The organism is Gammaproteobacteria bacterium (assembly GCA_016199745.1).
Taxonomy (GTDB): Bacteria; Pseudomonadota; Gammaproteobacteria; order Acidiferrobacterales; family Sulfurifustaceae; genus JACQFZ01.
In genome coordinates this window covers 1-115,343 of record JACQFZ010000050.1, presented here as the reverse complement: position 1 = coordinate 115,343, position 115,343 = coordinate 1, and the positions used below count along the sequence as shown (strand labels likewise).

At 58.3% G+C, this 115,343-nt stretch carries 95 protein-coding genes, 2 tRNA genes and 1 other RNA gene (1 of these 98 running past the window's edge); 70 read left to right on the top strand and 28 right to left on the bottom strand.

Features of this window, described 5'->3' with window-relative positions:
- The 6 genes from HY308_13650 to folC all read right to left on the bottom strand — a co-directional run.
- A protein-coding gene (locus HY308_13650) for a sarcosine oxidase subunit alpha family protein (GenBank protein ID MBI3899324.1) crosses the window boundary here: on the bottom strand, nt 1–421 show its beginning. Its footprint begins 2,588 nt before the window's first position; 421 of the gene's 3,009 nt are visible here — the first part of the coding sequence; the start codon lies at nt 419–421; its stop codon lies beyond the left edge, outside the window.
- A gap of 169 nt (nt 422–590) precedes the next feature.
- Nucleotides 591–872 (bottom strand): sarcosine oxidase subunit delta, encoded by a 282-nt coding sequence (locus tag HY308_13645; GenBank protein ID MBI3899323.1) that lies wholly within the window; start codon nt 870–872, stop codon nt 591–593.
- A gap of 14 nt (nt 873–886) precedes the next feature.
- Complete coding sequence (locus HY308_13640; protein MBI3899322.1) at nt 887–2,137, bottom strand: sarcosine oxidase subunit beta family protein; 1,251 nt, start codon at nt 2,135–2,137, stop codon at nt 887–889.
- Between the two features lie 75 nt (nt 2,138–2,212).
- Complete coding sequence (locus tag HY308_13635; GenBank protein ID MBI3899321.1) at nt 2,213–3,592, bottom strand: L-serine ammonia-lyase; 1,380 nt, start codon at nt 3,590–3,592, stop codon at nt 2,213–2,215.
- A gap of 55 nt (nt 3,593–3,647) precedes the next feature.
- Nucleotides 3,648–4,904 carry a serine hydroxymethyltransferase gene (locus tag HY308_13630; GenBank protein ID MBI3899320.1) on the bottom strand — a complete coding sequence of 419 codons (1,257 nt, stop codon included), beginning with the start codon at nt 4,902–4,904 and terminating at the stop codon, nt 3,648–3,650.
- 111 nt (nt 4,905–5,015) lie between these two features.
- Nucleotides 5,016–6,371, bottom strand: coding sequence for a bifunctional tetrahydrofolate synthase/dihydrofolate synthase (gene folC / locus HY308_13625; GenBank protein MBI3899319.1), 1,356 nt, complete (start codon nt 6,369–6,371; stop codon nt 5,016–5,018).
- Between the two features lie 458 nt (nt 6,372–6,829).
- Between folC and HY308_13620 the strand changes: the two genes are divergently transcribed.
- The 4 genes from HY308_13620 to HY308_13605 all read left to right on the top strand — a co-directional run bounded on the left by HY308_13620 (nt 6,830) and on the right by HY308_13605 (nt 12,608).
- Nucleotides 6,830–9,286, top strand: a complete 2,457-nt coding sequence (locus HY308_13620) for an FAD-dependent oxidoreductase (protein ID MBI3899318.1) — start codon at nt 6,830–6,832, stop codon at nt 9,284–9,286.
- A 153-nt stretch (nt 9,287–9,439) separates the two neighbouring features.
- A complete protein-coding gene (locus tag HY308_13615; protein MBI3899317.1) occupies nt 9,440–10,183 on the top strand; it encodes an electron transfer flavoprotein subunit beta/FixA family protein in 744 nt (247 codons plus the stop codon).
- A gap of 5 nt (nt 10,184–10,188) precedes the next feature.
- Nucleotides 10,189–11,130, top strand: coding sequence for an electron transfer flavoprotein subunit alpha/FixB family protein (locus HY308_13610; protein ID MBI3899316.1), 942 nt, complete (start codon nt 10,189–10,191; stop codon nt 11,128–11,130).
- Nucleotides 11,131–11,627: 497 nt separating this feature from the next.
- Nucleotides 11,628–12,608, top strand: a complete 981-nt coding sequence (locus tag HY308_13605; GenBank protein MBI3899315.1) for a GlxA family transcriptional regulator — start codon at nt 11,628–11,630, stop codon at nt 12,606–12,608.
- Nucleotides 12,609–12,631: 23 nt separating this feature from the next.
- On the opposite strand, the gene HY308_13600 is transcribed toward HY308_13605, so the two are convergent.
- Entirely contained in the window at nt 12,632–13,657 is a 1,026-nt protein-coding gene (locus HY308_13600; protein MBI3899314.1) for a GlxA family transcriptional regulator, read from the bottom strand.
- 684 nt (nt 13,658–14,341) lie between these two features.
- Here HY308_13600 and HY308_13595 point away from each other — a divergent pair.
- The 7 genes from HY308_13595 to HY308_13565 all read left to right on the top strand — a co-directional run bounded on the left by HY308_13595 (nt 14,342) and on the right by HY308_13565 (nt 23,290).
- A complete protein-coding gene (locus HY308_13595; GenBank protein MBI3899313.1) occupies nt 14,342–15,943 on the top strand; it encodes an ABC transporter substrate-binding protein in 1,602 nt (533 codons plus the stop codon).
- A 235-nt stretch (nt 15,944–16,178) separates the two neighbouring features.
- Entirely contained in the window at nt 16,179–17,153 is a 975-nt protein-coding gene (locus HY308_13590; GenBank protein MBI3899312.1) for a GlxA family transcriptional regulator, read from the top strand.
- 75 nt (nt 17,154–17,228) lie between these two features.
- Complete coding sequence (locus tag HY308_13585) at nt 17,229–18,194, top strand: alpha/beta hydrolase (GenBank protein ID MBI3899311.1); 966 nt, start codon at nt 17,229–17,231, stop codon at nt 18,192–18,194.
- Nucleotides 18,195–18,373: 179 nt separating this feature from the next.
- Nucleotides 18,374–19,267, top strand: coding sequence for a 3-keto-5-aminohexanoate cleavage protein (locus HY308_13580; protein MBI3899310.1), 894 nt, complete (start codon nt 18,374–18,376; stop codon nt 19,265–19,267).
- Between the two features lie 113 nt (nt 19,268–19,380).
- Nucleotides 19,381–20,346 carry an L-carnitine dehydrogenase gene (locus HY308_13575; protein ID MBI3899309.1) on the top strand — a complete coding sequence of 322 codons (966 nt, stop codon included), beginning with the start codon at nt 19,381–19,383 and terminating at the stop codon, nt 20,344–20,346.
- Between the two features lie 6 nt (nt 20,347–20,352).
- Entirely contained in the window at nt 20,353–22,443 is a 2,091-nt protein-coding gene (locus HY308_13570) for an acetate--CoA ligase family protein (GenBank protein ID MBI3899308.1), read from the top strand.
- Nucleotides 22,444–22,738: 295 nt separating this feature from the next.
- Nucleotides 22,739–23,290 carry a thioesterase family protein gene (locus HY308_13565; GenBank protein ID MBI3899307.1) on the top strand — a complete coding sequence of 184 codons (552 nt, stop codon included), beginning with the start codon at nt 22,739–22,741 and terminating at the stop codon, nt 23,288–23,290.
- A gap of 27 nt (nt 23,291–23,317) precedes the next feature.
- On the opposite strand, the gene HY308_13560 is transcribed toward HY308_13565, so the two are convergent.
- Nucleotides 23,318–24,301: a LysR family transcriptional regulator gene (locus HY308_13560; protein ID MBI3899306.1), complete on the bottom strand. Its 984-nt coding sequence runs from the start codon at nt 24,299–24,301 to the stop codon at nt 23,318–23,320.
- 151 nt (nt 24,302–24,452) lie between these two features.
- Between HY308_13560 and HY308_13555 the strand changes: the two genes are divergently transcribed.
- The 4 genes from HY308_13555 (at nt 24,453) to HY308_13540 (ending at nt 36,477) form a co-directional block, all read left to right on the top strand.
- Entirely contained in the window at nt 24,453–25,613 is a 1,161-nt protein-coding gene (locus tag HY308_13555; GenBank protein ID MBI3899305.1) for an acyl-CoA/acyl-ACP dehydrogenase, read from the top strand.
- A gap of 144 nt (nt 25,614–25,757) precedes the next feature.
- Complete coding sequence (locus tag HY308_13550) at nt 25,758–27,833, top strand: acetate--CoA ligase family protein (GenBank protein ID MBI3899304.1); 2,076 nt, start codon at nt 25,758–25,760, stop codon at nt 27,831–27,833.
- Nucleotides 27,834–27,868: 35 nt separating this feature from the next.
- The gene (gene caiD, locus HY308_13545) at nt 27,869–28,654 is read left to right on the top strand and encodes a crotonobetainyl-CoA hydratase (protein ID MBI3899303.1); all 786 of its coding nucleotides are present in this window, start codon (nt 27,869–27,871) and stop codon (nt 28,652–28,654) included.
- A 494-nt stretch (nt 28,655–29,148) separates the two neighbouring features.
- Nucleotides 29,149–36,477, top strand: coding sequence for an SDR family NAD(P)-dependent oxidoreductase (locus HY308_13540; GenBank protein MBI3899302.1), 7,329 nt, complete (start codon nt 29,149–29,151; stop codon nt 36,475–36,477).
- A 123-nt stretch (nt 36,478–36,600) separates the two neighbouring features.
- Here HY308_13540 and gcvA read toward each other — a convergent pair whose 3' ends face one another.
- Nucleotides 36,601–37,530 carry a transcriptional regulator GcvA gene (gene gcvA / locus HY308_13535; protein ID MBI3899301.1) on the bottom strand — a complete coding sequence of 310 codons (930 nt, stop codon included), beginning with the start codon at nt 37,528–37,530 and terminating at the stop codon, nt 36,601–36,603.
- Between the two features lie 101 nt (nt 37,531–37,631).
- On the opposite strand from gcvA, the gene HY308_13530 reads away from it, so the two are divergent.
- From HY308_13530 to HY308_13515, 4 genes are read left to right on the top strand one after another with little or no spacing between them, the layout of a single operon-like run.
- Nucleotides 37,632–38,201, top strand: coding sequence for an HD domain-containing protein (locus tag HY308_13530; protein MBI3899300.1), 570 nt, complete (start codon nt 37,632–37,634; stop codon nt 38,199–38,201).
- A gap of 3 nt (nt 38,202–38,204) precedes the next feature.
- Nucleotides 38,205–39,182 (top strand): MFS transporter, encoded by a 978-nt coding sequence (locus tag HY308_13525; protein MBI3899299.1) that lies wholly within the window; start codon nt 38,205–38,207, stop codon nt 39,180–39,182.
- A 19-nt stretch (nt 39,183–39,201) separates the two neighbouring features.
- A complete protein-coding gene (locus HY308_13520) occupies nt 39,202–39,381 on the top strand; it encodes a hypothetical protein (protein ID MBI3899298.1) in 180 nt (59 codons plus the stop codon).
- On the top strand, nt 39,378–40,208 hold the full coding sequence (locus HY308_13515) for an EamA family transporter (GenBank protein MBI3899297.1): 831 nt from the start codon (nt 39,378–39,380) through the stop codon (nt 40,206–40,208). Before HY308_13520 ends, HY308_13515 begins: the two co-directional genes overlap by 4 nt.
- 70 nt (nt 40,209–40,278) lie before the next feature.
- On the opposite strand, the gene HY308_13510 is transcribed toward HY308_13515, so the two are convergent.
- From HY308_13510 to HY308_13500, 3 genes are all read right to left on the bottom strand, one after another.
- Nucleotides 40,279–40,734, bottom strand: a complete 456-nt coding sequence (locus HY308_13510; protein ID MBI3899296.1) for a flavodoxin family protein — start codon at nt 40,732–40,734, stop codon at nt 40,279–40,281.
- A gap of 66 nt (nt 40,735–40,800) precedes the next feature.
- A complete protein-coding gene (locus tag HY308_13505; protein ID MBI3899295.1) occupies nt 40,801–41,313 on the bottom strand; it encodes an HPP family protein in 513 nt (170 codons plus the stop codon).
- 95 nt (nt 41,314–41,408) lie between these two features.
- Nucleotides 41,409–41,771: a YHS domain-containing protein gene (locus HY308_13500; protein ID MBI3899294.1), complete on the bottom strand. Its 363-nt coding sequence runs from the start codon at nt 41,769–41,771 to the stop codon at nt 41,409–41,411.
- Between the two features lie 239 nt (nt 41,772–42,010).
- Between HY308_13500 and HY308_13495 the strand changes: the two genes are divergently transcribed.
- On the top strand, nt 42,011–42,958 hold the full coding sequence (locus HY308_13495) for an AraC family transcriptional regulator (protein MBI3899293.1): 948 nt from the start codon (nt 42,011–42,013) through the stop codon (nt 42,956–42,958).
- 29 nt (nt 42,959–42,987) lie between these two features.
- On the opposite strand, the gene HY308_13490 is transcribed toward HY308_13495, so the two are convergent.
- From HY308_13490 to HY308_13480, 3 genes are all read right to left on the bottom strand, one after another.
- Nucleotides 42,988–43,389 carry a hypothetical protein gene (locus HY308_13490; protein MBI3899292.1) on the bottom strand — a complete coding sequence of 134 codons (402 nt, stop codon included), beginning with the start codon at nt 43,387–43,389 and terminating at the stop codon, nt 42,988–42,990.
- A gap of 135 nt (nt 43,390–43,524) precedes the next feature.
- Nucleotides 43,525–44,388: a phosphatase PAP2 family protein gene (locus HY308_13485; protein ID MBI3899291.1), complete on the bottom strand. Its 864-nt coding sequence runs from the start codon at nt 44,386–44,388 to the stop codon at nt 43,525–43,527.
- A 52-nt stretch (nt 44,389–44,440) separates the two neighbouring features.
- On the bottom strand, nt 44,441–45,340 hold the full coding sequence (locus HY308_13480; protein ID MBI3899290.1) for a LysR family transcriptional regulator: 900 nt from the start codon (nt 45,338–45,340) through the stop codon (nt 44,441–44,443).
- 148 nt (nt 45,341–45,488) lie between these two features.
- Between HY308_13480 and HY308_13475 the strand changes: the two genes are divergently transcribed.
- Genes HY308_13475 through HY308_13465 form a run of 3 tightly spaced genes read left to right on the top strand, consistent with a single transcriptional unit; the run spans nt 45,489 to nt 50,026 of the window.
- Nucleotides 45,489–46,706, top strand: a complete 1,218-nt coding sequence (locus HY308_13475; protein MBI3899289.1) for an MFS transporter — start codon at nt 45,489–45,491, stop codon at nt 46,704–46,706.
- Between the two features lie 10 nt (nt 46,707–46,716).
- Complete coding sequence (locus HY308_13470) at nt 46,717–47,982, top strand: trimethylamine methyltransferase family protein (protein MBI3899288.1); 1,266 nt, start codon at nt 46,717–46,719, stop codon at nt 47,980–47,982.
- Nucleotides 47,969–50,026: a hydantoinase/oxoprolinase family protein gene (locus tag HY308_13465; protein ID MBI3899287.1), complete on the top strand. Its 2,058-nt coding sequence runs from the start codon at nt 47,969–47,971 to the stop codon at nt 50,024–50,026. Before HY308_13470 ends, HY308_13465 begins: the two co-directional genes overlap by 14 nt.
- A 12-nt stretch (nt 50,027–50,038) precedes the next feature.
- On the opposite strand, the gene HY308_13460 is transcribed toward HY308_13465, so the two are convergent.
- From HY308_13460 to HY308_13445, 4 genes are read right to left on the bottom strand one after another with little or no spacing between them, the layout of a single operon-like run.
- Nucleotides 50,039–50,485: a GFA family protein gene (locus tag HY308_13460; GenBank protein ID MBI3899286.1), complete on the bottom strand. Its 447-nt coding sequence runs from the start codon at nt 50,483–50,485 to the stop codon at nt 50,039–50,041.
- Nucleotides 50,486–50,514: 29 nt separating this feature from the next.
- On the bottom strand, nt 50,515–51,411 hold the full coding sequence (locus HY308_13455; GenBank protein ID MBI3899285.1) for a carbon-nitrogen hydrolase family protein: 897 nt from the start codon (nt 51,409–51,411) through the stop codon (nt 50,515–50,517).
- Complete coding sequence (locus tag HY308_13450) at nt 51,408–52,010, bottom strand: GNAT family N-acetyltransferase (protein ID MBI3899284.1); 603 nt, start codon at nt 52,008–52,010, stop codon at nt 51,408–51,410. The genes HY308_13455 and HY308_13450 overlap by 4 nt, the downstream gene beginning before the upstream one ends.
- Nucleotides 52,010–52,417 (bottom strand): nuclear transport factor 2 family protein, encoded by a 408-nt coding sequence (locus HY308_13445; protein ID MBI3899283.1) that lies wholly within the window; start codon nt 52,415–52,417, stop codon nt 52,010–52,012. The genes HY308_13450 and HY308_13445 overlap by 1 nt, the downstream gene beginning before the upstream one ends.
- A gap of 232 nt (nt 52,418–52,649) precedes the next feature.
- Between HY308_13445 and HY308_13440 the strand changes: the two genes are divergently transcribed.
- From HY308_13440 to HY308_13370, 15 genes are all read left to right on the top strand, one after another.
- Entirely contained in the window at nt 52,650–53,084 is a 435-nt protein-coding gene (locus HY308_13440) for a universal stress protein (protein MBI3899282.1), read from the top strand.
- A 581-nt stretch (nt 53,085–53,665) separates the two neighbouring features.
- Nucleotides 53,666–55,219 carry an ABC transporter substrate-binding protein gene (locus tag HY308_13435; GenBank protein ID MBI3899281.1) on the top strand — a complete coding sequence of 518 codons (1,554 nt, stop codon included), beginning with the start codon at nt 53,666–53,668 and terminating at the stop codon, nt 55,217–55,219.
- Nucleotides 55,220–55,433: 214 nt separating this feature from the next.
- Complete coding sequence (locus tag HY308_13430) at nt 55,434–56,381, top strand: ABC transporter permease (GenBank protein MBI3899280.1); 948 nt, start codon at nt 55,434–55,436, stop codon at nt 56,379–56,381.
- Nucleotides 56,382–56,396: 15 nt separating this feature from the next.
- Nucleotides 56,397–57,224: an ABC transporter permease gene (locus tag HY308_13425; protein ID MBI3899279.1), complete on the top strand. Its 828-nt coding sequence runs from the start codon at nt 56,397–56,399 to the stop codon at nt 57,222–57,224.
- Nucleotides 57,221–58,849 (top strand): ABC transporter ATP-binding protein, encoded by a 1,629-nt coding sequence (locus HY308_13420; GenBank protein MBI3899278.1) that lies wholly within the window; start codon nt 57,221–57,223, stop codon nt 58,847–58,849. Before HY308_13425 ends, HY308_13420 begins: the two co-directional genes overlap by 4 nt.
- A gap of 185 nt (nt 58,850–59,034) precedes the next feature.
- Nucleotides 59,035–59,592: a hypothetical protein gene (locus tag HY308_13415; protein ID MBI3899277.1), complete on the top strand. Its 558-nt coding sequence runs from the start codon at nt 59,035–59,037 to the stop codon at nt 59,590–59,592.
- Nucleotides 59,593–59,964: 372 nt separating this feature from the next.
- Nucleotides 59,965–60,678: a cobalamin B12-binding domain-containing protein gene (locus tag HY308_13410; protein ID MBI3899276.1), complete on the top strand. Its 714-nt coding sequence runs from the start codon at nt 59,965–59,967 to the stop codon at nt 60,676–60,678.
- 13 nt (nt 60,679–60,691) lie between these two features.
- The gene (locus HY308_13405) at nt 60,692–61,309 is read left to right on the top strand and encodes a DUF1638 domain-containing protein (GenBank protein ID MBI3899275.1); all 618 of its coding nucleotides are present in this window, start codon (nt 60,692–60,694) and stop codon (nt 61,307–61,309) included.
- Nucleotides 61,297–61,632: a virulence factor gene (locus tag HY308_13400; protein MBI3899274.1), complete on the top strand. Its 336-nt coding sequence runs from the start codon at nt 61,297–61,299 to the stop codon at nt 61,630–61,632. Before HY308_13405 ends, HY308_13400 begins: the two co-directional genes overlap by 13 nt.
- Nucleotides 61,633–61,635: 3 nt before the next feature.
- On the top strand, nt 61,636–62,133 hold the full coding sequence (locus HY308_13395; GenBank protein ID MBI3899273.1) for a methylenetetrahydrofolate reductase C-terminal domain-containing protein: 498 nt from the start codon (nt 61,636–61,638) through the stop codon (nt 62,131–62,133).
- Nucleotides 62,130–63,149 (top strand): methylenetetrahydrofolate reductase, encoded by a 1,020-nt coding sequence (locus HY308_13390; GenBank protein MBI3899272.1) that lies wholly within the window; start codon nt 62,130–62,132, stop codon nt 63,147–63,149. The genes HY308_13395 and HY308_13390 overlap by 4 nt, the downstream gene beginning before the upstream one ends.
- Complete coding sequence (locus HY308_13385; protein ID MBI3899271.1) at nt 63,146–64,057, top strand: methyltetrahydrofolate cobalamin methyltransferase; 912 nt, start codon at nt 63,146–63,148, stop codon at nt 64,055–64,057. The genes HY308_13390 and HY308_13385 overlap by 4 nt, the downstream gene beginning before the upstream one ends.
- A gap of 166 nt (nt 64,058–64,223) precedes the next feature.
- Complete coding sequence (locus HY308_13380; GenBank protein ID MBI3899270.1) at nt 64,224–66,254, top strand: DUF4445 domain-containing protein; 2,031 nt, start codon at nt 64,224–64,226, stop codon at nt 66,252–66,254.
- A 155-nt stretch (nt 66,255–66,409) separates the two neighbouring features.
- On the top strand, nt 66,410–67,459 hold the full coding sequence (gene bmt / locus HY308_13375; protein MBI3899269.1) for a betaine--homocysteine S-methyltransferase: 1,050 nt from the start codon (nt 66,410–66,412) through the stop codon (nt 67,457–67,459).
- A gap of 485 nt (nt 67,460–67,944) precedes the next feature.
- Nucleotides 67,945–70,245 (top strand): ExeM/NucH family extracellular endonuclease, encoded by a 2,301-nt coding sequence (locus HY308_13370; protein MBI3899268.1) that lies wholly within the window; start codon nt 67,945–67,947, stop codon nt 70,243–70,245.
- A 107-nt stretch (nt 70,246–70,352) separates the two neighbouring features.
- On the opposite strand, the gene HY308_13365 is transcribed toward HY308_13370, so the two are convergent.
- Nucleotides 70,353–71,285 carry a LysR family transcriptional regulator gene (locus HY308_13365; GenBank protein MBI3899267.1) on the bottom strand — a complete coding sequence of 311 codons (933 nt, stop codon included), beginning with the start codon at nt 71,283–71,285 and terminating at the stop codon, nt 70,353–70,355.
- A 94-nt stretch (nt 71,286–71,379) separates the two neighbouring features.
- Between HY308_13365 and betC the strand changes: the two genes are divergently transcribed.
- Nucleotides 71,380–72,900, top strand: a complete 1,521-nt coding sequence (betC, locus tag HY308_13360) for a choline-sulfatase (protein ID MBI3899266.1) — start codon at nt 71,380–71,382, stop codon at nt 72,898–72,900.
- A gap of 17 nt (nt 72,901–72,917) precedes the next feature.
- Nucleotides 72,918–73,868, top strand: a complete 951-nt coding sequence (choX, locus tag HY308_13355; GenBank protein ID MBI3899265.1) for a choline ABC transporter substrate-binding protein — start codon at nt 72,918–72,920, stop codon at nt 73,866–73,868.
- Between the two features lie 175 nt (nt 73,869–74,043).
- On the opposite strand, the gene HY308_13350 is transcribed toward choX, so the two are convergent.
- The 3 genes from HY308_13350 to HY308_13340 form a co-directional block, all read right to left on the bottom strand.
- Nucleotides 74,044–74,493 (bottom strand): YaiI/YqxD family protein, encoded by a 450-nt coding sequence (locus tag HY308_13350; GenBank protein MBI3899264.1) that lies wholly within the window; start codon nt 74,491–74,493, stop codon nt 74,044–74,046.
- A gap of 14 nt (nt 74,494–74,507) precedes the next feature.
- Nucleotides 74,508–74,657, bottom strand: a complete 150-nt coding sequence (locus HY308_13345; GenBank protein MBI3899263.1) for a hypothetical protein — start codon at nt 74,655–74,657, stop codon at nt 74,508–74,510.
- An 82-nt stretch (nt 74,658–74,739) separates the two neighbouring features.
- Nucleotides 74,740–75,660, bottom strand: a complete 921-nt coding sequence (locus HY308_13340; GenBank protein MBI3899262.1) for a LysR family transcriptional regulator — start codon at nt 75,658–75,660, stop codon at nt 74,740–74,742.
- Nucleotides 75,661–75,811: 151 nt separating this feature from the next.
- On the opposite strand from HY308_13340, the gene gstA reads away from it, so the two are divergent.
- From gstA to HY308_13325, 3 genes are all read left to right on the top strand, one after another.
- A complete protein-coding gene (gene gstA, locus HY308_13335; protein ID MBI3899261.1) occupies nt 75,812–76,420 on the top strand; it encodes a glutathione transferase GstA in 609 nt (202 codons plus the stop codon).
- Nucleotides 76,421–76,716: 296 nt separating this feature from the next.
- Nucleotides 76,717–79,062 carry a CHASE2 domain-containing protein gene (locus tag HY308_13330; GenBank protein ID MBI3899260.1) on the top strand — a complete coding sequence of 782 codons (2,346 nt, stop codon included), beginning with the start codon at nt 76,717–76,719 and terminating at the stop codon, nt 79,060–79,062.
- Nucleotides 79,063–79,074: 12 nt separating this feature from the next.
- Nucleotides 79,075–79,824 carry a response regulator transcription factor gene (locus tag HY308_13325; protein MBI3899259.1) on the top strand — a complete coding sequence of 250 codons (750 nt, stop codon included), beginning with the start codon at nt 79,075–79,077 and terminating at the stop codon, nt 79,822–79,824.
- A gap of 39 nt (nt 79,825–79,863) precedes the next feature.
- Here HY308_13325 and HY308_13320 read toward each other — a convergent pair whose 3' ends face one another.
- On the bottom strand, nt 79,864–80,991 hold the full coding sequence (locus HY308_13320) for a beta-lactamase family protein (protein MBI3899258.1): 1,128 nt from the start codon (nt 80,989–80,991) through the stop codon (nt 79,864–79,866).
- 693 nt (nt 80,992–81,684) lie between these two features.
- On the opposite strand from HY308_13320, the gene HY308_13315 reads away from it, so the two are divergent.
- The 6 genes from HY308_13315 to HY308_13290 all read left to right on the top strand — a co-directional run bounded on the left by HY308_13315 (nt 81,685) and on the right by HY308_13290 (nt 85,725).
- Nucleotides 81,685–82,533 carry an isocitrate lyase/phosphoenolpyruvate mutase family protein gene (locus HY308_13315; protein MBI3899257.1) on the top strand — a complete coding sequence of 283 codons (849 nt, stop codon included), beginning with the start codon at nt 81,685–81,687 and terminating at the stop codon, nt 82,531–82,533.
- 275 nt (nt 82,534–82,808) lie between these two features.
- Entirely contained in the window at nt 82,809–83,255 is a 447-nt protein-coding gene (locus HY308_13310; GenBank protein ID MBI3899256.1) for an SRPBCC family protein, read from the top strand.
- A 285-nt stretch (nt 83,256–83,540) separates the two neighbouring features.
- Complete coding sequence (locus HY308_13305; GenBank protein ID MBI3899255.1) at nt 83,541–84,089, top strand: histidine phosphatase family protein; 549 nt, start codon at nt 83,541–83,543, stop codon at nt 84,087–84,089.
- A 79-nt stretch (nt 84,090–84,168) separates the two neighbouring features.
- Nucleotides 84,169–84,474, top strand: a complete 306-nt coding sequence (locus tag HY308_13300) for a hypothetical protein (protein ID MBI3899254.1) — start codon at nt 84,169–84,171, stop codon at nt 84,472–84,474.
- A gap of 282 nt (nt 84,475–84,756) precedes the next feature.
- Complete coding sequence (locus HY308_13295) at nt 84,757–85,164, top strand: HIT family protein (protein ID MBI3899253.1); 408 nt, start codon at nt 84,757–84,759, stop codon at nt 85,162–85,164.
- Between the two features lie 114 nt (nt 85,165–85,278).
- Complete coding sequence (locus tag HY308_13290; GenBank protein ID MBI3899252.1) at nt 85,279–85,725, top strand: GNAT family N-acetyltransferase; 447 nt, start codon at nt 85,279–85,281, stop codon at nt 85,723–85,725.
- Nucleotides 85,726–85,825: 100 nt separating this feature from the next.
- Here HY308_13290 and HY308_13285 read toward each other — a convergent pair whose 3' ends face one another.
- Nucleotides 85,826–86,410 carry an SIS domain-containing protein gene (locus HY308_13285; protein MBI3899251.1) on the bottom strand — a complete coding sequence of 195 codons (585 nt, stop codon included), beginning with the start codon at nt 86,408–86,410 and terminating at the stop codon, nt 85,826–85,828.
- Nucleotides 86,394–87,464 (bottom strand): oxidoreductase, encoded by a 1,071-nt coding sequence (locus tag HY308_13280; GenBank protein MBI3899250.1) that lies wholly within the window; start codon nt 87,462–87,464, stop codon nt 86,394–86,396. The genes HY308_13285 and HY308_13280 overlap by 17 nt, the downstream gene beginning before the upstream one ends.
- Nucleotides 87,465–87,647: 183 nt before the next feature.
- Here HY308_13280 and HY308_13275 point away from each other — a divergent pair, with 183 nt between their 5' ends.
- The 9 genes from HY308_13275 to eda all read left to right on the top strand — a co-directional run bounded on the left by HY308_13275 (nt 87,648) and on the right by eda (nt 99,835).
- Nucleotides 87,648–88,838, top strand: a complete 1,191-nt coding sequence (locus HY308_13275) for a porin (protein ID MBI3899249.1) — start codon at nt 87,648–87,650, stop codon at nt 88,836–88,838.
- Between the two features lie 285 nt (nt 88,839–89,123).
- Nucleotides 89,124–90,386 carry a phosphate/phosphite/phosphonate ABC transporter substrate-binding protein gene (gene phnD, locus HY308_13270; protein ID MBI3899248.1) on the top strand — a complete coding sequence of 421 codons (1,263 nt, stop codon included), beginning with the start codon at nt 89,124–89,126 and terminating at the stop codon, nt 90,384–90,386.
- A gap of 323 nt (nt 90,387–90,709) precedes the next feature.
- Nucleotides 90,710–91,762, top strand: a complete 1,053-nt coding sequence (locus HY308_13265) for an ABC transporter substrate-binding protein (GenBank protein MBI3899247.1) — start codon at nt 90,710–90,712, stop codon at nt 91,760–91,762.
- Between the two features lie 28 nt (nt 91,763–91,790).
- Nucleotides 91,791–94,007 (top strand): iron ABC transporter permease, encoded by a 2,217-nt coding sequence (locus tag HY308_13260; protein ID MBI3899246.1) that lies wholly within the window; start codon nt 91,791–91,793, stop codon nt 94,005–94,007.
- Between the two features lie 41 nt (nt 94,008–94,048).
- Complete coding sequence (locus tag HY308_13255; protein ID MBI3899245.1) at nt 94,049–95,113, top strand: ABC transporter ATP-binding protein; 1,065 nt, start codon at nt 94,049–94,051, stop codon at nt 95,111–95,113.
- Nucleotides 95,114–95,148: 35 nt separating this feature from the next.
- Nucleotides 95,149–95,823, top strand: coding sequence for an HAD family phosphatase (locus HY308_13250; GenBank protein ID MBI3899244.1), 675 nt, complete (start codon nt 95,149–95,151; stop codon nt 95,821–95,823).
- Nucleotides 95,824–95,852: 29 nt separating this feature from the next.
- Nucleotides 95,853–97,316 (top strand): glucose-6-phosphate dehydrogenase, encoded by a 1,464-nt coding sequence (gene zwf, locus HY308_13245; GenBank protein MBI3899243.1) that lies wholly within the window; start codon nt 95,853–95,855, stop codon nt 97,314–97,316.
- Nucleotides 97,317–97,364: 48 nt separating this feature from the next.
- Complete coding sequence (locus HY308_13240; GenBank protein MBI3899242.1) at nt 97,365–99,197, top strand: phosphogluconate dehydratase; 1,833 nt, start codon at nt 97,365–97,367, stop codon at nt 99,195–99,197.
- Nucleotides 99,197–99,835, top strand: a complete 639-nt coding sequence (gene eda, locus HY308_13235) for a bifunctional 4-hydroxy-2-oxoglutarate aldolase/2-dehydro-3-deoxy-phosphogluconate aldolase (protein ID MBI3899241.1) — start codon at nt 99,197–99,199, stop codon at nt 99,833–99,835. The genes HY308_13240 and eda overlap by 1 nt, the downstream gene beginning before the upstream one ends.
- Before the next feature lie 175 nt (nt 99,836–100,010).
- On the opposite strand, the gene HY308_13230 is transcribed toward eda, so the two are convergent.
- On the bottom strand, nt 100,011–100,373 hold the full coding sequence (locus tag HY308_13230) for a hypothetical protein (protein MBI3899240.1): 363 nt from the start codon (nt 100,371–100,373) through the stop codon (nt 100,011–100,013).
- 544 nt (nt 100,374–100,917) lie between these two features.
- Between HY308_13230 and HY308_13225 the strand changes: the two genes are divergently transcribed.
- From HY308_13225 to tadA, 3 genes are all read left to right on the top strand, one after another.
- A complete protein-coding gene (locus tag HY308_13225; protein ID MBI3899239.1) occupies nt 100,918–102,402 on the top strand; it encodes a glycosyltransferase in 1,485 nt (494 codons plus the stop codon).
- Nucleotides 102,403–102,697: 295 nt separating this feature from the next.
- Complete coding sequence (gene guaA, locus HY308_13220; GenBank protein MBI3899238.1) at nt 102,698–104,272, top strand: glutamine-hydrolyzing GMP synthase; 1,575 nt, start codon at nt 102,698–102,700, stop codon at nt 104,270–104,272.
- Entirely contained in the window at nt 104,269–104,730 is a 462-nt protein-coding gene (gene tadA / locus HY308_13215) for a tRNA adenosine(34) deaminase TadA (GenBank protein ID MBI3899237.1), read from the top strand. The genes guaA and tadA overlap by 4 nt, the downstream gene beginning before the upstream one ends.
- A 121-nt stretch (nt 104,731–104,851) precedes the next feature.
- On the opposite strand, the gene mltF is transcribed toward tadA, so the two are convergent.
- The gene (mltF, locus tag HY308_13210; protein ID MBI3899236.1) at nt 104,852–106,360 is read right to left on the bottom strand and encodes a membrane-bound lytic murein transglycosylase MltF; all 1,509 of its coding nucleotides are present in this window, start codon (nt 106,358–106,360) and stop codon (nt 104,852–104,854) included.
- Nucleotides 106,361–106,426: 66 nt separating this feature from the next.
- Here mltF and HY308_13205 point away from each other — a divergent pair.
- The 9 genes from HY308_13205 (at nt 106,427) to HY308_13165 (ending at nt 114,876) form a co-directional block, all read left to right on the top strand.
- Nucleotides 106,427–106,516, top strand: a tRNA-Ser gene (locus HY308_13205).
- A 32-nt stretch (nt 106,517–106,548) separates the two neighbouring features.
- Nucleotides 106,549–106,638: transfer RNA gene (locus HY308_13200), tRNA-Ser, on the top strand.
- Between the two features lie 209 nt (nt 106,639–106,847).
- Complete coding sequence (gene mutS / locus HY308_13195) at nt 106,848–109,511, top strand: DNA mismatch repair protein MutS (protein MBI3899235.1); 2,664 nt, start codon at nt 106,848–106,850, stop codon at nt 109,509–109,511.
- Nucleotides 109,508–111,127, top strand: coding sequence for a DNA mismatch repair endonuclease MutL (mutL, locus tag HY308_13190; protein ID MBI3899234.1), 1,620 nt, complete (start codon nt 109,508–109,510; stop codon nt 111,125–111,127). The genes mutS and mutL overlap by 4 nt, the downstream gene beginning before the upstream one ends.
- Before the next feature lie 116 nt (nt 111,128–111,243).
- Nucleotides 111,244–111,341: signal recognition particle sRNA small type (ffs, locus tag HY308_13185), an RNA gene on the top strand.
- A gap of 47 nt (nt 111,342–111,388) precedes the next feature.
- Nucleotides 111,389–113,113: a DNA polymerase III subunit gamma/tau gene (gene dnaX, locus HY308_13180; protein ID MBI3899233.1), complete on the top strand. Its 1,725-nt coding sequence runs from the start codon at nt 111,389–111,391 to the stop codon at nt 113,111–113,113.
- Nucleotides 113,114–113,200: 87 nt separating this feature from the next.
- The gene (locus HY308_13175) at nt 113,201–113,524 is read left to right on the top strand and encodes a YbaB/EbfC family nucleoid-associated protein (protein ID MBI3899232.1); all 324 of its coding nucleotides are present in this window, start codon (nt 113,201–113,203) and stop codon (nt 113,522–113,524) included.
- Between the two features lie 3 nt (nt 113,525–113,527).
- Nucleotides 113,528–114,127: a recombination protein RecR gene (gene recR, locus HY308_13170; protein MBI3899231.1), complete on the top strand. Its 600-nt coding sequence runs from the start codon at nt 113,528–113,530 to the stop codon at nt 114,125–114,127.
- Nucleotides 114,128–114,165: 38 nt separating this feature from the next.
- Entirely contained in the window at nt 114,166–114,876 is a 711-nt protein-coding gene (locus tag HY308_13165) for a class I SAM-dependent methyltransferase (protein MBI3899230.1), read from the top strand.
- Nucleotides 114,877–115,343 lie beyond the last annotated feature (467 nt).

Genomic DNA, 115,343 nt, shown 5'->3' with positions numbered 1-115,343 from the left:
GTTCGTACGTCATCCACAACGACTTCGGCCACATGAAGGTCTTGTAGTAGAAGCCGGCGGGCATGAAACGCGCGAACTTGCTGGTGATCGACATCAAGTCGAAGTCGACACTCGGCCAGCAGTTGACGCTACTCGCGCTCAGGCCTTCATACAACTCGATTTCGGTCGCGCGCGCGTTCGGTACGGTGTAAGCACCGGTTTCGAGCTGCACGATCGCGCTCGGTTCTTCGACACCGCTCGAGACGATGCCGCGCGGGCGATGGTATTTCCAGCTGCGCGCCACCAGTGACACGCCGTTGGCGAGCAGGGCAGAGGCGAGCGTGTCGCCAGCATGGCCTTGGTACTGCTTGCCGTTGAAGGTAAACGAAATCTTTTTGCTGCGGTCGATGCGACCGCCGTTATCTAAACGGTGCTGACTCACGCGCCACCTCTTAAACCGCAAAGCGAACCGACTTGCCCTGTCCCCTTGTGCTGCGCACGGATGCGCGAATGTCGCGGGCGCAGGAGCGACCGGGACAGGGGTAGAGGAGAGGGGATGTTGAACGAAGGCAACGCCGATTCACGGCCGCCGTTCGTAATCGAAGGTGCAATCATTCAGCCGCTCCCGGCGCTTTTTCGCCGACCTTGTAGACGGATTTGATTCGGTAAGTCACGGTATCGCGCTCGGCATTGAACCAGCGCCGGCAACCCATCGCGTGGTTCCATTGCTCGAGGTGACGACCTTTGGAATTTTTGCGCATGAATACGTAATCGCCCCACTCGGCGTCGTTCATCGCGTCGGTATCGAGCGGACGCACGATGTGCGCTTCGCCGCCGTAGGAGAATTCGGTTTGCGACCGTACACCGCACCAGGGACAGGTGATCAATAACATAGTGATGACTCCGGTTAGTGCGCTACTGCCGCCGCCCCATGCTCATCGATGAGGTGGCCGGTGGAGAATCGCTCGATAGAGAACGCTGAGTTGAGGTCGTGCGGGCGATCTTGCGCGACCGTGTGCGCAAACACCCAACCCGAACCCGGTGTGGCTTTGAAGCCGCCGGTGCCCCAACCGCAGTTGAAGTAGAGGCCTTTGATCGGCGTCGTGCTGATGATCGGGCACGCATCCGGGCAGACGTCGACGATGCCGCCCCATTGGCGGTTCATGCGCACGCGGCTGAACATCGGGAACAGCTCGCAGATTGCTGACAGTGTGCCTTCGATGATCGAGAAGCTGCCGCGTTGGCCGTAGCCGACGTAGGAATCGATACCGGCGCCGATGACGAGATCGCCCTTATCGGATTGGCTGATGTAACCGTGCACCGCGCCCGACATGACGACGGTGTGCAATACCGGCTTGATCGGTTCGGACACGAGCGCTTGCAACGGATGGCTTTCGACCGGCAAGCGAAGGTCGGCCATGTTGGCGATTACGCTCGAATTACCGGCAGCGACCACCGCGACTTTCTTCGCCTTGATGAAACCTTTGCTGGTCTCGACGCCGACGACCTTGCCGCCTTCGCGACGGATGCCGGTGACTTCGCATTGCTGAATGATGTCGACCCCACGCGCATCGGCACCGCGGGCAAAGCCCCAGGCGACTGCGTCGTGACGGGCGACGCCGGCGCGACGTTGCAACGAGGCGCCGAGGATCGGGTAACGCGCGTTCGGCGAGTCGTTGATGATCGGCACCATTTCTTTAACTTGGCGCGCGTTCAGTACTTCGCCGTCGACGCCGTTCAAGCGATTGGCGTTAACGCGGCGCTCGATGTCGCGCATGTCTTGCAGCGAGTGACCTAAGTTCAACACACCGCGTTGGCTGAACATGACGTTGTAGTTCAGGTCTTGCGACAACCCTTCCCACAGCTTCATGGATTTTTCGTAGAGGTGAGTCGCTTCGTCCCACAGATAATTGGAACGCACGATGGTCGTGTTACGACCGGTGTTGCCGCCGCCGATGTAGCCTTTCTCGATCACGGCGACGTTGGTGATGCCGTGCTCTTTGGCGAGGTAGTACGCGGTGGCAAGGCCGTGGCCGCCGCCGCCGACGATGATGACGTCGTACTCGCGCTTAGGCTCAGGGCTGCGCCAGGCGGTTTGCCAATTTTCGTGATAGGAGAGGGCGTTGCGAACTAGGCTGAATAGCGAGTATTTATTCATGCGTTAACCATGTTTGGCACGTCGTTGAAATTTGCGCGCCCCTCCCCCCTTGCGGGGGAGGGAGACCCTACGTTTTTAGCACTCGATTACGTTTACCGCGAGACCACCACGAGAAGTCTCTTTGTACTTCGTCTGCATATCGGCGCCGGTCTCGCGCATGGTCTTGATCACCTTGTCGAGCGAGACGAAGTGCTTGCCATCGCCGCGCAACGCCATGCGTGCTGCATTGATCGCCTTGATCGAGCCCATCGCGTTGCGCTCGATGCAGGGCACTTGTACCAGACCGCCGACCGGATCGCACGTGAGACCTAAGTTGTGCTCCATGCCGATTTCGGCAGCGTTCTCGACTTGTTCCGGCGTACCGCCCGTGACCTCGGCGATGGCACCGGCCGCCATAGAGCAGGCGACGCCGACCTCACCTTGGCAACCGACTTCGGCGCCGGAGATCGAGGCGTTTTCTTTATATAGGATACCGATGGCACCGGCGGTCAGCAGGAAGCGAACCACACCATCATCATTGGCACCGTGAATAAAACGATAGTAGTAGTGCAGTACTGCCGGGATGATTCCAGCCGCGCCATTGGTTGGCGCAGTTACGACACGACCGCCAGCGGCGTTTTCTTCGTTTACCGCAAGCGCATACAGGTTGACCCAATCCATCGCGGTCAGCGGGTCGCGCAGCGCCGCCTCGGGCGAGCCACTCAACTTGCGGTACATCTCGGCGGCGCGGCGTTTCACTTTCATGCCGCCCGGCAACACGCCTTCTTGCTGGTAACCGCGTTTGACGCAATCTTGCATCGCTTGCCATATCTTTAGCAGACCGGCCCGAGTCTCTGCTTCCGGCCGCCAGGCCTTCTCGTTTTCCAGCATGATCTGGCTGAAGGACAACTTGTGTTCTTGGCACAAGCGCAATAAGTCGGCACCCGACTTGAATGGATAGCGCAGTGGCGTCTCGTCTGGGACGATGCGATCGGCGCCGGCCGCGGCTTCGTCGACGACGAAGCCGCCACCGACGGAGTAATAAATCTTTTTATAGAGCTCGGTCCCGACGCCGTCAGACGCCGTAAAGCACATACCGTTCGGGTGAAACGGCAGCGTTTCCTTACGATGGAAGATGAGCTGTTTGGGCTCATCGAAATCGATGCGATGCGTGCCGAGCAGAGTCAGGGCCTTTTGCGAGCGGATCTGTTGCAGTCGATCGGCGATGAGTGCCGGGTCGATTTGATCCGGCGCTTCGCCTTCCAGTCCGAGCAAAACCGCTTTGTCGCTACCGTGACCCTTACCGGTAGCACCGAGCGAACCGTACAAATCGATTCGAACGGAACGAACCTTGTCCAGTAAATTTTGCTCTTGGAGGCCGCGGGCAAACGTCAGCGAGGCTTTCATGGGGCCCACCGTATGCGAGCTGGATGGGCCGATACCGATCTTGAACAAATCAAAAACGCTAATGGCCATTGGACTATCCGGTTAAACCCCCTCTCCCGGGCAGGAGAGGGGTTACATATCGAGGCTAGTCAGCGTAGACCGGAAACTTCGCACAGAGCGCCGATACTTGCTTGCGCACACGTTCGACGACAGCGTCATCCTTGGGGTTGTCGATCAGGTCGCAGATCCAGGTGGCGAGATCCTTCACTTCGGCGGTCTTGAAGCCGCGCGTAGTCGCCGCCGGGGTGCCGATGCGAATGCCGCTGGTAATGAACGGCGATTGCGGATCGTTCGGCACCGCGTTTTTATTGACGGTGATATGCGCTGCGCCGAGGCGCGCTTCGGTGTCTTTGCCGGTAACGCCTTTGTTCACCAAGTCTAGTAAGAATAGGTGATTGTCGGTGCCGCCGGAGACGATCTTGAAGCCGCGTGAGGTGAATACCTCGGCCATGGCTTTGGCGTTGTCGATGACCTGTTGCTGATACGCCTTGAATTCCGGCTGCAGCGCTTCGAGGAATGCCACGGCCTTGGCGGCGATGACGTGCATCAGCGGGCCGCCTTGAATGCCGGGGAATACGATCGAGTTCAGCTTCTTCTCGATCTCCGGATTGGCGCGGCACAGAATGACGCCGCCGCGCGGACCGCGTAGCGTCTTGTGCGTGGTGGTGGTGACGACGTCGGCGATCGGTAACGGATTCGGATACAGGCCCGCAGCGATCAAGCCGGCAACGTGCGCCATGTCGACGAACAGGTAAGCACCGACGCTGTCGGCGATCTTACGGAAGCGTGGGAAGTCGAGCTTGCGCGAGTACGCCGAGAAGCCGGCGATGATCATCTTCGGCTTGTGTTCGAGAGCGAGCTCGGCCATGCGATCGTAGTCGATCTCGCCGGTCTTCTCGTTCAAGCCGTACTGCACGGCGTTGTAGATCTTGCCGGAGAAGTTGACCTTGGCGCCGTGGGTCAAGTGACCGCCGTGGGCCAAGCTCATGCCGAGGACGGTATCGCCCGGGTTGACCAGCGCCATGTACACCGCGGCGTTGGCTTGCGAACCGGAGTGCGGCTGGACGTTGGCGTAATCGGCGCCGAACAGTTTTTTGACGCGATCAATCGCGAGTTGCTCGGCAATATCGACAAACTCGCAGCCGCCGTAATAACGTTTACCCGGATAACCTTCGGCGTACTTGTTCGTCAGCACCGAACCTTGGGCTTCCAGCACGCGCTGGCTCACGTAATTTTCCGACGCGATTAGCTCGACGTGGTCTTCTTGACGTTGTTGCTCCTTCGCAATGGCGGCGGACAGCTCATTATCGAAGCCCTGAATACGATCGCGCTTTGAAAACATCAATTCCCCCATAGATTTAACCCTGCCGCGTGATTGCGCACAGAGTCTATATCATGAGGCATTCTACGGAGGGGGGTAAGTGGGTTTGTTACTCAGGCGACATAACGTTGCTTAAATTCGACTGAGTGGTCGTGGTCGGTCTGAAGATGGCGCAACGGCTTCAGTGGCGGCGAGCGCGTTATCGCCGTTGGCGCCGGCACGCAAGCGCTCACCGTGATGCACCACTTCAGCAACGGTATGAAAGGAACCGAAAACGACCACGCGATCTTCGGTCGGGTCGGCGATCTTACAGGCGTGTATGTACGCCGCGGCAGGATTTTCAAACGTCAGGATTTCCCCGACGATACCCTCGCTTTCTAGAATTTGCTTGAGGTCTGCGGCGGTGCTGCCGCGCGGTTCGCGTAGATCGGCGACTAGCCATTGATCGATCGGTTGGCGCACGGCCCGCACGACCCCACGGATGTCCTTGTCGTTGAGAATCGCGAACACGGCGATGGTGTGATGCGACGTACCGAGGGTGGTGAGGTTCTCGGCGAGTGCCGCTGCCGCATGCGGATTGTGCGCGACATCGAGAATCAAGGTCGGATGCCGTTGCAGTACCTGAAAACGACCGATCAGACCGGCAGAGAGTAACCCGCGCTGAATCGCCTGATCGCTGACGGCTAGCCGGTCGCGGATTTGATCGAGCGCGGCGATGGCGGCGCTGGCATTCGACAGTTGATAGGGGCCGTACAACGTCGGTAATGGCAGCACGCGCGATATGCCACCGGTACCGTTATAGGTCCAGCGCAACTCGTTGGCGTTGTAAGAGAACTCCCAGCCGACCTGGATGAAATGGGTACCCAAGTCGCGTGCGTACTGAAAGAGCGAAATCGGTACCCGCGGCTCGGCACAGACCGCCGGCTTACCGGTACGAAATATGCCGGCTTTTTCCAGGCCGATGGCTTCGCGGGTGTCTCCCAGCGTTTCCACGTGGTCGATTTCAATGCTGGTAATGATGGCGCAATCGCTATCGAAAGCGTTCACGGCGTCAAGCCGGCCGCCTAGGCCTACTTCGAGGATGGCAATGTCGACTCCGACTTGTTCGAACAACACCATCGCCGCCAGAGTGCCGAATTCGAAGTAGCTAAGCGGCGTCTCGCCGCGGGCTTGTTCGACGGCGGCGAATGCTTGGCACAAGGCCTCGTCGCTGGCTTCGCGCCGATCAAACCGGACGCGTTCGTTATAGCGGAGTAGATGCGGCGAGGTGTAGCAGCCGACGTGGTGGCCGTCGCTCGTCAGCATCGCTTCGAGAAACGCGCAGGTCGAGCCTTTACCGTTGGTGCCGCCGACGACGATGATCGGGAACTGGGGTGCGAGGCCAAGCGCTTGCTTGACCGTATTGACCCGCTCCAAACTGCACGGGACCGGCTTCGGGAGAAGCTGATCGATGTAGACTAACCAATCGTCGAGCGTTTGAGGTTGCATCCGATGACTCGCCATCCGTTGAATCAGAAGCAGAAACGACACTGATGCTGTCGTCTGGCACGGGTCCAAAGCGAGCCGCCAACCCTGCGCCGCGACTCATGTCCTAGAACCAAGTGCCCTCTGGTCCCACTGCCTCACGCTACCTATACTTACGGACTCCAATTTATAAAGTTGTTTTGGGTGGCAGTTTTTCCAATTCGCCGCCCCATTGCTTGATTGCGTCAGCCCCACCGGAAATCTTCCCCTAAAGCGAGGTGGGTTTAGGGTGGGCAAAGCTAGCGGAAGGGCATGACGTATTTCCAACATCGATCGTCGCAATTGGAGCCGTCTACACTTTGGTGCTGGCTAAACTTAGCGCCATTCCATATGGTGCGCGGCGGCGAGGGAGTTTTTCGCCAAATCTGCGTGAGTCCTTGGCCCGAGATCGTGGCCAAATCAAACAGAGGTAAATCAAGACGATGAAGACCCAGGCCCGGGTAGTAGTGATCGGCGGCGGCGTTGTTGGCGTCAGCACGCTGTACCATTTAGCGAAGAAAGGTTGGTCGGACGTCGTGCTCGTCGAGCGCAGCGAATTGACCGCCGGCTCTACCTGGCATGCTGCCGGATTGTTGCCGTTGTTCAACATGAGCTACACCGTCGGCCAGCTGCACAAGTACTCGGTCGACCTCTATAAGAAGCTTCACGAAGAAACCGGTCAGGACGTCAGTTTCCACGTCACCGGCAACCTGCGCCTCGCGACCAACCGCGCCCGCATGGACGAATACCTCAAATATTGCGGCACCGCCAACACCATCGGCGTTCCCTTTGAAGTCATCACTCCCGAAGACGTAAAGAAACTCTGGCCGCTGGTGAACCTCGGCGACGGCAAAGACACGAAGAAGATCGTCGGCGCGCTGTATCACCCGGATGACGGCCACATTGCTCCGGTCGATCTCACCATGGCGCTGCGCAAAGGCGCGCGTAACCGTGGTGCCGAAATCTACGAGCACACCAAAGTTATCGGCGTCGAGAAGACGGCGTCGGGCGAGTGGAAGGTCAAGACCGACAAGGGCGACATCGTTTGCGAACACGTCGTCTGCGCGACCGGCAATTACGCGCGCGAAACCGGCCGCATGTTCGGCGTCAACGTGCCGGCGATTCCGGTCGAACACCAGTACATCGTTTATAACGAATCCGAAGAGCTGAAGAAGTATCGCCAAGCTGGCGGCCATGAGCTGGCCGTGCTGCGTGAGTCCGACGCTTCGTATTACCTGCGTGAAGAGCGCATGGGCTGGATCCTTGGACCTTACGAGAAGGGCGCACCGGCGCGGTTCGCCGATGGCGTGCCGGATTGGTTCGGCAAGACCCTGTTCGACGGCGACCTCGATCGTCTGTTGCCGCACGTCGAAGCGGCGATGAAGCGCGTGCCGTGTTTGGAACACACCGGCATCAAGACCATCGTCAACGGCCCGATTTCCTACACCCCGGACGGCAGCCCCTTGATCGGACCGGCGTGGGGCGTGCGTAATCTCTGGCTCAACGAAGGCCACAGCTTCGGCGTCACCGCCGCCGGCGGTTCTGGCTGGCAGCTCGCCGAGTGGATCACCGAAGGTGAGCCGGGCATCGACATGCTCGCCACCGACCCGCGTCGTTTCGGCGCGTACGCCAGCAAGAAGTACGTCGTTGCCAAGAACGAAGAGACCTACCGTGAAGTGTTCACGGTTCACTATCCGGACGAAGAACGTCACGACGGTCGTCCGAACAAGACCAGCCCGATCTATCCGAAGTTGAAGGCGATGGGTGCGGTGTTCGGTCAACGCTTCGGTTGGGAACGCGCCAACTGGTTCGCGCCGAAGGGCGTCGAGGCGAAGGACGTTTGGAGCTTCCGTCGCAGCAATTACTTCGAGCACGTCGGCAACGAATGCCGCACGGTGCGCGAGAAGGTCGGCCTGCTCGATCTGTCGGCGTTCACCAAGCACGAAGTGACCGGCCCGGGCGCTGAAGCCTGGCTCGACAAGCTCGTCGCCAACAAGGTGCCGGCCAAGATCGGTCGTATGGCGTTGTCGCATGCGTTGAACAAGCGCGGCGGCATCATCTCTGAGTTCACCATCACCAAGATGGCGGAGAATTATTTCTACGTCGTCAGCGCCGCTGCCGCCGATCGTCACGACAACGACTTCCTCGTGAAGAACTTGCCGAGCGACGGTTCGGTACAGGTGCGCAACATCACCATGAGCCGCGGCGCGTTCATTCTCGCCGGACCGAAGTCGCGCGAAGTGTTGGCGAAGCTCACCGACACCAAGCTCGACAACGACAGCTTCCCGTGGTTGACGGCGCAGAACATCGAAGTCGGTTACGCCGCCGACGTCTACGCGCTGCGCGTGAACTTCATCGGCGAGCTCGGCTGGGAATTGCACTTCCCGATCGAGTACGCCAACTCGTTGTTCGACCTGCTGGTCGATGCCGGTAAAGAATTCGGCATGTGCATGTTCGGTCTGCGGGCGATGGAATCGATGCGTCTCGAGAAGTCCTACCGCATGTGGGGCTCGGACATGACCCGCGACTACACCCCGTTCGAAACCGGTCTCGACCGTTTCGTGCGCATGAAGAAGCCGGAATTCGCCGGCAAGGCCGCGCTCGAGAAGCAATTGAAAGACGGTGTGCCGCACCGTTTCATCACGCTCGAAGTGCACGGTGTGAAAGATGCGGATCCGCTCGGCAACGAGCCGTTGTTCGTCGACGGCAAGATGGTCGGTCGCGCCACCGCCGGTTACTACGGCCACGTGCTCGGCAAGAGCCTGGCGTTGGGCTACATCAAGCCGGAATTCGCCGAAGTCGGCACCCAGCTTGAGATCGAGATCCTCGGCGAGCGCAAGAAGGCCACGGTCGTAGTCGAGTCGCCGTACGATCCGGACAACGCGAAATTGCGAGCCTAGTTAGTAAGGTTTTCTCGGTACCGTTTTTAGTTATGATGCCCGCTGTAAACGAGGCTCCCGGGCGCGGTTCGTAACCGCGCCCGGTGTTTATGAGTTTTCAAAAAAAGTCGCCCTACGACTTTTTTATAGCGTCATGAAGAGTGGATAAGGCAAATGAAGATATTCGTTGCGGTAAAACGAGTCGTCGATTTCAACGTCAACATCCGGGTGAAAGCCAACGGCACCGGCGTCGAGACCGACAACGTCAAAATGTCGATGAACCCGTTCGACGAAATCGCCGTTGAAGAAGCGGTCAAGCTGCGTGAATCGGGCAAGGCGACCGAAATCGTCGCGGTGTCGATCGGGCCGGATAAGTCGCAAGACGTTATCCGTACCGCGCTCGCCATGGGCGCCGATCGCGGCATCCTGGTGAAGACCGACGGCGAGACTGAGCCGTTAGCGGTAGCCAAAGCGTTGAAGGCGTTAGTCGCCAAAGAAAATCCGCAAATCGTTTTCGTCGGCAAGCAGGCGATCGACGACGACTGCAATCAAACCGGTCAGATGTTGGCGGCGCTGCTCAACTGGTCGCAAGGCACTTTCGTTTCCAAGTTGGCGCTGACCGATGGCGCTGCGGAGATCACGCGCGAAGTCGACGGTGGCTTGGAGAAGCTGACGGTGAAATTGCCGGCGGTGCTGACAGTGGACCTGCGTTTGAACCAACCACGTTACGCCGGCTTGCCGGCGATCATGAAGGCGAAAAAGAAGCCGCTCGATATCGTTACGCCGGCCGATCTCGGCGTCGATGTGACGCCGCGCCTCAAGATCGTCAAGGTTACCGAACCGCCGAAACGTAAGGCCGGTGTGAAGCTTTCCTCGGTCGCCGAGTTGGCGACGAAGTTGAACGAACTGGTGAAGTAAACGATATGAACATTCTCGTTCTCGTTGAGCACGACAATAGCCAAGTAAAGCCCGGCACACTGAATGCCGTAACCGCTGCCAGCAAGATCGGCGGCGCCGTGCATGCGCTCGTGGCCGGTAACGGTTGTGCTGCCGCCGCAAAGAGCGCCGCCGGCATTGCCGGTGTTTCCAAAGTGTTGCTGGCCGAAGATGCGTCATTGGCCAATCAGCTGGCGGAAAATCTGGCGCCGTTTATCGTCGAGTTGGTGAAGCAGGGCGGTTACACCCACGTTCTGGCGCCGGCAACGTCGACCGCTAAGAACGTATTGCCGCGAGTCGCGGCGTTGCTCGATGTCATGCAGCTGTCCGACATTACGAATGTTATCGACGCCAACACGTTCGAGCGTCCGATCTATGCCGGCAACGCTATTGCGACCGTGCAATCGACCGATCCGGTCAAGATCGCCACCGTGCGCACGACGCAGTTCGCGCCAGCGGCGGCAACCGGCGGCAGTGCTACCGTCGAGTCGGTCACGGGTGGGCGCGATGCGGGCCTGTCAACGTTCCGCGGTCAAGAGTTGACCAAGAGCGAGCGGCCGGAGTTGACTAGCGCACGCGTCGTCGTGTCGGGTGGTCGTGCGCTCGGGTCGGCGGACAACTTCCAGATTTTGCACAAGCTGGCGGATAAACTGGGCGCGGCCGTCGGTGCTTCACGCGCTGCGGTCGATTCCGGTTATGCCCCGAACGATTATCAGGTCGGGCAGACCGGTAAAGTGGTCGCACCTGACGTCTATGTCGCCGTCGGTATTTCCGGCGCGATCCAGCACTTGGCGGGCATGAAGGACTCGAAGGTCATTATTGCCATTAACAAAGATCCAGAGGCGCCGATCTTCCAGGTGGCCGACTACGGTTTAGTGGCCGATCTGTTTGACGCCGTGCCGAAGTTGACGGACGAGATCAAGCGTTAAGGGCTTTCAATAACAGTCAGTATTAACGGGCACCCTTGGGTGCCCGTTTTCGTTAGTACGTCTTACCGGGTACATCCGCGACAAAGGGGCCGACCATAGTCGACCCCTTTTGTTTGTGCGTCTGGTTGGGCCACCGAGAATCGGAAGAAGCGAAGGGCTAGAAATGCCTAAATGCGTCCTCGTTATTGCGGCATTAGCGACGGTATTCTTTCCGCGATGGGAGAATTTACCGGCCTTGTAGATGGCTAGGATGTCGCAAATTTGTAAGTATTTGTCGTTGACGATAAATTCTGATGCTATAGTTATCTCTAATTTTCGCATGCGCGACATTTATAGGCATCGTATGCGACGCGCATATTTCAAAGGCTGTAGCAGGCGTTAATTGTCCTAACCTTAAGGACGGTTTTTTCGCTGGCGCAAAAGGGTAAGTCAAGGAGCAAGGGACTGGATCGTTTTGGGTAAGTGCGCTGCTTATGTAGAGACCGAGGGTAGCACCGATGGTTGAGTCGGTAAGTTCTTCGACGAAGTTTCGGTTTGGTTTTCTTGCTCTGCCAAACTATTCCATGATCGCCCTATCTTGCGCTATCGAGGCGCTGCGCATGACCAACCGCGTCGTTGGCCGAGACGCGTATAGCTGGGCGATTCTCAGTCTCGATGGTCAACACATTAGCGCGAGTAACGGGCTTTCGATGGGGCCAGTGCAACCGCTCGAGAGCGCTGGACCGTTAGATATCCTATTCGTTTGCGGCGGCGTCAACGTTCGCGATGCGGTCACGCCGACGTTATTGCGGGCGTTGCGACAAATGGCGCAGCAGCGCATGACGCTCGGCTCGCTCTGTACCGGCGGCTACGCCTTGGCCAAGGCCGGTCTGCTCGACAATTATCGAACGGCGATCCATTGGGAAAACATGTCGGCCTTGCGCGAAGAATTTCCGCGGGTCATTTTCACACCGCAGCTCTTTTCAATCGATCGCGACCGCTACACTTGTTCCGGCGGCGTCGCACCACTCGACATGATGTTGAATATCATCAATCGCCAATTCGGCAGCGATGTTGCACCGCGCATTTCCGAGCAATTTATTCTCGAGCGCATTCGTACCAATCGGGATCGGCAGCATATTCCGCTGCGTGCGCAGATCGGCGTGTGTCACCAGACGTTGCTGAAGTCGGCGGCAATGATGGAGGCGAACATCGAAGAGCCGTTGTCGCTGGATGAATTAGCGTCTGCGATCGGTGTCTCGCGACGCCAGCTTGAGCGCGTATTTAAACGGCATCTGAATTGCGTTCCGACCAAATATTATCTGGAACTGCGACTGCGCCGCTCGCGTGAGCTGTTATTGCAGACAGCCATGTCGGTAATGGACGTCGCAATCGCTTGTGGTTTCCGGTCGCCACCGCATTTTTCTAAGTGTTACCGCAGCCTTTTTGGCTACCCACCGAGCGTCGAGCGGCAGATGAATCGCTCGATGCAGATGTAGTCAAGGCTGCCAGCTAACCACACTTACGCGCGCTTAGCGGCGCGCGGTTTGCGGATCATCGATGAGCGTTTGGCGCCTGCTGTTGCACGCAGTTTCGAGCGGTCATGGCTTGGCGTAACACCAAAGCGAGCGCGATAAGCGCGCGAAAAATAAGAAGCCGATCCAAAGCCGCAGGCAACACCTACTTCAACCACGCTCATATCCGTCTGCTGTAACAGCTGGCGCGCGTGATCGAGTCGCAATCCCAAATAGAAGTTCGACGGTGTCGTATGCAGATGGATGCGAAACAGCCGCTCCAACTGGCGACAAGTGACGCCGATCGCATCGGCCAGCTCGTTGGATGACAGCGGCGCCTCGGTACGGCCCTCCATCATCGTAATAATCTGCGCAATCTTCTTGTTGTGAACATCGTAGCGCGCGGCGACTTGCATGCGTTGATGATCGGATTGATCGCGAATACGACCCTGGACGAATTGTTCCGACACTTGGATCGCTAGCTCACTGCCGTGCTTGCGCGAAATGAGATCGAGCATCATATCGATAGCAGCAGTGCCGCCGGCACAGGTGATGCGGCGCGCGGTGATCTCGAACAGTTCTTGGGTGACGGTGACGCTCGGGTAACGTTCGCGGAAAGGCGGAATCGCTTCCCAATGCAACGTGATCGGTTCGCGGTTTAGTAACCCGGCCTCGGCCAGTACAAAACAGCCGGTGTCGATGGCGCCGAGTGTGGTGCCGAATTTGTCGAGCCGCCGTAACCAAGCGGCGATCGGTGTCGTGTAGTAGTCGAGCGGATCGAAGCCGGCGACGACGAATACGCGGCTCGCCGACTTCACATCGCCGATCGATCGGTCGGCCATAATAGAAATACCGTCGCTGGCTGGCACTGCCTGCCCATCCGTGCTGACGATATGCCATTGATACAGCGGACCGCGAAAACGGTTGGCGACCCGCAGCGGTTCCAATGCGGAGGCGAAGCCCAGCATCGAAAATTTGGGCAATAACAGAAAATGAATCTGCTCAGGGGCAGTGTCTAGCAACGGGGTGCTCATAACGGACATTTATCTAATGATAGGTAAATCTGAGCAGCCGAGTAGGGTAGTCATGGTTGCGCCGTTCTCCCGCGAAACAACGGTTCTAGGTAGTGCGATATGCCTACCCTGCATATACCCATGCTTTATTGGAAATTCAATAGATTAGGTGCACTTTTAGATCCGTACTTCATATGAACGACGGCACGACCCATGGGGGTCGATATCGGTGTTGCCGACTTTAATTTTTTTTACTTGTTCTCGGCTCAGGCTGTCTTTGTCGAAGCTGTGTCGATCAACATTTATATACGAAAGCGAATCAAAGACCACATAAGCTGTCGCGATCCCTCACAATCGCGTCGCAAAGTGTCATAAGACCGATAGTGCGGCTCTGTAGGGTACGACACCGGTTTGCCCTAGAGTCTCTAACAACAACGAATGCCGTGTTTGCTTTTCCTCATTCCCACCCAGCTCTCCGAGAGCCGGAAATTCAGCATCACCCGCTCTATGGCGGTGAGGAAGGGATGAGGGGAATTTTTATCGGTTTTACCTGCATCGTTTGTTCGGACTCTTTGGTTCACGAGTTCGGGGTCGCATCGGCGCTTGAGCTACCAAGAAACGACGAGACACCGGCGGTAGTCATTACGGCGCGTTCCTATCCGGGCGCCGCACCCTACAACACCTCTCTAACAAAGGGCCTCTACTATGCGTGACTGGGAAGATCTCAAGGCAACTCTTATCGCTGGCAGCATCAGCCGACGCGATTTCCTGCGGCGGGCAACCGCCCTCGGTATCTCGTCGATGGTTGCCGGCGGTATGTTATCCAATGTAGCTCAAGCGGCTACGGCCACGCCGAAGAAGGGTGGAAACCTCATCCTCGGCCTGCACGGCGGCGGCGCCGGCGACAGTTTAGATCCAGCCTCTTACACCGCGACTTTTATGCAGGTGATGGGGCAACAGCTTATGAACACACTGCTCGAAGTTGATGTTACCGAGCCGAACACTCGTCCGTCGCTCCGTCCGGCGTTGGCCGAGAGCGTGGAAGGTAAGCCGGGTGCGAAAGAATGGGTGGTCAAACTGCGCAAGGGCGTTCAATTCCACAACGGCAAGACGATGACGCCGGCGGACGTGGTCTATTCGCTCAATCATCATCGCGGTGCCGATTCGAAGTCGGGCGCTAAGGCCTATCTGGCCACCGTGACCGACATCAAGGCCACCGGTCCGAACGAAGTCACTATTACGCTCGACAGCGGTAACGCCGATCTGCCGTACATCCTGTCGGATTTCCACCTGTTGATCACGCCGGAAGGCGCCGACTTCAGCAAAGCTATCGGCACCGGCCCGTACGTGTTGGAGAACTTCGAGCCGGGCGTACGTCTGACCGCGAAGAAATTCAAGGACCACTTCCGTGCCGACCGCGGCTTTGTCGAGTCGCTCGAAGCGCTCGCCATTAGCGACACGACGGCGCGCATCAACGCCTTGGTCAGCGGTTCGGCGCACATCATCAACCGCGTCGATCCGAAATTGGCCCAACAGTTGGCAAGCAACAAGAACACGCAGTTGTTCGAAGTTGCCGGCGGCGCGCACTACACATTGCCGATGCGCTGCGATACCGCGCCGTTCAATAACAAAGATGTGCGGTTGGCGCTCAAATATGCCATCGACCGCGAATCGATCCTTAAGCGCGTGTTGTTCGGTCACGGCAAGGTCGGCAACGACAATCCGGTGCCGGCGCATGATCCATTCTTCGCATCGGCCATCCCGCAACGTCCGTACGATCCGGAGAAGGCTAAGTTCCACATGAAGAAGTCGGGTTACAGCGGCCCAGTGGTGCTCAGCATCTCCGACGCTGCCTTTACCGGCGCCTTGGACACTGCCCAGATCTTCCAGGACAGCGCCAAGAAAGCGGGTATCGACCTGCAGCTCGACCGCGTACCGGCCGACGGTTATTGGGACAACATCTGGATGAAGAAGCCGTTCTCCGGTTCCTACTGGGAAGGCCGTGCGACCGCCGACCTTATGTTGTCGGTGGCCTACAAGTCCGATGCCGCCTGGAACGAATCGTTCTGGAAACGCGCTGACTTCGACAAGCTGCTGACGGCAGCGCGTGTTGAGCTCAACCAATCCAAGCGTAAGCAGATGTATCAAGATCTGCAGGCGATGGTGGTCGATGATGGCGGTGAGCTCATCCCGATGTTTAATAACACCATCGATGCTGGTTCGGCCAAGGTGAAGGGCTTTGTTCCGTCGCCGTCGTTCCAGATGTCGAGTGGACTTGCGCCGCAGAAGGTTTGGTTAGACGTCTAAGTTAGTTAGTACGTTTGCGCCGGCCCGTTAACGCGGGCCGGCGTTTGTTTTCTTCAGCTCCTTATCTTACGCGCGACAATCGTTGTCGCTCCCACCAAAGAAAAGTACCGCTGTTTCGCCAAGCGTCGGTGACTTCGTCGGTTTTCGTCCGGTAAAACGATATCGCGCTTGATCTATTTCGCGCGCGATGCTGACATAGCGCAGCGAGGTACACCCAGCACTGGAGAACAGAAGGATGTCTGCTCCTGAAGTTTTCGGATTCTTGCTGGCGCCCCGATTTTCCATGAGGGCTTTGATGTCGGCGACGGAACCGCTACGGGTTGCCAATCGTTTGTCGCAGCGGGAACTTTACCGCTGCCAGCTCATTTCGCGTGACGGCGCTCCCGTCACCGCGAGTAATCATATGACGTTAGCGTCCGATCATGCGATCGGACACCCGGCCATATATACCAAGATGGTGGTGTGCGCCGGCTTCGACCCGGAAGCGAATTACGATCGACGCACGGATCAGTGGCTGCGAAATCTAGCGCACGAGGGCGTCGCTCTCGGTGCCGTCGACACCGGTAGTTTTTTTTTGGCGTGGTCCGGTCTGCTCGATGGTTATCAGGCGACGACGCATTGGGAAGGCCTGGATAGCTTGCGCGAGCAGTTTCCCAAGATAAACGTGGCGCCCGGCGTGTTCGTCGTCGATCGTTCGCGGTTTACTTGCGCCGGCGGCACTGCCGCGATCGACATGATGTTGCATCTGATTCGCGCCGAGCACGGCCATCGTCTCGCCGCCGCCGTTGCCGAGCAGCTTATTCATTCACGTATCCGCGATCCCCAAGAACGGCAACGCATGGACCCGCATCTGCGCCAAGGCGTCGTTTGCTCGGGCCTCGCACGCGCGATCGAGCTGATGGAGAACTGTCTCGAAGAGCCGCTGGACATGGAGAGCTTGTGTCATGCCGCCGGTGTTTCGCGTCGACAACTGGAACGGATGTTTCATCGGCACTTCCGCGTGACACCACGACGTTACTATTTGGATTTACGGTTACAGCGCGCACGTTCGTTGCTGCAATACACCAACCGTTCCATCGTCGAGATCTCGGTCGCCTGCGGTTTCGGATCGGCGACGCATTTTTCGCGCTCGTATCATGACTGGGCCGGCAAGCCGCCGACCGCCGAGCGACTGCTGAGAGAGACCGAGATTACGCCGTCGCTGCGCTGACACGGGATATGCGTCCATTAGCGAACTGAACAACCGGCAAGTGATCGTGATAAAGCGAGTCACGTGTCTGCCGCCGTGAGTAACGCCAGGCAACGGCGTTACGTACTGACGCCGGAGCTCGCGGATTTCGTTGCGCGCACCGCTGCCTATAGTGCGAACGAGGACAACCTTGCTGCGCAGCGTGCCGCGTATCGCCGCATGTGTCGTGCATTCACGCCTGAGCGTCCGGCGGATCTAGTTGTTACTGACCTAAACCTCACTGATGAACGACGCATCGTGTCGGTGCGTCGTTATCTGCCATCAATGCCGGCACCGCGTGGCGGTTGGCCATGCGTGTTGTATTTGCATGGCGGCGGTTGGGTACTCGGTGATTTGGACACGCACGATTTTATGACTGCCGCGCTGGCGCACACGTTGCAGGCTGCTGTGATCGCCGTCGATTACCGTTTGGCGCCGGAACATCCGTTTCCCGCAGCATTCGATGACAGTTTGACCGCATGGCGTGCGTTACAAACGAATAGTGCGGAGTTGGGTATCGACGGCCGCCGTGTCGCGGTGGTCGGTGATAGCGCCGGCGGTAATCTTGCTGCTGCCTTGTGTTTAGCAGTGCGCGAGACCGGTGGGTTGACACCGTGTGGCCAGGCGCTGATTTACCCAGTGCTCGTCGGCGAACCGACGCTTCCTGCACGTTGCGAACATGTCGATGCGCCAATGCTTAGTGCGCGCGATATGGCTAACTTCATCGATCTTTATTTACCTGATGCTGACTGTCGCCGCGACCCGCGTGCTATGCCGTTGGCGGCCGATCGCTTCGACCGATTGCCGCCGGCGTTCGTGGCCGTGGCCGAATTCGATCTGTTATGCGATGACGGTGTTGAGTATGTACGTTGTTTACGTGAGGCAGGGGTGTCTAGCGAGCTATATTTCGGGGCTGGGTTAGTGCACGGGTGCATGCGCGCTCGCTATTTCGTCCCCGCGGTAGACCAGCTGTACGATGCGTTAGTTGCCGCTCTAAATCGCTTCTTCGCTGCTATACCTTAAAGTTTATTGCCTCAGGCCCGTGATAGGGGAATTAACCGCAGGTCGTACCAGGTAAATCACTTGTCGTTACAGGTCGTCCGGTAGGGAAGAACTACGGATATACAAGGAGATGTGATATCCGAGTTCTAACTTTCCCTGGGTTCGCGTCAAAAAAACCGTTTTGTTGAAGGACATTAACCATGAATCATGAAGTTATCGTCACGTGTGCAGTTACCGGAGCGGGTGACACCGTCGGTAGACATCCGGCCATTCCCATCACCCCGAAGCAGATCGCTGACGCCGCTATCGAGGCCGCCAAGGCCGGCGCCACCGTGGTGCACTGCCATGTGCGTAACCCGGAAAACGGCAAGCCTAGCCGCGATGTGAACCTCTATCGCGAAGTGGTCGACCGCATTCGTTCGTCCGGCGTCGATATGATCCTGAACCTGACTGCTGGCATGGGCGGCGATCTCGAAATCGGTAAAGGCGAAGAGCCAATGAACTTCGGCAAGGGCACCGACCTCGTCGGCGGCCTGACCCGCTTGGTGCACGTCGAAGCACTGCTACCGGATATCTGTACGCTCGATTGTGGCACGCTCAACTTCGGTGACGGCGATTACATCTACGTATCGACTCCGGCGCAATTGCGTGCCGGCGCCAAGAAGATCCAAGAGCTCGGTGTGAAGCCGGAGCTCGAAGTGTTCGACACCGGCCACCTGTGGTTCGCCAAGCAGTTGCTCAAAGAAGGCCTGCTCGATTCGAACCCGCTGTTCCAAATCTGCCTCGGCATTCCCTGGGGCGCACCGGCCGACACGACAACGATGAAAGCGTTCGTCGACAATATGCCGGAAGGCGCGACCTGGGCCGGCTTCGGTATCGGCCGCATGCAGATGCCGATGGTGGCGCAAGCGATTCTCCTCGGCGGCAACGTTCGCGTCGGTCTCGAAGACAATCTCTTCCTCGACAAAGGCGTGTACGCCAGCAACGGTTCGTTGACCGAGCGTGCTTGCGAGATCATCACCCGCCTCGGTGCCAAGCCGCTGACGCCGGAAGAAGGCCGCAAGAAGCTCAACCTCAAGAAGCGCACGAAGTAAGAGAATTTCTAAATTCGAAATGTAGGGTGCGCCCTGCGCACCAATTAAAAAACGGTGCGTGGGACGCACCCTACATTCAAGACTTTGTTCGACAACTTTCCAAGGAAAAAACCATGGCTGTCATCACCAATATCAAAACCTTCGCCGCCCTCGGCGTCGGCGTTATCGGCAGTGGCTGGGTATCGCGCGCGCTGGCCAACGGTTTGGACGTCGTTGCTTGGGATCCGGGCGCAGGTGCTGAAAAGCAACTGCGCGCCAACGTTGCCAATGCGTGGCCTGCGCTCGAACGCGTCGGCCTGAAGCCGGGTGCGTCGCCGTCGCGCTTGAAGTTCGTCGCGACCGTGGAAGAGTGCGTGAAGGACGCCGACTTCATTCAAGAAAGCGCGCCGGAACGTCTCGACCTCAAGAAAAAAATCCACGCGCAGATCAGCGCCGCCGCCAAGCCGAACGCCATCATCGGTTCGTCGACCTCCGGCCTGTTGCCGTCCGAGTTCTACGCCGATGCGAAGCACCCGGAGCGTTGCGTCGTTGGTCATCCGTTCAATCCGGTTTATCTGTTGCCGTTGGTTGAAGTGCTCGGTGGCAACAAGACCGCGCCCGAAACCGTCGAAGCGGCGATGCAGATCTACGCCGACCTCGGCATGCGTCCGCTGAAGGTTCGCAAAGAAATCCCCGGCTTCATCGCCGATCGTTTGCTCGAAGCGCTCTGGCGCGAAGCACTTCACTTGGTCAACGAAGGCGTTGCCACCACCGGTGAGATCGACGATGCCGTTCGCTTTGGCGCCGGCATTCGCTGGTCGTTCATGGGTACGTTCCAGGTTTACACCCTCGCTGGTGGCGAAGCTGGCATGCGTCACTTCATGCAACAGTTCGGACCGGCGCTCGAGTTGCCGTGGACCAAGCTGATCGCGCCGAAGTTAACCGACAAGCTGATCGACGACGTCGTCGACGGCACAAAGGTGCAGCAAGGCGAGCGTTCGATCAAAGAGCTGGAGCGTTACCGCGATGACGCCATCATCAGCGTAATCGAAGCAGTGAAGGGTGCGAAGTCGCGCCACGGCTTTAAGTTCGAGGATTAATTGATCATGACGAAGGAGTCGAAGGCAGCAGGCCCGGTGAACTCCGCCGATCTGCGTAGCGATGTGATCGACCTCGTATTCCCGCGCTCGGTCGCGGTCGTCGGTGCGTCCGATCGCACCAAGCTCGCGAGCGACCGGCTTCTGCAGTTGAAGTCGGGTGGGGCGCCGGTCTGGTTCGTCAATCCGACGCGCGAGACTGTGCTCGGCGACAAGTGCTATCCGAAGTTGACCGCGCTGCCGGAGACTCCGACGACTGCTGTGTTGTTGGTCCATCACGATCGCGTCGAAGCCGCGTTGGCCGACGTGATCGAGGCGGGCATCAAGGCTGTATTCCTCCCGGGTCTCGGTGCTGAATCCGGCCCGGCTGGTGAGAAGGTGAAGGAGCGCGTGCGCACCATTGCTAATGCCAACGGCATTGCGTTGATGGGCCCGAACTGTATGGGTGCCGCCACCCCGGGGGGTGTCTCGACCTGGATCGGTACGTTGCCGAAGCCGAACAACTGGATCGGTGGACACGTCTCGGTGTCCGCACAATCGGGTTCGATCGCTGAGGCGCTGCTTTGCTCCGGCCCGCGCGTGGGTTTCCGCACCGTGCTTTCTACCGGCGGTGAAATGAACCGCGACGTCGCCGACTTTCTCGCATTGTTTGCTGACGACGCACAGACCAAGGCCATCGGTTTGTTCGTTGAGTCGGTGCGCCGGCCGAAAGCATTCGAAGCTGCGCTCGCGCGCGCTGCTAATGCCGGCAAACCGGTTGTGTGTCTCAAGGTCGGCCGCAGTCAGGCGGCCGTTCGCACCGCGCTCGCCCACACCGGCGCTATCGTCGGTTCGGTGCGCACGTTCTCGGCAGTGCTCGATCGCTACGGCGCCATCGATGTCACCGACTACCAAGAATTTTTGGAGACCTTGGAGATCCTCGGCCGCCGTCGGCCGTTACCGCGTGGCAAGCGCATCGCTGCCATTTCGGAGTCAGGCGGTGAGGCTTCACTCGTTGCTGATCTTGGTGAAGCTTCGGGTGTGCCGTTCGAGTCGTTCAGCGACGACATCAAGCAAGAGCTGGTCAAGACCTTCCCCAACTTCGTCAATCCGGAAAATCCGCTCGACTGCTTCGGTATCGACGATGACGAAAAAATTTATTCGGGTTGCGCCCGTATCCTGCGCGATCGTGGCAACTACGACATCCTGTTCGCGCAAGTCGACGTCTCGCACTACCGCGGTGAGACCGAGTTGAAGTGGAACGAGGCGATCGTTGCCGCACTCGGCGAGATCAAGCCGGACAGCGGCATCTTCCCAGCGGTCAGCACTGTGCATAACGTCGATCCGCCGCCGTCGATCGTCGAGCTCGCTCGCAAACTGGACGTACCGCTGTTGCGCGGTACCGGTCAAGCGCTGCGCGCACTGTCCCGAGTTGCAGGGTGGAAGCCGGCGACGCCGCCGCAACTGCCGAGCGGGCCGAAGATCAACATCGACGGTTCATTGCGCCCGGGTGCCATGTCTGAGCACGAGTCCGCCGCCATTCTGGAAAAGTTCGGCGTGCGCTTCGCGCAGCGGGCACGGTGCGCGACGGCGGATGAGGCCTCGGCCGCGTTCGAAAAAATGAAAGTGCCGAAGGTCGTCGTCAAGAGCGACGGCCCGGCGCATAAACAGAAGATGGGTGGTGTGCGCCTCAATATCACCAGTGCCGCCGAAGCCAAATCGGTCGCGGTGCAGCTCGGCGGCAAGGTCTTGGTGGCTGAGCAAGTCAGCGCCGGCGTCGAAGTGCTCTGCGGTATGACGCGTGACCCCGAGTACGGTCCGTTGATCGTCGTCGGCCTCGGTGGCGCGATTGCCGAAGCCGCCGGCTTGGTGGCGGTGGCATTGGCGCCGCTCGATCTGCCGGCGGCACGTGCGCTCGTGCAACGTGCACCGACGTTGTCGGGTATGGGCAGCGCAGCGGCACTGGAGCAGGTCGCTAAGACACTGGTCGCCATCGGCCGGTTGGCGATGGAGCAACCAAGCGTCAACGAGATCGACGTCAATCCGCTGATTCTTCAAGCCGATGGTGCGGTCGCGGTCGATGCATTGATCGTGGTGGAAGACGTCGCCAAAGTGAATTAGGACGTTCCTTCCCCCTCAGGGGGCGAGACGGAGTTGGCGCCGATGCATTTAACAGGCATCGGCGCCGTCGAGCGGGCGCAAGTGGTTTTCTTGTGCCCTGGGTAGGAAACAGGATGGGGGTGGGTTTCGCGGTTGAAGACAAACCCACCCCCACCCCGGGTTGTTCCCGCCCGGTGTGCGCGAGAATCATGCGCACCCGTTCGGCGGCGCGAGTGTCCACCGGACACTCGCGAAATTCCCGCCTCACCCCCCTGAGGGGGAGGGAATAGTTCATCGCTATTGTTGAAGCCATTGCATGAACCGACTCGATCGTCCGCACGAATTACTCACGCCGTACGAAGGCACCGCCGGCCGGCAGTGGGACCTATCAGCGCCGATTGCCGCGCCGCTGTGTCTGCACGAGACCACCGTGCAGCGCGCCTGGGTCGACTACAACAAGCACATGAGCGAGTCGGCCTACGTGCTCGTGTTCGGTGACAACTCCGACGTGTTTTACCGTTACGTCGGCATCGACGAGGCTTATCGCGCGAACGGCTTCTCGCTCTACACCGTTCAGACCAACGTCCACTTCTTGAAGGAAGTCCTTGAGGGCGAGCCGTTGCGTTTCACCTATCACGTGCTCGACCTCGATCCGAAACGCGTCCACGTTTTTCAAACGATGCTGCACGCCGACACCGGCGATCTACTCGCGGTCGAAGAACAGATGTTGGCGCACGTCGACATGAACGCCGCGCGCTCGGCGCCGATGCCGCCGGAATTGTACGAGCGCCTGCAAGCGATCCAGACGGCACACGCCAGCCTGGCGCGACCGAAGTGGGCCGGGCGAGTGATCGGTATCCGTCGTTAATCTAATTAGCCGCTATTCTCGCAGCGGCTAATTTTTGGAAGTCGTCGATCGTCGCGAGCGTCGCGGGAGAATGTTTGAGCGGCGGACGTTGTGTCGCAGACGAAGTTGCGGGATGGATAAGGTAGCGGCGGTCGAGGTATGAGTGAGCTCATTCTTGATCCATCCACTGAAGGCTCTGGCGGCGGCGGAGATGGACTTATCCTTCGGCTGAAGCAGATAGAAGTTCGCTTGATCGTCAATGGAATTGTCTAACGGCGCAACTAACACATGATGAAGATGCGAGCCTTGTACGAGCTGATCGTTAATCAGACAGACGCCGACGTTGTGAGCCGCCATGTCGGCAGCGATCGCGTAATTGTCGACATACAACCGTTGCACAGAGGTCATATCGTTCGCCCCGTGCTGCGCGATCCATTCGTTCCAGCCCACCGGCGTGCCCAGCACGTCGATGAGCGGCAACGTTAGCAACCTACCAGCGCGGACGTCATCGACCAATGTGGGAGAGCAATAAGGGCGCAATCCACCGGTCAACAACTCGGTCATCTCGAAACCAGTCCACTGTCCTTTGCCGTAGCGGATTTCCAATTCGGCGGTGCTCGCCGGTCCGGCGGCGTCCCAAATTCTTCCATACATGCGGAGCGAGACTTGCGGATAGAGCGTAGCGAAGCGTTTCAAGCGCGGGGCGAGCCACAGTTGCGCAATGCTATTGCTGACGCTCAGCTCCAATACTCCCTGGGCGACGCTATTGAAAATGCTCTCCATGCCGCGCTCAATGTGTTGCAGCGCCTCTCGCACCAGACTCAAGTACGCCAGCCCGGCGACCGTGAGCTCTACCGAGCGGTGGCCGCGCAAGAACAGTTTTTTTCCCAGCTTGTGCTCGAGCAGTCGGATCTGCTGACTGACGGCAGATTGACTCATATTCAATTGCGTCGCCGCGTTGGAAAAGCTCAGATGGCGTCCGACGGCTTCGAATGTTCGCAACCAATTGAGCTGAAGATTTTTTATCGACATGATGATTTTTCGTATAAGCCTAGCTTATTAACTGTAGCTGATTACATCGTTTGTTAGCGAATTTCCAGCACACTACTATTTGGGGATTCCGCAGCCGGTCAGAGGCGTTATGTCGTTTCTAGCCTAAATACATTACCGAGGCCTAATTTTCATGAATTTCGAATTAACCCAAGAGCAGCAGATGATCGTCGACACGGTCCGTCGTTTCGTCGAGACCGAGCTATACCCGCACGAAGACACGGTCGAGCGTCTCGACGAGATTCCGGCGGAGCTGGCGAAAGAAATTCAAGAGACGGCGATCAACGCCGGTCTGTACGCCGCCAACATGCCCGAGGCCATCGGCGGCGGCGGGTTGGATGCGTTGTCGATGACATTGATGGAGCGCGAGCTCGGTCGTGCCTCGTTTGCGTTGCAGATGCTGGTCGGGCGCCCGAGCAATATTCTGCAGGCCTGCCACGGCAGTCAGCGCGAAGAATATTTATTGCCGACGGTTCGCGGCGAGCGCCACGACTGTTTGGCGATGACCGAGCCGAATGCCGGCTCCGACGTGCGCGGCATGCAGACGCGCGCGGTACGCGACGGTGATGACTACGTTATTAACGGCACCAAGCACTTCATCAGCCATGCCGACATGGCCGACTTCATCGTGCTGTTCGCCGCTACCGGCGTCGAAGAGACCAAGCACGGTCCGAAGAAAAAAATCAGCGCGTTCCTGGTCGACAAAGATTCCAAGGGTCTCGAAGTTCGTCGTGGCTCCGCTTGCGTGTCGCACCGCGGTTATCACCAGTGCGAGCTGTTCTTCACTGACTGCCGTGTACCGGCGCGCAACCTGATGGGTGAAGAGGGCAAGGGCTTCGAGCTCATGGGCGAATGGCTCGGACCGGCGCGCCTCACGGTCGCTGCCACTAGCGTCGGCCGCGCGCGCCGCGTGTACGACTTAGCGATCGAGTGGGCTGCCACGCGTAAACAGTTCGGCCAGCCGATCGGCCGCTTCCAAGGTACCGGCTTCAAGCTGGCCGACATGGTGATCGATATCGAAGCCGCCGAGCTGCTGACATTGCAAGCAGCGTGGAAGATGGATCAAAACCGCATGACCGATATCGACGCGGCGATGGCCAAGGTGTTCGCGTCGGAAATGTTGGGCCGCGTTACCGATCAGGCGCTGCAGATCTTCGGCGGCATGGGTCTGATGTCGCAGTTACCGATCGAACGCTTCTGGCGCGATGCGCGCGTCGAGCGTATTTGGGACGGCACCAGCGAGATTCAGCGTCACATCATTTCGCGCGGGTTGTTGCGGCCGCATGGGGCTTAGAGATACCAACAGATCCCTCACCCCAACCCCTCTCCCGGTAGGAGAGGGGTTTTAAGCCCTTCTCCCTCCGGGAGAAGGTGGGGATGAGGGAAAGCGGGCACGATACTCATTTGATGGGCGAACGATGAGCGAGCGATTTTCGAAATGACTTCTGACAAACGCGAACAAAATCTGCGGCGCCTGTTGGCGCCGCGTCATATCGCTGTCTTTGGCGGCAAGCCGGCGGCGGAAGCGGTACGGCAATGCAAGCAGATCGGTTTCAAAGGTGAGATCTGGCCGGTGCATCCGCGCCATGAGAGTGTCGAAGGTTATAAATGCTATCGCAGCGTCGCCGAGTTGCCGTCGGCACCGGACGCAAGTTTCATCGCCGTACCACGTGAAGCCACGGTCGAGATCGTTACCGATCTCAACAAGCGCGGCGCCGGTGGCGTCGTTTGCTACGCCTCGGGCTTCGCCGAAGTTGGCGATGAAGGGGCGGCGTTACAGCGCCAGTTGGTCGATTCGGCTGCCGACATGGCGGTGATCGGTCCGAACTGCTACGGCGTGCTCAATTATCTCGACGGCGCGGCGTTGTGGCCGGATCAACACGGCGGCGCGCGCGTCGAGCGCGGCGTCGCCATCATCACTCAGAGTGGTAACGTCGGCTTAAACTTGACGATGCAACGGCGCTCATTGCCGCTCGCGTATTTGATTGCGGTCGGCAACAAAGCCGGCACCAACGTGCACGAGTTGATCGAGGCGTTGCTCGAAGATCCACGCGTCAGCGCCATCGGGTTGCATCTCGAAGGGCTGGACGACGTCGCCGGCTTCTCACGCGCGGCGTTGAAGGCGTTGAAGCGCCGGATCCCGCTGGTCGCGCTCAAATCCGGCAGCTCCGATCTCGGCGCGCAAGTCACCGTCAGCCACACGAGTTCGCTCGCCGGCCCGGACGGTTTGTACGACGCGCTGTTCAAGCGCCTCGGCATCGCCCGCGTGTACGACCCGACCGGTTTGATCGAGACCTTGAAGTTCCTGCACGTGCACGGCGCCATCAACGGCAAGCGCATCATCTCCGCCAGCTGCTCCGGCGGCGAGGCGTCGCTGACCGCCGACCTCGCGCAACCGCGTGGGCTCGAGATGCCGAAGATTCCGGAAGCGGCGCGGCAGCGGTTGTATAACCTGCTCGGCGATAAAGTTAGCGTCGCCAATCCGCTCGATTATCACACCTACATCTGGGCCGATCTCGAAGCACAGACCGAATGCTTCACTGGGTTGATGGATTGCAAATTCGACTCGCATCTCTTGATCCTCGACTTCCCGCGCGACGATCGTTGTCGCAGTGGCGATTGGGACACGACGCTCGCGGCGTTCGTGGCCGCGCGCCATAAGAGCGGCGCGACAGCAATGGCGTCGGTCGTCGCTTCGATGCCGGAAGGGCTGCCCGAATCTGTCGGTAACAAGATGTTGGCCGAAGGCATCGCGCCGATGCAGGGGCTCGTCGAATGCCTCGACGCAATTCGTGCCGCCGCCGACATTGGTGCCGCGCAGGCGCGCGTTAACGACATCTTGCCGCTGGTATCGCCGCCAGCATCGTCCGATTCGCCGAAGCGCATGCTGAACGAATGGGACAGCAAGCGCGCATTAGTCGCGCACGGGCTGACGGTACCGGAAGGTAACGTCGTCAGTGCTGCCGAAGCCGCGGCCTACGCCGACAAGCTCGGCTATCCGGTGGTGGTCAAGGCGGTGTCGGATACGCTGGCGCACAAGACCGAGGCCGGTGGCGTGAAGCTAAACCTCAAAGCCGCGAGCGACGTGCGTACGGCGATCGAGTCGATGAAGACGCTTTCCGATCGGTTTCTAATCGAGCGCATGGCGCAGGACGTCATCGCTGAGTTGATTGTCGGCGTGCACCGTGATCCGCAGTTCGGACTGGCGTTGACCGTTGGTACCGGTGGCATCATGGTCGAGCTGTTGAAAGATGCGGCGACCGTGCTGTTACCGGCGTCGCGCAACGATATTCGCGCCGCGCTGGAATCGCTCAAGACCTATCCGTTGCTAACCGGCTTCCGTGGTCGCCCGGCCGGTGATATCGACGCGGTGTTGGATGCCGTCATCGCCGTCGCGCGCTATGCCGAGGCCAACCGCGACCAGCTGCAGGAGCTCGACGTCAATCCACTGCTGGTTATGCCGAAGGGCAAGGGCGTGGTCGCCGTCGACGCGCTAATCCGCGTGTCCGCCTAAGAAACAATTTTCGAGAACATTGCGAGGAGTTTTACATGATCCAATCACCACTACGCATCACCCGTAACGGCCACATCTACGAAGTGGTGCTCGATAACCCGAAGGCCAATGCCATCAGCGGCGCTACCAGTCGCCTAATGGGTAAGGCGTTCGCCGAATTTCGCGACGATCCGGAGATGCGCGTCGCCATCGTTACCGGCGGCGGCAAGAAATTTTTCTCCGCTGGCTGGGACCTGAAAGGCGCCGCCGCCGGCGAGCCGCCTGATACCGACTACGGCGTCGGCGGTTTCGCCGGTTTGCAAGAATTGCCGAACCTGAACAAGCCAGTCATCGCCGCGGTCAATGGCATGGCTGTCGGCGGCGGCTTCGAGCTGGCGATTTCGTGCGACATGATCCTTGCCTCCGATCGCGCGCGCTTCTCGTTGCCGGAGATCAAAGCCGGCACGCTCGCCGATGCCGCGACTCTCAAGCTGCCGCGGCGTATTCCGTATCACGTCGCTATGGACTTGCTCTTGACCGGCCGCTGGATGGAAGCGACCGAAGCCCACAAGTGGGGTTTGGTGAATGAGATCGTACCGCACGACCAGCTCATGACGCGCGCGCGCGAACTCGCGAAGTTGTTGGCCGATGGTCCGCCGTTGGTGTTCGCCGCTATCAAAGAAGTGGCACGCGAAAGTGAAGGCTTGCCGTTCCAGGTGGCGATCGCCCGTATCATGCGTCGCGAATTCCCGACGGTTGCTAAGCTCTACGCCAGCGATGATCAGCTCGAAGGTGCGCGCGCGTTTGCCGAGAAGCGTACGCCGGTATGGAAGGGCCGCTGATTCGATCGCCGATTGATAAACGGTGGATCGCTCCGCCGTTTATCAAAAGTGATGCCATTGTTCTCCCTCTGTTTGAGCCTAGCTTTCGCGCTGCCAGTCTGATCTGATGCGCTATAGTTTTTGCGCTCACCGTTTTTTGTCTGTAAGTTGTAGTTGGGGCTATCTCGGAAATGAGATTTATATTTTTGCGGTAGCTCTCTTCATTCTGTAATAGATCGAATTCGTTGTCAGCCATCGTCGCGTTGTGCGAAGTCGATCGTCATTCATCTGTCGCAACAGAAAAATCTAACTCCTTATCGTCTGCCAGAGCCGCGCACGCGCTCGCGTGTCTTGTTTTTTGCTCCGTCGATCGAGATGTTGATGGCCAAACGGGCAGTTGAGACGACAACGCATCGCTCATACTATTTTGCTTCTTCGCCGTGAACCTCGATCGCAGTGCTGCATGTCGTGATCAGTGTTCGTGTCTGCAAGATAATCAATGGGAGGTTTATGTCATGGATTCTGATGCTGTCGTTATCGCTGGTTACTCCTGCCGTCTTCCTGAATCCGATGGCCCTCAGGAATTTTGGCAACATTTAATCGAAGGTCGAGACATGGTCACCGCCGATGCGCGGCGCTGGCCGATCGATCTCTACGATCTTCCGTCGCGCTTTGCCAAGCTGAAAGATCTCTCGCGTTTCGACGCTTCATTTTTTGAGATTCATCCCAAGCAGGCGCACAAGATGGACCCGCAACTGCGGCTGCTGCTCGAAGTTAGCTACGAGGCGATTAAGAGCGCCGGCGTCGATCCGGCGCAGATCCGCGGTTCGAAGACGGGTGTGTATGTCGGTGCCTGTTTCAGCGATGCGCATTCGCTTCAAGGCGCGCGGCCGGATTCAATGACCGGCTACGAGAACACCGGCTGCGCATTGTCGATGATGGCCAATCGACTTTCGTATTTTTTTGATTTCCACGGTAGCAGTCAGACGATCGATACGGCGTGCTCGTCGTCGATGGTGGCGCTGGATGCGGCGGTGCGTGCGTTGGCTGCCGGCGAGTGCGACTACGCTGTCGTCGGCGGCGTGAACGTGATTCTGCGGCCGGCGCTGAGCGTCGGCTTCGCCAAACTTAAAATGCTTTCAGCCGATGGTAGCTGCCGCTCGTTCGCTCACGATGCCAATGGCTACGCGCGCGCGGAAGGGGTGGTAGCGGTATTTCTGACACGCAAGCCATTGGCGCGTCGCGTCATCGCCAGCGTGCTCGGCAGTGCCGTCAACAATGACGGTTATACCGAGCAAGGCATCACGTTTCCGAACGGGCAGGCGCAACGTGATTTGATTGCTTCTTTGTATACGCGCGTCGGCATCGATCCCGGTTCGGTGGGTTATGTCGAAGCCCACGGCACCGGCACGACCGCCGGCGATCCGCAGGAAGCCAATGCACTGTGCGACATTTTTTGCGCCGGCCGTACCGCCGAAACGTCGCCGTTGTGGATCGGTTCTGTTAAATCGAACATGGGTCATGCCGAAGGAGCGGCCGGTTTGGTCGGTGTGCTTAAGGTGCTGTTGGCGATGGAGCATAAGCGGCTGCCGCCAAATTTGCATTTCACGGCGCCGAATCCGGACATCCCGGGATTGTTGGACGGCCGTTTGCGCGTCGTTACCGAGCCGTTGAATTGGGACGGTGGCATTGTCGGCATCAATTCCTTTGGTTTCGGCGGCACCAACGCCCATGTGATTTTGCGCGATGAGGTGAATGCAGTTACGGCGGTCGATGTGCCGCCGGTACCGGCCATCGTGCCGTTGGCAGCGCGCACGGCGGAAGGTCTAGATGCGTTAACGAGTTGCTATACCTCGGGCGCACTGTCGCCCGATATGGCCATGCTACTTCAGGGTGTTGCGGCGATGCCGCCGAAGACACATCCGTTTCGGGGCGCGGTCGTGCGTCGCCACGATGGAACGATTCGCGAGTTTCGTCGCGACATCGTCGGCCAGCGTCCGCCGGTGTGGTTCGTTTTCCCCGGTATGGGTGCGCAGTGGCCGGGCATGGGGCGAGCGCTGCTCGTGCTGGCGCCGTTTCGCGCGGCCATCGAACGTTGTGCGGCGGCGTTGGTGGGTACCGCCATCGATCTCGAACGGTTATTGACGCAGGCGGATGCCGCAGATTTTAACGATCCAACGAAGGCGTTCGTCGGTTTAACCGCTGTTCAAATCGGATTGGTCGATCTACTGCGGGCGCTCGGCGTTGTGCCGGATGGCCTCATTGGTCATAGCGTCGGTGAGACCGCTTGCGGCTATGCCGACGGCGCACTAACGGCGGAAGAAGCGATCCTCGCCGCGTATTGGCGTGGCCGCTGCGTGACCGACGCGCCGGCGGCGCGCGGCAAAATGGCGGCAGTGCGCCTGGATTGGGAGGCGACGAGCGAGTTGTGTCCGGACGGCGTCGTGCCGGCGTGCCACAACGCGCGCCAGAGTGTCACGGTGTCCGGCGATGCCGAACAAATCGATGCCATGGTGGCACGGCTGGTCGCGCAAGGTATCGAAGCACGTGAAGTCAACTCGTCACAGATCGCGTTTCATTCAACCGGCGTACGCGCGGCGGCGCCGGCATTGCTGCAAGCGCTGACACGCGTGATCGCCCAGCCGCGTGCACGCAGTCCGCGTTGGCTCAGCACGTCGCAGCCGTTGACCGATGCACCGATACTTTGCTCGGCGCAGTACTACGTCGACAACCTGTGCAATCCCGTTCGTTTCTTCGAGGCATTGCAGCGTGTGCCGGAGGGTGCGCTCGTTATCGAGATCGGCGCCCATCCGTTGATGCGTTTACCGGTAGCAGAAACGGTAACCGCATCTGAACACGTCGGCCTCATGGCGCGTGATCGGGATAACACCGATGCGCTATTCGAGGGGGTGGCGCGGTGCTATGTGCGTGGCGTCGAGCTCCATTGGTCGAGCTTGTTTGCACCGATGTATCCGCTGACATCGCCTTGTCATATTCCGCAATTGTGTTCTTGGGACCACGCGCAAGCATGGGAGGTGCCGACACTGTCGAACGAGTCCGGCGGCGGTGGTGCGGGCGATGTGGTGTTTCGCATCGATATTGCCGACGAGGAATATGCGCCCATAGCGGATCACAAGTTGGGCGAACATGTGTTGTTCCCGGCGACCGGATACCTGTCTCTCGTCTGGCGTACCGTCGCCGCGGCGATGAATGTGGCATTCGACCGTCTGCCGGTGCGGTTTAACGATGTTCGGTTACATCGACCGACGCGGTTGGTCGCGGGTACCGCGGTCGAGCTGGCGGTGCGTTACCTGCCGACGGCGCATTTGTTCGAGGTATCGAGTAACGGCGAGTTAGTCGTCAGCGGCCGCGTAATCACTGGTGCCGAGATCACGTTGCCGCAAACAACGGCCGACGTGTCGGTGTTGCCGGCCGAGCTGAACTTGCAGGCTGCCGACTTTTATAAAGAGTTACGGTTACGCGGCTACCGATATGGTCCGGCATTTCAGCCGGTTGAGGAGATTGCTGCGGATGGCTCGCGTTGCAAACTTGCTTGGCGCGGCGATTGGATAACGTTCCTCGATGGCATGTTGCAGTCCGGGCTGATGCAGATGCCGCGGGCGACGCTTGTGCCAACGACCATCGGCGAGATTACGATCGATCCGACGCGCCAGCCGCCGACAGAGACCATTGATGTCTATAACGACTTCGTTACCCAACGCGTTGTCGGGCCGGCGGTGACTATCGAAGGTTTGCGTTGTGCCAGCTTTTCGGCGGCGCGCCCGCTGCAACAGCCACGTCTCATGCGATATCAATTTATCCCTTACATCGAAAACAACTGTCGCGATTTCGATGATGCTGAAATATTCGAACGTTATATCCGTTCGGCCGACTTCACGGTGCAGGCGGCGTTGATTGTGATCGCGCAGGCCGAGGCCGACGGGCGTACATTGCCGGCGCACGTGCAGCGTCTGAAGACCGTGCTCATACAAACAGAGACGGTCCATCGCGAACCGGAGGTATTTTCCGAACCTAACGCTATCTTCATGCGCTTGGCGCACCATGTGTACGCACATCCGCAACAGCTGATCGACGATCCGTTGTCGGTTATCGTTGGTTACGACCAATACAAACAACTGTATAGCGACGACATCGGCGCCGCAGCGTTATTTTGCGATCGTTATCTCGGATCGTTGCTGGATGTGGTGTACGAGAATAGTCCGGTGAATCGCGGTCTACATCTGTGCGAGATCGGCAGTGGCACCGGCGGTCTCAGCGCTTACGTTTTGTCGCGCCTGCGTCCGGAAAAGGACCGCTACACCTTGACCGACATCTCCGCCGGCTTTTTTGGTGGTCTGCGTGACCGCTTCGCCGACTACGATACGATGATCGATTGTCAGGTATGGGATCTCAATCGATCGATGCCGGCAACCATCGGCGGGAATGTCGACCTGGTATTAGCGAGTAACGCATTACACGCTGTTCGCAATTTGCGGACGTCGCTGGCGCATATTCGTGCCGCACTTGGCGACGGCGGCTTCCTGTTATTTCACGAAGTGACGCACGGTTATCGTTCGCTCCTCAGTATCTGGGGCTTTCTGGATCAGCTGTGGAACTACGACGATCCGGAGGACCGTAGCCACGGTGCCGTCCTAACACGCGAGCGTTGGCAGACATTGCTCGATGAATGCGGCTTCGATGTGGTGGCGTTGAAGGATGACGGCCTTTACTCGACGTTGTTTCTATGCCGCAAACGTGCAGAGCGCGAGCTGTATCCGCATTTCGTCCAGGTCGATTCGCCGGTGAGTGAGTTGGTGCCGATTCAAGCCGGCATCGTCCGGCTGGCGGCGGACCCGCAATCCCGCTTCTGGCTCGATGCGACGGAACCGAGCGCGCCGGGTCTCGTCGGCATGGTGAATTGCTTACGCTACGAGGCCAGCGGCGACCGTGTTCGTTGCTTAGTGACCGATCGAGAGAACGTCGTCAGCGACGCCGAGATAGCCCATCAGCGTCGACTGGATCTAACCGTAAACGTCCATCGCCACGGATGTTGGGGTTCTTTCCGGCATTTGCCGTTCGTGTTGCCCGCGCCGGTGACGAGCGACAACGTTACCCTCGATTTACAGACGCGTGGCGATCTGTCGACGCTGCATTGGCGGCAAGCCCCGAGGTGGAAGGAAGCGGTGACCGAGTTCGAGCCGTACTATCTCGGTGTGAACTTCAAAGCAGTAGTGCTTGCGACCGGACGCTTGCCGGAAGAAATTTTCGGCGGTGGGTTGAGTGCCGCGGCCGGTGGTGAATTTGCCGGCATGGCGGCGGACGGGCGCCGCGTGATGGGTTTCGTTGCCGAATCGTTCGCCTCTAGATTCGTCGGTCGTGCTGACGACAGCGGTCAGTGCATTTTCGACGTTCCGGCGGGTTGGTCATTTGAACAGGCGGCGACGGTACCGGTGGTGTACATGACCGCCTATCTCGGATTGCTGTTGCGCGCCAGGTTGCGCCGCGGCGAACGCGTATTGATTCATGCCGGCAGCGGCGGTGTCGGTCAGGCGGCGATTCAAATCGCCCATGCGCTCGACTGCGAAATTTTCACTACCATCGGTTCGCCGGAGAAGCGTGCTTATGTGAAGCAACGGTTCCCCTTTATTGCCGACGATCATATCGGCAATTCACGCGACACCTCGTTCGTCGATTTAGTAAAACGTGCGACCGCCGGCCGCGGTGTGGACGTCGTGCTCAATTCGTTGACCGACGACAAGCTGCAGGCGAGCTTGCGGGTATTGGCGCGACATGGACGTTTCGTTGAAATCGGTAAGTACGACATGGCGCGTAATGCGGCGCTCGGTATGGAAGTGTTTCTGCGCGATATCAGTTTTCACGGAGTCGGGCTCGACGATCTTGTCAACGATAACACGGCGCAGCTAGAGGAATTAATGCAACTTATGCGCGCGGGGATACTTGACGGTGTCGTGCAACCGCTCGATCGGACGGTATTCGGGCACGATCAAGTCGAGGAAGCATTCCGTTACATGGCGCGTGGTCGGCACATCGGCAAGGTGTTGCTACGCTTGCGCGACGAGCAGGCGTCCGTGCCGGTGCAAATACCGGCGCGCCCGGCTATTTGGTGCGATCCACAGAAGAGTTATCTCATTACCGGAGGTCTAGGCGGCGTCGGCCTCGAACTCGCCGATTGGTTAGTGCAACGCGGCGCGCGCGATATCGTGCTCGTCGGCCGCTCCGGTATACGCGATACCTATCAAGCGTATCGCCGATACACCTGGGAGCGGCAAGGCGTGGCGGTGCAGGTGGTGGCGGCCGATATCGCTGATACTGCACAAGTCGAGCGACTCGTGCAGGAAATTGAGGCGCGCCGACCTGTCGGCGGTATCTTCCATTTAGCCATGGAGCTGCGCGATGCGTTGTTCACGAATCAGACGGCAGAAAGCTTCGAAGCGACCTGTCGCGCCAAGATCAACGGTTCGGCAAATCTAGATGCATCGAGTCGTGCGCACTGTTTTGCGCTTGAGCATTTTGTGGTGTTCTCGTCGCTCGTGAGCGTATTTGGTAACGCGGGGCAGTCGAATTACGCCTATGCCAATAGAGCGATGGAGTGGTTGTGCGAGCGTCGCCGGCAGCAAGGATATCCGGCGTTGGCGGTGCAATGGGGTCCGATCGGCGATGTGGGTTTCGTCCAGGAGAATCGTGAGCGCGTGCGCGTTACTAGCGCCATATTGCACGACCAGAGTCTGGCATCCTGCTTGGCCGTACTCGAGCAATTTATGTTACAGCCGGAGCCGGTGGTCGGCAGCTTGTTGCTGGACCGGAGCGGGGCGGGCGCGTCACAGGCGGCGATGGCGACGATCGAACGTAGCCGCAGCGGCTTATTCGCCGCCATCAAGACGGTGCTTGGGCTCGGCGTTGAACAGGCGGTGGATGAGCGCCACACGCTCGGCGAGCTTGGAATGGATTCGCTGATGGCGGTGGAGATCGAGCACGTGCTCAAGAATCACTTCGATATTGCCGTCGATTTGCCGGAGATCCGTCAGTTGAGCTTCGCTCGTCTGGGCGAGCTGTACGATGCGCGTGACAAGGGTGCCGATCGGCTGGCGGCTCTGGTGGCGACGTCGGTAAGCCCGCGATCGCACGAACAAGACGGTGAGGTTTTCACTTCGGTCCGAAGCGGTTCGACCACGTCTGAGGTGCTTTACTTCGTCAACGGATTTATGTCGGATCCGATAACTGTCACCGAAACGGTTGAAATTCCGGGTGACGGACAAATGTTCGTCGTCCACTTCGAGCGCGCTGCTAACATGGAGACATTGTCTGATCAGTGGTTGGCGCATATTGCCGGCCTGCCGGCTGCTGTGACTACCATCACGATCTTCGGTTACAGCATGGGCAGTCTTATCGCTCAGCGATTCATGGCGATGGTCGCGGGAAAGCTTGCCGTATTACCGCGATTGATTTTGGTGTCCCCGCCGAAACTGGAGTTGGCACGCTTGCCGCAGTTCCGAGAAATCGACATCGATGCGATCTCCCCCGAGCGAGCGCGCACGGTTTTGCGTCAGCTCCCCTGGTTTGGCGACTTCGCGTTGTTACCGGACGAAAGTATCAAGCGGCAAGCGAAGTTCGTGCTATACGACCGTTTCTATGACGAACAGCTCGCCGTTGCCGACGTTATCGCCTTGCCGCGTGAGGATGTTTTGTGCCGCAGCGTGCAGGAAGCGCGGCCGTACGCCCGGCGCTTACTTTGCATCGAAGGAAGGCATGATCTTCGGTCGATCGAACTTGCCAAAGTGTTTGCCTATCTTGATAAGCTCGATGAGGAAGTTGTTGTGGAGTAGCGGCAATGGTCGCCGAGTGATAACGATGAGATGGCGATCGTTAGGTCCGGGTTCGTCATCCCGGGGGAGCGCACGGTGTTGTTAAGTGCCATCCTCCGGGTTGTCGGTTATTGCCTATTTCGCTTAATTTTTGTTGCGCGGTTCATCAGCAGGCCGCGCTGCATCGGATCCAGTTTCGAGGTGTAGCCAACGAATAAAGTCGTTGACAAGGGGTCGTTTCAACGCCATCGGCGGATAGAGCACGTAGTACTGGCTGTCGGTATCGACCGTTAAATCGAACGGTTGCAGTAGTCGGCCGCTGGCCAAATGACTCGTCACTAAAGCAATCCCGCAGAGCGCCACGCCTTGGCCGTCTAACGCCGCCTGGGTCACGACGTTGGTGTCGTCGAACACCGAGCCGCGACAAATTTTCTCGACCTCGTTCGCATTAATGTTGGCGGCGATCAGCCATTGGCGCCAACTCTCGTAGTCGGTGTCATGCAGCAGCGTATGGTGCCTGAGATCGTCCGGTGTTCGCAGCGGCCGCGCGCCGGCCAGCAGCGCCGGACTGCAGACCGGTGTCAGCGTCAATCCCATCAATGGTTCGGCGACGACGTTGGGCCAATCGCCGCGACCCCAGCGTATCGCCAGCTCGATGTCATCTTCGACAAAGTTGATCAATCGTCGCGAGTGATGCAGCCGCAAATCGACGTCGGGATGTATCGTCCAAAATCGTTCGAGCCGCGGCGCCAGCCAGCTACCGAACGAGGTGCCGAGGCCGATGGTCAATGTTTGTCGACCTTTGGTTGCGCGTAAGGCGGTGATGGTGTCGGCGATTTGATGAAACGACGTCTGCAACACCGGCAACAGTTGCCGACCTTGATCGGTCAGCCGCAGCTTGCGGTGCGCGCGCAGGAACAGCGCCGTTCCCAGGGCGTCTTCGAGCTGTTTGATCTGTTGGCTGATGGCGGCTTGGGTGACATGCAGCTCGGCGGCCGCCAGCGTAAAGCTCAGGTGGCGGGCGGCGACCTCGAAGGTGCGCAATAAGTTGAGCGGTGGAAGCGAGCGGGCCATTGTTCAGATAAGTATTGCTTATCCTCAATATTAGAATTGATTGCTTGAATCCACCAACTCCGGCCGACTATCGTTCAAGAATGATAATTGGAGCTTATCCTATGTGGGTGCCGCGGTTCACGCGTTTTGACGAGAGTACAGTCGAGGATTGGCAGCAGATCGATACGCTGTGCGCCGATTACGAGCGCGGGCTGGCCGATCGGGTATTACGCAGCCTGCAACTGCTGCAAGGTAATGAGCTCGGTATGCCGATCGATCGCTTACAGCATTCGCTGCAAACGGCGACCCGCGCTGCTGAAGACGGCGCCGATGAAGAGACCGTCGTCTGCGCGCTGTTGCATGACATCGGCGATGATCTGTCGCCCTATAACCACGGTGAGCTCGCCGCCGCTATCCTCAAGCCATATGTGTCCGCCGACAATCATTGGCTGGTGAGCAAGCACGGCGTCTTTCAAGGCTACTACTACTTCCACTTCGTCGGTCGTGATCGCAACGAGCGCGACCGTTACCGCGACCATCCCGCGTTCGAGCACACGGCACGTTTTTGCGAACGTTGGGATCAGACCTCGTTCGATCGTCACTATCCGACATTATCGCTCGCGGATTTCGTACCGATGGTTCGACGCCTCTTTAATAAAGCGCCGTACGGCGGTTTGCAGCAGGCGACTTAAGCAATGTCAGCGACAGTCGATCGTTTGCCATCGGCGACGGCGCAGTTGCGTGTCGTGTTACTCCCAATCAGCCCGGTGTTGCTCGGCGCGATGTTATTTGCACTGGCGCACGGCGGACTCTTCAACGTCATGGGCATTGCCTTGGCCGAGCACGGCTATCCGGAATCGACCATCGGTCTTCTGGGTTCAATGTTTTTCGTCGGTATCTTTGTCGGCGCGGCGTTGACCGAACGCTTTGTACGGCGCGTGCGTCATGTCCGTTGGTTCATGCTGCTCGCCGGTGTTGCCGGTGTTTCCACCGTTGCGCTCAGCTTGACGACGCCGGTCGTCGGTTGGGCGTTACTGCGGTTTCTGGCCGGTGTCGCCATGGGTGGCCATTGGTCGGTGGTCGAGGGTTGGATTCAGTTTCAGGCACATAACGCCGTGCGCGGTCGGAGCTTGGCGATTTATGAATGCGTGCGTGTCCTCGGTGTTGGTGCGAGCCCGTTGTTGCTTGGGTTATTTGCCGGCAACGATGCGTATATCGTCGCCGGTATTCTGTTTACCTTCGCGCTAGTGCCGGTGTGTTTTCTGACGTCAAAGGAACCGGAGATCGCGCCGAAGCAGCAAGCATTACCGATCGCCAAGCTCATCGCCTGTTCGCCGCTCGGTGGTATCTGCTGCATGATGTCCGGGTTCGTGCTGAGCGCGTTCTTCAGCATGGCGGGTGTATTCGGCAAGCAGTCGGGCCTGACGGCCGGCGAAATTTCCGGCTTTATCTCGTTTGTGCTGATCGCGCCGGCGGTGACGCAAATTCCGTTGGGCATGTTGAGCGATCGATTTGGTCGCCGCTTGCACGGCGTTGGCGGCGGCGTTGATGCTGGTGTTGGCCGACGTGCACAATTTTGTGGCATTGATGGCGCTTGGCGGATTAGTCGCCGGCACGAGCAATCCGCTTTACGCGTTGGGTGCGTCTCATGTCAACGACCGAATCAGCCGTGACGAAACGGTGCGCGCCAGTGTGACCTTGATCTCTATCAACGGCATTGGTTTGGCAATAGGCTCGCTGGTCGCCGGCTTCGCCATGCAAATGTTGGGGAACGATGGGCTTTTTATTTCGATATCAGCAGTGTTGGCGGTGGTGATAATTTGCGCGTTGGTGAGCCTGGCTGGCGCACGAACCGGCGAGGTTACATCATGATGCCGGTCGTTGTTGGTGCCGTGCTTTGCGCCGCCGCGTTGCATGCGACGTGGAATGCCATGCTGCGCAGCGGCGCCGATCCGTTTTGGACGATCACGGTAATGTCGATCGTGACGATGATCGTCGGTATACCGATGGTGCTCGTATTACCGTTGCCGCTACCAGCGAGTTGGCCGTATCTCGGTTTATCGTCGGTGCTGCAGACTTGCTACTGCTTGTTCCTGGTACGCGCCTATGGTCACGGCGAATTCAGCGAGGTGTATCCCATCGCCCGTGGGTCGTCGCCGTTGCTGGTGACGATTGGCGGCGCGGTGCTCGCCGGTGATCAGTTGAGTACCGCCGCGTGGTTCGGCGTGTTTTTGGTGTCGCTCGGCATTCTCAGCATGGCGCACGCGCATCGCCACGCCCGCGCCGTCGGTTCGGCGCTCGTTACCGGATTGTTTATCGCCAGCTACACCATCACCGACGGTATGGGCGCGCGTCTTGCCGGCAACTCGTACGCTTACTCGGCGTGGATCTTCGTGCTCTATGGAATCTTGATGGTACTGGCGTTTTTGGCAGCGCGCCGGCGATTGGTCATTCCGCTTGGTTCGCCGGCGACGATCAAAGCCACCGGCGGCGGAGTGTTGTCGTTGCTCACCTATGGCATTGTCATTTGGGCGATGACACAAAGCCCGATGGGCCCGGTATCGGCGTTGCGTGAGACCAGTATCGCCTTCGCCGCGCTGATCGGTCGGATGTTTCTCGGTGAGACGTTGACGTGGCGCAGGCTTGGTGCCTGCGTCGTGATCGCGGCCGGCGCGATTTGTTTGAGTTATCGGTTGTAAATGCGCGTTGTTTAATATCGCCAACGCTAACACGCTGCGCTTCTATTTTTTACTCTCTCATCGACGAGTATTAAAAAATCCCGACCGAAAGTCCCGCCGCCAATGTCATCCCCAGTTCTACACATCTCGCTAAATCTTCCGATGTCGTTTTTTCCTTGGCGATCACCGGTTCGGCAACCTTCTTCAACGGAAAGCCACGAACGATACGGTCGATGGCGTTAACCGCGCCGGTGCCGTCGTTGCCGGCGGCAACAAAAATCGCGTACGGCATGCCTTCGATCTTGCCTTGCGCCGGATAAAACACCCGGTCGAAAAAATCTTTCAGTGCGCCGGACATATAGCCGAAGTTCTCCGGCGTGCCGAAGATAACGCCGCTGGCGGAAGTTAAGTCGTCGACGCCGGTATCGAATGCGTGTTTCATCACCGTCTCGACATCGTCGATTTCGCGCGCACCGCGCAATACGGCGTCGGCCAGCTCGCCGGTGCGTACGCCTTGGGTGTGATAGACGATCAGTAGTTTTTTCATGAACGCTGGCGCGAGCGAAGACGCGGCAAAAATTATACGCCGCGCCTAAGCGGTAACCAACGCGACTTAGCCCAGCCAGTAGACGGGGTAGCGCCGCGCCTTGCCGATGTTGTTGATCACGAGCGCGACCAGCAAGATCAAGAGCACTCCCAATAGTGTGGGTGTGACCAGGAACGCCCAGCTCGGATGCGTCAGCATGACGATAACCGGATTGGAGCCCGCCGGCGGATGGACCGTGCGCGTCAACTGCATGGCGGCGATGGCACAAGCAAGCGCCAACGCCATGCTCCACCAAACGGCACCGAATGCGGTGAAAAACAACAGGCCAATTAGCGACGATAAGAAGTGGCCGGCGATGACATTACGCGGTTGCGAAAACGGTGACTTGGGAAAACCGAACACCAATACGCAACTGGCGCCGAACGAACCGAGCACCATCGGCATACCGAGCGTATCTGTCGCCAGCGCGACAGCGGCGATGGCCAGTAAGCCGCCGATCCAGGCCATGGCGATGCCGGGCAACGGCTCGCGCTCCGGAAGTGAACCGCCACCGCTGAGTTTGCTGAATGGAATTGGCATTTTTGATGTCCTTAGCAATTGTTATGAAAAACGGGAGCGTGGCGGTTTGCTCCAGGCTCCCGGGTCGATAGTAAAACGTGATCGGCGTCTGCCGTCTAATGATTGAGTGCCGGCCAGTTCTTCTCGGCTTGGGAGATAAATTTAGTCGACTCGCCAGCAAATGTCTTGTTGAGATCGCCGTTGAAATTGAGATACAGCTTGCCGTCGACGATGCTCCAGCCGTTTACCGGATCGACATCGAACAGTTTGCCGTTGGCAACCCCCCAGGAACAGAATCCGCCGTACTGCGGCGCATACTTTTCCGGATTGGCGGCGAACGCCTCTTTATTTTTTTCGCTGACGAAACGCCAGGTGACGCCGCCGTAGACAGACTCGTGTTCCGCTGAGCCCACCGCCGGTTTTCCTTTGTTGAAGTACGAGACGACGTCGTAGCCCTTGGCGCCGAGGCCGGCGTACATCGTGTTATATTCGCCGCCGGTTTGCTTGACGGCGTAAGCCGCGGGTGCGACCAGACCAGCGCTAGTAGCGGCAACGATCGCTAACGGAACGACGACGCGTCGTAGGGAGATGGCGTACGTGCTGATAAAACGACGGTTCATGACAATCCCCTATAAAAAGTTGAAGTGGATACGGCAGACGACGTTCGCCAATGTAGGACGGCGTGTCGTTGCGCTCTATGTGCGAGCGGGGGAGTTTTATGTCTGAACGTCCGGGTAACGATGCGGCGCCGGCGATCAAGCGCGTGCTCGACGATTACTTGCGCGCGGTGTCGTTCCAGTGCCAGGTATACTACCGCGGGCAGGTGTGCGAGACCTGGTCGCTCGATACCGCCGGCAGCGGCCACGTCAACTTTCATGCGATATGTCACGGCGAATGCTGGTTTCGCCTACCGGGTATGGATACGCCGTTGCGGCTGCAGCAAGGAGACGTCGTGGTGTTGCCGCACGACGCACCGCATTTATTGGCGTCGGCGCCCGATATAACGACGGGCTATGGCCAGATCTCGTTGCCGTCGCCGGTCGCGTTCGATCGTCAGCAGTCGGGGACGGCGCTCATTTGTGGTTATCTGATGATGGATCGTAGCGCCCATCGGCTTATCTTTTCGATGTTGCCGCCATATCTTATCGTTCGCAGCCAACACAGCGGGGCCGCCCAGTTTCGTCAGCTAATCGATTTGTTGTTCATCGAAGCGCAGGCCGACGCGCTGGCGGCAACCGCGGTGTTGGATCGGTTAGCCGATGCGCTGATGTTCTATGTGATTCGCTACGCCGTCGCCGGGAACGCGACTTCCGCCGGATTGTTGGCGGCGTTGCGCGACAAACAAATTTGCGCGGCGTTGATCAGCATGTGCGAGCAACCGGAGCGGGCGTGGACGTTGGAAGCGTTGGCGGAACAAGTGTTCCTATCGCGCTCGACGTTTGCCGAACGCTTTCATGCGTTGCTCGGACAGACGCCGATGGATTTTCTGCTCGATTGGCGCATGCAGCGGGCGCGGCGATGGTTGGAGCAAGACCGTCTGAGTGTGTCCGAAGTCGCCGCGCGTTGCGGCTATCAGTCCGATGCCGCCTTCAGTAAAGCCTTCAAGCGCGTGCTCGGCGTCGGTCCCGGCGAGTTGCGACGGGCCCGGCCGGCGCTCAAGTCCTGAGGCGCCGCCGGCCGGCTCCGTTCGGTTTTTTAAGATCCGGTTTTCCAATCGCCGCCGCGGTTCCACCAGCGGTTCGGATTGTCTTTCGCACCGATTGTTTTCGAGCGGCTCGCCAAAGCGGTTTGCACCGTAATTACCGGCTCTTCGTAACTATGGGCGGCGGCGATGGCATCGATTGTTTGGCGCAGCATGGCGTCGTTCGGGGGAATAAGGAACGATACAACGACCACGCCGGGGCGTTTGCGCACGTCGTCTTCGGCGCCCACATGAGACCCCGCGAGCGGTCGGTAATATTCGACGCCGCTGGCGGAGCGCAGCGCACATTTGTCGTTGTTGCCGTATTCCAACGGCACCACTGCCGTCAGTTTTTCTAAAATTCCGTCGACTTCATCCTCCGGCGCTTGGAACGTGATTTGCCATTGTGGGATCATCTGAACTAAGGGCGTGGAAAAATCGTTCAGTAGGTTTTCAGTTTTCATGCGTGCTCCTTATCAACCGGACCGAGGTGTCCAGGAGCAGCACGATACGGTGGGGCTACTGACAGCGTGCTGTCAGTAGCAAGTCGCTCAATGAAACGGGATGACCCACGCAAGCATCGGTCCATCGGCTGATGCTTGCAGCGAGAGATGTGCGCCGCGATTCTCGTCATTCAGTCGTACCACCGTTTGGCCGACGGCGAATCCAATCAGTGCGCCGGCGACGATGTCTGACGGCCAGTGGGCATTATGTTGGTGGCGTGCGTAGCCGACCAAGGTGGCGGTCGTGTAGGCGGCGGTATCGACCCAGGGCGAGTCGTAGTGCGCGCCGATGACCGAAGCGAGTGCGAATGCTTGGGTCGTGTGTCCGGAAGGAAAAGAATGGTTGTGGCCGAACGGGTGGAACTCGGTGTTGTCCGCGGTATCGCTCGGGCGTACGCGTCCTATCGTCCATTTGGTTAATGGTGTGATGATGACGGAGGCGATAATGCTGGCGGTAAGACCGTCTTCGGCGACAGCAGCAGCGCGCGGCGAATCGAATAATTTGGCGCCGGCATAAAAGCCAGCCATGGTGATGGCTGAAAACTCGCCGCCAAAACGTTCGACATTCGACGCGAGCCTATCCAATTCGCTTTCCTCGTCATCGGCGCCATCGCCTTCGCGTTTATCCATCAGTGCGCCGGTGCCGATCACCAATGCTGCGGCAACGCCGAATCCTTTCCAATCGTCGGCGTCCCATCGAGCCGGAGCGCTGAGCATATAGCGCGTGTCATGGACCAATTGTTGGCCGAACGAACGTTTGGATAGGCTTGGATCATCCGTCTTCAAGTCGATGGAAGATGCACCGGCGAGATCGGGCAGGGTGATTTCATCGCTTCGCGCCGACGGCGCCGCCAGCAACAAACAAAACAATGATAACCAGCGACGGTAAATGACAATGCGAGGACGTTCCATATCGTTTTCTATAGTTGAGATGAATGATAGTTAATCGCACAACGAAGATTATTTATTTGCTGGTGTGACCGATGGCCTGTTCTTTCAGCCAATCGGCGACTTTCAGCGCCGACCCCGACAGCATCGTGCCTTTACGGTGGATGAGGTAGTACGCGGCGCTTTCGATGGAAACATTGATGAACGGCGCCATCAGTTTACCGGATCGAATAAGCCGGTCCACCAGTGGTTGCCGACCCATGGCGATGCCCACGCCTTCCATGGCGGCTTGGAGCACGAGCTCCGAGCCTTCGAACGTGACGGTCCGTTGTTCCGGCGGTACCGGCAATCCATGCGCCTCGCACCAATCTTTCCATTCGTTGGTGTCATACGTATTGACGATGATCTTAGCTTCCGCCAGCACCTTCGCCATCGGCGCGTCGCGCCATTTTTTTAAATACGATTCAGCCGCCACCGGCAGTAACACTTCCGGCATCAGCTTAGTGATGTCGTAACCCGACCAATCGCCATAGCCGTAGCGAATGCCGAGGTCGATGTTCTCACGATCGAAGTCGCACAGGCGATTGGTGGTAATCAGCTGCAAGCTGAGGTCAGGGTGTTGCTGGTGCAAATCGCTCAGCCGCGGGATCAACCAGAAGGCGGCGAGCGACGTCGGCAATGTCAGCGTCGCCCGTCCGCGCGCCGGTGTGCCGGCCAATTCTTCCGTCGCCTCCGACAGCGTTTCGAGCGCGAGTCGGACCGCCTGAAAATATTTAGCGCCGGCAGCCGATAGATGCATCTCTCGGCCGTTTTTCTCGAACAGCCGCACGCCGAGGCGTTGTTCCAGGCGCCGAATCTGATGGCTGACCGCCGATTCGGTAACCGACAACAGCGCCGCCGCCTTCGAAAACCGCCCCGCCTGAGCGACCGCATGGAACGTTTTAAGCTCGTTTAGCGGCGGATAACGCAATTTCATGGGCCAAACCTTTAATTAGTGTTACTACAACAATACATGAAGAAAACTCAAGTTTACTACTATCTTTATCAATTGTTCGGCCAAGGCGGGAACGAGAGGATGCGCGCACCACAGCAGCTCGTACTCGAGCAGGATAAAACAAGCCAGTATGTTTCAGAAGATGCATTGGATCGTCGTGACCGCGCTCATGACGATCTTCGTTATGGTCGCGTTTGGATTCGGTCACTTTCTATTGTCGGCATTGGCGCCCGAGATGATCGAGCAGGGCGCGTTGTCCTATCGCGGTCTTGGCTGGGCCTCCAGTGCGTTTCAGCTCGGCCTCATTATTTTCTCGTTGGCGGTGCCGCTGATCGAAGGCCGGCTCAATCTCAGCCGCTTAGTATCGAGCTCGATTATTTTGTTCGGGCTGTTGCTGATCGGGCTGTTCTTCGTGCGCTCGGAAATGCTGATCGTTTTATTGATGTTCGCGCTCGGCTCGTTAGCGGCGATCAGCTGGGCGCCGATGGCGAATTTACTAAAAGAATTTATTCCAGCGACTTATTTTGCGCGGGCGATGGGCATTGCCTCGGGTGGCGCTGCTTACGCCATCGTTTTGGTCGGTACCGTAATGCCGATCGTTAACGACAAGCTCGACTGGAGCTTTAACTGGCTGATCTTCGGCGCCATCGCCGTTGCCTTGGGTGTGATTGGCTGGATCGTCGTTCCCAAGTCGCAATGCAGCCACCACGCGGCCGCGGCGCTTGACGTGACGTCGTCGACGCGGTCGATCGCGCCGTCATTGACGCTGCTTTATCTATTGATGTTTCTCTCGGGTGGCAGCCTGACGATATTTCCCACTTATTTGTCGGTCTACGCACGGCATGAGGTCGGACTGAACGCCGACACGGTTGGCGTACTTCTCAGCGTCATTGGTGCTGCTGGCATGTTCAGCGGTTACGTGATCGGTCATATCGCTGAACGTTTCACGACTCGTATCGGCCTCACCATCGGTCATTTGGTCGCCGGCGTGGCGATGGTCGTGTCGGTGGTATGGCCGATTAAGGAAGTATTGTTGCTGACGACTGCTATTTTCGGTTTGGCGATGTTCGGCACGCAGGCGGCATTTTATGCGCATATGGCGGCGGTCGTGCCGCGGGCGCGATTGTTGTCGGTATCGTCGATCGGTAATGTCAGCTTGTTCCTGGGCATCATGACCTTCAGCTTCTTGAGCGGTTATTGGAAGACCTATTTCGGTAGCTATACCTGGCTGTTGGCGATCGCCGGTCTCTTAGCCGTCGTTATCGCTATGGTCACCGCGTTACGGTTCGGTACCGGCGAGTCGATTAAAGTGGCTTACGTTCGACGCGGTAACGCGGCAGTCGTATAAAATCGCCACGGTGTCAGCGGCCAAACCCTTTGCCACGGTACTTGCCGACGATGGCGTCGTCGTCATCGAACAAAATGCCGAGCGGCTTTTAGCAACGATCGGCATCGACTGTTCCGGCAGTGAGCAAGTCGAACAACTGTGGCGCCAGCAGGGCGCACGTGTCGAAGCAGGCTGTATCAAAGTTCCTGCCGGCTTAGCGCGTGCGATCATCGCGCGCTCGGCGCCGGCATCGTTTCGGCAACTCGCGCGCGACCACGCGTATTCAATCGATTTTGGCCAGGGCAGCGGTGTCTGCGCGCCGGCGTCGTTTACGCCTTTCCTACTTACCCCGGACGGTCAGCGGCGTTATACGACCAGCGCCGATCTCGCGGTGCTGACACAACTCGTGCAAGCATCGAGCGGACTGCGTCACGCCGGTACGTTGTGCGAGGTTACCGACGTGGCGACGCCGGTGCGGCACTTGCAACATCTCGCCATCCAATTCCGCTATACCGGTAAACCTCTCTTAGGACCGAAGCCGTCGGTCGAACGCTATAAAGATGCATTGATGCTGGCGACGATCGTGTTTGAACGAGAGATGGTGGGTCGCTGCTGCTTACTTAATATCATCAACCCCGATTCGCCGTTGCGTTTCGACAAAGGCGTGATCGAGGCGCTGTGTTATTCGGCAGCGACCGGGCAGGCGACCCAGGTTGCGTCATGGCTGGTGCTTGGCATGATGGCGCCGACGACGATTGCCGGTGCACTAGCGCAAGGATTCGCCGAGGTCCTATTCGGTTTAGCGACGACACAGTTGGTGAATCCCGGGGCACCGGTCATGGGGGGAATTGTCGGTGTTCCGTTCTCGATGAAATCCATGCGGCCGGATTGTGGCAAGCCGACCACCTGGCTGGTAAGTCTGGCGGCAGGGCAGCTGTTCCGCCGGCTGGGCGTGCCATACCGGCTCGATGGCGGATTCACCTCGGCGAAATGCGTCGACGCGCAAGCGGCCGCCGAATCGAGCTTTTCCTTGCAATTGGCTCTAGACGCGGGCGCAGACTTTGTATTACATGCCGCCGGCTGGATGGATAACGGGCTCGCCGTCAGCCAAGATAAATGGCACTTGGATCACGCCGGCTTGCTTCATATAAGGAAGTCGCGTGGCAACTGGGCCGATGACGCGCTGTTGCCGCATTCGGAAATTTCGCAACTCAATATAAAGATAGATATGGCACTCAACGATTTCGTGCGGGCCCGCTCGGAAGAATTGCTGGCTCTGGAACATGACAAGTACTAACACGACCCCCAGTAACAAAGATCTTTGGTTGGGCTTGGATACTGGCGGGACTTACACCGACGCGGTCATCCTCAACGGTAGCAAGCAGGTCATCGCTACTGCCAAGTCACTGACGACCAAGCACGACCTATCGATCGGTCTCGCCGGCGCGATCAAAGCGGTAATCGAAAAATTGCCGGCGCCGTTATCGTCGGCCGACATCAGCCTAGTCTCGGTGTCGACCACATTGGCAACCAATGCCGTGGTCGAGAACCAGCGCGGTCCGATTTGTGCCATCTTGATCGGCTACGATGAGCAGATGCTGTCGCGCGCCGGGCTGCGCGAGGCGTTGATCAATAGCCCGACCGCTTTGATCGCCGGCGGTCATCGCGCCAGCGGTGAAGAGCTGGCGCCGCTCGATATCGAAGCGGCGACGGCGGTGGTGCTCAAGCACGCGGCGCGGGTCGACGCCTTCGCTGTCTCCAGCCTTTTTTCGGTGCGCAATCCGAGCCATGAAGTCCGCTTACGCCAACTGATTCGCGATCTCACGCACAAGCCGGTCACTTGTGGTCACGAGCTGACATCGCGGCTCGACGCGCCGCGGCGCGCGTTGACGACCGCGCTCAACGCGCAATTGACGCCGCAGATTCGGCATTTGATCGAAGCGGTGCAAGCAGTACTGGCAATCGAGCGCATCCATGCGTCGCTGATGGTGGTGAAGGGCGATGGTTCGTTGATGGATGCCAAGGTCGCGTTGGAGTGTCCGGTCGAAACGATCTTGTCGGGACCGGCGGCCAGCGTCGTTGGCGCGAAATTTTTGACCGGCATAGAAGATTTTGTCGTGTCCGACATGGGCGGCACGACCACTGACATCGCCATCGTCCGTGACGGCAAGCCGGTGTTGAACGACGAGGGCGCACTGGTCGGTGGTTGGAACACGATGGTGCAGGCGGTCGACGTGCGCACGTATGGCCTCGGCGGCGACAGTGAAGTCGGCTTCAACGATCAGGCGCAGTTGACCATCGGCCCACGGCGAGTCGTGCCGTTGAGTTTATTGGCGAAGACGACGCCGGCGATCCTCGATGTGTTGCGGGCGCAAGCGCTCGCGGAAATCCCGCCGTTACACCCGGCGCGGTTCGCATTTCGCCAAAGTGCTCGCACCGACGTGCATCTAAGCTCCAAAATCGAGCAAAAAGTTTGGGATGCGCTCGCGCCGGGACCGCAACCGTTAGCCGAGATCGCCCGCAGCGCCAGCGCGCTACGGGCACTGCGATCGCTGGTGAGTCAGGGCCTCGTCGCCGCGTCCGGCATCACGCCGAGTGATGCGATGCACGTGTTGGGCGAGCAACACAGCTGGGACGTGGAAGCAGCGCGACTGGGTGCGGCATTGTTGATTCGTGAGCGTCGCGGTTGGCTAGAGCAACTGAGCGATACCGATGTCCCAGAATTCTGTACCGAAATACGCGAAGCCGTCGTTCGTCAAACCGGACGGGTGGTGTTCGAGGCAGTGCTGGCGCATGATCCATGCATTCGTCGCGCCACCAGCGGCAGCTGGGGCCGGTTCGGCGACACGTTCATCGAAGATGTGGTCAGCGGCAAGATGTTCTCGCGGTTGGCGAATGTCACTTTCAGTCTGAATGCCTCGCTCATCGCCATCGGTGCGCCGGTGCGTAGTTACTATCCGCAAGTAGCGGAGCGCTTGCAGGCGCCGTTGGTGATTCCGGAGCATGCGGCCGTGACCAACGCCATCGGTGCTGTTGCCGGCGTCGTCATGCAGTCGGTCGAGATTTTGGTAACACAGCCGAAGCTCGAGCTGTTTCGCGTGCACGGACCCGAGGGTCCACAAGATTTTCCGGATGCCGACGCGGCGATTGCTCGAGCTGCCGAGATTGCACAAGTGCTGGCGCGCGATGCGGCGCTACGAGCAGGCGCGGTTATGCCCAAAGTCGATACAGTGGTGCAGAAGAAAGTGGCCAAGCAAACCAGCGGCAAAGATTTTTTGGCCGAGGCAACAGTACGGTCGACGGCGACCGGCCGGCCGTTGGCGGCCGACGTCGTTAATTAAAAGAAGTTAGCGTTACGCGTAGGGCGGTTTAATGCCATGCGCGCCGTCATCGTGTCGCGCCAGGGTGTCGCAGATCTGGTAGTAGTCGCCGGCGGCAGAAGCATAAATATGCGCGACCAGCGAAAGTCCGGTCGGTTGATCGAGCGAGCCAGCCATGATGGCAATGTGCAGCTCTTTCTGCGGATGCCAGAATAGATTAGATCCGCATTCCTGGCAGAAGCCGCGACGCGCGGCGGCGGATGATTGATACCAGCGTAAACCGCGGTCTTCGGTCAAACGCAGGTGCTGCGCCTCACAGGCAGTGGCTGCCACATAATGGCCGCTGGTGCGGCGACACATTTCGCAGTGGCAGGCCACGACCGGACGCAACGGTCCGTGAACTTCATACTGTACGGCACCGCATAAGCAATGGCCGCGTGCACGCGGATCCGTTGTTGATTCGATGTTGTGCGTTGTCATTTTTTTTCCAACGGCTCCATGCGGTCACGCTACCGAAGATCGATTCGGGTTAGCGTCGACCGCGGCGGTAATTTTTGCTCGGGCCAATGCTTGAAGTTCAACACTTGTCCTTCGCGGCGTGCATGGTCCACGCGCTCTGGTTCGATACCGGCATATACCCACTTGGCTTCGTTGACCGGACCTTGCGCAATCACACCGTCGTCGGGAAAACCACGCTCCGGCGGACCATAAAAACCGGCGGCGCCGACATTGATATCTACTGCCGGCGACCACGCCGCCGAACCCACGAGCGGCGATTGGATGACATAGCACTGGTTTTCCAAGGCGCGTGCTTGCGCGCCAACGCGGACACGAAAGTAACCGGCGACCGTGTCGGTGCAGCTCGGCGTCAAAATTAAAATTGCGCCAGCCTCGGCTTGTGCACGCGCAAACAGCGGAAACTCGACGTCGTAACAGATATTCACGCCGATACAGCCGAGCGCGGTGTCAAACACACGCAACTCGTCGCTCGACTGAATGCCCCATTGCTCGCGCTCGAAGCGCGTCATGATTTGTTTGTCTTGATAATCGCTGGCGCCGCTCGGCGCGCACAACCATGTACGGTTGTGGAAACGTCCGGGCGATACCTGCCATGGAAAACTTCCGGCGAGCAGGTAAACCTGATGCGTCTGTGCCAGTCGACGGTGTAACGCCAAATAATCGTCGCGTAATTGCTGCAGCTCGATCAGTTGTGCCGCGAGATCTGCTTGCACATCAGGAGCGAACAGCGCCGGTAGCGACATCGACGCATATTCCGGAAACACGAGCAGTTGTGCGCCACGCGCCGCCGCTTCCGCTACCCAGGCCGATAAGGTGTCTTCGATTTCGGTCCACGACGCCGGTTTGCTGACCGGATATTGCGCGGCGGCGGCGACGAATCCGTTCATGCGGTCGCGCTCAAGTCGCGCCGCCAAAACGTCATCGGCTTGGCGGTAGATTCGGTTTCACCGATATCGGGCCAAGAGTAGGTCGTCACCATGTCCGCTACCTTGTGATATCCGCGGCGCGTCCAGAAGGCATCGTTCGGCACATAGTCGACCGGTTTCGCCGGATGATTCATCGGGCGCTCGACTGAGCAGAAAGCACAAATCGACAAGTTGTGTTCGCGCGCATGCGCTTCGCGCAGTTCGAAAAAGCGCACACCTAAGCCACGACCGCGATAAGGTTTCAGCAGTACCGACTCACCGAAATAATTGATGCGTGAAATATCGTGGCCGTGATCGATAAACGGTTGTTGCGACTCAGCGCCCGCGTCCGCTAACGGCAACACGGTAGTCGCGCCGATACAGTGATTGCCATCCCACACCAACACCGCCAAGCTGCGCGGGCAGCGCAAATACACATCGAGATATTTTTTTTCGTACTCGCGTGTACCGTCGTACAAATACGGCCAATCGCGAAAGACAGTGATGCGCAACTCGGCCAGTGTGTCGAGCTGTTGTGCGATCGCTGCACCCCGTAACGACTCCAGCCGTAAGTCCGCCATCAGGTACCCACCTGTCGCAGCCAATCTTGCAGGTTGTAATAGTTAGTCACGCGCGCGACTTTGTCGTCGCGGATTTCAAAAAATGCGCCGCCGGGAAGGCGATACGTTTGTCCGGCGGCCGGCGGTAGGCCTTCGTCGGTTTTCAAATATTGGCCCAGCACGGTGAACTCAACCGCAGCGCGACTGCCATCGTCGTTGGTCATGATGACGATATCGGCAATTTGTTCGCGATAGCTGGTATTCATGCGCTCCATGAAGCGAGCAAACGTAGCCCGTCCGACCTCGCGACCTCCTTGATTGATATCGTGAATCACATCCTCGGTCAGCAAGCCAAGGAATGTGTCCCAGGCGGCGGCGTTGAAGGCGGCGTAGTAGCGCTCGAGCAGCGAACGAGTCTTGGTATTCATAAGGGTGTGCCCGTGATCCTTGTAGAAACAGCGACAATAAGCGGATATTACGACCGGCGATTTTACAGTGGCGGGTGCCGGCAACCTCTACTATAAAGGGCTGAGGTCTGTTCAAAAAACGCCTCTCGCATCGTTAGGGAAAGGTCTTATACTTTGCGTGTGGCACCCGGACATAACGGCCAAACGGACTAAGAAACTGGTTTCCTGAAGTGCTCGCCCTAGGAGAGACCCAATGGAATTTGAGCGTGTTTTAGTTCCTTTAGATTTTTCCGACAGTTCCCGCCATGCTCTTGAAGTTGCGCTCAAACGATTCGGCTCGCCGCAGACTACCTTCGTACTGCTGCATGTCGTAGAAAATGCGCCGACACCGTCCGATGACGATGGAATGATGGGCGATTTATACGCGCGGGCACAGGACGTCGCGCACAATAAGCTAGTGAATTTAGCGCGCACTGCCGCCGGCTGCAAAGCGGTGACCCCTGTCGTCGAGTACGGTCGGTCGGGAGCTACGATTGTGCGCGCGGCCAAGGCACATGAGGTCGACCTCGTGGTGCTGGGTTCTCATGGCACTAGCAGCCTATCTAAGGCGTTTTTTGGTGCGACGACCTATTATGTCGCACGACGAATCCATTGCTCGTGTCTGATCGTTAAATTGAAGGAAGAGTAGTTTCGCTTTTTTCAATTTGCAGCGGTTTCTGATCCGTACGAATACCGGTTTGAATGCGGGCGCGCCGAAGTCTTCGGCCAAAGCGCCTGACCCAGGAGGGGAAAGAGGGACAGGGACGCATCGTCGACTTATGTCGCGGGCAGACCTGCCGATGCGACAGCCTGTCTTTTTTTACAATACCGCTAGAGGGGTCAATCCTTTACGTGTTACAACAGTAAAGCGCGCTAGTGTTGAACGCGCGGATTGCGTGGCTGTTGATAGTGACCCGGCGTTAGCCGTGGTCCTTGGGTTCCTCGGCTAAGTCGGTCGTTGGCGCTTGTCGGATCTTGCTCATGCCGGAGTCGTTTTTAGGAAAATGACTGGCATATCCCCTGAGTAACATGGTTGATTGAGAGGTGAGTCTTATCTAACTGAGACCTGCGTCTTGTTGACCAGCCAGTCGAAGTGAGACGAGAAATACACGAGTCGTACCTATCAGTAAGTAACGGTATCGATATAAACGTGAAACGCCATCAAACGGGGCAGGAGGGCAATATATGCGTGATTGGGAAGATCTAAAGGCGATGTTGACCGCTGGACGCATTAACCGACGCGATTTTCTAAGGCGTTCGGCGGCACTTGGTATCTCTACGGCACTTGCCGGCAGTATGTTGTCCAATGTTGCATCAGCGGCTGACAAACCAAAACGAGGCGGTCATCTCCTGATTGGTCTCAACGGCGCAAACGCCGGCGATAGTTTGGATCCCGCAACATTTACCGCTAGCCATTTACAAGTCACAGGTCTGCAGCTCTACAACACTCTCGTTGAAGTCGATTCCGGTCTCGATGTACGTGCTAAACCTTCCGCTCAGCCGTCGCTGGCCGAGAAGTGGGAAGCAAAACCGGGCGCGAAAGAGTGGATCTTCAAGATTCGCAAGGACGTAACGTTCCACAACGGCAAACCGCTGACGGCCGCCGACGTGGTTTACTCGCTCAACCATCACCGTAAGCCGGATTCCAAGTCGGGTGCCAAGTCGCTGTTCGCGCCGGTTGCCGACATCAAGGCAAACGGCACGCATGAAGTTGTGATCACGCTTAACAGCGGCAACGCCGACCTACCGTACCTGTTGGCCGATTACCACCTCGGTATTGGTCCTGAAGGAGACGATTTCACCAAGGGTATCGGCACCGGCGCGTTCATGTTGGAAAATTACGAGCCGGGCGTTCGCACTCTCACTAAGCGCAATCCCAATCATTTCCGTTCCGATCGCGGTTTTGTCGACTCTGTCGAGACCATCGCCATCAACGATCCGACGGCGCGTCTCAATGCGTTGATCTCGGGTTCAGTCCATTTGATCAACCGCGTTGATCCGAAAGCGGTGTTGTCGTTGTCGCGTAACAAGGGCGTGCAGGTGTTCGAGATTCTCGGCCCATCGCACTACACCTTCCCGATGCGTTGCGACATTGCGCCGTTCAATAATAAAGATCTGCGGTTAGCGATGAAGTTCGCCATCGACCGTCAGGCGATCATCGACAAAGTATTGGTCGGTCACGGCAAGATCGGTAACGATCAGCCGATCGGTTCGACCGATTTATTCTATGCCAACATCGCGCAACGGCCGTTCGATCCGGAAAAGGCAAAGTTCCACTTCAAGAATTCGGGGCACAATGCACCGGTTGTACTCAGCGTGTCCGACGGCGCCTTTACCGGCGCGGTCGATGCGGCGCAGATCTACCAGGCGAGCGCCAAGAAAGCGGGTATCGATCTGCAGATCGATCGTGTACCGGCCGACGGCTACTGGGACAACGTATGGATGAAGAAACCGTGGTGCGCGTCGTATTGGGACGGGCGCCCAACGGCGGATCTGATGTTGTCGGTAGTCTACAAGTCGGATGCTTCCTGGAACGAAACGTTCTGGAAGCGTGCAGACTTCGACAAGCTGCTTGAGACGGCGCGTGCTGAACTCAACGTATCCAAGCGTAAGAAGATGTATTACGACTTGCAACAGATGGTGCATGAGGACGGTGGGGAAGTGATCCCGATGTTCAACAACACTATCGATGCCGGTTCAAGCAAGGTCAAAGGCTTTGTTGCCCTCCCGACTAACCTAATGAGTGGTTATCGGGCGCCTGAAAAGGTTTGGCTGGAAACTTAAGATAGCTAGGATCGCTATGCGCCGCTTATGACCTAAGCGGCGCATAGCGTCCTACTGTTGTTCGGTAGCTCGGATATGGATCGCCGGGTTGCCCTTATTCGGGAGCTGGCATGGATTCGGTATAACCGAGTCAATATAACTAACTCGCCTAATCCAGAGTGAGCCGTGTGAGTAAGCCGCATGGGACGGCGGCAGTCTATGTAGGGGGTAGATTTTGTTAAGGCTCATCGCAAACCGACTCGGACTCGGTTTAATTACGTTATTTGGAGTCTCTGTGCTGATTTTTATCGGCACGGAAGTTTTGCCAGGCGATGTCGCCACGGCAATTCTTGGACAATCGGCAACACCCGAGGCGGTTGAAGCCATCCGCCGCTCGTTGCATTTGCACGATCCGGCGATCGTTCGTTATGGACGTTGGCTGTGGAATCTGGTGCAAGGTGACCTCGGTGCATCGTTAGCTAACGGCCGGCCAATTGCGCAGCAAATCGGCCCACGTCTTGCTAATACTTTCTTCTTGGCAGGCTACGCGGCAGTCATTGCGGTGCCGCTTTCCATCGCCTTTGGCATCATCGCTGCCATGCGCCAGAACGGTTACTTCGACCGGATCACCAATACTGCAACTTTGATCACCATATCGATGCCGGAGTTCTTCGTCGGCTACGTGCTGATCATTTTGTTGTCGGTTAAGCTCGGTTGGTTCCCGAGTCTGTCGATGGTGACGTACAAGATGGGATTCGGGCAGCGTCTGTTCGTCACGGCGATGCCGGCAATAACGCTGGTGTTAGTCGTCATGGCGTACATGATGCGCATGACACGTGCGTCGGTAGTGGCGGCGATGTCGAGCCCATATGTCGAGATGGCGATTCTCAAAGGTCTTCCGCAGTGGCGCATTGTCGTGCAGCACGCATTGCCGAATGCATGGGCACCGATCATCAACGTCGTCGCGCTTAACCTGGCTTACCTCGTTGTCGGCGTTATCGTCGTCGAGGTGGTGTTCGTGTATCCCGGTGTGGGGCAGTTGATGGTAGACGCCGTTTCCAAGCGCGACGTCCCGGTGGTGCAGGCCTGTGGCCTCATCTTCGCGAGCACCTTTGTCGGTCTCAATATGCTCGCGGATCTATTCGCTATCCTCAGCAATCCACGGCTGCGTCATCCGCGTTAGGTTTAGGTTACACACATGAAGATTTTTGGCCAAAAATTAAGCCTGAGCGCGCAAATCGGATTTGCCATCATCGTGATCAATCTTGCGGCGGCATTATTCGCGCCGGTCATCGCGCCCTATGGCGAAGCTGAGTTTGTTGGCGATGTCTGGGCGCCGCCCAGCATGGATGCGTTGCTTGGGTTGGATAACCTGGGTCGCGATATGCTTTCGCGCTTGCTCTATGGAGCGCGTACCACCATCGCGCTAGCGTTGGCAACGACGTTGCTCTCGTTCTTCATCGGCATTATCGGTGGCTTCGGGGCAGCGATCGCCGGGCGCGCGGTCGACAATATCATGTCGCGCATCGTCGATATCATGATCTCGATTCCGACGCTGATCTTCGCGTTGGTGATCATCTCCGTGCTCGGTACTTCGGTCCCGGTCTTGATCTGTACGCTGGCGGCGCTCGACTCGACGCGCGTCTTTCGCGTGAGCCGAGCGGTCGCTATGAACATCGTCGTGCTCGATTACGTCGAAGTGGCGCGATTGCGCGGTGAGCGTACCTGGTGGATTCTGCGGCGCGAAGTGTTGCCGAATGCGTTACCACCGCTGATCGCCGAGTTCGGTCTGCGCTTCTGTTTCCAATTCCTGTTTATCGCCTCCTTAAGCTTCCTGGGTCTCGGTATTCAACCGCCGTTCGCCGATTGGGGCGGTATGGTGCGCGAAAATGCGCAAGCGATTAACTTCGGCGGTTACGCTCCGCTGATTCCGGCGGCCGGAATCGCGATGTTGACGATCGGCATCAATCTTGTGGTTGACTGGTTTCTGTCCATTCATTCGCGTGGACACGGAGAAGGCGCATGAGCGACCAAATTCTCAATGTTCAAGACTTGCGCATTGAGGCGCACACCGAGCATGGTGACTCTGTGGTCCTGGTCGATGGTGTTTCGCTCACGCTGAAACGTGGTGAAGTGCTCGGTCTGATCGGCGAATCGGGCGCAGGTAAATCTACGATTGGGTTGGCGGCACTCGGCTATACCCGTCGCGGTTGTCAGATTACCGGCGGCCGCATCATGTTCGATGGCGCCAATATTCGTGAGCTCGGGCTTGACGGCCGGCGGCAGTTGCGCGGCCGTCGTATCGCCTACATCGCCCAAAGCGCCGCTGCGTCGTTCAACCCGGCGTTGACGCTTTATCAACAAGTTTGCGAAGGTCCGGTACGGCACGGTCTCATGTCATACGCGCAGGCCAAGAAAGAAGCGGTCGAGCTGTTTCGCGCGTTCGATTTGCCGTCGCCCGAGACATTTGGTAAGCGCTATCCGCATCAGGTCTCGGGCGGTCAGTTACAGCGGGCAATGGCGGCGATGGCGATGTCGTGTCGTCCGGACATCTTGGTGCTCGACGAACCGACCACCGCGCTCGACGTCACGACGCAGATCGAAGTGTTGGCAGTGCTGAAACGCTTGATCCGTGAGCACGGGACGGCCGCGCTCTATGTAACGCACGATCTGGCGGTGGTGGCGCAGGTCGCCGATCGCATCATGGTATTGCGGCATGGCAAGGTCGTCGAACTCGGTGCCGCCGAGCAGATCCTGCATAAGCCGCAAATGGAATACACGAACAAGCTCGTTTCCGTGCGCAGCGCCGCTGAAAAGCAAACAAATAGCCCGAAGGTGAAGCCCGGGAAGAGTAAGCCGCATCTCGAAATTCGCAACCTTACGGCCGGTTACGGCAAGGGCATGAAGGTTGTCGATGACGTCAGTGTGTCGGTCGATCGTGGCGAGACATTGGCGATCGTCGGCGAATCGGGCAGCGGTAAGAGTACGCTGGCACGTATCATCACCGGCTTGTTGCCGCGCTGGTCGGGCGAGATTTTGCTCGACGGCAAGAGCTTGCCGCCGGATTATCGCAAGCGCACGCGCGACGAATTGCGACGCGTGCAGATGGTCTATCAAATTCCCGACGTTGCGCTCAATCCGCGGCAAACCGTGCTCGATGTTATTGGGCGCCCGCTTGGTTTCTACTTCAAGTATCCGAAAGAGAAGATTCGGATGCGTGTGGTCGAGCTGCTCAAGCTGATCGATTTGCCGGAACACTTCATCGACCGCAAATCGAGCGAGTTGTCCGGCGGACAAAAACAGCGTATTTGCATTGCCCGGGCGCTCGCTGCTGAGCCGGAACTGTTGATCTGCGACGAAGTGACCTCGGCGCTCGATCAGTTGGTTGCCGACGAAATTCTGCGACTGCTGCAACGGCTGCAGAATGAACTCGGCTTAACCTATGTATTTATTACTCACGACCTCGGCGTCGTGCGGCGGATCGCGAATAACGTCGGCGTCATGCTCAGCGGTAAATTCGTGACTACCGGTCCGTTGCAGCAGGTATTCTCGCCGCCGTATCATCCCTATACCGAGCTGTTGTTGTCGTCGGTTCCAGAGATGCGAACCAATTGGTTGGACGAGGCGCTCAAGCGGCGCGTGCGCAACTAGTCGCTAGGGTGGGACAAGGAAGGCACATCGTTCTTGTCTCCACCGTTTCAGCACTCGACAAACAGCTAACCGACGACCACGATTAATCGCGGTCGTCGGCACTTCTCCTAACGGTGCGAGGGCATACCCGCCGCGAGGTAGGTTCTGGCGCAAAAACCATTGTTTGACCAGGCGGTTAGCTTGAGTTGACGCGAATCTATCCGCTGCAAGACGTCGCCGGACTTGGCAACCGCCGGGATACGGGTGTAACGATTGCCGAGCGCCGCGACGTCGCTACTTATCAACTGCTGGCGCTGCCGCACCAAGCTGAAACTGTTGCCGGTGCTTTGGGATTGTCGATGCGCCCCGGGCAGGTGACGTGCGAGCCTTTGTTTACCGCGCTGCCGACGGCGCCGGGCTATTGGATGCTGCTGACGACCGTCGCTCACCAGTTTCTGCCCGAGCTAAGTTCGAAGATTGCCGGGCTTGCCTATGTCAGCGATCAGAGCCATGCGCGCGTGGTACTGCGGCTTTCAGGCGCAAGCGCCCATGCTGTGTTGCGCAAGGGCTGTCGTCTCGATATCGACCCGGCGGTCTTTAGCAGCGGAATGTGCGCCCAAACCGTGGTCGCCGAGATATCGGCCTATATATATAGGTTGGACGATACCCCTTCATATGATTTGGTTGTCCCCGCCGGGTATGCACGCGCGTTCAGCGATTGGCTGATCGCGTCGCTGCAGGAGTTCGGCGGTACTGACAGCTAACAGTGGCAGTTTTAAGGAGGTAATTGCGGCGATCCGGCAACCGTTATCGGCGAACTAAGATTACCCGGCGTAGCAAACACTACATGGTAGGACTAGGCGTAAAAGCGGCTGGCGTACCCTTGCTTCTTCGCGAGAGAACAAGGAGCATAGCGATCTACGGTTAATGGTGAGGCAAATGCCAAAGTGCGACCAACTTGTCGTTGCTCGACAAGCGTGGGTCGCGGCCCTGGCAGCAGCCCCGGTACGCGACAACTACTGTATTTATCCATTCAGTCAGCCTTTTATCGTGGCTCCAAACGTCACGGCAGAGTGCCCAGTCTGAAATTTAACCCCTTACACAACATTGACTTACTTTGATCATAGGAGATCCGTATGGCCGAGGCTCCGCAAGACGATCTCGACCTCAACAGCCTTAGCGATGAAGAGTTGGTTGAACAGACACACGACGACCTCTACAACGGGCTGAAGGAAGAGGTTGAACAATCCACGCGCATTTTCCTAGATCGTGGTTGGTCCCCGTCCCGGGTTCTGAACGACGCATTGGTCGAAGGCATGCGCATCGTTGGTATCGACTTCCGCGACGGCATTTTGTTCGTGCCGGAAGTGTTGTTGGCGGCGAACGCGATGAAGGGCGGCATGGAGATCCTGCGGCCGCTGCTGGCGGAGACCGGTGCCGAGCCTATCGGCAAGATGGTCATTGGTACCGTGAAGGGCGACATCCACGACATCGGCAAGAATCTGGTGTCGATGATGATGGAAGGCGCCGGTTTCGAAGTGATCGACCTCGGCATCAACAACCCGGTTGAGAAGTACCTCGAAGCGATCGACAAGCACAAGCCGGATATCCTCGGCATGTCGGCGTTGCTGACGACCACCATGCCGTACATGAAGGTCGTCATCGACACGATGAAGGAAAAGGGCATCCGCAGCGATTACATCGTGCTGGTCGGCGGTGCACCGCTGAACGAGGCCTTCGGCCAAGCGGTTGGAGCCGATGCCTACTGCCGTGACGCCGCGATTGCGGTGGAAACGGCAAAGACGCTGATCGCTCAGCGTCGCGCGGCCCGCAAGGCAGCAGCACACTAAGGAACAGGCGATCATGGGTACCGAAGCAACGGCACTCGTGATCGCCTGCGGTGCGCTGGCGCACGAGATCATCGCGCTGCGCAAGATCAATGGTTGGCCGCACATCGACGTGCAGTGCCTGCCGGCGGAGTTGCACAACACGCCGAATCAGATCCCTGAGGCGGTGCGCGCCAAGATCCAGGAGAACCGTGACCGCTACGCCGCGATCTTCGTGGCCTACGGCGATTGCGGTACCGGCGGCATGCTTGACGCGGTGCTGATCGAGGAGCGGGTCGAGCGTATTCCCGGCGCTCACTGCTACGAATTTTTCGCGACCCACACGACGTTCGACGCGCTGCACGAGGCCGAGCCCGGCACGTTTTATCTCACCGATTTTCTCGCCCGTCACTTCGATCGTTTGGTGATTCGCGGTCTCGGGCTCGATCGTCATCCCGAGCTCGCCAAGCAGTACTTCGGCAACTACCGGCGGTTGGTATATCTGGCGCAGGTGGAATCCCCGGAGCTGGTGCTGGCAGCGCGCGCGGCGGCCGAGCAGTTGGGCTTAAGCTTCGAGCACCGCTGTACCGGTTACGGCGACTTGCAACATAGTTTGAAGCGTTTCGCAGTTGGAGTGACCTCGTGGCAAAACTGATTCTTATTTCGTGGCGCGATATCCCGGCGCAGGTGGTCGTGAAGCAGGGCCGCGACACCGCCAAGGTGCAGTTGTCGCACCGTTTTCAAGAGGCGATTGATCGCGCTGCCATGCGCGCCGGTCGTGGCAGCTCGGATGCGTATCTCGCCGACTGGAAGCGCGCCGAGCCGCGCGAGTGCGGTGCCGATCTGCAGGCCGAGGCGAACGCCGAGGCGGCGCGGATCGAAGCCGCGTACACGGACGCCGATCTTGATCGGCTGATCCGTTCCAAAGGTTTGAACGAGAACAACGCCGGCACCAGTTCCGGCGAACAGGAAGGATAACGAATGTACGCCGTACGCCGTTGGTCAGTACGTCATGCTCGCGGGATGGAGATTTTCTACGCCTTCGTCGAGAAGATCTTCGTGGCGTTGCACCCGTTCTGGAAGCTCGTCGGCTATGAACGCGCCGACAAGCCGGTGGCCGCGATCGAAAAAGTGGTGAAGGGTTTTCTGTTTGACTGCCAGATGTGCGGCCAGTGCGCGCTGAGCTCGACCGGCATGTCGTGCCCGATGAACTGCCCGAAGAATCTGCGCAACGGCCCGTGCGGCGGTGTGCGCGCCAACGGCAATTGCGAAGTGAAGCCCGAGATGAAGTGCGTCTGGGTCGAGGGGTTCAAGGGCAGCGAGCGCATGGAGAAGGGGCCGGCCAACATCCGCGTTGTCCAGTTTGCCGTCGACCGCCGCTTGCAAGGCAAGTCGTCGTTCCTGCGCGTAGTGCGCGAGAAGGTCGGTTACGTGGCTGAGCAGGACAAACCAAAAGCAAAAGCGGGAGCCAAGGCATGAAGTTCGACGACGAACCGGTTCCAGGGCAACCGTATCCGATTCTGCCGGGCCACGTATCGCCGGGCCGCTTGGAGCGCGTGCTGCGCGCCGGCGTGTTCGCGGTGACGAGCGAGCTCGATCCGCCGGACTCGGCCGATCCCGAGGAAGTTTACAAACGCGCGCGCATCTTCGACGGCTACGTCGACGCGATCAACGCCACCGACGGTTCCGGCGCCAACTGCCACATGTCGAGCGTCGCCGTGTGCGCGCTGTTGATCCGCCAAGGCTACGCGCCGGTGATGCAGATCTCCTGCCGCGACAAGAACCGCATCGCCATTCAAGGCGACATCCTCGGCGCCTCGGCCATGGGCGTCAGCAACATGCTGTGCCTGACCGGCGACGGCGTGCAGGCCGGCGATCATCCACAGGCGAAGCCGGTGTTCGATCTCGATTGCATGAGCCTGCTCGAAATCGCTCGCGGCCTACGTGACCAACAAAAATTTCAAAGCGGCCGCAAGTTGACATCGTCGCCGCGCGTATTCTTCGGCGCCGCCGAAAATCCGTTCGGTCTGCCGTTCGAGTGGCGGCCGCATCGCCTGGCGAAGAAGGTTGCCGCCGGTGCGCAATTCATTCAGACGCAATATTGCTACGACCTGCCGTTGATGAAGCAATTCATGACCAAGGTCGAAGATCTCGGCCTGCTCGACAAGGTGTTCATCCTGGTCGGCGTCGGTCCGATCAAATCGGCCAAGGCCGGCGACTGGATGCGCACCAACGTGCCCGGCATCCACATCCCCGATGCGATCATTAAACGCATGGCCGGCGCCGAGAATCAGGCGGCTGAGGGCCGCAAGATCTGCATCGAGATCGTCCAGCAGTTGCGCGAAATTAAAGGCGTGAGTGGCGTGCACGTCATGGCGTATCGCCAGGAAGAATCCGTCGCCGAAGTGATCGATAAATCCGGTGTGCTGCAAGGCCGCATCCCGTGGTACCCCGGCCGCGACAAAGACATTCAACAGCAAAGGTCAGCCTCATGACAGACACAGTAATTAGTTCCGCCACCAAAGAGGTGGTGATCGGTTTCGATCGTCCGTACGTCATCATCGGTGAGCGTATCAACCCGACCGGCCGCAAGATGCTGGCCGCGGAAATGGCCGCCGGCGATTTTAGTCGCGTCGAGGCGGATGCCATCGCGCAGATTGAAGCCGGCGCGCACATGCTCGATATCAACGCCGGTATTCCGCTGGCCGATGAGCCGGCGATTTTGGCGAAGACGTTGCAGCTGGTGCAGTCGATCACCGACGTGCCGCTGTGTATCGACTCGTCGATCGTTGCGGCGCTCGAAGCCGGTCTGAAGGTGTACAAGGGCAAGGCGCTGTTGAATTCAGTGACGGGCGAAGAAGATCGCTTGGAATCCGTGTTGCCGCTGGTGAAGAAGTATGGCGCCGCGGTCGTCGCCATCTCCAACGACGAGACCGGCATTTCGCAAGATCCGGACGTGCGTTTCGCGGTCGCCAAGAAGATCGTCGAGCGCGCGCGTGATCACGGCATTCCGGTCAGCGACATCGTCGTCGATCCGCTGGTGATGCCGATCGGTGCGATCAATCAGGCTGGCGTGCAGGTGATGCGGCTGCTGCATCGGTTGCGCACCGAGCTCAAGGTCAACACCACCTGCGGCGCCTCCAACATCAGCTTCGGTCTGCCGCAGCGGAACGGCATCAATGCCGCGTTCCTGACGATGACGATGGCTGCCGGCATGACCTCGTCGATCACGAACCCATTGCACGAAGAAGTCGTCAGAGCGGTGATGGCGGCCGATGTCATGATGGGCCACGATCCGGATTGCGCGCGCTGGATCCGCCGCTTCCGCGAGCAACCTGTTCCGGGCGCCGACGGTGAAGCCGGTCGCGGTCGCCGTGAAGTTGGTCGGCGTCGGCGCGTCTAATATAGTTGTAGTAGTGCCTCTCCCCGCTCAACGAGCGGGGAGAGGGTAGGGGCGGGGTATTGATCTGCAGTTGCAGGATGCCTGACATCCGCTTTTCGCACCGAGTCTCTCCAGCTCGACGCGAGAGAGTATTTAGCAGTGGTCTGTAGAGAGTGAAAAAACTTCGGTGAGCGAGAAAGATCCGTTAGTCGTATTTACGCCTTCGGGACGTCGTGGACGTTTCCCTGTCGGTACCCCGTTACTGCAAGCCGCGCGTTCGCTCGGCGTCGATATCGATTCTGTTTGTGGCGGCCGCGGTATCTGCGGGCGCTGTCAGGTTTTGCTGTCCGCCGGTGAGTTCGCCAAACATGGTGTTACCTCGCGCGCTGAGAATCTCACGCCGTTCAGCGACGTCGAGCGCGACTACTGCACGCGCCAGCCGTTGGCGGATGGGCGCCGGTTGTCATGCTCGACCCAGGTTCTCGGCGATTGCGTCATCGACGTACCGCCCGACAGCCAGGTGCATCGGCAGGTGGTGCGTAAAGCCGCCGAGGCGCACGACATCGAGATGGATCCGGTGGTTCGCTTGCACTATATCGAAGTGCAGCAGCCCGACATGCATGATCCATCCGGCGATTTGCGCCGGCTCGAAGACGCGCTTGAATTCGAATGGCGTCTGACCAATCTCGCTTGCGACATCCGCGTCCTCCAGCAATTGCAGCTGGCGCTGCGTAAGGGCAATTGGAACGTCACGGTCGCCGTCCATGGCGGCAGCCAAATCATCGCCGTTTGGCCCGGCTTCCATGAGAAGGCCTACGGCATCGCCATTGACGTCGGTTCGACCACGATCGCCGCGCACTTGTGCGATCTCACCAGCGGCGAAGTCGTTGCTGCCGCCGGTGTGATGAATCCACAGATTCGTTTCGGCGAAGATCTGATGAGCCGCGTGTCGTACGTGATGATGAATCCCGGCGGCGAAAAAGAAATGACCGCCGCCGTGCGCGCCGCGCTCAACGAATTGGCGGAGAACGTTGCCCAACAGATCGGCATCTCTACCGCCGACATCCTCGAAGCGACCTTCGTCGGCAATCCGATCATGCATCACCTATTGCTCGGCATCGATCCGACCGAGCTCGGCGGCGCGCCGTTCGCGCTCGCCACCGACAAAGCGATTACGCTGTGGGCGGTCGAGCTCGATTTTCATATACATCGCAACGCGCGCATTTACGTGTTGCCGTGCATCGCCGGCCACGTCGGTGCCGATGCGGCTGGCGTGGTGTTGGCCGAGCGTCCCGATCTGGCCGATGAAGTCACGTTGCTGGTCGACGTCGGCACCAACGCCGAAATCGTCCTCGGCAACCGCTCGCGCTTGCTCGCTTGTTCAAGTCCGACCGGTCCTGCGTTCGAAGGCGCGCAGATCAGCTGCGGCCAACGCGCTGCGCCGGGTGCCATCGAGCGCGTACGCATCGATCCAGTCACGCTCGAACCGCGCTTCAAAGTCATCGGCTCCGATCTTTGGTCGAACGAGCCTGGGTTCGCTGACGCTGTTACTCAAATCGGCGTCACCGGTATCTGCGGTTCCGGCATTATTGAAATCATTGCCGAGATGTACCTCGCCGGTATCATTCTGCAAGACGGCACCATCGACGGCAGTTTGGCCGAAAAGAGCTCGCGCATTCAGGCCGACCGTCGTACCTTCTCATACTTGCTGCATACCGGTGATAACGGTGCCACGGCGTTGCGCATTACCCAGAACGACGTGCGCGCCATTCAACTTGCCAAAGCAGCGTTGTACGCCGGCATCCGGTTGCTGATGGAGCACATGCACGTCGCCACCGTCGATCGCATTCGCTTGGCCGGTGCTTTCGGTAGCCACATCGATGTGAAGTACGCGATGGTGCTTGGCATGATTCCCGACTGCGTGGTCGAGAACGTCAGTTCCGCGGGCAATGCTGCCGGTACCGGTGCTCGTATTGCCTTGCTCGATGGTCGCGCGCGTACTGACATTGAACAGCTCGTGCGTCGTATCGAAAAAATCGAAACCGCCATCGAACCGCGCTTTCAAGAATTTTTCGTCGACGCCATGGCAATTCCGCATAAAACGGCGCCGTTCCCCAATTTGCGCAAGGTGGTCACCTTGCCCGAGCCGAAGACATCGACCGCCGATTCGTCCGGCTCTGGCGCCGGTGGCCATCGCGGTCGACGGGGTCGGCGTTAGGAAGATAAAGATGTAGAGGAACTTATCCGCCGTTCTATCAGGGCTTTTACGCGGCGGATAAGCTCTCATATATAAGTAAGCCGCGTTAGCGCTTGCTGTGTGACGATGAGGACGGTACAAAGGGAGACATACGCTAACTAGGATAGTGCTGCCTCATGTCTAACCGCCTTGCCAAGCTCCTCGAAACCCGCCCGTGGCTGCTCGCCGACGGTGCCACCGGTACCAATCTATTCGCCGCCGGCCTCATGTCTGGCGACGCCCCGGAGCTCTGGAACTTCGAGCATCCCGACCGCATCGCCAATCTGCACCGCAGCTTCGTCGATGCCGGCGCCGATATCATTTTGACCAACACCTTCGGTGGCAACAGCTATCGTTTGAAACTGCATAAGGCCGAAGGCCGCGTTGGCGAAATCAATGAGGCCGCCGCCCGCATCGCCCGCCAAGAAGCCGATGCCAGCGGTCGCGAGGTCGTCGTTGCCGGCAGTATCGGACCCACCGGCGAAATCATGCAGCCGATCGGTCCGCTTAGCTTCGACGACGCCAAGGCGGCGTTCGCCGAACAAGCGGCGGCGCTCGTGCGCGGTGGTGCTGATGTGTTGTGGATCGAAACCATGTCGGCGCGCGAAGAAGTAGAAGCGGCCATCGCCGGCGCTGCTACCACCGGCATGCCGATCGTGTGCACGCTCAGCTTCGACACCAACGGCCGGACCATGATGGGTATCACACCGAAGGATTTGGCCGAGCTCATTCAAAAATCCAACCCGGCGCTGCTCGCTTGCGGTACCAACTGCGGTGTCGGTGCATCGGAAGTGGTCGCCTGTATCGTCAATCTTGCGACCGCCGCCAAGCCGGGAACGGTATTGGTAGCCAAGGCGAACTGCGGTATTCCGCAATACGTCGACGGCGCGATTCGTTATAACGGCACGCCAGAGCTGATGGCCGAGTACGCGCGGATGGTGTTGGATGCCGGTGCACGCATCATTGGCGGTTGCTGCGGTACGTCGCCTGAGCATCTACGGGCGATGCGCGTCGCCTTGGAGCAACACACACGCCGCTCGCGTCCCGACCTCGATACGATTGTCAAAGAGCTCGGTGAAGTGTCGAACGGTGCGCGCGCACAATGGCGCGGCGAAGAGGATCCGCTTGCCGGAGCTGCCCCCGGCGCTAACCTCAATCGCCAACGTGGACGCCGCCGTGGCGAATGATGGATCCCTCTGGGAGAGATCACGGGTGCGGGAAGTGACCGCCCAGTTCGTGGAATCATCCGCCTGAGCGCCACTATTTGTTGTAGCCCGGATGGAGGCGCGAAGCGTCGTAATCCGGGAACGTGCGCCTTCGGCTTACGCTAATCCTCGCCCCATCCCTCTCCCTAAAGGCAGAGGGGAGTGGGTACACTGATGCGGTTTGTAAGATCAGCTCCATCCGGGTTACCGGTTGCCCACCGCCCTACATATATTATCCAGATCATCCCAGTGACCGGTCGACAACTGGCCATCGGCGAACGCGATGGCGCCATTCGTATAGCAACTCCCAACTGACCGACACAAGATCGTCACTAAATATCCATCGAGATTTGTTTCCGAATTAATGAAACCGTAACTCCATCCTCTTAGCGTGATGAACTTCGACGACGGCTATATGCCGCTGCCGTTCGTTATCGGATTCATGTTCATGCGAAGGGAGAAAATTAATGAAGGACAGTCTGTTCGGTGCGGTATCGCGATTCCTGTTGGTTCCGTTACTAGCCCTCCCGCTAGTCGTCCAGGCGGATGTATTCATCTCGGAATATGTCGAAGGTAGCGGCTACAACAAAGCCGTCGAGATCTACAACGCCGGTAGCGCGCCGGTATCGCTAGATACCTATGCGCTGAAATTTTACTTCAACGGCAGTACAGCGGCCGGACGAACCATTAGTTTGAGCGGTACGCTGGCGTCGGGTGCGGTGTATGTGGTGGCGCACAGTTCGGCGGCGGCCAGTTTGCAATCGCTGGCGAATCTCACCACCGCCGGCAATTGGTATAACGGCGACGACGCGGTGGCGTTGGTCAACGGCGGCGTGGCGGTCGACGTGATCGGCCAGATTGGATTCGATCCGGGCACGGAGTGGGGTACCGGCAACGTCAGTACCACCGACAATACGGTTCGCCGTAAGAATACGGTCTGCACCGGCGACGCGAACGGCGCCGATAGCTTCAGTCCCGCCGGCCAATGGGACGGGTACGCCAACGATACGTTCGCTGGCATCGGCAGTCATAGTGCTAACTGTGGCGGCCCGTTTACACATGACGTGCAAGGCGCCGGCGCCGCCAGCCCGATGCTCGGCCAGACGATCACTCTCGAGGCGATCGTCGTCGGTGACTTTCAGGCGGCTAACGAATTGAAGGGCTTCTTCATTCAGGAAGAAGACGCGCAAGCCGATGGCAACGTGCTCACGTCCGAAGGTTTGTTCGTATACACCGGCGGCGCTGGCGTGAACGTCAATGTCGGCGATCTCGTTCGAGTGACCGGTACGGTGGCGGAATTCAACGGCCTGACCGAGCTTACAAACGTCACGACGACGGTTATCAGCAGCGGTAATCCGCTGCCGACGTTGCTGACGGTGCAGCTGCCGTTCGCTGCCGCCGACGCACTGGAACGGTATGAAGGCATGCGCATTAAGCTGCCGCAGACGCTCACGGTAACGGAAAACTACGACCTCGGTCGCTATGGTCAGGTATGGCTTTCCTCGGGGGGTCGTCTGCAGCAGCCGACCAATATCGCATCGCCCGGACCAGCAGCGAATGCGCAGCAAGCGGCTAACGATCTGAACCGCATCGTGATCGACGACGGCTTGAGCATTCAGAATCCGGACCCGATCAAATATCCAGCGCCGGGACTGACAGCGCTCAACACGCTGCGCGTCGGTGACACCGTGGCGAACCTAGTCGGCGTGATCGACGACGCGGCCGGTATTTACCGCGTGCAGCTAACGCAGGCACTGAGCTTCGTCGCGGCGAATGCACGTCGCCCAGCGCCGGCGAGTGTCGGCGGCTCGTTGAAGGTGGCGAGCTTCAATGTGCTCAATTACTTCAACGGCGACGGCCACGGCGGTGGATTCCCGACCAGTCGCGGTGCCAACACCAGCCAGGAGTTTCAACGCCAACGCGCCAAGATCATCGCCGCCATCAGCGCCATGCAAGTCGATATCGTCGGCTTGATGGAGATCGAGAATGACGGCTACGGTTCGACCAGCGCCATCGCCGATCTGGTCAACGGCTTGAACGCCGCGGCGCCCACCGGGACTAGTTACGCTTACATCAACCCGGGCGTGGCCAAGATCGGCACCGACGAGATTGCCGTCGGCCTCATTTATCGCACGCAGACAGTGAGTGCCAGCGGTGTCGCCAAGCTGCTAACCGCCGCCATGGATCCGCGCTTCGACGACACCAAAAACCGCCCGACGCTGGCGCAGACCTTTGTCCAGTTATCGACCGGCGGCAAGTTGACCGTGGCCGTGAATCATCTGAAGTCCAAAGGATCCGCTTGCACGGACGTGAACGATCCGGACACCGGCGACGGTCAGGGCAACTGCAATATCACGCGCAAGAACGCGGCGTTGGCACTGGTCGACTGGCTTGCCACCGATCCCACGCACAGTGGCGATCCGGACTTCCTCATCATCGGCGACTTGAATTCGTATGCCAAAGAAGACCCGGTCAGCGCTATCAAGAACGGCGGATACACGGACTTGATCGATGCCCATATCGGTGCTGCCAGCGGTTACTCCTACCTTTTCACGGGTCAGTCCGGTTATCTGGATCATGCGCTGGCGAATAAGAGTTTGGCTGCCAAGGTGACGGGAATTACCGAGTGGCACGACAACTGCGATGAGCCACACGTCCTCGACTACAACACCGAGTTCAAAACGGCCAACCAGATCAATCTGCTGTACAACGCCGACGCTTATCGCGCTTCCGACCACGATCCGGTGATCATCGGTCTAAATCCGTGATCGATGGAAAGAAACTTCTGACTTCACCCCTCTCCCGCTCGGGCGGAGAGGGGACTCTGCGCGGAGTCGGAATGAATTTTATTTAATCACTCCGACCTTGCAGCGGATCATTTAGGTATTCCACCTTTCAACGTCGCCGATTCGCACTCGGCGGTAATCCACTGCCGAAACACCCGCAGCAATTCGGTCCGTTTCGCCGGCAACGACTGCACCAAGAAGTAACCCCGCTCCGTCTGCACCGGTTTATCGACGGCGGTCCGTAGTTGGCCGCTGCTCAGCGTTTCTTCCACCAACGGCAACCAGCCGAGCGCCACGCCTTGCCCGGCCATCGCCGCTTGAATCACCAGCGGGTAGTTGTTGAACGTCAGATCGTGCGCCGACGCATCGCCGCGCAGCTTGTACAGTGCGAACCAGTCGTCCCATGCCAGCCAACGACTCGGCGCCGGACGTTCTAGATGGAGCAATGGCAATCGCACCAACTCGGCCGGGTCTCCGGTCAGGCGATGGCGATCGTAGAACGCCGTGCTGCACACCGGCACGACGATTTCCGGAAACAAGCGCTCGGACTCGCAACCGGGCCATTCACCCGTGCCGAACAGGATCGATATGTGGACCGGTTCGACGCGGGCGTCGATTTCGCTTTGGGCGGTGACAATGCGGACGTCGAGCTCCGGCAGCAATGCGCGTAACGCGCCGAGGCGCGGCATCAGCCAGTAAGCGGCAAAACCGAAATCGGTTGCGACCGTGAGGACTTGGCGGGTACGGCAGGCGCGGATCTCGGCGGCAGCGACGCCGATAGTGCCCAAGCTCTCGTGCACTGCTTCATATAGCCGAACGCCGGCGGCGGTCAACGAAACGCCGCGGTGCTCGCGTTTGAACAGCGGCGTGCCCAGGTCTTGTTCGAGATCGCCGATGCGGTGACTGACAGCGGGTTGAGTAGTACCGAGTTCGTTGGCGGCGGCGGTGAAATTCAGCAGGCGCGCGGCGGCCTCGAAATAGACCAGCGATTGCAGCGGCGGCAGGCGTTGCGGTTTTGCCATAACAGGTCCTTATCGGGGCATGAAGAAAGATCGTCTTCACACCGTTTTCTAGGAGGTGATGATAGTGGCCACGTAACCCTTGAACAATCAATACATGAGCAAACACCAACCTAACATTCTTATTCTGATGGCCGACCAGCTGACGCCGGGAGCGTTGCGGACCTATGGTAACAAGGTCAGTAAGACGCCGAATATCGACGCCTTGGCAAAGGACGGCGTTGTGTTCGACTCGGCGTATTGCAACAGCCCGCTGTGCTCACCGTCGCGCTATGTGTTCATGTCGGGCAAGTTGCCGTCGGCGATCGGCGCCTACGACAACGCCGCCGAGTTTCCGTCGGAGGTGTTGACGTTTGGACATTACCTGCGTCACGCCGGTTACCGCACGATTCTCTCCGGCAAGATGCATTTTTGCGGTGCCGATCAGTTGCACGGCTTCGAAGAGCGGCTGACCACCGACATCTATCCGGCCGATTTCGGTTGGACGCCGGATTGGGAACGGTTTAAGGAACGACCGAGCTGGTATCACAACATGAGCTCGGTGACCGAGGCCGGGCCGTGCGTGCGCACCAACCAGCTCGATTTCGACGAAGAAGTGGTATTCGCCGCGCAACAGAAGCTGTTCGACATCGCCCGCGACGACGACCAGCGTCCGTTTTGTATGCTGGTGTCGATGACGCATCCGCACGATCCGTACGCGATCTCGGAATCGTACTGGAATCTGTATCGCGACGACGAAATCGACATGCCGCGCGTGCGGCTTGCGCCCGAGCAACTCGATCCGCATTCGCAACGGTTGCGGCATGTTTGCGACATGGATCGTACGCCAATCACCGAGCAGCAGATCCGCAATGCGCGCCGTGCTTACTACGGCGCCGTATCGTTCGTCGACGAGCAAATCGGTCGCGTTCGCAAGACGTTGGCACAGGCGGGGTTGGCGCAAGACACGGTGATTATCGTGCTCGCCGATCACGGCGACATGCTGGGTGAACGCGGACTTTGGTACAAGATGAACTTCTTCGAAGGCGCGACGCGCGTACCGTTGATTGTGCATGCACCCGATCGCTTCAAACCGCGGCGCATCGCCGCGTCGGTGTCGTTGGTCGACATTTTGCCGACGTTGGTGGATTTGGCGTCGACCAAACCGGTGTATCCCGAGTCAATCGACGGCCGCAGTTTGTTGTCGCATTTACAAGGAAGAAACGGCCATGACGAGGTGATCGGCGAATATTTGGCGGAAGGGGCGTTGGCGCCGATCATCATGATGCGTACCGGTCGTTATAAGTTCGTGCATTCACCGGTCGATCCGGATCAGCTCTACGACTTGGTGAATGATCCCGACGAGTTGAACAATCTGGCGCCGCAGCCGTCCGCCGCTGCCGTCATCGAGGAGTTCCGCAAAGAAGTGGCGACACGATGGGACCTGTCGCGTTTGCGTGAACAGGTGATCGCCAGCCAGCGGCGTCGACATTTTCACTTTGCCGCGCAGAACGTCGGCACGCGCAAGTCGTGGGACCATCAACCGCTGCAGGACGCCAGCCAACGTTACATGCGCAACCACATCGATCTCGACACGCTCGAAGCGATGGCGCGTTTTCCGCGAATTTCCAGCAAGTAAACCCAGAGGACATAACTATGTTGACGAAGTCGTTGTTGGCGGTATCGACGTGGGTGGCGATCAGTGCAATGTCGGTGACCGCATTCGCTGCTGAAGCCGATTCCTGCAAGCAGGTACGTATGGCCGATCCTGGCTGGACCGACATCACTGCCACCAACGCGGTTGCCGAGGTGTTGCTCGGCGCGCTCGGTTACGAGCAGCATGTCGATCGCATCGCCGTACCGGTGACCTATCAAGGTTTGACAAAAGGGCAGACCGACGTATTTCTCGGCAATTGGATGCCGGCGCAGCAGGCGATGGTCGAGCCTAAGATCAAAGAGGGATCGATTGAGTTGCTGCGCACGAACCTGGAGAACGTCAAGTTCACGCTCGCCGTGCCGAGCTATGTCGCCGATGCCGGTGTGAAGAGTTTTGCCGATCTCGCCAAGTTCGCCGACAAGTTTGATCACAAGATCTACGGCATCGAATCGGGCGCGCCGGCCAATCAAAATATCGAACGCATGCTGAAGGCGAAAGAGTTCGGGCTCGACGGTTGGACATTGGTGGCGTCAAGCGAGCAGGGCATGCTGACGCAAGTCACGCGCAAGACCCGCCACAAGGAATGGATCGTGTTTCTCGGCTGGGAGCCGCATCTCATGAACACGAAATTTAAGATCACCTACCTCGCCGGCGGTGATGCCTACTTCGGTGCGAACTACGGTGCCGCCTCCGTCAATACCGTGATGCGCAAAGGCTACGAGGCGCAATGCCCGAATGTCGGTCGCTTGTTCCGCCAGTTAGCGTTCAACGTCGATTTGGAAAATCAGATCATTACCGACGTGCTAGAGAATAAAGTCGATGCCAAGAAGTCGGCCATGCGCCACTTGAAGGATCGTCCGGCGTTGTTAGACGCCTGGTTGGCGGGCGTGCAAACGCGCGATGGTGCAGACGGGTTGCCGGCGGTGAAGCGGGTATTGGGAATAAATTAAGGGACAGGGTACTACTCTAAATATTCCCTCTCCCCGCTTGCGGGGAGAGGGTTAGGGAGAGGGGCGCGTGGAACCGCGCCTCTGTAGAAACGTCCCCCTCTCCCCCGAAAAATTCGGGGGAGAGGGAATGGTTCGTGGGGAGGGGAAGAGCTTCAGTCGGTCAGGTCCACTAGTATCAGCTCTTGTGCCGCACCAAGATTTTATCCAACGCATTCGCAAACGCCTGCCGATCGCTTTTGTTGAGGGGCGCAGGGCCACCGGTCGTGATGCCCATACCGCGCAACTCGTCCATACGATTGCGTACACCTAAACGCTCGCGAATATTGTCGACCGTGTACAGTTCGCCGCGCGGATTCAACGCCAGCGCGCCTTTCGCGACCACGTCGGCGGCCAGTGGAATATCGGCGGTAACTACTAAATCTCCCGGCTCGACCCGCTCGACGATACGCCGATCTGCCGCGTCGAGCCCGGCCGGCACTTGCATCGCCGTTACATAACGCGACGGCGGCACTTGCAGAGGTTGGTTGGCTACCAGGGTCAACTTGATGCCAACCCGTTCCACCGCCCGAAACAAAATTTCCTTAATAACGATCGGACAGGCGTCGGCATCTACCCATATCTGCATGCGTTGGTTGTTTCTTACTTCGGGGTGACATCGGTAGGAGGCGCGCCGTCTATTACCGGCTCGGCGTCGTTTTTGAGCGATTTGCGCTTTTGTTTTTCTTCTTGTTTCTTTTTCTTAGCGAGTTCTTTCTGGCGTTTTGCGAATTGATAGTTGGGTTTGGCCAATGTCTTTCTCGACGATGATAGAAGTTGGCTCGATTGTACTCCGCTTTACAGGTATTGGCGGTTTAAGCGCAATAAGGGTGCTTTAGGACCGATGTTCGCCGACCGCCACCAGCAGAAAATCGACAAATGCGCGGACCCGTAAGGGGACATGTCGGCCATGGGGATAAAGCAGCGAAAACGGGCGTGATCGGCCGCCGAAGGGCTGCAGTACTTCGATCAGGGTGCCGCCGCGTAAGTCTTGCTCGACGATGAACCGATACGTCTGGAACAGCCCGGCGCCGTTACGCGCTAACGTTATGCATCCCAGTATGTCCTCCGAACAGCAATAACCTCCCTCCGTCGCCACCTCCACATCGTTGCCGTCCTGGCGGAATAGCCAAGCAATCTGCCGGCCGCTGCTCGGTAACACGAACTGTATGCAAGTGTGATCGCGCAGCGCGTCGATCGACGTCGGCATGCCGGCACGGTCGAGATAGGCCGGCGTGGCGATTACTGCCAATTCGGCGTCTTCCAGTTTCCGTGCGATCAAATTCGATTCGGTCGGCGTGCGGGCGCGGATCGCAAGATCGTAGCCTTCGGCGACGAAATCGATATTACGGTTACTGAGATGTACCTCGACATCGACCGCCGGATAACGTTCGCGGAACGTCGGCAGTAACGGCAGCACGCGATAGTGACCATAGGTCGTCGGCATGCTGATGCGTAGCGTGCCCGATGGCGCCACTTGTTGACCGGTAACGGCGCGCTCGGCGTCTGCCAGCTGCGTGAGCGCCTGCCGGCACTGCTCGAAGTACACCTGGCCACCGTTGGTCAAGCGAATTTGTCGAGTCGTGCGCACGAACAGTCGTACACCCAGCCTCGTTTCTAAGCGCGATACCGATCGACTCAAGGCCGCCGGCGTTACGCCGGCGGCCGCCGCGGCGTCGGTAAAGCTGCCCAGTTCTGCTGCCAAACAAAAGAGCTCGATGCTGCCAATCAAGACATCGTCGAATTGTCGGGTCATCGATTCGTTACACCGTGTATTAGGAAATGTGATCCGCCGGCGGTTTATCCATCGACTGATCACAAATAGCCTACACCACATCCCACCTATCTGTGCCGCTTTGTCGGACAGCGGTGGAAAGCACCTTTCAAAAAATTAGAGGAGTCTATCGATGAAGCTTTATTACACCCCCGGCCTGTGTTCGCTTGCCCCGCACATCATCCTGCGCGAAGCCGAGCTGCCGTTTTCACTGGAACGGGTCGACACCAACACGCACAAGACTGAGCACGGCGTGGATTATTACACGATCAATTCAAAGGGGCAGACGCCGTTGCTCGAGCTGGATAACGGCGAGCGCTTAAGCGAAGGCGCGATTATCGCTCAATACATCAGCGACAACGCCGGCAACCACCATCTAATGCCGGCGGCCGGCAGCATGGCGCGTTACCGTGTCATGGAATGGCAAAACTTCATCACCACCGAGCTGCACAAAGGCTACGCGCCGCTGTTCAACCCGGACGTCGATGCACCGAACAAAGCGATCCTAACGGCAGCGCTGCACAAGAAGTTCGAATGGATATCGAATCAACTGCACGGCAAGTCGTACTTGACCGGCGATAGCTTCACTGCTGCCGATGCTTACCTGTTCGTGGTCACGGGTTGGGCTAAATTCGTCGGCCTCGATCTGTCGGACCTGACGGAGCTGCAAAGTTTCTTAAAGCGGGTGGCAGCGCGACCGGCGGTGCGAGCAGCGCTGAAGGCGGAAGGCTTGCTAAATTAACACTTAGTTAGGTAGGGCGGACCCGTCCGCCCTACGTTAACTATCAATGTACGAGATCCAATCACGTGGAAACATACCGACTGGCTTGCTGTCGTTGTGATCGGGCCAGGCGGCGCCGTTGTTGTGTCATCGCGAAGTGAGATCGCTGATCAAGGTGTTAGTCGAGGACACGTCGCTGGTGATGCAGAAAATTAGTCGGCACGAACGTTAAATCCACGGTGCCGAACCATCACGCGGCGCCAGTAAACGGCTGGACCCCTGCCACGTGAATCAGACTCCGGGTATTCTGCTACAGGATGAACCCGCGTCGAACCTCGTTAACCGCACGTTTGCAGGCAGTGCCGATGTCGGTGCGGCGCGAGTGGATATTATTGGCAGTAGTCTTGTGCACCGTCGCCGGCGTTCTTGCCACGTACGAAACGCTTTCGCCGCTCGATGCGCTTTGGTACGACTCGATCGTCGCTCGCCAAACATTGCCGGTTCCGGACGATGTCGTGCTGATTACGATCGAGCCGGATACGCTCGATCGGCGCGACTTGAGTCGGCGGATGTGGAGCAAAGAGGATAGTGCCGAGCTGCTCGAACGTTTGACGCTTGGCCTACCGGCGGCGGTGTTACTCGATGTGCCGATGCCGGTATCGGATCTGCACGATCGGGGCGAAGAGAGCTTATCGGCGGCGATCCGGCACAACGGCAAGGTGGTGTTGCCGATCTTTCTGCGGACTGAGCGCGACACGATCCGAGGTTTTCGTCTACCGATGCCGACGCTCGCCAATTTCGCCGCCGCCATCGGTCACGACAAGGCAGTAACGCATCCGGACGGTGTGACGCGACGTCTGCCGCTGATGATCACTAATGGCGATATCGAGTGGCCGCATGTCGTGTTGTCGGTCCTGCAGGTGGCCAACGGTGCCATGCCCGACAAGTTACCGCCGGTGCCGACACCGTCGGATCCCGCCGGTGGTTGGCGCGAAACCCAGCATCTGTATCTGCGCTTCATCAGCGCCGACGATAGTTTCGAAACCTACTCGGCCCGGCAAATTCTCAACGGCGAAATTGCGCCCGTGCAATTCCATCAGAAGATCGTGTTGATCGGTTCAAGCCTGGCCGATGCGTCGGTTGTGGTACCCGGTTCCTGGCCGAAAGGGCGGACGATGTGGGGCCTGGAGCTGTTCGCCAATGCGATCAACACGCTGCGGCACCAAAGCTGGACCACGGTCGTTTCGGCGACGGCGACGGCATCGATCACGGTCGGACTGGTGTTGTTGACGCTGCTTTCGTTTCTGGCGTTGCCGGATCGCGGCGCATTTGCCATTACCTGGGCGGCAATTTGCTTGGTATCGCTATTAAGTTGGGTGCTGTTGCGCATCGGCGGCATTTGGCTGCCGCATGCGAGCTTCGTCGTCACAATCGCCGTTGCTTATCCGTTGTGGGCCTGGCGCCGGTTGGCAGCGACCTATCGTTTCGTGGGTCTCGAGCTCAATCGGATGCGGTCGGAACCGGGTGTGCTTGCGTCGGAGCTCGGGCAGCCCGGCAACGACGATGAGCCGCCGGCGTTGATCGATCAACAACTGGCGGCGATCCAGGAGGCGACGGCGAAATTGCGGGTGGCGCGGCAGTTTATCGGCGACATTATCGAAGGCCTGCCGATCGGCGTTATCGTCAGCGATCCGCGCGGCGCCATCGTGCTCGCCAACACGCCGGCGGTTCGCGCCATTGGCGTCATTGACGCGAACGCCATCCGTGGCCGCGAGTTGGGATCCTTGCTCGATAAATTTAGCAGTGTTGATGGTGCCGGCTTGGCGCAAGCAGATTGGACAACCGATCATTCGCGCGAGCTTACCGGTCCGCACGGCGAGCACTATTGGCTCGCTTGTCGGCAGATTGCCGACGAGCGCGCCAACCGCGTCGGCGCTATCGTCGCTCTGGCCGACATTTCACCGCTGCGGCGGGTCGAGGAGCAACGCGAAGAGCTGCTGCGCTTTCTGTCGCACGACATGCGCTCGCCGTTGGCATCGATCCTCGCGCTCATCGAGCTGCGCAGCGAAGCCGCCGAGCAGAGCAACGACAACGAACGCTTCGACGAGATCAAACGCTACGCTCGGCACACACTGTCGCTGGCTGAGGAGTTTTTGCAGCTCGCTTATGCTACGACCAGCAATCCGCGCGAGTTCGACGTCATGGATCTCACGCAGGCGACCGAAACCGGTATCGATCTCGTGCGGCCGCTAGCGCGTGAACGTCGCGTGCGGATCGATCAACAGTTGCCCGAGCTCGCTGCCATGCGCGGCAATCACAATCTAATCGGTCGCATGTTGGCCAACCTCGTACACAATGCCATCAAGTTCAGCCCGCCGGGTGGCACGATCCGGGTCGCGGTCGAGCGCCAGCACGGAGATTGGGTGTGCCATGTGCGCGATTACGGCACCGGTATCGCCGCCAACGAATTGCCGCGTTTGTTCGAACCTTATCAGCGATTGCGCGAGGGTAAGAGCGGCGGTACCGGACTTGGGCTGACGTTCGTTAAAGTGGTCGTCGAGAAGCACGGCGGCACGTTGCAGATCGATAGCGCCGCCGGTCGCGGTACGGAAGTCAAAGTACGGTTGCCGGTATTGGCCGAAGGATTTAGTTTGGCCGACTAAGAAGGGGGGATCGTGAAGGTATTAATCGTCGAAGACGATCGTGCGCAGCGCGCATTGCTGACGCATTGGATGAAGGGTGAAGGCTATCGCGTCGAGGCGCTCGAAGACGGACGCAGCTTAATCAAATCGCTCGAAGCTGAACCGGCCGACTTGCTGATCCTCGATTGGAACTTGCCGGACGTTCCCGGAGACGACTTATTGCGTTGGGTGCGCGGCCGGCGACACGCGTCGCTGCCGGTAATTTTTCAAACGGTACACGATCGCGAAGAGGACATCGTCCGCATTCTCGACGCCGGTGCCGACGACTATCTGGTCAAACCGGTGCAGAAATTGACATTGCTCGCGCGCGTACGCGCGGTAATGCGACGCACGCAAGCGTTGCCCGATCGCGAGAGCCTGCTGAAAGTCGGTAGCGTTACCTTGATTCAGCTGTCGCAGACCTTGAAAACCCATACCGGCTCGTTGTCGCCGAGCGAAAAAGAATTCGCCATCGCCTGGCAGTTGGCGACGCGTGTCGGTCAGGTGATCTTGCGCGAGCAACTGATGGCGGATGTTTGGGGTTTTGGCCCGAACATCGAGACGCGCGCCGTCGATATGTACGTGAGTCGCCTGCGGACGAAGCTGCGTCAACTTCATGCCGACGATTGGCAGATTCAATCGGTGTATGGCATCGGTTATCGCTTGGAGCTACTGCGCGACGGTCGGTCCGAGTTGGATACCGGCGGCGGCAGTTCCAATCCCGAACCAGTCGCCGACAAGTGAGGTTGTTGTAAACCGCGTCCACGGTTTCCTCAGGTCAGCTTATTGAGCCTTCGCCGCACTATGGTCCTCGGCAGCGGCGGATTTTTTAGCGAGCGTTTGATCGTAGGCGTACGCCATTCGCGCCAACAATTTATGGCCGATGCGGTCGGTCCAGTTGAAACTGTTCTGAAGCACGACGACCGCGGTATGCCGATCGATATCGAGGCCGATATAACTGGTGTAACCGGCAACGACACCGAACTGATATGTAATATGTTGCCCATGAATCTCGTCGACCATCCACGCCACCGCCGCCGCTTCCGTGCGTCGCGGTACTCGCACTTGCAACACATCGACTAGCGCCGGGTTCGGCCGCGTGCCGTTGGCGTCGAGATGGGCGGCGGCAAACGTCAGCAAATCTCTCGCGCTTGAATACACGCCAGCGGAACCTTTCATCAATTCGGTAAATTGCCATTCGGGAACATGCCGACCGCGCGCAATGAATTTCGGTTGATCGCCGGCATGACCGTGGGCGCGAGTGGTATAACCGGGTAATTCTTCCGGCACATAGCCGGTGTTCTGCAGGCCTAGCGGCGCCAGTACTTTTTCCTTTAGCAGCGTAGCTAACGGCACACCGGTGCGATGTTCGAGAACATACCCCAGCAGTCCGTAACCGATATTCGAATATTGGATCTCGATTTTTTTCGGGACCTGAAAATCGGCGAGATAGTTGAACACCTGATCGGCGTCGAGATGGCGATAGAAATTTTTGCCGGTAAATAGGAATTGCGTGAAGTAACGACACTGCTGAAACGTCATCGGTTGGCGTGGTAAGCCGGAGGTGTGCGTGGCTAGTTGCAACAAGCTGATTTTCTTGGCATCGGCGCTGAGCGGCAGTTCCGGCGGCAGCAACTGTGCCAGCGTGTCATCCCACGAGACCACGTGTTCTGCCACCAGTGTCGACGCGAGCGCACCCAAGAATCCTTTGCTCAGAGAGCCCAAGGCGAAAATCGTATCGCCGTTGGGGGTGATACCGCTGCCCTCATCGGTAACGCCGTATCCAAAAAACTGCATCGCACCGTCCGGTGATAACACGCCAACCACGATACCGGGCGTTTCGCCGCGCTCGACCAGCGGCTGCGCCAGCGATGTGATTTCCGAGCGCAGGTCGCCACCAGCATAGTGCATCGCCGCTTCGTCGTTAGCGTCCAGCTCCCGGTGCGACAAGGTGCCGCAAGCTGCCAGCAGCAAACAGAAGCTGCCGACGAAGGCGGCGCGGATTCGGTTTTTCTTCCTACGAGCCGATTGCTGTCGTAAATCAGTGAACACTGGGTCCTCTCTCTCTAATTTAGGTATGTGCTTTTAGTTTTCGGGCAGTACCGAGGCATAGACCTGAACCGGCATTGTTGACCGGTGTCGTTTTGTTCCATCGGCATTTCTCGTTCTCCCAGGAACCCGAGTCGGGGCGCGAAAGGGCAAAGCCACGTGACCGTAAGGGGCGGTACCTTAAGCCCTATGGCTTTGTTGTGGCAAGGCACTTTTGTCAGTTGAATGGCTTAATTGTTCTTTATTATCGTTCACGAGGGAGGCTGGGACGTTTAACAAGGCAAGTGTCCACTTGCTCGAATCGCCGAGCTAATAAAAAACGGAACCCGAAAAAAGGAACGTTCTTGAAGCCGCATCTATATTTGGCGGTCCATTCTTTTGTCCGTTGCACGAAACGGATAAGCGTATTAGGTTCAACATTGAACGAATGACACGAACACGTTTGGTAGCCGCCCTAGTTTTTTCGAAACGAGGATATCGATTGGGCGGTATCAATTTTTTAGACGTTGACGCGTTAGCCGCCGCGCAACTGCCACCCATTGCATCGGAGTATCCATGACCTCAACTCGTCCGAGCATCGCCGACAAGCGCCGTACCTTCCGACAACTGCACGAGACAGGATGCTTCGTCATTCCCAACCCCTGGGACGTAGGCAGTGCGCGTTTCCTGCAGAGCTTGGGCTTCAAAGCGCTGGCCACGACCAGTGCCGGTTTTGCCTGGTCGAGCGGATACGCTGATGGCGGCATCACTCGCGATAGGGTGCTCGGACACCTACGCCAGTTGGTGGATGCTACCGATCTGCCCGTCAATGCTGACTTCGAAAGCGGGTTTGCGCTCGACGCGGCGGACGTGACGGAGAGCGTGCGCCTTGCTGTTGAGACTGGCATTGCCGGGCTATCGATAGAAGACTCTACGGGCGATGCGGCGCAACCACTGCATTCGCTGGACGTGGCGGTGGAGCGGTTGCGCGCGGCGCGCAAAGCCATTGACCGGGCAGGGGGCGAGGTCCTGCTGGTTGCACGTGCCGAGTGCTTTTTGGTGGGCCGCCCCGATCTTGACGAGACGATTGCGCGGCTCAAAGCCTACGCGCAAGTCGGAGCGGATTGTCTCTATGCGCCGGCGTTACGCACTCGCGAGCAGATCGTTGCTGTGGTCGACGCCGTTGCGCCAAAGCCGGTGAATCTGCTTATCGGCTGGGCGAGCGAGCTTACGGTGTCGGATGTCGCCGCTTTGGGTGTGCGGCGGGTGAGTGTCGGTGGCGCGCTTGCGAGCTCAGCATGGCTTGGTTTCATGCGCGCCGCGCGATTGTTGGCGGACGAAGGTAAGTTCGATGGATTCGTCGGCTCAGCGGGACGGGAGCTCAATGCGCTTTTTCGTGCTTCCACCACGGCAAGCGGTAGCTAACCCATTCATCGAGCGGCGTGCGATCTCAGGCAAGCGGCACTGAAAGAGATCTTTGATGCGCTGAAACCCGGCGGCATAAGATTGCGTGAGAGCGATAACCCCGAGGAATACAACCGGCCGCTCGTGACTCAGCGTCAACGGAAGAATGAAAGCTCAACTATGATCAACGGGGTCAAAAGAGCAGAAGACGAATGTCTGTTAATGTTCTGGAGTTGCGCTCCGCGCCGGTTTAAAACAGCGTTAAGCATCACAACCCATCGAGAGGTGAAGTCACCATGCTCACAAATGCCGTCCAGCTTCACCGTGTACTCCGTGCTACCCCAGAGAGAATCTATCGGGCGTTTCTCGATGCCGACGCCTTGGCCAAGTGGCTTCCACCGAATGGTTTTACCGGAAAGATTCACCAAATAGATCCGAAAGTCGGCGGTAGCTTTAAGATGTCATTCACCAACTTCACCACCGGCCACAGCCACTCGTTCGGCGGAAAGTATCTAGAACTAGTACCCAACGAACGAATCCGTCACACCGACAAATTCGACGACCCGAACTTGCCCGGAGAAATGCAGACGACGATATCGTTGAAGAAAGTTTTTTGCGGTACTGACGTGAACATCGTCCAAGAAGGGATACCGGCAGCCATTCCGGCCGAGGCTTGCTATCTCGGTTGGCAAGAATCGCTCATTCTTCTCGCGCAACTCGTCGAAGCCGAGATTCCCGGCTAGCATTGGTGCCGCCGAACAGGCTTCCAGACCGATCCGACTCGCTGGTTGCTCGGCCATAAAGAGTAACAACTTGGCGCGACTGATATTTTTACGAAACACCGTTTTGCTTCGATCATCCGTGGCATGCACGCTGAAGGTGTTTTTTGCCAGATCAATCCCGATCGCAGTAACGTTCATGGCCGACTCCTCCTGTTCCGTTGATTGAGTTGAACCGACTTCAATCTGGCACGTTGATGCCGTTAGGGGCAGGGGGGAGCCCTTATCATTCATTAGGTTCTCTCCTCAATGACGATCATGCTCATGCGGCATGGAAAGCCGAACTTGTCCTTGGATGTTTGGATTGCACCAGTTCAGATGGCGCAATGGATCGAACATTACGATCGCTCTGAAGTTGAAATCGGGCAGATCCCAAACAAAAGTACAGAGCTAATGAAGTCAGCAACTATTGTTGTTTCAAGTACTGCGCGCCGAGCGTTGTCATCGGCGCGCGCTCTGGACAAGGTTCCCGCGGTCGTAGACGCCCTATTTAGCGAGGCTGAGCTTCCATTTGCACTCGTGCGCTACCCTTGGCTTCCCCCACTTGTTTGGGCGGCGATATTTCGCATGCTTTGGTTCTTCGGTTATTCCAGAGGCGCCGAGTCGATCCGAGCCACCAGACGTCGCGCCAAGGCCGCAGCCGACAAACTCATTGCTCTTTCGGCGCAAGGTTCTGTTCTGCTCGTCGGCCATGGCATCATGAATCATCTGATTGCCAAAGAGCTCAACGCCATGGGTTGGCGAGGCGGAAGACCCCAAAGCAAATATTGGAGCGTGAGCGTTTATGAAAAAGTCTAACAACCGGTTCGAGGCGGATGTGGTGAAACGACGCCGGGTTTGCTGTTATCTCGGCGCGGTTTAGCTGTAAGAGAAAAACATGAACAGCCTCCTTAAACCCTTTATGTACTTAGCATTGGCTGGTTTTCTGGCGAGCCTCATTGCGCATCTAGCGGGCTACATGGGAATTGGAAAGCCGTTTGGCTTCAATCCTTGGCCATTGCATGTCGGTATTTTTATTGTTTGGCTGCCAGCAGTACTGGCGTCACGACGTTTGTCGAAGGAGTTTCCGCAGAAAGATTTGTGGAAGGCCACTTTGCGTGGCTGCCCTCCCTGGATGAGAAAAACGTTTTATGTCCTATTTGGGTACGCTTTATTAAGCTTTTTTTGCGTTTATGGCACTTGATGCTACCTCGGGAAATGAAGCTAGTACTATTCGAGGCTTTTCTGGGCATTGGCTAATTTTTTATTTTGCGGCATATGCCATTCTGTATTCTGCTATTCAGGTTGCCGATAACGATGTTGTACGCAGGTGTAGAAATGGGCACCCTCTACAGGCAAATGATAAATACTGCAGTCAATGCGGGTCGCCTGTTGGGTCCGTTATCGAATAGAAACCGCTTCGGGTACAACCTCGTAAAGCGCCGCGCGCTTTCCTCGGCGCTTCAAGCAGATCATTAGGTAACAAATGAACGACTGCGTCTTTTGCTCCATCATCAGCAAAAAAATTGAATGTTCACTCGTCTATGAAGATGCGCATACAATTTGTTTCGTGCCGCTAGACCCTGAAAATCCTGGACATGTTCTCGTCATGCCGAGGAATCACTACGAGGACATATTTTCGACGCCGCCCCTCGAGATCGAGCAACTAATGGTTGCAGCACGATTGATGGCGAATGCAATATTAAAGGCGGTAACCCCGAAACGCGTTGCTTTAGTCGCAATGGGTCTAGACGTGCAGCATGCGCATTTTCACTTGGTTCCCATAAACTCGCGGCTAGATATCACGAGTAAACGGCAACTTGCTGGCGAAGTGATAACGAGATCCAAAGAGGAGCTGGATCGTCAGGCAGCGCTAATCCGACAACATCTTTAAGTTAAGCCTCACCTTTAGTTCGAGCAGACGCTGTTACGCGATTGCCGCCTTTGATTCGGTTCGGGGTGGGGCCATTCCACAACGCGTTGGGCAGAATGAACACAAACATCCGAGATGAAAAAACTACGACAAGTCACAACGCGATCTGCAACTTCTAGAGATGTTGAAGTGATCTCTGCTCTCGCCGGCGACTTGGGCTATTCCGCCTCAGCAATCGAGATGGGACCTCGGCTTTCCGCTATTTGCTCTAGAGCGGACCATTCCGTATTCGTTGCGGAGTTGGCCGGTACTATTGTTGGCTGGATTCATGTTTGCAGGGTCGAATCATTGGGGAGCGCTCCGTTTGCAGAAATTCGGGGAGTGGTAGTTGCGGAAACGGAGCGAGGCCATGGCATAGGCAAAGAGTTAGTAGGTGTAGCGGAGCAATGGGCTTTGGAGAAATCGTGTTCGAAAATCCGTGTCCGTAGTAATTCGATGCGGGCAAACGCGAAGCAGTTTTATGAGAAGCTGGCCTATGTCATCAAGAAAAACCAGAATGTGTTCGACAAGCAGCTACCGTGATTCACTAAACGAATGCCCAATAGTCGTCCAACCGGACGCAGTGAGGGCAGCTTCCCGGATTACGGCGCTTCGCGCCTCCATCCGGGCGACAAAGAAGTTTTTAGTAGTTCTCCGGACAAAACTTCCGCTCGATCAGTTCAATGAGGATGTGCAGGACTTTGATGTGCAGCTCCTGCACCCGATCGGCGAACTGTCCGCCCGGTGTGCAGATACAAACGTCGGCCAGTTGCTCGAGCGTCGAACCGGGTTTGCCGGTCAGCGCGATCACTGAGATACCTTGCGACCGACAGACCTCGGCGGCGCGTAGGATGTTCTTGCTGCTGCCGCTGGTGCTGATGGCCACCAAGCAGTCGCCTTTGCGGCCGTGCGCTTGCATATAACGCGCGAATACTTCGTCGTAGCCGTAGTCGTTGCCGACGCACGATAAATGTCCGGGATCGCTGATGGCGGTGGCGGCGAAGGCGCGGCGGTCTTTGCGGAAGCGGCCGGTGATTTCTTCAGCGAAGTGCATAGCGTCGCACATCGAGCCGCCGTTACCGCAAGAAAACATTCGGCCGTCGGCGTCGATGGTGTCGATCAGCAAGGTTGCGGCGCGGCTGATAGCGCTGAGTGTACCTTCGTTATTCAGAAGCGCATCCAGCGCGGCTCGCGCTTCTCCTAAAGCGTTTTTAATGTGCTGTTGCATGTGTTAACTCCTTATTCACGGCAATGACTCTTTGTTCGCGGCTGCTTCGTCGTGCGTGCTCGATCATTTGTATGACGTTCAATGCGTCGCCGGCCGGGACGGGAACGGGCGTGCCGCGGGTAAGGGCGTCGAATATTCCTTGATAGTACGTTTGATAGCTGCCGGTTAAGGTTTCGACTCTCTCGTCGACAACGGTGCCTTGATGCTCCCGGGTGATGTGCCCGTAGGCGCTTTCCGGTTCGATGCCCCAGCGTGTGTCGCCCGGTCGTTGACCCGCCTTCAGCGCGTCTTCCTGCGGGTCCAGACCCTGCTTAATGTAGCTGCCGACGCTGCCGTGTACCTGAAAACGCGGCCCCGAACGTCGAATGATTGCCCCGGAATGCAGCAGTACCCGTTTAGCCCCGTAGCCCAACACCAAGTGGAAATAGTCTACCGCCGCTCCGCCGGTGCGTTGAATGCCGATGTCGGCGAATAGCGTGTGCGGCCTACCAAACAGTACCAGCGCTTGATCGAGTAGATGCGAGCCGAGGTCGTAAAGGATGCCGCCTCCGGGCACGTCCTGCTCGCGCCAGCGCTGGCGCACGTCGGGGCGGTAACGATCGAAGTGCGACTCATACGTATTAATTTCCCCAAGCATGCCGGATTCGATACAGCGTCGGACCGTGAGGAAATCATTATCCCAACGACGATTGTGAAACACGCTGAGGACTCGATTTTTCTCGGCCGCTAGCTCGACCAGTTCCGCCGCCTCGGCGGTCGTTACCGTAAACGGCTTTTCCACGACGACATGTTTGCCGGAGAGCAACGCTTGTTTAGCCAATAAGTGATGGGTGTTGTTCGGCGTCGCAATGACGATCAGGTCGACATCAGGCGCGCTGATGACGCCGTCTGGGTGCTGCGCCAACGTAACATCGGGAAAATCGTGCCGGACTTTGTCCGCATTGGAAGAAGCGATACGGGCAATGACCAATCCATTCACGGTAGCAATCAGCGGCGCATGGAAAGTCGCACCGGAATAGCCATATCCAATTAATCCGACTCGGACAATCGTCATAGTCCGTTACCGATATTGTGATTCGAGTGGGGCGGGAACTGTAACAGACTGTAACGCATTCCTGCTTCTCCCTCCCTCTGCGTAGTACAAAGCGCCGTGCAGTAACACAAGCAAAAAATCGGCAAAACGTAGTGGTGCATCTGCGCGGTAAAACTAGAGTCAACTCAAACTCGGAGGACCCTGATGAACAAGAAACTTTTGACGATGGCGATCGGTTCCGCACTCACGGTGGGGGGCACCGCGCTGGCGCCGGCCTATGCCGAGACGGTCAACATCAATGTTTACGGCGTTGCAGACGGGCAGTATGAAAGTGTGAAGGCCGAAGGTTCGACCGCCAGCGGTACGCCCAACAAACCGTCGCGTTGGCGCGGCACCACCAATAGTTCTTATCTCGGGTTCAAAGGTTCGGCTGATCTCGGCAGTGGCTTGAAGGGATTGCTCCAGTTCGAAAACACCATCCAGCTCGAAGCCGATAGCTCCGATCGCAAAAATATCTTCGGCAGCGCCCGTGATACCTATGTCGGCATCGCGATGGATGGTGTCGGCACGCTCAAACTCGGCCGTGTGACCGCCGCCGGCCGTTGGATCAGCGGCATCGCCGATTACTCGCCCGGTGCCACCGGCATCGAATCGTCGCAGTCGGTGATCGCACAGGTCGGCGGCTTCACCGGCGCTTCCCCACAATTCAACACCCGGCTCGAAAATGCGCTCGCTTTCGAATCGGCCAGCTGGGGCGGTTTCGGCGTGCGCGCCTATTTCGGCGCGAATGAAAACAAGAGCAACAGCGACGTTAATCCGGCGTTGGATGACAAGACGTTGAGCTTGGGTCTGCAATACGCCAGTGGTCCGATCGACGTGCGCCTTGCCCGCGAGGTTCGTTACGACAAAGGCACGCTCAACGGTACCACGCAATCGGCCACCGCCGGCAACGACACCAAAGATACCGATACTCGCGCCGGCGTCAGCTACACCTTTCCCAGCCGCACGACCATCGGCGTGATCTTCGATCGTATGGAGTTCGATGACTCTACCGCTACCGGTACCAGCAAGAGCAATCTAAAGAAAAGTGCCTGGCAGCTCGGCGCTAAGCAGGACATCGGTGAGACGCACCAGATTTACGGCGCCTACGGCACGGCCGGCAAGATCAAGTGCAGCAATGCCGACGGCTCTGCGTGCAACGATGTCGACTCTAAAGCGAGTCAATACGTCGTCGGTTACAACTACGTTTTCTCCAAGCAAACCATGCTGAAGACGTTCTACAGTCGCGTAACAAATAACGAACGTGCCAAATACGACTTCGACGGCAACGCCATTTCGCCGGCTGTCGGCGCTGATCCGACCGGTTTTGGTTTTGGCATTCGTTACACGTTTTAATGCGTACACCGTTGTCTGGAAGACCGAAGGAGTACCGCGGAACGCGGTGCTCCTTTTTTTTGCAAATTAGGTTAGCGGTACCGCTAGGACCGACAGAGCAAGGAAAGCACCCCCGTGTGGTTGAACGTCTCCTCGACATGCACGGCGTTTGCCGTGTGGCGTGCGGGGAGACGTTTTTTTAGCACGCACGTAATCGCTTGGTGGACGCTGTACCGTATGACGCCTGGCAACGGCTTCGCCTCGGGGATGTAAAGGTGCACTCGCGCGCTTATCGGGAGGTGACTAATGAGATTCATTTTCGCTGTCCTGCTTTTTGTTCTTACCCACGGAGTATCCGTTGCCAGCGAAACTTCTTGGAAGGCGCTAACCGAGCAAGCACTCACCGTTTACCGTCAAGGCGATCCACAGCGCGCGATCGAACTCACGCAACATGCGCTACTAGTGGCGAAGGCTGAGTTCGGCGCCGAAAGTCTTGAGACCGCAGAATCGATGGGCAATCTTGCCGCACTTTATCGGGTACAGAGTCCCCGTCTTCGCGACTCGGCGGCGCGCATCCGCGAGCAGCGTGGCCGAGCGCCGGCACCCTCCGGTTTGCAGAGCGAGATTGCCGCCGTCGGCTCGGTAAACAAAATATTTTTCGGATTGATCGCTCCCCGTGGCGTCGAAACGACGACCAACAATTGGCGTCCATTCGCGGACGCGCTGGCGGCGCGATTGCAAATTCCGATCGAGCTTGTCGTGCGCGACGACGTCAAAGAAATCGTCGAGCTTTTTAAGGCGGGAAAACTCGATCTCGCATGGCTCGGCAATACCCCGGCGTTGGAGGTTGTCGAGGCGCGGAAGGGCGCCGTGTTTGCCAGGATGATTACCAAGACCGGAAGCAGCAGCTATAGGTCGGTGCTGATCGTCCATAAGGACAGTAACATTCAAACACTCGAGGATGTGCTCAAACTCCAGCCGCTGGATGGTCTTGTGTTCGGCGATGGCGACGCTAAATCCACGTCGGGTCATGTGGTGCCGTTGTACTACGCGTTCGTCAAGAACAAGATCAATGATCCTGCGACCTTGTTCAAAGAAATAAAGTCGGCGAACCACCGGACCAATTTACTGCGCACGGCGCAGAAAGAAGTCGACGTCGCCACCAACAATACCGAAGAGATGGATTTCTTCAGCAAAGACAGCCCGGACCTATCTGCGCAATTACGCGTGATTTGGACGTCGCCGGAGATTCCGCAAAGTCCACTGGTATGGCGCAACAGCCTACCGGCGGCGCTAAAACGCCAGATTGGCGGGTTCGTAACGAGCTACGGCAAAAACAGTGAAGCGGAGCGCAAGGTGTTAATGCAAGCCAACGAGTTGAGCGGCTTCAGTCGTTCGTCCAATCGCCAACTGACGACCATTGCCGACCTGGAATTGTTCAACAAGTGGCTGAAGCTGTGGAACGACAAGACATCGCTGCCGGAAGAACGCAAGCGCCAGGAACGCGAGCTCAGCGAGCGTGGCGGTCACCTGGAACTTTATCTGCGTATGTCGAAGGAAGAGTACTGAGCGAGTTGCCGATAACTGTGCTCGGCTCGGTATATAACCAGTAAGTAGCGTCGACCGGCTTTCAGGTTCCGCTAGATTACTGAGACTGTTATAGAGTCGTGGAATTCTGATCTCGCAGGGTTTCAGCCGGCATTTGCTACACCTTCCGGAGAGTGTGCGGTCGAGCGAAGACTGTAACAGACTGTAACGCATTCGCGTTTCTCGTTGCCGCCGGTAGTACAAAGCGTCGGCAGTCGGTTGATAGAGAAGAAGATGGGATCCAAGCGCCGCGGTAAGGGCACCCATCCCGCGAAATTAAATTAGCAAGTTATAGGAGGATTCGAATGTATCTTTCACTTCGGGCATTTAATTTTCGTCGCGTTATAAAAAGTAAATGGTGGACGCTCGCCACCTTGTTGCTGCCAATGGCGGCACACGCCGACGGAACGCTAAACCTTATCTGTAGCTATCAAGCCGAATGGTGCACCAACGTAAAAAACGAATTTGAAAAACAGAACGGCGTCACCGTCAACATGACGCAAAAGAGCACCGGCGAAGCGCTGGCGCAAATTGCCGCGGAGAAGGCCAACCCGAAGGTCGACATCTGGTTCGGCGGCACCGGCGATCCGCATTTACAGGCAGCCGAGCAGGACTTGACCGTGAGCTACAAGTCGCCGGTTTTGCCACAGCTGCATGATTGGGCGCGGCGGCAGGCCGAGCAGTCGAACTATCGGACCGTCGGCGTCGCTGCCGGCGCACTCGGTTTCGTCTACAACACCGAGCTGCTGGCGAAGAAGAAACTGCCGGCGCCAGCGTGCTGGAAGGACTTGCTGAAGCCGGAATACAAAGAAGAGGTGCAAATCTCCAATCCGAATTCGGCCGGGACCGCGTACGTCGTTATCGCGACCTTGGTCCAGCTGATGGGCGAAGACGCGGCGTTCAAGTACATGCAATCGCTGCACAAGAACGTAAACCAGTACACGAAATCCGGCAGCGGCGCGGTTAAGGGCGCAGCGCGCGGTGAGACGTCGGTGAGCGTCGGCTGGATGCACGACGGCGTAACCGAGCTGGTCAGTGGTTTCCCGGTGAAGGTGTCGGCGCCGTGCGAAGGCACGGGCTACGAAATTAGCTCGATGAGTCTCATTAAAGGCGCCCGTAATTTGAACAACGCCAAAAAGTTTTACGACTGGGCGTTGACCCCGGCGGCGCAGAAGTTGGGCGCGGACGCGAAGCAGTTCCAGGTGCCATCCAATGTCAGCTCGGCGTTACCGCCGCAGGCGCCGAAGTTCAGCGACATCAAGTTTATCGATTACAACTTCGCCAAGTACGGATCATCGGCCGAGCGCAAGCGTCTGATCGAGCGTTGGGATCGTGAAGTGGGCAGCTTGTCCAAATAATCCACCATCGTCTCGCCGAGGCATCTCGATGAAAGCTACGCAGCGCACGGTCATGAGCTGGTTGATCGTCGGCTTAGTCGGATTCTTGCTGCTGCCATGGTATGCCTTGCAGGACAGCCTCTGGTCGTTGCATTGGTTAGTCGGTGTCTATAGCAACGATCAAATGGCTGCCGGTATAGCGCAAGCCACGGCATATGGACGTCCTTGGTTATGGGGTTGTGCCGCCGCGCTCGCGTTCTGCGGCGCGGCGCCTTATCTGTTCCGTACGCGCGAAACGCTCGGACGGGCGTTGCTTATCGCTGGCGGCGGCGGTGTGCTTTTCGGGTTGTTGCAAGCGTTTGCCATCGGTCCCGGCGGTTGGTCGTTCGCAACATTACAAGCGACATTGCCGGCATTGAGTAGCGGCCAGTACGGGATTGGCGCCGGCGGCATGCTAGTCGGGGTAGCGCTGCTGATGTTGTTCGCCTTCGGGCTCGCGCTGTGCGGGTTCTTTAGGGGCGATGCTTTTGTCGCCGGCAGTGTCGTCGGCGTTACCGCTTTGGTATTGCTGTTCACGTTCTTCCCGGTCGCCAAGATTCTTGCGACGGCAGTGCAGAATGCCGACGGCGGCAATTCGTTGTCGCTGCTCGCAGAGCGCTTGTTCGCGACACGCATCTGGGGATTGAATTGCATAACCGGCGGCGGTGGTTGCGGCGTTGCCTGGAACACGTTGCTGTTGGCGCTACTGACGGCGACCGGTGCTACCAGCCTGGGATTGGCGTTCGCGCTCATCGTCACCCGCACCGGCTTCGTTTATAAAAAATTCCTGCGGGTACTCACCATATTGCCGATCATCACGCCACCGTTCGTGATCGGTCTCGGACTCATTCTTATTTTCGGTCGTTCGGGTTTGGTGAATCAGTTTCTCGAACGAGTATTCGAAGTTGAGCCATCGCGTTGGATCTACGGCTTGCAAGGAGTGTTGCTGGCGCAGGTATTCGCATTTACGCCGATCGCCTTTTTAGTACTCATCGGCGTCGTCGAAGGCGTGGCGCCGAGCATGGAAGAGGCGGCGCAGACGTTACGCGCGACAAGTTGGCGCACCTTCGTCGATATTTCTTTGCCGCTGATGCGGCCGGGCATCGTCAATGCGTTCTTAGTCGCATTTATCGAAAGTATCGCCGACTTCGGAAATCCGATTCTGTTGGGCGGCAATTTCGGCGTGTTATCGACCGAAGTCTTTTTCTCTATCGTCGGCGCGCAGCTGGACTATGGCCGGGCGGCGGCACTCGCGTTAGTTCTACTTAGCTTTGCGCTCGGTGCCTTTTTTCTGCAACGGCGAATCCTCGGCAAGAAAGTTTATACGTCGATGTCAGGCAAAGGCGAAAGCGGGCTGCCTGCGCTGTTGCCGAAACGCGTGCGCAACCTTGCTTTTTCGATAGCGTTGCCGTGGACCGCATTGACGATGGTGGTCTATGCGATGGCTATCGTCGGCGGCTTCGTCGAGACCTGGGGGCGCAACTACACACCGACGTTGCGTCACTACATCAAGGCATTTTCGATCGATATCGGGCCGCACGGCATCGTCTGGTCGGGCGCTGCCTGGAATTCTTTTTGGACGACACTGCAGCTTGCGAGCATCGCCGCACCGCTTACCGCCGCCGTCGGCATACTCACCGCCTACCTGCTAACGCGGCAGCGATTCGCCGGCCGTGGATTGTTTGAGTTTGGCACCATGCTCAGTTTTGCCGTGCCCGGCACGGTCATCGGCGTCTCCTATATTTTCGCGTTCAATGTTCCGCCGGTCGAGCTTACCGGTACCGCGTTGATCTTGGTGCTGTGCTTCGTGTTTCGCAACATGCCGGTCGGCGTGCGCGCCGGCATAGCGGCGATGAGTCAGCTCGACAAGAGCCTGGACGAGGCATCGGTCACGCTCGGCGCTAGCGGCTTCCGCACGTTGCGTCTGGTGATATTGCCGTTGCTAAGGCCGGCCGTCATTGCGTCGCTGGTGTATAGCTTCGTGCGCGCGGTGACGACAGTGAGCGCCATCATTTTTCTGGTGTCGGCGGACCACGAAATGGCCACGGTTTATATCATCAATCGCGTGATTAACGGCGATTACGGTGTCGCCATTGCTTACTGCTCTGTGCTTATTGTGTTGATGCTGCTTGCGATCGGTTTAATCCGTCTGCTCGTGGGCGAGCGTCGTATCGGTCGGCGCAAGACCGTACCGGTAACCGCGGCCGCCGCCGTAGCGAGCGTTTAGAAAATTTCAGTCCAATAAGAAGGACGCAAGGCTTTTTATATATGACGGCAAAATCGATTCGTTTCGAAAACGTGACCAAACGCTTCGGCGAGGGTTGTGCAGTCGAGCACGTAAGCTTCACCGTTGCCGCCGGCACGCTCGTTACGCTGCTGGGACCGTCGGGCTGCGGCAAGACGACCACGTTGCGCATGATCGCCGGACTCGAGATGGCGTCATCCGGTCGCATCCTCATCGGCGATCAGGATGTGACGAATATCCCGGCCAGCGAGCGTGATGTGTCGATGGTATTCCAGAGTTACGCGTTGTTTCCGCACATGACCGTGTTGGAGAACGTGGGTTACGGGCTGAACGTCCAACGCCTGCCAAAGCGAGATGTACGGCAGCGGGCAGAGAAGGCGCTCGCCACCGTCGGCTTGAGCGGTTTCGGAAAACGCCTTCCGAGCGAGCTATCCGGCGGTCAGCAACAGCGAGTGGCGGTAGCGCGCGCGTTGGTGTTGGAACCGAGCGTGCTGTTGTTCGACGAGCCGTTGTCGAACCTCGACGCCCGTTTGCGCCGGCAGATGCGCGAAGAGATACGCGACCTGCAGCGCCGCTTGCAATTAACGGTGGTTTACGTGACGCATGACCAGGCGGAAGCAATGGCGGTTTCCGATCGCATCATCGTCATGAACAAGGCGGTGATCGCGCAAGAAGGAACGCCGGACGAGCTTTATGAGACCCCGGTGAGTCCGTTTGTCGCCGGCTTCATGGGCGACGCGAACCAGGTACGCGGCGTATTGCAGCGGACCGATGCGCATCATGGCCGGCTCATTCTCGGTACGCTAAACACGATCGTTTCGCATCGGCAGTTACCCGATGGTGAGGTAATGGTCGCCATTCGCCCGGAGGCGTTGACGATTCACAAAACTAACGGTGCCGCTATCGACAACGGCTTAGTTGCCACCGTTAAAAAGTCCGCCTACCTCGGCGGCCTGATGGAATACACGTTGGCGACATCGATCGGCGAGTTGTTCGCGGTCAACACCGAGGTACATCGCCGCTTCTCGCCAGGAGACGACGTGACGGTGACATTGTCTTCGCACGGCGTGGTTGTCATTCCTCAATAATAAGAAATCCATCCCGGCAATAGGAACCACACCGAGTGACGATTCGCGCTTTGATCTTCGATATGGACGGCACCATGGTCGACAACATGCATTTTCATCATGATGCTTGGAGCGAGTGGCACCGTCGCCATGGGTTGCCATTCGACCGCGACGATTTCGCGCGTCGCACCACTGGCCGCGCGAATATCGAAATTTTTTCCAGCCTTGTTCCCGGGGCAACGCCTGGCGACTTGTACCTCTTTGCGCAAGAAAAGGAAGCCATCTATCGCGAGCTTTACCGACCGCACCTACGGCTAGTCGCCGGCTTCGAGTCGTTCACCGACGCCGCCGTGCGGCGTGGACTTAAGCTCGCCGTCGCCACCTCGGCGATGCCGGAAAACATTAGTTTTACCTTGGAGGGTTTGGGGGTCGCCGGTCGGTTCGTGACGGTGGTGCATCCCGGCCCGGGTCTTCGTGGTAAACCGCAACCCGATCTTTTTCTGGAAGCAGCGCGGCGTCTGGACGTGACGCCGGCGGAGTGCATTGTGTTTGAAGACGCGCTCCTCGGCGTAGAGGCCGCCGGCCGCGCCGGCATGCGCAGCGTTGCCATGACAACGATGTTGTCGGCCGACGAGTTTGCCGAGTTCGATAACGTCATCGCCACAGCGCCTAACTTCATTGATCTCGCAGTGACGGCGACGGGTGTTGCGTTGTGTACGAACGGCAACTAACCCGACAACTTTTTATGCCCGAGATTGCCTTGCATTCTGTTCCATCGTTCGACTTATTGCTCTTTGGGGGTACCGGCGATCTCGCCTTGCGCAAGCTATTGCCGGCGCTTTACTTCCGCCATCGAGACGGCGATTTCCCGGTGCATGGCCGGATCGTTGGCCTAGGCCGACAACCTTGGACGCGTGAGGAATATCTAGCCCGGGTCAGAGAGAGCTGTGCCAAGTTCGTACCGCCGGAACAATTTAGCGAAGAGATCTTCACGTCATTCGCAACGCGACTCGATTATTTGGCGGTCGACGCGCGTTCGGCCGATGACTTCCAGCGGTTAGCCGCTTATCTAAAAGAGTCGGCGGCCGAAGTGCGTGTCTTCTATTTGTCGACGGCACCCGACTTGTTCTTGCCGATTTGCCGCCACCTTGCCGACGCCGGTTTGGTTCATCAGAACGCGCGCGTCGTCTTGGAGAAGCCGCTCGGTCACGATCTCGCGTCGGCGCAGAAAATCAACGAGGCCGTCGGCAGCGTTTTCACCGAGCCACAGATTTATCGCATCGATCATTATCTCGGCAAAGAGCCGGTACAAAATTTACTGGCCTTGCGTTTCGGTAATGCCTTGTTCGAGCCGCTTTGGAGCCGCGGCCGTGTACATGATGTGCAGATCACCATCGCTGAGCAGCTCGGTGTCGAAGGTCGCGGCGGCTTTTACGATCGTGCCGGCGCGTTGCGCGATATGGTACAGAACCATTTGCTGCAGTTGCTTTGCATCACTGCCATGGAACCGCCGTCCAGTATCGATCCGGATGCAGTACGCGACGAGAAGCTCAAGGTATTGCGTACGCTCGCGCCAATCACATCGGACGATGTCGCCCAGCGAACCGTGCGCGGGCAATATCGCGCCGGCGCGATCAACGATCGACCGGTTTGCAGTTATCTCGAAGAGCCCGGGATCGCCGTGAACAGCAAAGTAGAGACGTTCATTGCGCTGCGGGCCGACATCAACAATTGGCGTTGGTCCGGCGTGCCGTTCTATCTGCGAACCGGCAAGCGGCTTCAGCATCGGCTGGCCGAAATCGTTATTAACTTCCGCGATGTACCGCACTCGATCTTCCCTTGCGCCAATGGCGACAATCAGGGCAATCAGTTGGTCATTCAACTGCAGCCGGAAGAAGGACTGAAGCTGTATCTAAAGGCGAAGGCGCCCGGCGATGGAATGCTGCTAAAGCCGGTGTATTTAAACCTCGACTTCAGCGAGCAGTTCAAAACTCGACCGATGGACGCGTACGAACGACTGCTCATGGACGTGCTCCGCGGCAAGCTCACGCTGTTCATGCGTCGTGACGAGCTGGACGCCGCCTGGCGTTGGGTTGAACCGATTTTGCGGGCTTGGGAAGAGGGCGATGAAGCACCGCGCCCATACTCCGCCGGCAGTTGGGGACCAGCGGCGGCGAGCGCGCTGGTGGCGCGCGCGGGCTCGGCATGGCGGGAGGAACATTGATCGGGTCGTTTCTTGCCGGCGGATTGCAGAGACCGTGATGTCGACGGTATGAGTCCAAGCCGAACGCTAATCGAAGTGACAGAGCGCATCCGCCGGCGCAGCGCGTCGACACGCGAGCGTTACCTGGCACGTCTTAACGCGGTGGCGTCACGTCCGGCGCGGGCTCATCTTTCTTGCGCCAATATCGCCCACGGTTTCGCCGCTGTGCCGGCGATCGATAAAGTGCGACTGCGAGCAGTGCGAACGCCAAACGTCGGTATCGTCACGGCGTATAACGATATGTTGTCGGCGCATCAACCGTACGGCAATTATCCGGAAATCATTAAAGAGGCGGCACGGCGCAGCGGTGCCACGGCGCAGGTCGCCGGCGGCGTGCCGGCGATGTGCGACGGCGTTACCCAAGGCGAGCCGGGAATGGAGCTGTCGCTGTTCTCGCGCGATGTGATCGCCATGGCGACCGCGATCGCGCTGTCGCACAACATGTTCGATGCCGCGTTGTGCCTCGGGATCTGCGACAAGATCGTGCCAGGATTGCTGATCGGCGCGCTTCGTTTCGGTCACTTGCCGGTGATATTCGTGCCCGGCGGGCCGATGACAACCGGATTGCCGAACGACGAGAAGAGTCGAATTCGTCAGTTGTATGCCGAAGGTAAAGTCGGCCGCGACCAGTTGCTCGAGGCGGAAGCGAAGTCCTATCACGGTTTGGGTACTTGCACGTTTTACGGTACCGCCAACAGCAATCAGATGATGATGGAGATTATGGGATTGCACTTGCCGGCGGCGGCGTTCATCAATCCGAACACGCCGCTGCGCGATGCCTTGACCGTCGCCGCGGTGCAGCGGGCGCTGCAGATCACGGTGCTCGGCGACGAGTATCTGCCGATCGGTCGCATGATCGACGAGAAGTCGATCGTCAACGCGATCGTCGCGCTGCTTGCGACCGGCGGTTCTACCAACCACACCATGCATTTAGTCGCCATGGCAGCGGCTGCCGGCGTTGTCATCGATTGGAATGACTTCAGCGATTTGTCGGCGGTGGTGCCGCTCATTGCCCGGATTTATCCGAACGGAAACGCCGATGTTAATCAGTTTCATGCCGCCGGCGGCGTTGGCTTGTTGATTCGAGAGTTGTTGGACGGTGGCTTGCTACACGACGACGTCCTTACTGTTATGGGACGCGGCTTGCGACGTTACGCGACCGAGCCGTGGTTAAACAATGGCACGCTCGAATGGCGTCCGGCGCCGACACGAAGTCACGACGAGAACGTGCTGGCGCCAATAGCGGCGCCATTTAGCAAGGACGGTGGGTTGAAGTTGCTCACCGGAAATCTCGGACGTGCCGTGATCAAAACCTCGGCGGTGAAGCCGCAGCACCGGCGGGTCGAAGCGCCCGCGTTGGTTTTCGACACTCAGGAAGAGCTAGTAGCGGCGTTTCATGCGGGTTGGCTCGAGCGCGATTTCGTCGCCGTCGTGCGCTTCCAAGGTCCACATGCCAATGGGATGCCGGAGCTGCATCAGCTGACACCGTTACTTGGGGTGTTACAGGACCGTGGTTTTTCGGTGGCGTTGGTTACCGATGGTCGTATGTCCGGCGCCTCCGGCAAAATTCCGACGGCGATTCATGTGACACCCGAATGCATGCGCGGCGGACCGTTGGCGAAAGTTCGGGACGGCGACATCATTCGGCTCGATGCTGAGCACGGAGTGCTCGAAGCCGACGTATCCGCAAGCGAGTGGAGCCGCCGCGAGCCGGCGATCGCCGATCTCGCGAAGAATCAGGAAGGCATCGGCCGGGAATTGTTCGCCGTGTTCCGCGCTAACGTTGCCGCTGCCGAACAGGGTGCCAGCAATTTTCGATTTCTCAGCAGCGAGACTCATTAATGTCCATGATCCAATTAATGCGCATCGCGCCCGTCATTCCGGTCATCGTCATCGATGACGTCAAGCATGCCGTGCCGATGGCGCAAGCATTGGTCGACGGCGGTATTCGCGTTTTGGAAATTACGCTGCGCACACCGGCGGCACTGGCAGCCGTCCGTGCGATCGCGCGCGGCGTAAAGGATGTGGCGGTCGGCGTCGGTACGGTGACACAAGCGCATCAATTCAACCTCGCGCATGAAGCCGGCGCGCAATTTGCCGTTAGCCCCGGCCTAACGCCGGCGCTGGCGGAGGCGGCACGCCAGAGCGATTTGTATTTCTTGCCAGGGGTGATGACGCCGACCGATATCATTGCAGCGGTCGAGCATGGATATAAAGCGCTCAAGTTTTTCCCCGCCCAGCAAGCGGGCGGTATCGCCGCACTAAAAGCATTTCACGCCACTTTTCCTGACGTCATTTTTTGTCCAACGGGTGGTATCACGATCGAAACGGCGTCGCCGTATTTGGCGTTACCGAACGTCGCCTGTGTGGGTGGATCGTGGCTGACGCCGAAGGCGCTGTTGGACACAGGCAACTGGACGGCAATAAATCGCTTGGCGCTTGCGGCAGCGGAATTGCGCCGGATTACATGCCGTACTTGAAGTTCGAGTAAGCACGGTGCCTGGTGGGAGGCCGCGGGTCCAGCAGATGGCTAAAGCTGAGCGCAACGAAAAATCCCAGCACTTGGATACCATCCGAGTGCTGGGACGATTTCTTCGATTATCTCTTCTCTCTTCCGTCTTGAACCGGTCGCTACTTTTTAGGCGCAGAGGTTTTTTAAGAACACTTGTCAAACTCGGTACTTCTATTCGGATAGTCAACGCAGAAATCGTCTTTGCCTGATGTCGACTTGATAGGTTTGCCTTTGTAGGCCGCGTTTATCACCTTGCTCTTGGTGATATCTAGCCTGTCGTTAGCACAGGCTTTGAGCGCCGCCGCTTGGCATTCTTCTGCCGAACTTGCCGGCTTGTATTGAGTACAGGATTTTTTCCCGTCGCACTTCTTGTAGCTTTCTGCTTCCTTGCCGGGGCATGCCGTGCGCGTGTATTTCACGGCGCAATCGGTTTTTTCTTCTGCCTGTACGGTGCTGACGGAAAAAATGACAGTGGTGGCGAACAACAATAACGACATCCGTTTCATTTCTTAACTCCTTATTTTGAGTATGATGAAAAGCCGCCGCATAGTAACAAATTTTTTTCATAGAAGAACAGCCTGCATTGAATAGCGGTTCAGCTCCTGATGAGCTGTCGTAAGTCCATTATTCTTTCAGGCCAACTCGCTCCGAATTTTGCCAGCAGCGTTTGTCACGAAGACGTCATTGTGAAGAGACGCAATAAATTTGAAACATTTGTTCATTCGAATTTTTAAATAGCATCGGATAAAAAAATAACTCTTACGATCACTATGTAGGTTATCAAACAATAGAGAGGCTCCGCCCACACAACTCCGATTAGAGTCATGACGCGCGATCTGTCATCGTTACGTGCCATGAACGTTTTTCGAAAAGCAGTATGACGATGGCAGCCAGCGCTGCAGCATGGCGTTGGCTGACGAGTGTCGCAATTTTTGTCGCATTCATTGCCGGGTTGCCAAATTTCCGTATCTCGCTGTACCGGCAGTTTCTCCGGTATTTCTGCGCAATACATGTCCGTAGTTTTAGTCTCAATTTGCCGCCGGTGCGCGTATGAGTCGTGCTCGCCTGAGCGTTGTTGTGCCGATGTTCGACGAAGCCGAGAACGTCGCGCCGATGCTGGAATGCATTCATGCGGCACTCGCCAACTGTGATGTGCCGTGGGAGCTGATTGTGATCGATGACGGCAGCAGCGACGACACACTCGCGCGACTAACGATTGCGCGCCGTCGCTACGGCGAGCACGTGCGCATCATCGAGCTTGAGCGCAACTTCGGTCAGACTGCGGCGATGCAGGCGGGTATCGACGCGGCGCGCGGCGACGTCATCGCGATCCTCGATGGCGATTTACAGAACGATCCAGGCGACATTCCGCGCTTGGTCGAACGGTTGCTGCGTGAGGATTTGGATTTGCTCGTTGGTTGGCGGCGCCACCGCCGTGACGGCTTGTGGTTGCGGCGCGCGCCGTCGCGTGTCGCCAATTTCTTGATCGGTCGCTTAACCGGCGTGCGCGTACACGATTACGGTTGCACGCTCAAAGTGTTGCGCGCATCGGTGGCGAAGCGCGTGCGCCTTTACGGTGAAATGCATCGTTTCATCCCTACGTGGATCATTACTGTCACCTCGCCGCGGCGCATTGGTGAAGAAGTGGTGAATCACCGGGCGCGCAGTTTTGGTCGTTCAAAATACGGCATCACGCGTACCTTCCGGGTATTGCTGGATCTGCTGGCGATGTACTTCTTCCTGCGTTTTCGTGCACGTCCCGGACACTTTTTCGGCGGTGTCGGCATCGTCCTTGGCACAATGGGAACGTCGATTCTCGCGTACCTCGGCTACGTAAAGTTCTTGTTGGGCGAATCGATCGGTACCCGACCGTTTCGCTGCGTTGCCGCTGATTTTGTTGCCGTACTCGATGTTGTTGGTGCGTGCGCTACTGCGCAATCGCCAGGTGTTCCGTCAACCATGAGTGATGTTTCTGTGGTTGTGGTTCGGCGTGGTGTTCGTATTTTTCTCGTTATCGGCGACTCAACTACCGCATTACTTGCTTTACGGGGCGACACCGTTGTTTTTGTTAATGGCATACGCTGCCAAACGTGCGACATCGCCCTGGCCGGTGTGTGCGTAGCATATGTGCCAATGCGTTATTCGCGCCTGTTGCTGGTGGGTGTCGGTAGTCTGGTGGCGTTTTCCCGCATTGCTGTCGGGGTACATTGGCCGTCCGATGTGTTGATCGGTGCGGCCGGCGGTTGGGTCGCGGCGGCGCTCGGGCTGGTTATCGCGCGTTACTGGGACTATGGCATCCGCCCGGCCGGACACCGCTTGATGACGCGGTTGTGGTTTGTCGGCGCTGTTGCTCCGTCGTCCGCACTATGCACACGCACGCTGGCTGCAGTACAGCATTGCCGGATCGGCGATGGCTGTCTCTGCTTTCGTTTCCTGGTTACGACTTTGGATTCGATGGATCGAGTGGGTGTTACTGCGCCGCTCGCCAGCGCTGGACAAAACGCGCGCGAAGAACGCATTGAGGTAAGTATTTAATTTACAGAAACACCTGATCCTACAAAGCGTTCGATACGCCTATGGAAGGGTGGGTCAAGGTTGAGTCGCGGCGGGGGGCGTAAATGCCATGTTGGCCCTCCCCTGGTGGGAGCTGGGTAAATTTAGAAATAGATAGTAGGTTCCCCCTCTCCCTGTCCCTCTCCCGCAAGGGGAGAGGGAATCCTGCGTTTGGCTCCGTCAATAAATAATTCCCTAAACCAGCCAGAGAAATCAGCGCCGGACTCAATTATCATTGCGTTCCTGGTGTTTTTGACGAGCTAACCTCATCTCCGCTATGACCGATCCGCATTCGCAGAAAATTCTTATCCTCGATTTTGGCGCCCAATATTCTCAGTTAATCGCCCGTCGCGTGCGCGAGGCGGGGGTTTATTGTGAGCTGCACCCGTTCGATATGCCGGTAGAAGAAATCCGCCGGTTTGCACCGCGCGGCGTAATTCTGTCGGGCGGGCCGGAGACAGTGACGGCCGCCGATACGCCGCGGGCACCGGCGGAGGTATTTCAGCTGGGCGTGCCGGTGTTGGGCATTTGTTACGGGCAACAGACGATGGCGGCGCAGCTCGGCGGCAAGGTCGAGAGCTCCGACAAACGCGAGTTTGGCTATGCGCGGGTGCGGATGCATGGGCACTCGAAGCTGTTCAAATCGATCCGCGATGAAGCGGAGGTGAGCGGCGCCGAATACCTGCACGTGTGGATGAGTCATGGCGATCGCGTGACCGCATTGCCGCCAGGGTTCAAGGTTATTGCCGCCAGCGAGCATGCGCCGTTCGCCGGTATCGCCGATGAAGCGCGCGGTTTTTATGGCGTGCAGTTCCATCCGGAAGTCACGCACACGACTCAGGGCCGGGCGATTCTGCAACGTTTCGTGCACGACATCTGCGGTTGTGCCGCGCTTTGGACGCCGAGCAATATCGCCGACAACATGATCGACAGCGTACGCACGCAAGTCGGCACGGACGAAGTCATTCTCGGTCTTTCCGGCGGCGTCGATTCATCGGTAGTGGCGGCGCTGTTGCATCGGGCGATCGGCAAGCAGTTGACCTGCATCTTCGTCGACAACGGCTTGTTGCGGTTGAACGAAGGCGATCAAGTCATGGCGACCTTCGCTGAGCACATGGGCGTGAAGGTCATCCGCGTCAATGCCGAAGAACAATTTTTGTCGGCGCTGAAAGGCGTGTCCGACCCGGAGCAGAAGCGCAAGATCATCGGCCGGGTGTTCATCGAAATCTTCGAGGCAGAATCGCACAAGATCAAAAACGCCAAGTGGTTGGCGCAGGGTACGATCTATCCTGACGTCATCGAATCGGCGGCGGCGAAGATCAACAAGGCGCATGTCATCAAGTCGCATCACAACGTCGGCGGTTTGCCCGAGCGGATGAAGTTGAAACTGCTCGAACCGCTGCGCGAGCTGTTTAAAGATGAAGTACGGCGCATCGGCGAAGAACTCGGCTTGCCGCACCAAATGATTTATCGGCATCCGTTCCCGGGGCCGGGCCTCGGCGTGCGCATTCTCGGCGAAGTAAAAAAAGAGTACGCCGATATTCTGCGGCGTGCCGACGTGATCTTCCTCGAAGAGCTGTATCGCAACGAGCTGTACGAGCGCACCAGCCAGGCGTTCGCGGTGTTTCTACCGGTGAAGTCGGTGGCGGTGCTCGGTGATGCGCGCGCTTATGAATACGTTATCGCGCTGCGCGCGGTCGAGACCGTGGATTTCATGACCGCCACCTGGGCGCATCTGCCGTACGAAGTATTGGCCAACGTCTCCAACCGCATCATCAATGAAGTGAGCAATGTGTCGCGCGTCGTCTACGACATCTCCGGCAAGCCGCCGGCGACCATCGAATGGGAATGACGCCGACCCTGGCCGACGACCAGCGTTGGATGCAACGCGCGTTGGAGCTGGCCGAGCGTGCCGAAGCGGCAGGGGAAGTGCCGGTCGGCGCCGTGCTGGTGTTGGACGGCGATGTGATCGGCGAAGGTTGGAATCGACCGATTTCGACGAACGATCCGACGGCACATGCAGAAATTGTCGCACTGCGCAGCGCCGCCTCGGGATTACGCAATTATCGGCTGACCGGCAGCACGCTGTACGTCACGCTCGAACCTTGTCCCATGTGTGCCGGCGCCATCATCCATGCGCGCGTCGTGCGCGTGGTGTATGGCGCGACCGATCCGCGCGCAGGCGCCGCCGGTACGGTTTACAACTTGTTGCAGTCGGATGCGCTCAATCACCGAGCGGTGGTGGAGGGCGGTGTGCTCGGCGAGTTGTGCAGCCAGAAGTTGTCGGCGTTTTTTCGCGCGCGGCGTTAGGAACGCTGATTAATTTCGGTATTCGAATCATGTAGGGCGGACTTGTCCGCCGTTCTGCCATTTTTTGTCGAACGGCGGACAAGTCCGCCCTACATTTTATGATTGGGAACGGAGAGGTGTTTCAAATCGCCGGCGCCTTGAAGTGAAGCGCATGCGTCACCCGTTTGGTCCGCTCTTCGTCGTCGATCTTGGCCAGAATATCGTGATAAGCGCGCACCCGATTCACAAAAAGCACCGGCTCATCGCCGCGGCAGTAACCGTACTTGGCTTTCAGATACCACTGCGGCTCGGCGAGTAACGGCAGCCGTTCTTTCACGTCGTTCCATTTATCGGGGTCTTTGCCTTGTTGCTGCGTCAGCACGCGCGCGTCTTCCAGATGCGCCGGGCCGACGTTATAAGCGGCGAGCGCGAACCACAGACGATCCGGCAGCGGAATGCGTTCCGGCACGTTGTCGATCAACTGGCGCAAATAGCGGGCGCCGCCGTCGATGCTTTGTGCCGGGTCCTTGAGATCGACGATGCCGAGCTCTTCGGCGGTATCGTGGGTCAACATCATCAGGCCGCGCACGCCGGTCGGCGAAACCTGCGTCGGGTCCCAATACGACTCTTGATAGGCAACGGCGGCGAGCATGCGCCAGTCGATGTCGTATTTTTTTGCCGCGTCTTCCATCAACTGCTGGTACTGCGGCAAACGATTCTGAATGCGATCACGGTACACCGCGAGATTGATGAAGTTCGAGCGCGCCGCCGGGCCGTAATAACGGTCGATCAATTGCGCTAGTACGCCGGCCTGGCGCTGTTCCTTTATAAAGTCGGTGGCGACGTCGTAAACACTGTTGTCCTCCGACAGCGGGAACGCCCACGCCAGCGGTTGTTGTTTGCTAAGGTCGAAGGCGACTTCCAATTCCGGAAAATATTGACGATTAACGGCGATGATGGTCGAGTCGGCGACAGTCAGTTCCAACAATCCTTCCCACACCAGCTGCAACAGATCTTCCGACGTCTTGTCGCGGCTCTCGAGCCAGCTCAGCGCCGGATGCGATTCTTGCAACGTCTGCAAGCGCTCGGCATAAAGGCTGTCGGTCGGAACTTCGATCTCGCGACCGGTCAATTCTTCGATTTTGGTCGGCGGCGTTGTACCGCTGCGATAAACCACCTGTTGACGGATTTCGTGATAGGGCGGGGTGAAACGCACTTCGCTGCGCCGCGCCTCGGTGTCGGCAATACCGGCGGCCGCAAAGTCGGCATCGCCATTGCGCAGCCGCGGCAAAATATCGGTGAATTGATCGGCAACGATGACGCGCAGCCGCACACCCAGTCGGTCGGCGAACGCCTTGGCCAGATCGTATTCGAAACCGGTCGGGCCTTCGGGGGTTTCATAATAAGTGGCGGCGCTGGTGTAGGTGAGAACGCGGATCTCGCCGGCGCGTTTGATCCGATCGAGCTGGCGGCGCTCGACCAGCGAGCAGCTAAAAAGCGCGGACAACGAAGCAAATAGGACTATTTTTGCGAGTCGGTGCAGAAAATTGCGGCCCGGCCGCTTGGCGTACGTCAGAATCCCCATCCCCATGGTTTTGAGCCTAACCTCGGTCGCCGGCTTTGTCACGATAGGTTTGTGGCCGAGGGCCATGCTTAACTTGTGATATAGGCGAGGTTTTCGTAAGCTACGCCGCTTTCCGGGGCCTGGTAAGCGTTCGGAGAGGTGGCCGAGTGGTCGAAGGCGACGGTCTCGAAAACCGTTATGTGCGCAAGCGCATCAAGAGTTCGAATCTCTTCCTCTCCGCCATTCCCGCGAAAAGATCAGCAGTCGTTCCTTCCGGAGAGGTGTCCGAGCGGTTTAAGGAGCACGCCTGGAAAGTGTGTGTATGAGAAATCGTACCGAGGGTTCGAATCCCTCCCTCTCCGCCATTTTTTTGTAGTGCCTGCCGTTGCATTTGCGCTTCGATTAGTTAGTGCATATTGGGTGCGCATCGCGCACCCAAATCAATAACGCGACCAGACATCAATACGAGCAAGGCAGACCTAGCTCGCTATCGACATTCACCCACTGAACACCTGGATGCCTTTTAGTTCATATGGCAGACTGCGGCGGGCATCCTGACGGGACAGCGGAGTAGGTGAGCAGAGGAAAAAATCAAACACGCGCCGGATTGGCGCCGCGCGCGCCCGAGACCGACATGATGGAGCAGTACGCTCGGGTCAAGGAGAAGTACCGCGACGTTCTGCTGTTTTACCGCTTTGGCGATTTCTACGAGTTGTTCTACGACGACGCCGTGCTGGCTGCACGGGCGCTCGACATTGTGCTGACGGCACGACCGCAGGGGAAAGACCGGGACCGCGTGCCGATGTGCGGGGTGCCGCATCATCGGTTGGAATTTTACCTGGCGCGCCTGATCGAGAAGGGTCACCACGTCGCGATTTGCGAACAGCTCGAAGCTCCGAGTAAGGGCCGCGGCTTGATCCGGCGTGAGGTGATCCGCGTCGTCACGCCCGGTACCTTTTACGAATCCGAACGGCAAGAAGGCGCGCTCGCGGCCTTGCGTTTCGATAGCGACCGCGTTGGTCTCGCGTTTCTGCGACTGGCGACCGGTGAATTCCTCGTGACCGATATTGGCCGCGACGAGCTGGCGGCGGTGCTCGCGCGACTGCGGCCGGAGGAAGTGCTGCTGGCGGCCGGCGATCAGCTTCCGGAGTTGCCGTTGTATCGCCCGTTCGTGGTTGAGCGGCCGGCCGAGGCGTTTCAATCGCAAGTGGCGCTGACCCGGCTTGCCGGTCACTTTGGTCGCGAGGCGATCGAGCCGCTCAAGCTGTCGGTGTTCGGGGCGTTGTCGGCGGCGGGTGCATTGCTCGCTTATTTGCAAGAAACGCAAATGGCGTTCCTGCCGCATTTGCAGGCGCCGAAGCCGTATGCCAACGAAGAGTACGTCTGGCTAGACCCGCAGACGCAACGCAATCTGGAGCTGGTCGAGAATCTGTTCCAAGGGACGACCGAGGGGACGTTGTTCTCGGTACTGCACCAAACCGCGACCAGCATGGGTCGGCGGCGTTTACAGCAATGGCTGTTGCATCCGTTGCGTGGCGTGGCGGCGATCCGCGCGCGCCAGGAAGCGGTGGCGGAGTTAGTGGCGAACCATCGCCTACGCGATGAGTTGCGCGAAACGTTTGCCGGCATTTTGGATCTCGAACGTCTAACCTCGCGTATTACCTCGGCAGTGGCCAATCCGCGCGATCTCGCGTCGTTGCGCGCGTCGATCGCGGCGCTACCGCGAGTGCGTGAGTGTCTGACGACGGTCAAGGCGCCGCTGCTTCGGCAATTGCATGAGCGACTCGATGCGTTGACGGACGTACATGCCGAGATTGCGCGGGTGCTGGTGGACGAGCCGCGTGCCGTAACGCGTGAAGGCGGCCTTGTTCGTACCGGCGTATCGACCGAGCTGGACGAGTTGCATACCTTGCAACACCACGGCAGCGGTTGGCTCACCGCCTTCGAGGCGCAAGAGCGTGAGCGCAGCGGCATCCCCAACCTCAAAGTCGGTTTCAACAAGATTCACGGTTACTACATCGAGATCACGAAGTCGTACCTGCGCGCAATCCCGCCGGACTATCAGCGTCGGCAGACATTGGTAAACGCCGAGCGTTTCATCACCGATGCGCTGCGCGAGTTCGAGACGAAGAGTTTGTCGGCGGTCGAGCGGGCGAAGGAATTGGAGTATCAGTTGTTTGTCGGCCTGCGCGATCAAGTGGCGAGCCATGCAGGTCGTCTGCGGCAGACGGCGGAAGCCTTGGGCACTATCGATGTACTGGCAGCGTTCGCGCACGTTGCGATGCTCAAGGGTTGGATTCGGCCGGAGGTGTCGGACGATTATCGCATTGCCATCGACGAAGGCCGTCATCCGGTAGTCGAAGCGCTGGCCGACGGTTTTGTGCCGAACGATTTGCACTTGGACGAAGGTAAGTCGTTCTTGTTATTGACCGGCCCGAACGCGGCCGGCAAGAGTACCTATGTGCGACAGGCGGCGGTGCTGGTGTTGCTGGCGCAGATCGGCAGCTTCGTGCCGGCGCAGCGCGCGATTATCGGCGTGGTCGATCGTATCTTCACGCGCGTGGGCGCGGCTGATTTTCTCGCGCGCGGTTTGTCCACGTTCATGGTGGAGATGATGGAGACGGCGAATATCCTGCGTTACGCCAGCCCACGGAGCTTGGTCATTTTGGACGAGGTCGGCCGCGGTACCGGCAGCGCCGATGGTCAGGCGATTGCACAAGCGGTGGCGGAAGCGCTGGCGCAAACGGTCGGTGCCAAGACATTGTTCACGACGCATTACCATCAACTCGCGGCGTTGGCGGAGCGCATTCCGACCATCGTTAATGCGCGCCTGGCGGTGCGCGAAGAGCGCGAACAGGTGACATTCCTATATAAAGTCATGCCCGGTGCTACGCAAAAGAGTTATGGCATTAACGTCGCCCAACTTGCCGGACTGCCGGCAGCGGTGGTGCAGCGCGCGGCGGCGTTGCTCGCGGAATGGGAACTGGGCACGGCGCGCGCACCAGATACTATCGGCAAACCGGGACCGGGGGTGTCTCCGGCTACCCGATCGATGGAGCATGAGGCGTTGCTGGAACGTTTACGTCAGATTGATCCGTTGCACACCACACCGATCGAGGCGTTGCAGCGCCTGGCCGAGCTCAAGGAGCTTGTGACGCACACGGTCGACAAGAACTCCAAGCGCGCGCACGAACCGGCGCGGATAACGTCGCTCACACCGAAGCCGATCAAGGCATGAGCATTCGCGTTTTATCTCCGGAAGTCCAACAACGCATCGCCGCCGGCGAAGTCGTCGACCGGCCGGCGAGCGTGCTCAAGGAATTGATCGAGAATGCACTCGATGCTGGCACGCAGAGCGTGCGCGTCGAGATTCAAGAGGGCGGGCGCCGCCTGATTCGCGTGACCGACGACGGTTGTGGCATTCCCGCCGCCGAGGTGCCGCTCGCGTTTGAACGCTTCGCCACCAGCAAGATCGGCTCGGTCGACGATCTGGCGACGGTGCGTTCATTCGGCTTTCGCGGTGAGGCACTGGCCAGCATCGCCTCGGTGACCCGCGTACGTCTGCTCACGCGCACGCGCGACACGTTGCTCGGCAGCGAAGCGCGTTTGGAAGGTGGACGGATGGTGTCGCTCGGCGAGGCCGGTGCGCCGATCGGTACGCGCTTCGAGGTGTGGGATCTGTTTTACAACACACCGGCGCGACAGAAGTTTTTGCGTAGTCTCAAGACCGAGTACGGCCATCTGTTGCGCGTGTTTACTAGCTTCGCGCTGGCCTTTCCCGAGAAACAGTTTGTCCTGAATATGGACGGTCGGGAGGTCTACAGTTTTCCGTCGGCGTCTCCGAGCGAACGCATCACCGCCGTATTCGGCCAACAGCTGACCTCGCATCTGGAAGAGTTCGACGAAGTCGGTAACTGGGGCCGGGTTTGGGGCTTCGTCGCGGCGGAGCAGGGTGGCCAGCGGCGGGTGCATCTCTACGTGAACCGGCGTCCGGTGCGTGACGCCATGCTCGCCCGTGCCGTTGCCGACGGATTGCAAGGCCTGACCGGTTTGGTGGTGTTATTTCTCGAAGTCCATGCGCCGGAGATCGACATCAACGTGCATCCGGCGAAAACCGAGGTGCGCTTTCGTCAGCCGTTCGAGATCTTCGAACGCGTGCGTCATGCGCTGCGGCGCCGCGCGCGCGTGTTCGGTAGCTCGCACCTGCAAGCCGCGGAAGACGCCGCCGGTTATAACGTGCCCGAAGGTTTCAAGCTGCTCGGACAGGTGGAAGACACGTTTCTGCTCACACTCCATGACGGTCATCTTTATGTCATCGATCAGCACGCTGCTGAGGAGTGCGTGTTCTACGAGCGGCTGCGTCAAGGAAAGGTCGGCCGTCGTGATTTGATCGCACCGCAGGTGGTGACGTTGACCGAAGACGAGCGTGCGTTCGTCGAGGCCAACGCCGAAGCGCTTGCCGCCTGTGGATTTGTGATTGAACCGTTCGGTCCGTTGGTGTTGGCGCTGCGTTCGATCCCGGAGATCGTCGCACCCAAAGAGTCGGCGCGCGTCTTTGCACAACTGCTGGCGCGCGTGCGCAGTGGGCGCGAGGAGCTGCACCAAGCTCTGTCCTGTTTGGCGGCTATGAAGGCCGGTTGGCCGCTGACGCCGGAACAGCAAGAACGGCTGATTGCCGGCTGGCGCCAGACCGCCAATCCCCATGCCTGCGCCCACAACCGCCCGGTGTATTACCGACTAGCGCTCGATGATGTCCGCCGCAAAATCGGGCGCACCGGCTTGAGCTGCGAATTCGATCAGAAAAATAATAGTAGTTGTGACTGTGCGACCGCCGTCAGTGAACGCGTGGACTGATCGCCTACGAAAATACCGGCGGCAATACAACCTATATCCGCGTTCGTCCGCCCGAAATTCCGTACTGTCCCTTGGGTTCTCACGTGATAAACTGGCGCATCGTTTATGGCGGCGAAGGTCGGTCCCCTCGGCGACAGGGTTCTGTGAACCCGGTCAGGTCCGGAAGGAAGCAGCCGCAGCAGCCGCCCTGGGTGCTGGGGTGTGGCTGGCCTGAGCCGCCACCCGATTGTTCGAAGTTTCCGAGAGGTTTTCCGAAAGGCGATGAGCTACCAGGTGCTGGCACGCAAGTGGCGCCCCCGCGCGTTCGGGGAGCTGGTCGGCCAGACCCACGTGGTGCGCCCGTTGGTCAATGCGCTCGACAACAATCGGCTGCATCACGCGTTTCTGTTCACCGGTACGCGCGGTGTCGGTAAGACCACGATCGCACGTATTCTCGCCAAGTCGCTCAATTGCGAAACCGGCGTTACCTCTAAGCCTTGCGGCCAGTGCAGTGCCTGCACCGAAGTCGACGAAGGTCGCTTCATCGATCTGATCGAAGTCGACGCCGCCTCGCGCACCAAAGTCGACGATACCCGCGAGCTGCTCGATAATGTGCAATACGCGCCGTCGCGCGGCCGTTACAAGGTATACCTCATCGACGAAGTGCACATGCTGTCGGGTCACAGCTTCAACGCATTGTTGAAAACCCTGGAAGAGCCGCCGCCGCACGTCAAATTCCTATTGGCAACGACCGATCCGCAGAAGTTACCGGTGACGGTGTTGTCGCGTTGCTTGCAATTCAGTCTCAAGCGCTTGTCGGTCGAAGAGATTGCGGCGCAGATCGAAAAGATTTTATCGGCCGAGCAGATCGAGCGCGATCCTGCCTCGGTGCGACTGGTAGCGCGCGCTGCCGATGGCAGTATGCGCGACGGTCTAAGCTTGCTCGACCAGGCGATCGCCTTCGGCGGCGGTCGTTTAAGCGAGGCCGAGGTGCGGGCGATGCTCGGTACCATCGATCATGACGCGATCGACCGAATACTGCGGGCGCTGGCGGCCGACGATGCCAGTGCGCTGCTCGCGACCGTTGCCGATGTGATCGACCATGGTACCGATTGCTCGGCATTGCTCGACGAATTACTGCAGACACTGCACCGTGTGGCGCTGACCCAAGTCGACACACGTTTTGCTGGCGACGACGAAGTCGAGCGCTTGCAAGCGCATGCGGCGGCGTTGCCGGTCGAGGACGTGCAGCTTTATTACCAAATCGCATTGTTGGGTCGGCGCGATTTGCCGCTGGCGCCGGATCCGCGGACCGGCGTGGAGATGACGCTGTTGCGGATGTTGGCGTTTCGTCCCGTCACCGACACGGTGACTAGCGGCGAACCGGCACGACCAGCGACTGCTAGCACCGCGCCGCGTGTTGCCTCCAGCATTTCTAGTAAACCTGCGGTAACAGCGGCTGCACTGCCGGTGGCAAAAGAAGCCGTAAAACGCCCAGCCATTGCCACACCGTCGCCAGCGCCGGCTGTTTTGGCTAGCGCGCCGATGATGGTGTCAGAACCGGTGGCACCTGTTGTGGTGCCGCCGCCGACTACTGCAACCGAGTCGCGCGCACCAGCAGGATCGTGGGAGGACGTCGTCGACCGATTGACGCTCAGCGGATTGGTCAAGCAGTTGGCGAACAATACTGTCTCGGAATCCATCAGCGACGATGTAATCAATCTGATCGTCGACGAGTCGTGCGCTCAACTTCTTAATAAAGAACGCGAAGCCACGCTCAAGCAGGCGTTGGAGCAACATTATGGTCGGCCGCTGAAGCTCAGCATTCGTGCCGGCCGGCCGCCGACGGAGACGCCGTCGCAATTGCGCGCACGGCGCGGCAGTGAACAGCAGCAGGCGGCAGTCGCCGCTATCAACAGCGATCCGAACATCCAGGCGTTGCGCGACAAATTCAATGCGCGCGTCAATCCTGAAACGATTCGTCCGGCGGGAAAAGTCGGCGCATAAAGACATTGCCGGTGCAAGGATGTGTCGGCCGTTTCGAAAAAGGCATGGATGACTTTTTCGAATTTTACCAGCGTATAGCGAGGCGATATGAAAGGCGGATTAGGCGGTTTGATGAAACAAGCGCAGGCGATGCAAGAGAACCTGCGTAAGGCCCAAGAACAGTTGGCGACGATCGAAGTCGGCGGCAGCGCGGGTGGCGGCATGGTGAACGTGACCATGACTTGCCGCTATGACGTGCGGCGCGTGACGATCGATCCGTCGCTGTTGCAGGACGACAAAGAAGTGCTCGAAGACTTAGTCGCGGCGGCGATCAACGACGCCGTGCGCAAAGTCGAGAAGACCACGCAGGAAAAAATGTCCGGTCTCACTGCCGGTCTCGAATTGCCGGGCGGTATGAAGTTGCCGTTCTAGCGCATGAGTAATGAGATTCCTTCGTTAGAAGCCCTGAAGCTGGCGTTGCGCCGGCTGCCGGGTGTCGGTCCCAAGAGCGCGCAACGCATGGCGTTTCATCTGCTCGAGCGCGATCGTGACGGCGCCCGGGTGTTGGCGCAGGCGCTGACCCACTCGGTCGAGCGCATCATCCATTGCCAGCGTTGTAACAACTTCAGTGAAGCCGAGCTGTGCCCGATCTGTAGCTCGCCGCGACGCGATTCGTCGTTGCTGTGCGTGGTCGAGTCGCCGTCGGATCTGGTGTCGTTGGATCAGTCCGGCGTTTATAATGGTATGTACTTTGTGTTGATGGGTCGGTTGTCGCCACTCGACGGTGTCGGTCCGGAGGATCTCGGATTGCATCGTCTCGAGTCGTTACTCGATCAAGGTCTAATCAAGGAAGTCGTATTGGCGACCAACCTGACGGTCGAAGGCGAGGCGACGGCGCATTATGTCGGCGATCTCGTCCGGCGCCGTAACATTCGTGTGACCCGCATCGCCTATGGTGTGCCGGTCGGTGGTGAGCTCGAATTCACCGACCGCAGCACGCTCGCGCGAGCTCTCTCGGGTCGGCGGGAAACTTGAATAGATAGGGTAGGGGGCCGATCGTGGCCACTGAAGAAATGGCGGTTAATTCCAGTCATAAAACGGCGTTCGTTCCTGAAACCCGTATTGGTTTTTGGTTTCTCGGTACGCAGACATGGGTCCTCAAGGTTCTGCGTGTAGCGCTAGCCGATCTAGACCGGTTATTTCCCGAGCGTCGCCCGAGCTATCCGGTGGTGCTCGACGTCGGTTGCGGGCAGGGTAAATCGTTTCGTTTGTTGCACGATCGGTTTCACCCGCAGCAATTGATCGGTATCGATGCCGAAGATAAGTGCCTGCAGTGCGCGCGCGCCGAAGCAGCGAAAGAAAACTTATCGGTCGATATTCGTCGTGGCAATGTCGCTGTGCTCGATCTTGCGGATAACAGTGTCGATTTGCTGTTTTGTCATCAGACGTTTCATCATCTGGTGCATCAGGAGCAATCGCTGCGTGAGTTTTATCGGGTGCTGAAGCCGGGTGGGGTGTTGTTGTTCGCCGAGTCGACGCGTGCGTACATTCATTCCTGGATGATTCGGTTGTTCTTTCGTCATCCGATGCATGTGCAGCGAAGCGCTGAGGAATATTTGGCCATGATCCGTGCGCAGGGCTTCGAGTTCGGTCCGCAGAATGTTTCGTTTCCGTTTCTTTGGTGGAGCCGTTCCGATTTGGGTACGTTGGAGTGGTTTGGGGTTCCACCGCCGAAGGATCGGGAGGAGACGTTGGTTAATGTGGTGGCGCGGAAGCCGCTTTAGGGATGAATCGCCCCGGTGGGGCGATGATGGTCGAGTGTAATAAATATAATCAGCGGGATGCTCCGCCCCGCAGCCCAGGGATACTTTTCTTTGCTTGTGCAAAGAAAAGTATCCAAAAGAAAGCACCCCCCGGGGTGGCGCAAAGACATCCTCCGCTTCTCACTTTTGGCTACTAACTATGTCTGGCACAACACATCCCTGTGTTGAGCCAGACGCGCGCCTCCTGCGCGCTCGAGGCCAAAAGCTCCGATGCTCGGAATGCGCCACACGGGGATTAACCGCAACAGCAACCGCAACTACAACTGCCCATTTCACTCACCCCCCACCCTAGGGCCTGTCATCAATTAATCCCCTTTGTCATACTTCTGTTCTCTCCAACTGCGAGCAAGCACAGCGGAAGATGGCCAGACGATACGGATTGCGAGACGACCAGTGGGAACGAATCAAGGATTTACTGCCGGGCCAAG

Excerpts from the sequence above, each read along its gene's own strand:
- recR (MBI3899231.1), top strand. The coding sequence starts at position 113,528 with ATGAGTAATGAGATTCCTTCGTTAGAAGCCCTGAAGCTGGCGTTGCGC.
- HY308_13645 (MBI3899323.1), bottom strand. The coding sequence starts at position 872 with ATGTTATTGATCACCTGTCCCTGGTGCGGTGTACGGTCGCAAACCGAA.
- HY308_13540 (MBI3899302.1), top strand. The coding sequence starts at position 29,149 with ATGGATTCTGATGCTGTCGTTATCGCTGGTTACTCCTGCCGTCTTCCT.
- tadA (MBI3899237.1), top strand. The coding sequence starts at position 104,269 with ATGACGCCGACCCTGGCCGACGACCAGCGTTGGATGCAACGCGCGTTG.
- HY308_13610 (MBI3899316.1), top strand. The coding sequence starts at position 10,189 with ATGAACATTCTCGTTCTCGTTGAGCACGACAATAGCCAAGTAAAGCCC.
- HY308_13165 (MBI3899230.1), top strand. The coding sequence starts at position 114,166 with ATGGCGGTTAATTCCAGTCATAAAACGGCGTTCGTTCCTGAAACCCGT.
- mltF (MBI3899236.1), bottom strand. The coding sequence starts at position 106,360 with ATGGCCCTCGGCCACAAACCTATCGTGACAAAGCCGGCGACCGAGGTT.
- HY308_13440 (MBI3899282.1), top strand. The coding sequence starts at position 52,650 with ATGGAATTTGAGCGTGTTTTAGTTCCTTTAGATTTTTCCGACAGTTCC.
- HY308_13410 (MBI3899276.1), top strand. The coding sequence starts at position 59,965 with ATGGCCGAGGCTCCGCAAGACGATCTCGACCTCAACAGCCTTAGCGAT.
- dnaX (MBI3899233.1), top strand. The coding sequence starts at position 111,389 with ATGAGCTACCAGGTGCTGGCACGCAAGTGGCGCCCCCGCGCGTTCGGG.
- choX (MBI3899265.1), top strand. The coding sequence starts at position 72,918 with ATGTTGACGAAGTCGTTGTTGGCGGTATCGACGTGGGTGGCGATCAGT.
- HY308_13600 (MBI3899314.1), bottom strand. The coding sequence starts at position 13,657 with ATGAGCACCCCGTTGCTAGACACTGCCCCTGAGCAGATTCATTTTCTG.
- HY308_13475 (MBI3899289.1), top strand. The coding sequence starts at position 45,489 with ATGTTTCAGAAGATGCATTGGATCGTCGTGACCGCGCTCATGACGATC.
- HY308_13510 (MBI3899296.1), bottom strand. The coding sequence starts at position 40,734 with ATGAAAAAACTACTGATCGTCTATCACACCCAAGGCGTACGCACCGGC.
- HY308_13230 (MBI3899240.1), bottom strand. The coding sequence starts at position 100,373 with ATGAAACGGATGTCGTTATTGTTGTTCGCCACCACTGTCATTTTTTCC.
- HY308_13175 (MBI3899232.1), top strand. The coding sequence starts at position 113,201 with ATGAAAGGCGGATTAGGCGGTTTGATGAAACAAGCGCAGGCGATGCAA.
- HY308_13575 (MBI3899309.1), top strand. The coding sequence starts at position 19,381 with ATGGCTGTCATCACCAATATCAAAACCTTCGCCGCCCTCGGCGTCGGC.
- caiD (MBI3899303.1), top strand. The coding sequence starts at position 27,869 with ATGATCCAATCACCACTACGCATCACCCGTAACGGCCACATCTACGAA.
- HY308_13485 (MBI3899291.1), bottom strand. The coding sequence starts at position 44,388 with ATGGAACGTCCTCGCATTGTCATTTACCGTCGCTGGTTATCATTGTTT.
- HY308_13370 (MBI3899268.1), top strand. The coding sequence starts at position 67,945 with ATGAAGGACAGTCTGTTCGGTGCGGTATCGCGATTCCTGTTGGTTCCG.
- HY308_13310 (MBI3899256.1), top strand. The coding sequence starts at position 82,809 with ATGCTCACAAATGCCGTCCAGCTTCACCGTGTACTCCGTGCTACCCCA.
- HY308_13340 (MBI3899262.1), bottom strand. The coding sequence starts at position 75,660 with ATGACCCGACAATTCGACGATGTCTTGATTGGCAGCATCGAGCTCTTT.
- HY308_13350 (MBI3899264.1), bottom strand. The coding sequence starts at position 74,493 with ATGCAGATATGGGTAGATGCCGACGCCTGTCCGATCGTTATTAAGGAA.
- HY308_13275 (MBI3899249.1), top strand. The coding sequence starts at position 87,648 with ATGAACAAGAAACTTTTGACGATGGCGATCGGTTCCGCACTCACGGTG.
- mutL (MBI3899234.1), top strand. The coding sequence starts at position 109,508 with ATGAGCATTCGCGTTTTATCTCCGGAAGTCCAACAACGCATCGCCGCC.
- folC (MBI3899319.1), bottom strand. The coding sequence starts at position 6,371 with ATGCAACCTCAAACGCTCGACGATTGGTTAGTCTACATCGATCAGCTT.
- HY308_13395 (MBI3899273.1), top strand. The coding sequence starts at position 61,636 with ATGTACGCCGTACGCCGTTGGTCAGTACGTCATGCTCGCGGGATGGAG.
- HY308_13255 (MBI3899245.1), top strand. The coding sequence starts at position 94,049 with ATGACGGCAAAATCGATTCGTTTCGAAAACGTGACCAAACGCTTCGGC.
- HY308_13405 (MBI3899275.1), top strand. The coding sequence starts at position 60,692 with ATGGGTACCGAAGCAACGGCACTCGTGATCGCCTGCGGTGCGCTGGCG.
- HY308_13460 (MBI3899286.1), bottom strand. The coding sequence starts at position 50,485 with ATGACAACGCACAACATCGAATCAACAACGGATCCGCGTGCACGCGGC.
- HY308_13595 (MBI3899313.1), top strand. The coding sequence starts at position 14,342 with ATGCGTGACTGGGAAGATCTCAAGGCAACTCTTATCGCTGGCAGCATC.
- HY308_13285 (MBI3899251.1), bottom strand. The coding sequence starts at position 86,410 with ATGCAACAGCACATTAAAAACGCTTTAGGAGAAGCGCGAGCCGCGCTG.
- gcvA (MBI3899301.1), bottom strand. The coding sequence starts at position 37,530 with ATGGCCCGCTCGCTTCCACCGCTCAACTTATTGCGCACCTTCGAGGTC.
- HY308_13525 (MBI3899299.1), top strand. The coding sequence starts at position 38,205 with ATGTCAGCGACAGTCGATCGTTTGCCATCGGCGACGGCGCAGTTGCGT.
- HY308_13320 (MBI3899258.1), bottom strand. The coding sequence starts at position 80,991 with ATGCACTATGCTGGTGGCGACCTGCGCTCGGAAATCACATCGCTGGCG.
- phnD (MBI3899248.1), top strand. The coding sequence starts at position 89,124 with ATGAGATTCATTTTCGCTGTCCTGCTTTTTGTTCTTACCCACGGAGTA.
- HY308_13445 (MBI3899283.1), bottom strand. The coding sequence starts at position 52,417 with ATGAATACCAAGACTCGTTCGCTGCTCGAGCGCTACTACGCCGCCTTC.
- HY308_13385 (MBI3899271.1), top strand. The coding sequence starts at position 63,146 with ATGACAGACACAGTAATTAGTTCCGCCACCAAAGAGGTGGTGATCGGT.
- eda (MBI3899241.1), top strand. The coding sequence starts at position 99,197 with ATGTCCATGATCCAATTAATGCGCATCGCGCCCGTCATTCCGGTCATC.
- HY308_13490 (MBI3899292.1), bottom strand. The coding sequence starts at position 43,389 with ATGATCCCACAATGGCAAATCACGTTCCAAGCGCCGGAGGATGAAGTC.
- HY308_13290 (MBI3899252.1), top strand. The coding sequence starts at position 85,279 with ATGAAAAAACTACGACAAGTCACAACGCGATCTGCAACTTCTAGAGAT.
- HY308_13300 (MBI3899254.1), top strand. The coding sequence starts at position 84,169 with ATGAACAGCCTCCTTAAACCCTTTATGTACTTAGCATTGGCTGGTTTT.
- HY308_13605 (MBI3899315.1), top strand. The coding sequence starts at position 11,628 with ATGGTTGAGTCGGTAAGTTCTTCGACGAAGTTTCGGTTTGGTTTTCTT.
- HY308_13390 (MBI3899272.1), top strand. The coding sequence starts at position 62,130 with ATGAAGTTCGACGACGAACCGGTTCCAGGGCAACCGTATCCGATTCTG.
- HY308_13620 (MBI3899318.1), top strand. The coding sequence starts at position 6,830 with ATGAAGACCCAGGCCCGGGTAGTAGTGATCGGCGGCGGCGTTGTTGGC.
- HY308_13555 (MBI3899305.1), top strand. The coding sequence starts at position 24,453 with ATGAATTTCGAATTAACCCAAGAGCAGCAGATGATCGTCGACACGGTC.
- HY308_13550 (MBI3899304.1), top strand. The coding sequence starts at position 25,758 with ATGACTTCTGACAAACGCGAACAAAATCTGCGGCGCCTGTTGGCGCCG.
- HY308_13480 (MBI3899290.1), bottom strand. The coding sequence starts at position 45,340 with ATGAAATTGCGTTATCCGCCGCTAAACGAGCTTAAAACGTTCCATGCG.
- HY308_13260 (MBI3899246.1), top strand. The coding sequence starts at position 91,791 with ATGAAAGCTACGCAGCGCACGGTCATGAGCTGGTTGATCGTCGGCTTA.
- HY308_13615 (MBI3899317.1), top strand. The coding sequence starts at position 9,440 with ATGAAGATATTCGTTGCGGTAAAACGAGTCGTCGATTTCAACGTCAAC.
- bmt (MBI3899269.1), top strand. The coding sequence starts at position 66,410 with ATGTCTAACCGCCTTGCCAAGCTCCTCGAAACCCGCCCGTGGCTGCTC.
- HY308_13280 (MBI3899250.1), bottom strand. The coding sequence starts at position 87,464 with ATGACGATTGTCCGAGTCGGATTAATTGGATATGGCTATTCCGGTGCG.
- guaA (MBI3899238.1), top strand. The coding sequence starts at position 102,698 with ATGACCGATCCGCATTCGCAGAAAATTCTTATCCTCGATTTTGGCGCC.
- HY308_13590 (MBI3899312.1), top strand. The coding sequence starts at position 16,179 with ATGTCTGCTCCTGAAGTTTTCGGATTCTTGCTGGCGCCCCGATTTTCC.
- HY308_13640 (MBI3899322.1), bottom strand. The coding sequence starts at position 2,137 with ATGAATAAATACTCGCTATTCAGCCTAGTTCGCAACGCCCTCTCCTAT.
- HY308_13265 (MBI3899247.1), top strand. The coding sequence starts at position 90,710 with ATGTATCTTTCACTTCGGGCATTTAATTTTCGTCGCGTTATAAAAAGT.
- HY308_13630 (MBI3899320.1), bottom strand. The coding sequence starts at position 4,904 with ATGTTTTCAAAGCGCGATCGTATTCAGGGCTTCGATAATGAGCTGTCC.
- HY308_13530 (MBI3899300.1), top strand. The coding sequence starts at position 37,632 with ATGTGGGTGCCGCGGTTCACGCGTTTTGACGAGAGTACAGTCGAGGAT.
- HY308_13565 (MBI3899307.1), top strand. The coding sequence starts at position 22,739 with ATGAACCGACTCGATCGTCCGCACGAATTACTCACGCCGTACGAAGGC.
- HY308_13425 (MBI3899279.1), top strand. The coding sequence starts at position 56,397 with ATGAAGATTTTTGGCCAAAAATTAAGCCTGAGCGCGCAAATCGGATTT.
- HY308_13315 (MBI3899257.1), top strand. The coding sequence starts at position 81,685 with ATGACCTCAACTCGTCCGAGCATCGCCGACAAGCGCCGTACCTTCCGA.
- HY308_13420 (MBI3899278.1), top strand. The coding sequence starts at position 57,221 with ATGAGCGACCAAATTCTCAATGTTCAAGACTTGCGCATTGAGGCGCAC.
- gstA (MBI3899261.1), top strand. The coding sequence starts at position 75,812 with ATGAAGCTTTATTACACCCCCGGCCTGTGTTCGCTTGCCCCGCACATC.
- HY308_13225 (MBI3899239.1), top strand. The coding sequence starts at position 100,918 with ATGAGTCGTGCTCGCCTGAGCGTTGTTGTGCCGATGTTCGACGAAGCC.
- HY308_13635 (MBI3899321.1), bottom strand. The coding sequence starts at position 3,592 with ATGGCCATTAGCGTTTTTGATTTGTTCAAGATCGGTATCGGCCCATCC.
- HY308_13365 (MBI3899267.1), bottom strand. The coding sequence starts at position 71,285 with ATGGCAAAACCGCAACGCCTGCCGCCGCTGCAATCGCTGGTCTATTTC.
- HY308_13570 (MBI3899308.1), top strand. The coding sequence starts at position 20,353 with ATGACGAAGGAGTCGAAGGCAGCAGGCCCGGTGAACTCCGCCGATCTG.
- HY308_13455 (MBI3899285.1), bottom strand. The coding sequence starts at position 51,411 with ATGAACGGATTCGTCGCCGCCGCCGCGCAATATCCGGTCAGCAAACCG.
- HY308_13500 (MBI3899294.1), bottom strand. The coding sequence starts at position 41,771 with ATGTACGCCGGCCTCGGCGCCAAGGGCTACGACGTCGTCTCGTACTTC.
- HY308_13295 (MBI3899253.1), top strand. The coding sequence starts at position 84,757 with ATGAACGACTGCGTCTTTTGCTCCATCATCAGCAAAAAAATTGAATGT.
- HY308_13515 (MBI3899297.1), top strand. The coding sequence starts at position 39,378 with ATGATGCCGGTCGTTGTTGGTGCCGTGCTTTGCGCCGCCGCGTTGCAT.
- HY308_13465 (MBI3899287.1), top strand. The coding sequence starts at position 47,969 with ATGACAAGTACTAACACGACCCCCAGTAACAAAGATCTTTGGTTGGGC.
- HY308_13330 (MBI3899260.1), top strand. The coding sequence starts at position 76,717 with ATGAACCCGCGTCGAACCTCGTTAACCGCACGTTTGCAGGCAGTGCCG.
- betC (MBI3899266.1), top strand. The coding sequence starts at position 71,380 with ATGAGCAAACACCAACCTAACATTCTTATTCTGATGGCCGACCAGCTG.
- HY308_13505 (MBI3899295.1), bottom strand. The coding sequence starts at position 41,313 with ATGCCAATTCCATTCAGCAAACTCAGCGGTGGCGGTTCACTTCCGGAG.
- HY308_13580 (MBI3899310.1), top strand. The coding sequence starts at position 18,374 with ATGAATCATGAAGTTATCGTCACGTGTGCAGTTACCGGAGCGGGTGAC.
- HY308_13495 (MBI3899293.1), top strand. The coding sequence starts at position 42,011 with ATGTCTGAACGTCCGGGTAACGATGCGGCGCCGGCGATCAAGCGCGTG.
- HY308_13450 (MBI3899284.1), bottom strand. The coding sequence starts at position 52,010 with ATGGCGGACTTACGGCTGGAGTCGTTACGGGGTGCAGCGATCGCACAA.
- HY308_13240 (MBI3899242.1), top strand. The coding sequence starts at position 97,365 with ATGAGTCCAAGCCGAACGCTAATCGAAGTGACAGAGCGCATCCGCCGG.
- HY308_13305 (MBI3899255.1), top strand. The coding sequence starts at position 83,541 with ATGACGATCATGCTCATGCGGCATGGAAAGCCGAACTTGTCCTTGGAT.
- HY308_13560 (MBI3899306.1), bottom strand. The coding sequence starts at position 24,301 with ATGTCGATAAAAAATCTTCAGCTCAATTGGTTGCGAACATTCGAAGCC.